The following is a 112399-nucleotide window of genomic DNA, read 5'->3' as shown; positions in this document are numbered from 1 at the left end:
TCACCCTGACCGACTTCTCCACCGGGGTCTCCTTCACCATTCCTGCCGGGATTTCGGCGGGCGCGACCTTCAGCACCTCGGTGACGGTCAAGCTGGGCGCCTCGATCCCGCCGAACACGACCGAGCACTGCGACGTCACCGCCTTCAGCGGCGCGGACCAGGCCGCGGCCGCGGCCGCGTACGACGTGGTCACCGGCGATCCGGTGGTGCACGTCGAGGCGGCCGTGCTGCCGGCTACCGGCAAGCCGGGGCAGACGATCCCGCTCCAGGTGGTCTTCGGCAACGCGGGCCCCTCGAACGAGTACGCGGGCCCGGCGGTTTTCACCTTCAAAGCGCCCGCGCACACCACCTGGGCCACCCCGTCGGGCTACCGCTGCACCCCGGACGCCGCGGCGACCACGCTCACCTGCACCTACCCCGGTGCCCCGCTGACCTGGCGCAACGAGCTGGAGCAGCTCCCCCTCAGCATCAGCCCCGGCGTCCACCCCGGCGACACCCTCACCGGCGGCTGCATCACCGGCACGGACCCGTTCGACCCGGAGACCTTCCACGGCGCGGACTTCGACGTGAAGGTGACGGCCTGACGGTGTCCGCGCGTCACGGCAGCAGGAGCGTCGGGCCGACCAGAGCGGTGCCGCCGACCCGGACGAGCGGAGGAAGTCCAGGGTCGGCAGCGGCCGTGACGGTGGCAGGGCTGCCGAGCGAGTCGCCCATGTCCACGCTGATGCCCTCGCACGCGTGAAGTACGGCGGCCAGGCAGGCGGTGCTGTTCGCGTTGGCGATGTCCTCGGGCACACCGATCGCCGGCGCGAACATCCGTGCCGCGAAACGGCGTTCGCCGCCCGGCAGGGCGGCGTAGACGTAGCAGCCGAGCAGGCCGAGCCGCAGGCACGCGTCGCGCAGTGCGGGGAAGTCCGGTGCCAGGGCATCGAGTTCGGACCGGCCGGAGACGGCGATCAGCATGCGCGGCCGCCCGAGCGTCGCGACGGCCACGGCATCGGGCCGCCCCGGAAGGCCGAGAGCGCTCCCGATCAGGTCCACCTCCGACGCGACCGGCACCCGCAGCTCGACCCTCCCCGCCTCGAACTCGGCGGCCGTCAGGTCTCCCTGGCGCTCCGCCTGCCCCGCGATCCCACGGCCGTTGCCGGTCTCGAGTACGGCCCGGTAGCGCGTTCCCCCGGACCGCTCCGCGAGGAACGCGAGCGCCGCAACCGTCCCGTGGCCGCAGGCAGGCAGCTCGCCCTCGGCAGTGAAGAAGCGCAGCGAGACCGCCGCAGCGCCGCGCCGCCCCTCGTCCACGAAGACCGCGTGCGAGGCGCCCGCCAGGCCGGGGATCCGCCGACGCTCCTCGTCCGTCAGACCCCGGCCGCCGGGCTCCGTGAGGACGGCGGTCGGGCTCCCGCCGCCCCCGTCGCGCAGGCAGGCCCGCACCAGCGTGACCGACAAGGCCGCCAGGTTCACGACGCGCCTCCCGCCGCGCCCGCCCGCCCCGCGACGCCGTCGAGGAGCAGCCGCAGGGCCAGCTCGAAGCCGCGCCCGTCCAGGCCCGGCGCGCCCCCGCCGCGGGCGAAGGAGCCGTCCAGCGCGTCGGCCAGCGCCGGGTACGCCGGGCGATACGCCTCCGGTGTGCGGGTGAAGCCGGCGGTGAACGTCTCCAGCGCCGAGCCGAGGACGAGGTAGTCCAGCGCCGCCGCCGTCTCCGCCGCGTCGGCGGGCCCGAGGCCGGCCCGTCCGAGCAGCGCCAGCAGGGCGTCGTAGCCGCGCAGCGCACGGTCCGCCTCGACGCGGCGGCGGGCCAGCAGCGCGATCGTGTTCGGGTGCCGCAGGAAGACCGCGCGGTAGCCGCGCGTGTACGCGGCGAGTCCGGTCCGCCAATCGGGGTCGGCCAGCGGGGTGTGGTCGATCTCCTCGTTGACGAGCTCGGAGACCGCGTCGACCAGCGCGTCCTTGTTGTCGACGTGGTTGTAGAGCGAGGCGGCCTTGACCCCGAGCCGCTCCGCCAGTGCGCGCATGGTGAGGCCGTCCGCGCCCAGCTCGTCCACCACCTCCAGCGCCACGACAGCGATCCGCTCCCGGGTCAGCAGCGCCTTGCTCGGTCGGCCCACTCCACATTCCCCTCTTCCGCTCACCGCTCTCGGCGGCTATCGTGCCAGACCAACAGCAGTAACTAACTAAGTTAGTTTTTGGAGGCGACGCCGTGACCGACACCGACCAGCGCGACAGCGCTCGGCTGGAAGCCCTCGGCTACCGCCAGGAGCTCAGACGCAGCCTGAACATTCTCGGCAACATTTCCATGGGCTTCGCCGTCGTCTCCCCCGTCGTGGGACTCTACGCCGCGGCCCAGGTCGGCATGAGCGTGGCCGGCGCCGCCTGGATCTGGGCACTGCCGATCTGCCTGCTCGGGCAGTCCCTCGTCGTCGCCGTCTACTCCGAGCTGGCCTCGCAGTGGCCGCTGGCCGGCGGCGCGTACCAGTGGAGCCGGCGCCTGGCGAGCCCCGCCTTCGCCTGGCTCAGCGGCTGGATGTGGCAGTTCGCGGTGATGTTCGGCAACACGACCGTCGCCTACCTCGCCTCGCCCTGGGTCTTCGCACTCTTCGGCGCGGTGCCGACGCCGACCCAACAGGTGCTGGTCTCGGTCGGCTTCATGTTCTTCTGCACGCTGGTCAACGCCTACGGCATCAACTTCCTGCGCTGGTTCGTCAGTCTCGGCATCGCCGCCGAGGGGATCGCGTCCGTCCTGGTCGGGCTCTCGCTGCTGCTGATCTTCCGGCAGCACGGCTTCTCGCTGCTGACGGACTTCCTCGGCGCGCCCGCCGGGCTCGGCGTCAGCGACCTGAACGCGTTCCTCGCCGCCGTGGCCGTCGCCGGCTGGGCGTTCATCGGTTTCGACGCCTGCGTCTCCACCGCCGAGGAGACCAAGGACGCGGCCCGTCAGGTGCCGAAGGCCATGTGGTGGTCGCTGCTCAGCGTCGGCCTGGTCGTCATGCTCAACGCCGTCTCGGTCGAGCTCGCCCACCCCAACCCCGCCGACGTCGTCAGCGGCAAGGACCTGGACCCGGTCACCACCGCGGTCGTCGGCGCGTTCGGCGGCTGGGCGGACAAGCCCTTTGTGATCGTGGTGCTGATCAGCTTCACCGCCTGCCTGATGGCCTCCCAGGGCGGCGCGGCACGCGGGCTCTACTCGCTGGCCCGCGACGACGTCTTCCCGTTCTCGAAGCAGGTCCGCAAGGTCAACAAGCACAAGGCACCCATCGGCGGCCTCATCGCCGCGACGGTGATCAGCTGCGCCGCGCTGCCGCTGGGCCTGAGCACCTCCGCGATGGGCAGCCTGATCACCTTCGGCAGCGCGGCGACCTTCGTGCCGTTCTTCCTGCTCAGCGTCGTCGCCCTGGTGGCGCGGGTGCGCGGCACCTGGCAGCCGGCGGGCGCGGTCCGCTACGGCCGCCTCGGCACGCCGCTCAACGCGCTCGCGGTGCTGTGGACGGGCTTCGAGGTGGTCAACATCTGCTGGCCGCGCAGCATCCTCGCCCCGGCCGGAGCCCCCTGGTACCAGATCTGGGCCGCGCTGCTGGGCGTCGGCGTCGTCACCGTGGCCGGCGTCGGCTACCTCCTGATCCGCCGCCCCCACCGCCGCATGCACGCCGCCGACCAGGACCGCCCGATCGGCGACGAGCTCGCCCCCGCCGTGATCTGACGCTCCGCTCCCGGCGCCGACCGGGCGCGCCGCGACCATCCGGACCGGACCGGGCCTACCGCCGGGTGCCGCAGTACGGGCGCAACGCCGCCCCATGCGGCACCTCGACGCGGCACGACGCGCACGCGTCCGCCTGCGCGAGCAGACGGCCACAGCCGGGGCACTTCGGCACGCCGGACCTTCCGCGCGTACAAGCGATCGGCGCGCGGGCCAGGAGGCTGCCCCGGGGCAGTGGTCGGGCAGACCCGGGGCAGCCCTCCGGCGGAGCCGTCAGCGGCCCTGGGACTTGGCCTTGAACGCGGCCTTGCGGGCCTGCTTGGCCACCGACTTGTCCGGGTGGAGCTCGCCGACCGCCTCCAGCACCGCGCGGGTGTAGGTGTGGTCGACCCGCCACAGCTCCTCGAAGAAGCTGTCCGAGCCGTCCGGACCCGGCAGCATCTCGACCAGCTCGCGCATGGCCTCCGCCTGGCCGCCGGTGTCGATCAGCTGCGCGGCCAGCGCGTCGACCGTCGTCCACAGCACGACCGCTCGGGCCGGCAACGGCAGGTCCGTCGCGCCGCGCTCGGTCAGCCAGGCGCCGGCGATGCCGGCCAGCTCCGGGTCGCCGAGCGCGTCGCGCGCGGCGGACTCGGCGGGCTCGCCGAGGTGACGCAGCGCCACCTGGCAGTACAGCCTGCGGACCGGGGCCACCAGGTCGTCGCCGCGGGCGGCGGCCAGCAGCTCGGTGGCCGCGGAGAGGGTCTCGCGGCCGGCCAGCCACTCGACGATCTCCTGCTCGGGCAGCACGTTGGGCGACTCGCAGATGCCGCGCAGCAGTTCGATCGCGTCGCCCTGGGCGTGCGCGCCGATCAGCGGGGCGTCGTAGCCGTCCTCCAGCAACCATTCGCGCACGCCGAAGACGCCGAGCTCGGTCAGCCGGACATGGCCGAAGCGCTCCACGTCCTCGTCGTCCAGCTCGATCTCGCCCAGTTCGTCCGTGTCGGCCTCCTCGAAGAGGCTCGGATCGATCGGGCGGTAGTCGAGCATGCCGAGGTCGGCCAGGTCCTGAAGCATCGGGTCGAGCAGCACCATGGTTTCGGTGATCTCACCCAGCAGTTCGTCCGTCGGGTCCTCGCCCTCGGGCACGACCAGCAGAGCGGCGAGCACGCCGAGCGGCAGCGTCTGCTCGGTCTCGGTCGGCGCAAAGGCGCGCGTCTCGTAGAGGACTTGGAGGGCGTCGTCCAGCAGGCCCTGGGCCTCCTCGCGAGCCTCCTCCAGACGCGCGTAGTCCTCCTCGGACTCGTCCTCCTCCTCGTCGGCTCCGGCCGTGGCCTCCACGGCTTCGTCCTCGTCCTCGTCCTCGTCCGCCTCGGCGACGATGTCGTCGATGGCCGCCTCGACGGCCGTCCCCGCGATCACGGAGGCGGCGGTCAGCCAGGTGTCGAGGACGATCTCGGGGTCGCCCTCGTCCAGTCGGGCCAGCTCCGGACCGGCGAGGCCGCGCTCCGGCGCGTCCGCGCCCTCCTTGGCCGACTCCAGGACGACCAGCTCCAGGTCGACGGCGAGGGCCCAGGCGCGCTCGATCTCGCCGACCTCCTCGGTGTCGACGCCGAGCGCGGCGGCCGCGGCGGCGGCCTGCTCCTCGGGCAGCTCGCCCCACTCGTCCACCGGCTTGCCTTCGCCGACCCACCGGGCCAGGCCGACGGCCTGCGCGAGCAGCGGCGAGGCGAGCGCGGCGGCGGCCAGCGCCTCGGGCTCCGCCAGCCGGACCGGCGGGACCAGGATCATTTCGTCGTCCGCGTCGTCGCCCGCGTCCGGGTCGCCGGGGTACTCGTCACCGGCGGCGGTGGCGCCGTAGAGCGTCTCCAGGTCGAGGTCCGCGGGCAGGGGCAGCCCCTCACCGGCGGTGCTGTCCTTACGACTACGCGCTGCCATGATCCGACCTGTCTCTCGTTCGCCCGAAACCGCCGCGGAACCGCTCCTGAGCCGAGGGTAGTCCCTGGTGGGCCCGGCCGTCGTTTCCCTTGACAGTCGACCAGCACGTATCCTCCGCGAGGCTGATGTGCACCACCCTCGCGCTGACGCTCCGCACATCCCCCGCACGCACGCTCCACCCGGACCTCGCCGGCACACCCCCGCCGGACCGCCCGGAGCCCTGACGCCAGGAGACCCCTGCCATGGCGGAACTCACCCCTGCCGGAACACGCCTGACCGAGGCGCTGCTCCCGCCCGAGCTCGCCCCACGCGAGCGCCTGCGCACGCCGGCCCTGAGCCGGTGGAACGCGCTGCGCGGCGTCCGGGTCGGCCTGACCGTCGCGGTGCTGCTGCTCCTGCTGACCGGCGCCAACCTGGCGACGCCCCTTTACCCCGCGCTCCAGGCCCGGCTCGGCCTGACCCCGGTGGACACGACGCTGCTCTTCACCGTCTACGTCTTCGCGCTCGTCCCCGTGCTCGCCGCCGTCGGCCACTGGTCCGACCAGCTGGGCCGCCGGGCGCTGGTGCTGCCCGCCGTCGCCCTCGCCGCGGCCGGGGACGCGGTCTTCGCCACCGCCGGCAGCCTCGGCCAGCTGGCCCTCGGCCGCGCCGTGCAGGGGCTGGCCGTCGGCCTGGCCACCGGCGCGGCGGGCGCGGCGCTCGCCGACCTGCTCCCCGACCGCCCCTCGCTCGCCGCGAAGCTGACGCTCGCCGCGTCAGCGGGCGGCGTGGCGCTCGGCCCGCTGCTGGGCGCGGCACTGGCGCGCGGCGCGGACCCGATGGCTACTCCTTTCGCCGTGCACGCGATCGCCCTGCTGGCGCTCTGCGTCCCGCTGGCGCTGCTGCATCCGCGCTCCCCCGGCCACCACGCGGTCGCGCTGCCGTCCCGGATCAGCCTGCGCCCGCGCGCCCTGAGCCTGCCGCGACGCGGCCGGGCGGCGTTCCTGCTGGCAGCGGCGGCGGGCTTTGTCTCCTACGCGGTCTTCGGCGTCTACCTGAGCCTCGCCCCCGGCTACGCCGCCCTGCTGCTGCACACCCACAACCCGCTCGGCGGCGCGGGCGTGGCGGCGCTGCTGCTCGGCTCATCCGCGGTGGCGCAGCTGCTGGCCCGTCCCACGAGGTCACGGATGGTGCCAGCGCTGGGCATGACCGGCCTCGCGCTCGGCCTGGGCCTGGTGGTCCTGGCAGGCGGCGCGCAGTCGCCGACGCTGCTGTTCGTCGGCAGCGTACTGGCCGGCGGCTCCCAGGGGCTGGCCTTCCGAGCCCTCTTCACGACCGCGACCGCGGCGATGGAACCGGAGCGCCGCGCCTCGCAACTGAGCGCGCTCTGGGTGGTGGTCTACATGGGCAGCTCCCTGCCGATCATCGCGGTGGGCTTCCTCGCTCGCGCGCACGGCATCCTCCCCGCCGTCAGCACGTTCGCCGCCGTGGCGGCGACCGCGTGCATCGGCCTGGCGGCGGCGTCACTCCGCATATCGGCCTCCCCGGGACGCTGAACGCCGTGCGGGCGGAGTGGGCATGCCGATCCCACTAGGACAGAAACTGTCCTCATCGCGACCTAGCGTCGAGGCCCTGGAGCGGTAGGTCACGACTGAGGGGACGTTGCACCTCCAGGGGCGCGGGGAGCTGCGCGAAGAACCCCCCTGTGCGGATGGCCCTGGTCGTTCGGGGGCTCACCACCTCGGTGGCTTGTCGCGCACGCAGCTAATCGAGCAGAGCCTCGCGCGCCCAGCGAGCTGCAACGGTCCCTTCAGCGGTCTGTCTCTCGCCGTTTCCCTCGACGTGACGGGCCGGGCGGCAGCTCAGGGGCGGGCGGCGGGGCCGGCGGCGCGTCAGTGCGCTGGATCACGTCGCCGCGCACGACCCAGGGGCGGTCGTGCCGCCAGGCCAGGCCCGCGCGGCGCTCCGCTGCCATCCGGGCGCGGATCACCAGGAGGTCGACGGCCGCGATCACGGCCAGCAGCGCGCAGAGGGAGGCGAAGCCGGTGAAGGTGTTGCGGCCCGTCACGTCCCCCGGCTTCGCGTTCGCCGCCATGAAGCCGAACAGCGCCGCACCGGCCAGGTAGACCGGCCCGAAGATCGCCGCGAGCAGCCGCCGCGCCGGGAGATCGCTGAGCGCGGTGCTCGGCTCGGTGCCGGTCCGCTCGCGGCGGGGGCGCGTGCGGCGCGCAGGCCCGGTCGGTCCCCCGACCGGCACGGGGGACGTGATCGCTCTGCGGCCCGGAAGGTTGGCCCGGCCGACGCCGAAGCGCATGTGCCGCCTCCTGTCCGGTCCCTACCCGCCGTTCGTGGGCCCCGAACGCGTCGCGGTCCAGCTTCCCGAAATCCCAGCAGTAACGTTTCCGCTCGGCTGTGCCATCGAAGGTTATGCGTCCGCTCACCACCGAACAGAGATGAGCTTCTGCATGCGCATGACCCTTCGCACCTCCCGCCTCCGTCGCGGCATCCAGGCCGCCGCCGCGACCGCCGTCGCCTTCGCCGCGCTCGGCGCGGCCGCCGTCCCCGCCCAGGCAGCACCCGGGCGGGCGAACGTGCCGATGTACCGTCAGCAGTACGCCGACGACTGCGAGGCCACCTCGCTCCGGATGGTCCTCGCGTACCACGGCCACCACCTGACGGACTGGCAGATCCTGACGCAGATCGGCATCGACTGGGCCCACCCGCACGCCGGCTACTCGGGCCCCACCTCCGGCGACCCCTACCGGGCCTTCGTCGGGAACCCGAACGGCTCGGAGTCGCGCAACACCGGCTTCGGCGTCTACTACCCGCGCATCGCCGCGGTCGCGACGGCCAATCACCTGAATGTGCTCTACAGCGGGATGAACCTCGCCCCGGCCCAGCTCTACAAGGATCTGGCCGCCGGGCACCAGGCCGTGGTCTGGATCGACTACCTCTACCGCGCCAAGCCGTCGAGCTACTACCGCGCCTGGGACGGCCGTCGGATCCTCTATGCCGGCCCCGCCGAGCACGCGATCGTGCTCACCGGTGTCACGACCAACGGCGTCTACGTCAACGACCCGGCCCGCGGCTCCTACTGGCTTCGCAAGTCCACCTTCGAGGCCGGCTACTGGACCTACCACGACATGGCCGTCGTCATAGCCTGACGAGGGTCAGCGCTGCCCCGCCGGCTGGCGGTCCTGCGGCCGACGTGGCGGAATGGGCGCGGCGGCGAAGTCCCTCGGCCCGCTCCACAGCGCGGGCACGGCGTCGCCCCAGCGACAGAGCTCGTAGGCGATCGACTCGTAGTTCACCCGCCACCCGCGGAAGTGCACCCAGGCCTCCTCGACGGACCGCTCCTTCGCGAAGCCGCTCACGCTGATCATCGCCACGGCCGCGTCGAACTCGGCGTACGTCAGCCGGATCGGCGCGTTGGGCTCGGGGTCGGGGTCGAAGGGGATCCGCAGCGTGCGCGCGATGTCGCGCAGGGAGGTGAAGCCTGCCCGCAGGACGAGGCGGGCCTCGGGCGGCGCGGACTTGGGGGCGATGGCCATCTGGATCGCGGCGGCGTCCAGCACGGCGAGCAGGCTGACGATCCAGCTCCGCTGCGGCTTGGGCGAGCGGAAGGAGAGGAGCAGGGGGTAGCTGGAGTGGCTCTCGCCGATGTCGGCGGCGAGCCGCTCCCAGTCCCGGTAGAGGGCGGGCAGCGCGGTCTGGGTGTCGACGAGCCACTGCCGCGCCAGCAGCTCCGGCCCCCAGGCGGGCTCCCCGGCCCGGGACTCCAGCAGGGTGACCTCGGTCTCGCGGCGGTTGTAGGCGCCGTAGAGGGTCGGCAGGTAGGCGATCTGCAGGGCGATGACGAGGGGACCGCTGGCGGCGGCGAGGAAGTCCAGCCCGGAGAGACGCAGGCGCTCCCCGCTGGCGAAGCCGAGGGTGAACAGGCTCGACCCGGCCTCGCGCAGGGCGCTGCTCCATCCGAGATCGGAGAGCCCGCCGAGCAGCATGGCGTAGGCGACGAGCATCCCGCCGAGCCAGGAGGTGAGCATCCCCATCAGTACGAGCGGAGCGAGCCACGCCTGCGCGCGATCCATGGCGCGGTAACTGCCGAAGGGCGTGGCGGAGAGCCGCAGGCCGAAGCGGATGCTTCGGGTCAGCCGGGAGACCAAGGCGGAGTACAACCCTCGCGGCACGACGAGCGTGCGCAGCACACTGCTGACAATGATGACCAGCAACAACGCACCGGCTACAACGAACATCCACCTCATAGATCACATTGTGTTGCAAAACCCAGGGGCGCGAGGAACTGCGCGGGCAACCACCGTGTGCGGATGGCCCTGAACATCGAGGGCTCTACCTCATTCGGTGGATTGTCACGCAATTCCTCGCGCCCCTGAGAAGGTGCAAGTGAACCTTCGATCAGACGTTGAAGCCCAGCGCGCGCAGCTGGTCGCGGCCGTCGTCGGTGATCTTGTCAGGGCCCCACGGCGGCATCCAGACCCAGTTGATCCGCAGGTCCGACACCAGACCGTCGGTCGCCGTACGCGCCTGGTCCTCGATGACGTCAGTCAACGGGCAGGCCGCCGAGGTCAGCGTCATGTCGATGGTGGCCACGTCCGACTCGTCCACGTGGACGCCGTAGATCAGGCCCAGGTTGACCACGTCGATGCCCAGCTCCGGGTCGACGACGTCCAACAGGGCCTCCATGAGGTCCTCGACGGCGACGCTGCCCTTGCTGACCGACTCGAACGTCGCAGACTCCTCCGCAGCGGCAGCCGCCGGAGTCTCGGTCGTCTCACTCATGCGCTCTCCTTGACGGGCGCTTCCGCCAGGGCCTTCGCCGTGGCGTCCTTCCAGGCCATCCAGCTCAGCAGCGCGCACTTCACGCGCGCCGGGTACTTGGAGACGCCGGCGAACGCGACCGCATCCTCCAGCACCTCCTCGTCGCCGGCCTGCTGGCCCTTGGACTGCATCAGCTCCAGGAAGGCCTCCTGGATCCGCTGGGCCTCGCCCAGCTCCTTGCCGACGAGCAGTTCGTTCAGCACGGACGCACTGGCCTGGCTGATCGAACAGCCCTGGCCCTCGTACGACACGTCGACGAGCACACCGCCGTCGAGCTTCACGCGCAGCGTGATCTCGTCCCCACAGGTGGGGTTCACGTGGTGCACCTCGGCGTCGCCGTCGCGCAGGCCGCGCCCGTGCGGGTGCTTGTAGTGGTCCAGGATGATGTCCTGGTACAGCGAGTCGAGCTTCATCGCGCCGCCGCTCCCTTTCCGACTAACCGAAGAAAGCGCGGACGTGGTGCAGCCCGTCGATGAGGGCGTCCACCTCCGCCTCCGTGGAGTACAGGTAGAACGACGCCCGCGTGGTCGCTGGAATTCCGTACCGGAGGCAGACCGGACGCGCGCAGTGGTGGCCGACGCGCACGGCGACGCCCTGCTCGTCCAGCACCTGGCCCACGTCGTGCGGGTGAATGTCGCCCAGGGTGAAGGAGATCGCCGCCGCGCGGTCCTCGGCCGTGTCCGGGCCGATGATCCGCAGGTCGGGGACCTCGTGCAGCCGGTTCATCGCGTACTCGGTGATCCGGTGTTCGTGCGCCCAGATCGCGTCCATGCCGACGCCGTTCAGGTACTCGATCGCCGCGCCCAGACCGACCGCCTGCGCGATCGGCGGGGTGCCCGCCTCGAACTTGTGCGGCGCGGGCGCGTACGTCGACGACTGCATGGAGACGGTCTCGATCATCTCGCCGCCGCCCAGGAACGGCGGGAGGTCCTCCAGCAGCTCCTGCCGGCCCCAGAGCACGCCGATCCCCGTGGGGGCCAGCATCTTGTGGCCGGTGAAGGCGACGAAGTCGGCCTCCAGCGCCTGCACGTCCAGCGGCATGTGCGGAGCGGCCTGCGAGGCGTCGATGACGACCAGCGCGCCCACGTCCTGCGCGCGCCGAACGATCGCCTCGACCGGGTTGACCGTGCCCAGGATGTTGGAGACCAGCACGAACGAGACGACCTTGGTCTTCTCGGTGATGATCTCGTCGATGTTGGACAGGTCGAGACGGCCGTCGTCGGTCAGCCCGAACCACTTCAGCTTCGCGCCGGTGCGCTGCGCCAGCAGCTGCCACGGGACGATGTTGGAGTGATGCTCCATCTCCGTGATCACGATCTCGGAGTCGGCGTCCACCCGGTAGGGCTCCTCGGCCCAGCCGAGCATGTTGGCGACCAGGTTCAGCGACTCGGACGCGTTCTTGGTGAACACGACCTCGTCACGGCTCGGCGCGTTGATGAACGACGCGACCGCGTCCCGCGCGCCCTCGTACAGCGCCGTGGCCTCCTCGGCGAGCGTGTGCACGCCGCGGTGGACGTTGGCGTTGTGCAGCTCGTAGTAGGCCGTCAGCGCGTCCAGGACCTGCTTCGGCTTCTGCGAGGTCGCCGCGTTGTCCAGGTAGATCAGCGGCTTGCCGTTTGGCAGCACGCGCTGCAGGACCGGGAAGTCCTTGCGGATCGCGTCGACGTCCAGGCTCAGGGAGAGGTCGAGACCTCGGGGGGTATGGATCACTCTGCTGCGCCGCCCTTCACGTACTCCTCGTAGCCGTTCTCCTCCAGCTTGTCCGCGAGCTCGGGACCGCCGGAGGCGACGATCCTGCCGTTCGCGAAGACGTGGACGAAGTCCGGCTTGATGTAGCGCAGGATGCGCGTGTAGTGGGTGATCAGCAGGGTGCCGACCTCGCCGGTCTCGCGCACGCGGTTGACGCCCTCGGAGACGACGCGCAGTGCGTCGACGTCCAGGCCGGAGTCGGTCTCGTCGAGGATCGCGATCTTCGGCTTGAGCAGCTCCATCTGGAGGATCTCGTGGCGCTTCTTCTCACCGCCGGAGAAGCCCTCGTTGACGTTGCGCTCGGCGAAGGCCGGGTCCATCTGGAGCTCGGACATGGCCTCCTTGACCTCCTTCACCCAGGTGCGCAGCTTGGGGGCCTCACCGCGGATCGCGGTGGCGGAGGTGCGCAGGAAGTTGGAGACCGAGACGCCGGGGACCTCGACCGGGTACTGCATGGCCAGGAAGACACCGGCGCGGGCGCGCTCGTCGACCGTCATGGCCAGCACGTCCTCACCATCGAGCAGCACCTCGCCGCTGGTGATGGTGTACTTCGGGTGGCCGGCCAGCGAGTAGGCCAGGGTGGACTTGCCGGAGCCGTTCGGGCCCATGATGGCGTGCGTCTCGCCCTGCTTGACGGTGAGGTCGACGCCCTTCAGGATCTCGCGCGGGCCGTTCTCGGCCTCGACGGAGACGTGCAGGTCGCGGATTTCAAGCGTTGCCATGGACTCAGGACTCCTGGGTGACGGAGACGAGCACATCGTCCCCTTCGATCTTTACGGGGTACACGGGGACGGGCCGGGTGGCCGGAAGGCCCGAGGGCTTGCCGGTGCGCAGGTCGAAGCGCGAGCCGTGGAGCCAGCACTCGATGGTGCAGTCATCCACCTCGCCCTCCGAGAGCGACACGTTGGCGTGCGAGCAGATGTCGTTGATGGCGAAGATCTCGCCCTCCGTCGACACCAGCGACACAGCTATGCCGCCGACCTCGACCCGCTTGGGGGTGTCGGCCTCCAGCTCGCTGAGCGCGGCGACGCGCACGAAACCGTTGCTCGTCATCCGACCGTCGCCTCCAGCTCGGCGTCGATCTTCTCGATCAGACGCTCCTGGAGCTCCGGCAGGCCGATTTGCTGGACCAGCTCGGCGAAGAAGCCGCGCACGACCAGGCGGCGCGCCTCGTCGGCGGGGATGCCACGGGACTGCAGGTAGAAGAGCTGCTCGTCGTCGAAGCGGCCGGTGGCGGAGGCGTGGCCCGCGCCGACGATCTCGCCGGTCTCGATCTCCAGGTTCGGGATCGAGTCGACCCGCGCGCCGTCGGTGAGCAGCAGGTTGCGGTTGAGCTCGTAGGTGTCGGTGCCCTCGGCCTCGGCGCGGATCAGCACGTCGCCGACCCAGACCGCGTGCGCGTCCTGGCCCTGGAGCGCGCCCTTGTAGGCGACGTTCGAGCGGCAGTGCGGCGTGTCGTGGTCGACGAAGAGGCGGTGCTCCAGGTGCTGGCCGGCGTCGGCGAAGTAGAGGCCGTAGAGCTCGGCCTCGCCGCCGGTGCCGCCGTAGATCACGCGCGGGTGCAGGCGCACGACGTCGCCGCCGAAGGTGACGATGACCGACTTGAAGGTCGCGTCGCGGCCGACCAGCGCGGTGTGCTGGGCGACGTGGACGGCGGTGTCCTCCCAGTCCTGGACCGAGACGACGGTCAGCTTGGCGCCGTCGCCGATCAGGTACTCGACGTTGGCGGCGAGCACGGCGTCGCCGGTGTGCTCGATGACCACCACGGCCTCGGCGAAGGCGCCGACCTCGATCACCTGGTGGCCGTAGGCGACGCCGCCCTGGCCGTGGATGGTGATCCGGACCGGCTCGGTGAGCTGGGCGTTCTTCGGGATCGAGACCAGCCCGGCCCGTTCGAAGCTGCTGAACGCCTGCGCGGCGACGCGGTCGACCGGCTTGCCGGCCGCGCCCACCCGGGCGTCGTCGCGGCCGACGGCGGTGACGAGGACACCCTCGGGGGCGGTCACGTCGACCTTGATCGCGCCGGAGGTGGCCTCGGCGCTGCCGTCGTGCAGGCCCTTCAGGCGGTGCAGCGGCGTGAACCGCCAGTTCTCCTCGCGGCCGCCCGGGATCGGGAAGTCGGCGACGTCGTAGGAGGCGATCGCCTCGTTGCGGGCGTCGGCCGGCTGCGCGGCGGAGAACTCGCCGGGCACACCGGCGACCTGGATCGAGCCGGAGGTGGTGGACCCTCCGGGGGTCGTGGTGACGTCAGCCATGGCTGTCGTGCTACTCGCTTTCTAGTGAGATCAACTGGCAGAGCGTGGGGCGTCGGGGTCAGCCGACAGCGCCCTCCATCTGCAGCTCGATCAGCCGGTTGAGCTCCAGGGCGTACTCCATCGGCAGCTCCTTGGCGATCGGCTCCACGAAACCGCGGACGATCATCGCCATGGCCTCGAACTCGGTGAGTCCGCGGCTCATCAGGTAGAAGAGCTGGTCGTCGGAGACCTTGGAGACCGTCGCCTCGTGGCCCATGGAGACGTCGTCCTCGCGGACGTCGACGTAGGGGTAGGTGTCGGAGCGGGAGATCGTGTCCACCAGCAGGGCGTCACAGAGCACGTTGGACTTGGCGCCCTTGGAGCCCTCGCCGATCTCGATCAGGCCGCGGTAGCTGGTGCGGCCGCCGCCTCGCGCCACCGACTTGGAGACGATGTTGGAGGAGGTGTTGGGCGCCATGTGGACCATCTTGGCCCCGGCGTCCTGGTGCTGGCCCGCGCCGGCGAAGGCGATGGAGAGCGTCTCGCCCTTGGCGTGCTCGCCCATCAGGTAGACGGCCGGGTACTTCATGGTGACCTTGGAACCGATGTTGCCGTCGACCCACTCCATGGTCGCGCCCTCGTACGCCACGGCGCGCTTGGTGACCAGGTTGTAGACGTTGTTCGACCAGTTCTGGATCGTCGTGTAGCGGCAGCGGCCGCCCTTCTTCACGATGATCTCGACGACGGCGCTGTGCAGCGAGTCCGAGGAGTAGATCGGGGCGGTGCAGCCCTCGACGTAGTGGACGTAGGCGTCCTCGTCGACGATGATCAGCGTCCGCTCGAACTGGCCCATGTTCTCGGTGTTGATCCGGAAGTAGGCCTGCAGCGGGATCTCGACGTGCACGCCCTTCGGCACGTAGATGAACGAGCCACCGGACCAGACCGCGGAGTTCAGCGAGGCGAACTTGTTGTCGCCGACCGGGATGACGGTGCCGAAGTACTCCTGGAACAGCTCAGGGTGCTCCTTAAGCGCGGTGTCGGTGTCCAGGAAGATGACTCCCTGCGCCTCGAGCTCCTTGTTGATCTGGTGGTAGACCACCTCGGACTCGTACTGAGCGGCGACACCGGCGACCAGGCGCTGCTTCTCCGCCTCCGGGATGCCCAGCTTGTCGTAGGTGTTCTTGATGTCCTCGGGCAGGTCCTCCCAGGACTCCGCCTGCTTCTCCGTCGACCGGACGAAGTACTTGATGTTGTCGAAGTCGATGCCGGAGAGGTCGGAGCCCCAGGTCGGCATGGGCTTCTTGTCGAACAGCTTCAGGCCCTTGAGACGCAGCTTGAGCATCCACTCGGGCTCGGACTTCTTCGCCGAGATGTCACGGACGACGTCCTCGTTCAGACCGCGCTTGGCCGCGGCACCGGCGGCGTCGGAGTCGGCCCAGCCGAATTCGTACGTGCCCAGGCCCTCGAGCTCCGGGTGAGCGGTGGTGGTCATGCGGGGTTCCTCCCGGATGCGGCGGCGTCGTCAGTGGTGCGGGTGTCGGTCGAACGTGTGGTGGTCTCAGTGAGCTGAGTGGTCTCAGCGGTCTCGGCGCCCTGGCGCTCCTGCGTGCAGCCAGCGGGCTGACTGGCCCGGGGCACGAAGGTGGTGCAGACACCGTCGCCGTGGGCGATGGTGGCCAGGCGCTGCACGTGAGTGCCCAGCAGCTGCGAGAAGACCTCGGTCTCGGCCTCGCAGAACTGCGGGAACTGCTCGGCGATGTGGGCCACCGGGCAGTGGTGCTGGCAGAGCTGCTCGCCGAGCGGCGCGCTGCGCACGGTGGCAGCGTAGCCGTCCTGGCTGAGCGCTCCGGCCAGCGCCCGGGCCTTGGTCGGGGTGTCCGCGCAGTCGTCCATGGAGCCGGCGTAGCGCTCGGCGTCCCGGGCGAGGCGGGCCCGGGCGAAGGCGGCCAGCGCCTCCTTGCCCTTCTCGCCGCCGCCGACGGCCTCGGCCAGGAAGCTCAGCGCGTCGGCGGCGAGCTGGTCGTAGGCCTGGTAGAAGGTGCTGCGGCCGGAGTCGGTGAGCAGGAAGACGCGGGCGGGGCGGCCGCGGCCGCGGTGGCCGTAGACCTTTTGCTCGCGACTGGTCACCAGACCGGCGGCGGTCAGGGCGTCGAGGTGGCGGCGCACGGCGGCCTGGGTCAGGCCGAGGCGCTCGGCCAGGTCGGCCGCGCTGGAGGGGCCGTGGTCGAGGATCGAGCGGGCGACCCGGTCGCGCGAGGACGTGACGAAGACCGGCGCGGAGGCGGTCGCTTCGACCGCCTCGCGTCCCTCCGCCATCTCGCGCACGTATTTCACAACACCATTGTTGCGTAATTCCTCCCGAAGGAACAAGCGCCGCTGGTCAGCCTCGGAAGTGCGCTCCATCACTAAGGGTTACCTAATCAACGCGTCGATCTTGCTCTCCGCGGCGGTCCCCGCAGTAGCCTCAGGCGCCTGCGCGGCGGGGCGGGGCCGCCGCCCGAGTGCCCAGTACGCCGCACCGACCAACAGCCCGCCGCCGACGATATTCCCGGGCACGACGAACACCAGATTCCGCAGCAATTGGGTGAATCCCGCGCTGCCGTCGAAGATCGCCATGGCGTAGACGGCCATATTGGCCACGCAGTGCTCGAAGCCGATCGCGACGAAGGCCAGCACCGGCAGCCACAGCACCAGCGTCTTCGAGGCGTCCCCGCTCGCCCGGGTGAACATCCACACCGCGAGGCAGACCAGGAAGTTGCAGAGCACCCCGCGCCAGAACAGCTCACCGCCCGACAGCGCGTTCTTCCCGTGCACCGTCTCGGCCAGCATCGCGTGCGCCTGCGGGGTCGCGATCACCCCGGAGGCGTGCACCATCGCGCCGAAGGCGAAGGCCCCGGCGAGGTTGCCGAGCAGCGAGAACGACCAGCTGCCGACCAGGTCCTTCACTCCGGTCCGGCCGGTGAGCGCACCGATCAGCATCACCATCACGTTGCTGGTGAACAGCTGCGCGCCGGCGAACATCACGATCGTCAGCGCGAGCGGGAAGACCGCGCCCTCGACCAGCTTCGCCCAGGCCGAGTGGCCCTCGACGAGCGGGGAGACGGCGACGATCAGCAGGATCTCGCCAATCCCGATGAAGGCGCCCGCCAGCATGGAGGAGATCACCATGCGAAGGGGATCCCGGAGTTCCTCGGCCTTGTGAACGGCCGAGTCGGCGGTGGCGTCGAGGTTCCTCGCGATACTGATCACTCCTTCGACGCTAGACGCGGTCGCGTCTCCGCGAACCCGGCGATGGCCCCGAATCCGCCGGGACCTCCGCCCCCAATCGGTTCGCGGCGGGCGGGGGTTCGTAGACTCGTCCGCATGCATGAGCAAGCCGCCGCCGCTCCGATCCCCGCGGTTGAAATTCGAGGCCTGAGGAAGCGCTACGGCGGCAAGACCGCCGTGGACGGCCTGGACCTCACCGTCCGCCGCGGCACGCTGACCGCCGTACTCGGCCCCAACGGTGCGGGCAAGACCACCACCATCGAGACCTGCGAGGGCTACCGCCGCCCCGACGCCGGCACCGTTCGCGTCCTCGGCCTCGACCCGGTCACCGAAGCCGCCGCGCTGCGGCCCCGGATCGGCGTCATGCTCCAGTCCGGCGGCGTCTACCCGGGCGCGCGGGCGATGGAGATGCTGCGGCACACCGCGCGCCTGCACGCGCACCCGCTCGACGTGGACGAGCTGGCCGACCGCCTCGGCCTCAGCTCCTGCGGCCGCACCGTCTACCGCCGCCTCTCCGGCGGCCAGCAGCAGCGGCTCGCCCTGGCGATGGCCGTGGTCGGCCGCCCGGAACTGGTCTTCCTCGACGAGCCGACGGCCGGCCTCGACCCGCAGGCCCGCCGCGCCACCTGGGACCTGGTCCGCGACCTGAGGCGGGACGGCGTCAGCATCGTGCTCACCACCCACCACATGGACGAGGCGGAGCAGCTCGCCGACGACGTCGCGATCGTCGACGCGGGCCGCGTCATCGCTCAGGGCAGCCCGGAGGAGCTGTGCCGGGGCGGCGCGGGCAACACCCTGCGTTTCCAAGGCCGCGCGGGCCTGGACCTCGGCACCCTGCTCAAGGCCCTGCCGGACGACTGCACCGCCGCCGAGCTGACGCCGGGCAGCTATCTGATCGCCGGCCCGGTCGACCCGCAGCTGCTGGCGACCGTGACCAGCTGGTGCGCCCAGTCCGGCGTGATGCCGGAGAACCTGTCGGTCGAACGCCGCACCCTCGAAGACGTGTTCCTCGACCTCACCGGACGGGACCTGCGCTCGTGACCACCTTTACCCCCCAGCCGGGAGCCGCCCCTCTCGGCCGCATGCTGCGCGCCCAGACCGGCCTGGAGACGAAGCTCCTGCTCCGCAACGGCGAACAGCTGCTGCTCACGATCATCATCCCGAGCGTGCTGCTGGTCCTGTTCAGCGCCGTCGACATCGTGGCCGTCACCGGCCCCGGCAAACGAGTGGACTTCCTCGCCCCGGGCCTGCTGGCACTGGCGATCATGTCCACGGCCTTCACCGGCCAGGCGATCGCCACGGGCTTCGAGCGCCGCTACGGCGTGTTGAAGCGGCTGGGCGCGAGCCCGCTGCCGCGCTGGGCACTGATGACGGCGAAGACGGGCAGCGTCCTGGTGACGGAGCTCCTCCAGGTCGCCCTCCTCTGCGCCATCGCCTTCGCCCTCGGCTGGCACCCGCACGGCAACCCCCTGGCCGTCCTCCTGCTCCTCGTTGCGGGCACCGCCGCCTTCTCCGGCCTCGGCCTCCTGATGGCGGGAACCTTGAAGGCCGAGGCCACGCTGGCAGCGGCCAACCTCGTCTTCATCCTCCTGCTGCTCGCGGGCGGCGTGATCGTCCCCCTCTCGAAGTTCCCCGCCGCGGTCCGCCCCGCCCTGGAGGCCCTCCCGATCAGCGCCCTCTCCGACGGCCTGCGCGCGGTGCTCCAGCAGGGCGCGGCGATGCCCTGGTCCGACCTCGGCATCCTCGCCGCCTGGGCCGGCATCGGCCTGGCTGCGGCGGCGCGGTTCTTCCGCTGGGAGTGAACACCCGTTCGCGGGGAATGACGCTTTGGTGTTCGAATCTGACGCCTCGTCCGTTCACGGAGCCCGGCAGCCGCTGCTGCACCAGGCCGCGATCTGTGTCGCCGCGCCCTCCTTCGCCGTGTCGGCGGCGGACGGGCAACTGCGCGGCCTGGGGGCGGACGGATTCTTCGACCGCGACCGCAGGCTGGTCGCCCGCCTGCTGCTGACCGTCGACGAGCGAGAACCTGAGGCCGTCGGCGCCTACCCGCAGGGACCGGACCGGATGCGCTTCGTCTCCGTGCTGCGCTACGCGGACGATCCGACCAGCCACGACCCCTCCATCCTCGTCGAGCGGATCCGCGAGGCGCGGGGCGTGGAGCGGCTGCGGATCCGCAATCTGGGCCAACGGCCGCGCCGCGTGCAGATCATGGTCGAGGCCGCCACCGACCTGGCCGGAGTCGAAGAGGTGCGCAAGGCCGCAGCGACCCTGCCGGCGCCTGCGACGGCGGGCGCCTCGTGGCTCAGCTGGGAGCGGGAGACCGACGGGCTACGGCTGACCGCCCGCCTCAGTGCGGACACCGAGGGCCAGGACCCGCCCAGCATCTCCGACGGGCCGGAAGGCGGCTGTCTGAGCTGGCCGACCGTGCTGCTGCCTGCGGGCGGACAGTGGCAGACCGTGCTGCGCATCAGCGGCGGGACCACACCCGCGCCGCGGGATCATCCGGACCGGCCGAGCACCCCACCCCCGTGGACCGAACCGGCCCTGGACGGCGACCGCCGGCTCGCCGCGCTGGTCCGCCGCGGCCTGGCCGACCTGGACGCGCTGCGCCTCGCGGACCCGCTCGGCCGCTCGGTGGACGCCCGCGGAGAGGTCCACGAGGACCAGTTCGTCGCCGCCGGCTGCCCCTGGTATCTCACCCTGTTCGGCCGCGACAGCATCTGGGCCGCCCGGATGCTGCTGCCGCTCGGCACCCGCCTCGCCCACGGCACGCTCTGGACCCTGGCCCGCCGTCAAGGCACGCAGCACGACGGCATCCGCGAGGAGGCCCCCGGCCGGATCCTGCACGAGCTGCGCACCCGCGACGCCCAGCACAGCCGCGGCCTGACCATTCCCGCCCGCTACTACGGCAGCATCGACGCCACCCCGCTCTTCGTCTCCTTGCTGGTGGACGCCTGGCGTTGGGGCCTGGCGGAGGCCGAGGTCGCCGAGCTGCTCCCGTACGCCGAGCGGGCGATGCAGTGGATCATCAGCAGCTGCGCGCGCGACGAGGCCGGGCTGCTGCGCTACCACGGCAGCGGCACTACCGGCCTGGGCCGGGGCCTGACGCACCACGGCTGGAAGGACTCCGACGACGCGATCCGCGATGCGCTCGGACGCCAGGTCCCGCCGCCGCTGGCGCTGTGCGAGGTCCAGGGCTACGCCTACGAGGCCGCCACCGGCCTGGCCGAGCTGCTCGCCGCCTTCGGCCGCACCGCCCGCGCTGCCGAACTCGACGCCTGGGCCGCGACGCTGCGCAAGAACTTCCACGACGCCTTCTGGGTGCCCTCCGCCGACGGACCGGCCCATCGTTACCCGGCCATCGCTGTCGGCCGCGGCCTGGTCCCGGTCACCGGCCCGGCTTCCAACATGGGGCACCTGCTGGCGACCGGCATTCTGGGTCCCGACGACTGCCGCGATGTCGCCGCCTGGCTGGCCTCCCCCGGCCTGGAGTCGGGCTGGGGCCTGCGCAGCCGTTCGGCCGCCCTGCCCGGGTTCAACCCGCTGAGCTACCACGGCGGCGCAGTCTGGCCCCACGACACCGCCATCGCGGTCCACGGCCTGTGCCGCACCGGGCACTTCGCGGCAGCCGGACTGCTCGCCGACGGCCTGCTCGAAGCAGCAGCGCACTTCCAGTACCGCGTCCCCGAGCTCTACTGCGGTGAGGCGCGCGTCGAAGACACCCCGGCGCCGCTCGACTACCCGGCCGCCTGTCGCCCTCAGGCCTGGTCGGCCGCCTCCGGCGTCGCCCTGCTCAGCGCGCTGCTCGGCCTCCACGCCGACGCGCCCCGCCGCACGCTCGGCGTCCGCCCGGCCCCCGGCCCACTCGCAGCACCGCTCACCGCGCGCGGTCTGCGGCTAGCCGACCGGGAGTTCGACGTCCTGGTGAACCGCGACGGCATGCCCGAGGTCCAAGGTCTCCCGCCCGGCTGGCGCGTGGCCGTCGAAGGCTGAGGGCGGCAGGACCCCGTGCTCGTCGAGATAGCGGTAGTACGAGATCAGCATGGTCGGGTAGCTGCGCTCGCTGTCGAAACGGTCCAGCACCCTGGTCCGCCCGTGCGTGCCCATCGTCCTGGCCAGCGCCGGGTCGTCCAGCAACTGAGCGATGGCGCGAGCCAGTTGCTCCACATCATCGGCGGGCACCACCAAACCGCTCTTCTTGTCCACGACCGCCTCGCTGTGCCCTCCGACCTGGGTGGCCACAACAGGCCGGGCCGCACACTGCGCCTCCAGAGCCGCGAGGCCGAGGGGCTCGTCGAAGACGGACGGGCAGAGCACGATGTGCGCGCGCTCGTACAGCGCGGGCATCTTGGCCCAGCCCGCCTCGACGAACTCGACCTGGTCCCGCAGTCGATGCTTCGCCACAAGGTCGTTCAGCCTGCCCCGGAATCCGTTCCGCTCACCGTGGTAGTCCACCTGCTTCGGGGTCTCGGTGAGCAGGAGTCGCAGGCGCGCACCGTCCGGGCGTCGGCTCACCAGGTCGGCGAAGGCGAGCAGCGCCTGCTCCGCGCCCTTGTCCGGGATCAGCCGGCCCGGGAGCAGAATGGTCGTCAGATCGTCGGGCAGCGAAGGGATGTCGCGGTACCGGGAAACCCCGACACCCAGGTAGGTCACCGTCGGGCGCGGGTGCAGTTTCAGGACGCTGGCGTAGGAGTCGGCCAGGAACTTCGAGACCACGCAGTGACCGTTCCATTCGCGCACGGCCTCAGCCGCAGGGTGGCCCGGCTCGTCCGGCCAGAGGCTGTGGTAGGTGTGCAGCAGCCGAAAGCCCAGCTTCGCGCGCAGCCTGGTCAGTGCCTGGGCCGGTTCCGGCTCGAAGTGGTGCAGGTTGTGGCCGTGCACCAGGTCGATCTCGCGTGTGCCGAGAGCCAGTTCCAGCCACCCCTCGAGCTGCGCGTCCCGCTCGTCGCGTCTGTCGGCCCGGGAGAGGTCAAGGCCCTCGTGGTAGAGCAGTTCGACGCCGTCGGGCACGTCGGCGTCGGGCGTGCCGGTGATGACCGTAACCCGATGTCCGGCCGCTGCGAGCCGTTGCGAGTACTCCCACAGGTGAGTCTCGACGCCGCCGACGGTGGGTGGGAACGCCCAGTGCACCAGCGCGATACCGAACATGGACGTGCTTCAGCTCCTCTGGCCACTTGTGCGCCCAGAGGACTCAACGACCCCGAGCCCTGCGAGGACACGGGCACAGGGCCCCCTTGCCGTGCCCTCGTACTGACGCTCCAATAGGGACAGCATGATGCCGCTTCCGGGAGCGGGCGGGGGCAAAAATGAGACAAGAGTCCCAGGAGCAACTGCACCGTCGCCGGGCAGGTGCGGCGGTTCTCTTCATGGTGAGCGGAGCATCCACGGCGACCGTGGTCCAGATGCTGGCGCAGACCAGCGTCCGGCCGGGTACGTGGCAGTTCTGGCTGCTGGTGGGATCCGGCGCGCTGCTGACCGCGCTGGTCTCGGTGTTGGGCCTGTACCCCGTGAAGACTCGCACCGGCCCCGAACACGCCCAGCCGAGCGGGACCACCGTGGCGACCGTCGTACCGGCGCACAACCTGCCGCCTCGCAGTGCCTACTTCACCGGCCGCGATCACGAACTCGCCCGACTGGAAGCCCTGTTGTCGGCACCGGTAGGCCGCAGGCTCGCGCAGCCGCGCGTCTGCGTCGTGCACGGGCTCGGCGGCATCGGGAAGTCGAGCCTGGCCCGCGCCTACGCGGAACAGCAGCGCGACAGCGTGCGGCTGGTCCGCTGGCTCAACGCCTCCCGGCCGAACACCCTACGGGGCGAACTGCTGGAGTTCGCCGCCTGCGTGGGCATCCCGTACGACGAGAGCCACACCGTCATGATCTCCCGACTCTGGGTGTGGCTGCGCGAACAGCCCTCCTGGCTCTTCGTCTACGACGACTGGGGCGGCGACGACCTACCGGTCGGCATGAACGGCGGCGGGGCACGGACGTTGAACGAGTTACTGCCCCCGGAGGGTCACGGTCAGGTGCTGGTGACCACGCAGCGGCGGGAGGAATGGAGCGCCCTCGACTACGGCGAGCTCGCGCTGGCTCCGCTGGCCCCGGAGGACGGCCTGCGCTTCCTCAGCGCCCGCACCCAGGTCGAACCCGCCGACCTGCGCGAGCTGGGCGATCAGCTCGGCTGGATGCCGATCGAGCTGGAGCGGGCCGGCGCCCACCTGGAACAGACCGGGATGGCACCGAAGGACTACCTCGACAGCCTGGAGAGCCTGCCGGCACGCAGTGCCCGCAGTGACGGCACGAACGGGAGTACCGGCGCCGCCAGAGGCACCTTCCAGATGGCACTCAACCACGTCGTCGAAACCGTCCCCGCCAGCCTTGACCTGCTGCGCCTGGCCTCCTTCCTCGCCTCCGAGGACGTACCGCGCAGCACGCTGTACCGCTACCGCGCCCTGCTGCCCGACCGGCTGCGCCAGGTGATGGGCGACCAGCCCGCCTTCAACGAGATGGTGCTGCTGCTCGTGCGCCACTCGCTGCTGCAGCGCGCGGGCGACGGCCGGCCGCGCCCATCACTTACGCCCTGCACCGGACCGTACAGCGCAGCATCCGTGCGGACCTCGACCCGGTGAGTCGGCTGGAGTGGTCGCAGGCCGCCGTCCGGCTGATCGAGGCGGCCTTCCCGCACTCCCTCGACCAGCCGGACGCACGGGCGCTCTGCGAACGGCTGATGCCCCATGTCGAGGCCAGCACGAGCGAGTTGAGCTGGGGCGACGAGGACGCCGACCCGGCCGGGCGGGAAGCCGTGGTGCGACTGCTGCACCGGGCGGCGAAATATCAGGAGTACCGGTGCGACTGGAAGCGCGCCCTCACGCTGTACCGCAAGGAGGCCGGGCTGAGGGACCTGGACATCGGTATGCCGGTCGACCGGGCCGCGGCCTGGCTCGCCGTGGGCAGGCAGCACTTCTCGCTCGCCTCGCTGGACCTGGCAGAGGGCACCTGCCGACGTGCCCTGCGGCTCTGCGAGGAGCCGACCGCCGATCCGGCCTTTCTCACCCTGCGCGCGCAGGCGCTCTGCGAACTGGCCGGCATCCTCCGCGAGCGCGCGGAGTTCGACCAGGCGTTGGCCGCCGCCCACGAGGCGATCAGCCTCTACGAGGTGCACGGCCACGGCTACGGGACGCTCGACTGGGCCGTCGCCGAGCAGCAGGCCGGGCTCATCCACCGCAACGCCGGACGCCTGCGCGAGGCCTCCGCCTGTTACGAACGCGCCTCCGCGCTGGTGCCGCCGCCGGGCAGCCAGGAGCCGGCCGAGCACCAGCTCTTCCGGGCCTCCCTGCTGCGCGGCCTCGGCATCGTCGCCCAGGACGCCGGCCTGCTGGACATGGCCGAGAACCGGCTGCGTGAGGCGCTCGCGGTCTTTCGCGATGCGACGGGACCGGACTTCGACTCGGCGCAGATCGCCAAGTTCCTGGCCGACGTACTGCGCCGCCGCGCCGAGGAGGACCGGCGTCGACCGCTGTGGCACCTCACGGCCCGCCGCCGCAGCCGGGCCAGGCTGCACGAAGCCGCAGCGCTGCTCGCGCCCGCCGTGGCGCTGCACCGCAGCCGCGGCGAGACGGACGAGCAGATGTACGCGGCCTGCCTCAACAAGCGCGGCTCGCTGGAACTCGCCCTGCACCGCCGCCGCGCCGCGCGGGCGACGCTCACCCAGGCCGAGGAGATCTACAGCACCCACTACGAGTCCGACCACCCCTATCGCGCGAAGACCCTGGCCCGCCTCGGCCCGGTCCTGCTCGCCCTGCACCAGCGCGAGCAGGCGGAGCTCACGCTCCGGGAGGCGAAGCGGATCTTCGAGAACCGGCTCGGCCCGGACCATCCGTGCCTGATCGCCGTCTACCAGCGCCTCGCCGACTGCCTCGACCGCACGCCCCGCCGCGCCGGCCGAGCCCGGCGAGCCCAGGCCGCCGCCGAGGCGTCGGGGCTCCGCGAGCAGGCGGCCCGGATCACCGGCCTGGTCCGGGTCGGCGCTCTCGGGCTGACGATCGAGGAGAACGCGGAGGTCAGCGCCTCTCCGGCACGCGGGCGGCCGAGTCTGCGGGTCCCGGTAGCGCCCCCCGTCCAGAGGCCGGGCAGCCGCGAACTACCATGAATCGCGTGCGTACCCCCTTCTCCCTCCTCGCCGAGCGCGTCACCGTCCCGGACCGCTGGGTCCGGTATGCGGCGCTGGCGACGCTGGTGTGCAGCGTCCTGATCATCGTCACCGGCGGCGCGGTGCGGCTGACCGGCTCCGGCCTCGGCTGCCCGACCTGGCCCACCTGCACGTCGTCGACGCTCGCGCCGACGTCCGCGATGGGCGTCCACGGCCTGATCGAGTTCGGCAACCGGATGCTGACGGACGTCATCTGCGTCATCGTCGGCCTGGCGATCCTCGCGTCGCGCTGCGCGAAGCCGTGGCGCAAGGACGTGACGCGGCTCGGGTGGTACCAGTTCTGGATCATCGTGGCCGAGGCCGTCATCGGCGGGATCACGGTGCTGACGCACCTGAACCCCTACGTGGTGTCGCTGCACTTCCTGTGCTCGATGCTGCTGATCGTCACCTCGCTGGCGATGTGGCAGCGCACCCGCGAGGGCGACGGCGCGCCGGTACGCACGGTCGGCCGCCCGATCATTCACCTCTCGCGGGTGACGGTGGCGGTGACGGCCCTGCTGGTCGTCGCGGGCACGCTGGTCACCGGCACCGGCCCGCACCCGGGCGACAGCAGCGACGTGAAGCGGATGCCGTTCAACTGGGACAAGATCACCCAGTTCCACGCGGATTTCGCGATGATCACGGTCGGCCTGGCCGTGGCCATGCTCTTCGTCCTGATGGCCGTCGACGCGCCGAGCGCTCCGCGCCGCGCGGCGAAGGGGTTCCTTGCGGTCCTGCTGGCGCAGGGCGTCCTGGGCTTCGTCCAGTACTTCACGCACGTGCCGGAGCTGCTGGTCGGCATCCACCTGCTCGGCGCCGCGCTCTGCTGGATCGCGGTCCTCAGGCTGCACCTCTCGCTGCGCGTGCGGCCGGAATCCGACGCCCTGCCCCGCCCCGCCGACATCGAGGCACTCGCAGCCGTCTAGGCAGAACGTGCAGTTGCACCATCAGGGGCGCGAGGAACTGCGCGACAAGCCACCGACATGCGGGTGGTCCTCAACGCTCAGGGCCATCCGCACAGGGGGGTTTCTCGCGCAGTTCCTCGCGCCCCTAGGTGGTGCAACTGCGCCTTGCGCCTCAGCCGAGCTGGATGCCTGACATGCGACGCCACTCGTACGCGCTCGTCCTCACCCGCAGGCCCAGCTCGCCCTCGAAGCTCTCCGCGCGGGTGATCCCGGCCAGCTCCACCGCGCGCTCGGCCACCGCGTAGGTGGGGGCGACCTGGTCGCCCCACGCGCCGTCCGCGCCGACCAGCGCGATGCGGGTGGCGATTCCGCCCACGTACTCGACGACCCCGTCGGCGGAGCCACCGTGCGCGGCGGCGAAGGCCTTGACGTTCTTGGCGATGCGCGCGGCGCGCTTCTCGTCGCGCGGGGACAGGACGTTGGCGGTGGTCTCTTCGGTCATGGACAGCAGATTACTCAGGGGTAGCCGGACATACGACCGGGCCCCGGTGTGCAGTAACGCACATCGGGGCCCGGGACAGTCAGAACCAATCGAACTACTTCAGGAAGGGGTCGATCGCGATCTCGACGAACAGCAGCGTCAGATAGGTGATCGACCAGTGGAACAGCCGCATCTCCTTGAGCTTCGCGCCCGTCACCCCGGCCTTCGCCCGCGCGAGCAGACCGTGCGCCTCCTTGAGCCACAGCACGCCCAACGCGACCGCGGTGACCGGGTAGGCCACGCTCGTGTGGCCCAGCGGCCACAGCGCCAAGGACACCGCGACCATCACCCAGCTGTAGGCGACGATCTGCTTGGCCACAGCCTCGTTCGTCGCCAGCACCGGCAGCATCGGGATGCCGGCGTTGGCGTAGTCCTCCTTCACCTTCATCGACAGCGGCCAGTAGTGCGGCGGCGTCCAGAAGAAGATGACCAGGAAGAGCACGACCGGCGCCCACGCCAGCGAGTTCGTCACCGCCGACCAGCCGATGAAGACCGGCATGCAGCCCGCGATCCCGCCCCAGACGATGTTCTGGGAGGTCCGTCGCTTCAGGCCCAGCGTGTAGACGAAGACATAGAAGAGGAGCGCCGTCAGCGACAGCGCCGCGCTCAACGGGTTGACCAGGAGCGCGAACCACGCCGTCGAGCCGACGGCCAGGCTGATGCCGAAGACCAGGCACTCGCGCGGCGAGACCATGCCGGTCACCAGCGGGCGCTGTTCGGTCCGGTGCATCAACGCGTCGATGTCACGGTCGATGTACATGTTGAGCGCGTTGGCGCCACCCGCGGAGAGGTAGCCGCCGACCACGACGGTCAGCACCAGCAGCAGATCAGGGACACCTCGCTGGGCCAGGAACATCACCGGGACGGTGGTGATCAGCAGCAGCTCGATGATCCGCGGTTTGGTCAGTGCGATGAAGGCCCCGACACGGGCCTTCAGCGGCCGATGCCCGGGGTTCCCTTTGACCAGACCGGCCGGACGTGTTTCGACGGCGGTCACGAACACCCCTGGTTGATGAAGCTCAGCAGTACCACGCCACCTTAGACGCTCCATATCTCCGGCTCGGCGGCGGGGCCCCGTGTCGGGGCAAAGCCCGTCGTAAGCGCACCGAAAAGCCCTCGTCGCGCAGCGGTCAGGCCGCCGTAACCAGGTTGCCCCGTTCAACGGGAACGCTTGCTCGTATGAGCGGTAGGCTCGCTTTTGTAAAGAGGGTCAACGCTCTGTGCCCAGTAACCGCCGCCGAAGCCGGCTCCTGGCGCGGGTCGAATGTCGTTACGGAAGGAGCCCTGATTCAGGGTGAGCACGACGCCGAGCAACACCTTCGAGTGGACCGAGCTTGACCAGCGGGCGGTGGACACTGTTCGCGTGCTGGCGGCGGACGCCGTCCAGAAGGTCGGGAACGGACACCCCGGTACGGCGATGAGCCTGGCCCCGGCCGCGTACCTGATCTACCAGCGTTTTCTGCGCCACGACCCCTCCGACGCGCAGTGGGTCGGCCGCGACCGCTTCGTGCTGTCGCCGGGACACACCTCGCTGACGCTCTACATCCAGCTCTACCTCTCGGGCTACGGCCTGACCCTGGAGGACCTCGAGTCCTTCCGCACCTGGGGCTCGCTGACGCCGGGCCACCCCGAGCACGGCCACACCGTCGGCGTCGAGACGACGACCGGTCCGCTCGGCCAGGGTGTCGGCAACGCCGTCGGCTTCGCGATGGCCAGCCGCTACGAGCGCGGTCTGTTCGACCCGGAGGCTCCCGAGGGGGCCTCCCCGTTCGACCAGACGATCTGGGCGATCGTCTCCGACGGCGACCTGGAGGAGGGCATCTCCTCCGAGGCGTCCTCGCTGGCCGGCCACCAGAAGCTGGGCAACCTGGTCTTCCTCTACGACGACAACCACATCTCCATCGAGGGCGACACCGAGACCGCCTTCTCCGAGGACGTCCTGAAGCGTTACGAGGCGTACGGCTGGCACGTGCAGCGCATCCAGCCCGCCGCGTCCGGCGACATCGACGTGCACGCGCTGAACGACGCGCTCACCGCCGCCAAGGCCGAGACGGGCAAGCCGTCCATCATCGCGATGCGCACGATCATCGCCTGGCCGGCCCCGAACGCGCAGGACACCGAGGCCGCGCACGGCTCCGCCCTGGGCGCGGACGAGGTCGCCGCGACCAAGCGCGTGCTCGGCTTCGACCCGGAGAAGTCCTTCGACGTCGAGCCCGAGGTGCTCGCGCACGCCCGCAAGGTCGGCGAGCGCGGCGCGCAGGCCAAGGCCGAGTGGGAGAAGCAGCTCGCCGACTGGCGCACCGCCAACCCGGCCCAGGCCGCCCTCTTCGACCGCGTGACGGCCGGCGAGCTCCCGGAGGGCTGGGAGCAGAGCATCCCCGCCTTCGAGACCGGCTCCTCCGTCGCCACCCGCGCCGCCTCCGGCAAGGTACTGCAGGGCCTGGGCAAGGTGCTGCCGGAGCTGTGGGGCGGCTCGGCCGACCTCGCGGGCTCCAACAACACCACCATCGACGCCTCGTCCTCCTTCCTGCCGGTCGGCAACCCGCTGCCCGAGGCGAACCCGTACGGCCGCACGGTGCACTTCGGCATCCGTGAGCACGCCATGGGTTCGACCATGAACGGCATCGCGCTGCACGGGAACACCCGCATCTACGGCGGCACCTTCCTGGTCTTCTCCGACTACATGCGTCCGGCGGTCCGCCTGGCCGCGCTGATGAAGCTGCCGGTCACCTACGTGTGGACGCACGACTCCATCGGCCTCGGCGAGGACGGCCCGACCCACCAGCCGGTCGAGCACCTCGCGGTGCTGCGCGCCATCCCGGGCATGAACGTGGTCCGCCCGGCCGACGCCAACGAGACGGCCGTCGCCTGGGCCGAGATCATGCGCCGCCACAGCGCCAAGCCGGCCCCGCACGGTCTCGCGCTGACCCGTCAGGGCGTGCCGACCTACGCCCGCAACGAGGACACCGCCAAGGGCGGCTACGTCCACACCGAGGCCGAGGGCGGCGACGCCAAGGTCGTCCTGATCGGCACCGGCTCCGAGCTCCAGCTGGCCGTCGCCGCGCGCGAGGCGCTGCAGGCCGAGGGCATCCCGGCCCGCGTGGTCTCGATGCCGTCGGTGGAGTGGTTCGAGGAGCAGTCCAAGGAGTACCGCGACAGCGTGCTGCCGCCGTCCGTCAAGGCGCGTGTCGCGGTCGAGGCCGGCATCGGCCTGACCTGGTACCGCTTCGTCGGCGAGGCCGGACGCATCGTCAGCCTGGAGCACTTCGGCGCCAGCGCCGACGCCAAGGTGCTCTTCCGCGAGTTCGGGTTCACGCCCGAGGCCGTGACCGCCGCAGCGAGGGAATCTCTCTCGGCCGCCGGTAGCTGAACCCTTCGAATACGCGAGGAAAGAGTTTCATCATGACTGACGCATTGAAGCGCCTCAGCGACGAGGGCGTGGCGATCTGGCTGGACGACCTGTCCCGCAAGCGGCTGACCTCGGGGAACCTGGCCGAGCTGGTCCGCGACAAGCACGTGGTGGGTGTCACCACCAACCCGTCGATCTTCCAGAAGGCGATCGGCAGCGGCGACGGTTACGAGGCCCAGCTGGCCGACCTGGCCGTGCGCGGGGTCACCGTCGAAGAGGCCGTGCGGATGATGACCTCCGCCGACGTCCGCGACGCGGCCGACGTGCTGCGCCCGGTCTACGACGCGAGCAACGGCCGCGACGGCCGGGTCTCCATCGAGGTCGACCCGCGCCTGGCGCACGAGACGGCGCCGACCATCGCCGAGGCCAAGCAGCTGTGGTGGCTGGTCGACCGCCCGAACACCCTGATCAAGATCCCGGCCACGGTCGAGGGCCTGCCCGCGATCACCGCGGTGCTCGCCGAGGGCATCAGCGTCAACGTGACGCTGATCTTCTCGCTCGACCGCTACAAGGCCGTCATGGACGCCTTCGTGACCGGTCTGGAGCAGGCCAAGGCCAACGGCCACGACCTCTCCACGATCGAGTCCGTCGCCTCCTTCTTCGTCTCCCGCGTGGACACCGAGATCGACAAGCGACTGACCAAGATCGGTACCGAGGAGGCGCTCGCCCTCAAGGGGCGGGCCGCGATCGCCAACGCGCGGCTCGCCTACGAGGCGTACGAGGCCGTGTTCAGCAGCGACCGCTGGAACGCGCTGGCCGCCGCCGGCGCGAAGCCGCAGCGTCCGCTCTGGGCCTCGACGGGCGTCAAGGACCCGAGCTACGACGACACGATGTACGTCGTCGAGCTGGTCGCCCCCGGCACGGTCAACACCATGCCCGAAGCCACCCTGGACGCCGTCGCCGACCACGGCGTCGTCCGCGGGGACACCGTCAAGAGCAACTACGCCGACGCCCAGGGCGTGCTCGACAAGCTCGCCGCGCTCGGCGTCTCCTACGACGACGTCGTCCAGGTGCTCGAGGACGAGGGCGTCGACAAGTTCGAGGTCTCCTGGAAGGAACTCCTGGAGACCGTGCAGCAGTCCCTCGACGCGAAGGGCGGCTCGGCCAAGTGACCGATCCAGCGGCGGTGGCGGACGACGCCATCATCGACGGGTTCCTGCCTGACGACGAGTCGGGCGAGACCAACGTGTGGATCAACCCGCTGCGTGATCAGGCGGACCGGCGGCTCCCGCGCATCGCGGGGCCGTCCGGGCTCGTCATCTTCGGCGTCACCGGCGACCTGTCGCGCAAGAAGCTGATGCCGGCCGTCTACGACCTGGCCAACCGCGGCCTGCTGCCGCCGGGCTTCTCGCTCGTCGGCTTCGCCCGCCGCGACTGGGAGGACGAGGACTTCGCGCAGGTCGTGCACGACTCCGTCAAGGAGCACTCGCGCACGCCCTTCCGCGAGGAGGTCTGGCAGCAGCTGGCCAAGGGCATGCGCTTCGTCCAGGGCGAGTTCGTGGACGACGCGGCCTTCGAGAAGCTGCGCGAGACCATCGAGGAGCTGGACAAGGCGCAGGGGACGGGCGGCAACTTCGCCTTCTACCTGTCCGTGCCGCCGAAGTTCTTCCCGCAGGTGGTGCAGCAGCTCAAGGCCCACGGCCTGGCCGACCCGCCCAAGGGCTCCTGGCGCCGGGCTGTGATCGAGAAGCCCTTCGGGCATGACCTCGCGTCCGCGCAGGAGCTGAACAAGGTCGTCCACGAGGTCTTCCCGCGCGACGAGGTCTTCCGGATCGACCACTATCTCGGCAAGGAGACGGTCCAGAACATCCTGGCGTTGCGCTTCGCCAACACCATGTTCGAGCCGATCTGGAACCGCGGTTACGTCGACCACGTGCAGATCACCATGGCCGAGGACATCGGCATCGGCGGCCGCGCGGGCTACTACGACGGCATCGGCGCGGCCCGTGACGTCATCCAGAACCATCTGCTGCAGCTCCTGGCGCTGACCGCGATGGAGGAGCCCGCGTCCTTCCACCCCAAGGCGCTGGTCGGCGAGAAGCTCAAGGTGCTGTCCGCGGTGCGGATCCCGGAGGATCTGGGCAAGCACACCGTGCGCGGCCAGTACGCGCACGGCTGGCAGGGCGGCGAGGAGGTGCTCGGCTACCTGGAGGAGGAGGGGATCGACCCCAAGTCCAAGACCGACACCTTCGCGGCCGTCAAGCTGGAGATCAACAACCGCCGCTGGGCGGGCGTCCCGTTCTACCTGCGCACCGGCAAGCGGCTCGGCCGGCGCGTCACCGAGATCGCGGTCGTCTTCCAGCGGGCCCCCTACCTGCCCTTCGACGCCGCGGCGACGGAGGAGCTGGGCCAGAACGCGCTGGTCATCCGGGTCCAGCCGGACGAGGGCGTCACCGTCCGGTTCGGCTCCAAGGTGCCGGGCACCTCGATGGAGGTGCGGGACGTGACGATGGACTTCGCCTACGGCGAGTCGTTCACCGAGTCCAGCCCGGAGGCCTACGAGCGGCTGATCCTGGACGTGCTGCTCGGGGACGCGAACCTGTTCCCGCGCCACCAGGAGGTCGAGGAGTCCTGGCGGATCCTGGACCCGATCGAGCAGTACTGGGACAAGCACGGCCGTCCCGCGCAGTATCAGGCGGGCACCTGGGGCCCCGAGGAAGCGGACGAGATGCTCGCACGAGACGGCAGGAGCTGGCGTCGGCCATGAAGATCGATCTGACGGACACCAACTCCAGCAAAATCAACGCAGCGCTGATCGAGGCCCGGCGGGCCATCGGCACGGCGAGCGTCGGCATGGTGCTGACCCTGGTCATCGTCACCGACGAGGGCAGCGCCTACGACGCGCTCAAGGCCGCCTCCGACGCCTCGCGCGAGCACCCCTCGCGCATCCTGGCCGTCATCAAGCGTCCGGGGCGCTCGCCCCGGGCGCGGTCCCAGGCGCGGCTGGACGCCGAGGTCCGCGTCGGCTCCGACTCTGGCACCGGTGAAACGGTCCTGCTGCGGCTGCACGGCGAAATCGCCCAGCAGGCGCAGTCGGTCGTGCTGCCGCTGCTGCTGCCGGACGCCCCGGTGGTCGTCTGGTGGCCGGAGAACGCGCCGCAGAGCCCCTCCGAGGACCCGCTGGGCGCGCTGGCCCAGCGCAGGATCACCGACGCCGTGACGGCGGAGAACCCGGTCAAGCAGCTCGCTGCCCGCGCCGAGTCCTACGCCCCCGGCGACACCGACCTGGCCTGGACCCGGATCACCGGGTGGCGCTCGATGCTCGCGGCGGCACTGGACCAGCGGCACGTGACGATCGAGTCCGCCTCGGTCGAGGGCGAGTCGTACAACCCGAGCACCGAGCTGCTGGCGCTGTGGCTGGCCGAGCGACTGAAGATCAGGGTCGAGCGGACGGTCAGCGACGGCCCCGGCATCACCGCCGTCCGGCTGCACACGGCCGAGGGCGACGTCTGCCTGGACCGCCCGGACGGGCTGCTGGCCAAGCTCTCGATGCCGGGCCAGCCGGACCGGATGGTCGCGCTCAAGCGCCGGGAGACCTCGGAGCTCATCGCCGAGGAGCTGCGCCGGCTCGACCCGGACCTGATCTACGCCTCGGCGGTGCGCTACGGCGTGGAGAAGCTGCACGAGACCTCGTCCACCAGCGAGGTCGTCGAGCCGCCGACGTCGGCGAAGCCTGCTGCCAAGAAGCCGACGGCTTCGGCGTCCAGGACGCAGAAGTGACGGCACCCCAGTTGGTCGTCCACCGCGACAAGGAGCTCATGGCCCTTGCCGCGGCGGCACGGCTGATCACCCGGATCGTGGACGCCCAGTCCGCGCGTGGCACCGCCTCGGTGGTGCTGACGGGCGGCCGTAACGGCAACGCGCTGCTGGCGGCGGTCGCGGCCTCCCCCGCGCGGGACGCGATCGACTGGGCCCGGCTGGATCTGTGGTGGGGCGACGAGCGGTTCCTCCCCGAGGGGGACCCGGAGCGCAACTACACCCAGGCCCGCGACGAGCTCCTCGACGCGGTGCCTCTGGACCCGGCGCGGGTGCACCCGATGCCGGCCTCCGACGGCCCTGACGGCGACGACCCGGAGGCGGCCGCCGCCTCCTACGCCGCCGAACTGGCGAAGGCCGCCAGCCCGCAGGAGCGCCTGCTGGTGCCGACCTTCGACGTGCTGCTGCTGGGTGTCGGGCCCGACACCCACGTGGCCTCGCTCTTCCCCGAGCACCCGGGTGTCCGGGAGACCGAGCTGACCGTCGTCGGCGTCAGGGGCGCACCCAAGCCCCCGCCGACCCGCGTCTCGCTCACCCTCCCGGCGATCCGCGCCGCCCGCGAGGTCTGGCTCCTCGCGGCGGGCGAGGACAAGGCCGACGCTGTCGCCCTGGCCCTCTCCGGCCCCGGCGAACTCCAGGCCCCGGCCTCGGGCGCGGTCGGCCGCCAGCGCACCCTCTGGCTCCTCGACCGCGCGGCGGCGTCCCAGCTCCCACCGCAGCTGTACCCGCCGGACGTGGCCTGACCCGCTTGCGCCTCCGGCGCGTGAGCGCGACAGGTCACAACGGAGAGCCGGTTGCACCATCAGGGGCGCGGGGCTCCGCTTGATCAACTGCCTGCCCGAACAACCACTGACAAGGGGGTACCCACGGCCGAAGGCCGGGGGAGAATGGCCCTGCACGTTCGGGGCTCTACCTCCCGGGTCGCTGGTCGCGCAGGCAGTTGATCAAGCAGGGTCTCGCGCCCCTGGTGGTGCAACTGAACCTTGCGGCGGACATCTGGTCGCGCGTTGGATAGCATCCCCGCCATGGGGGATATAACGGTGCGTCAGGCGGTCGAGGCGGACCGCGTCGAGCTCGCAGCCGTGCTGGCGCGGGCGTTCTACGAGGATCCGCAGTTCAGGTGGGCGCTGCCGGACCAGCGGAGCCGGCTGCGGCGGATCGAGCGGATCTTCAACACGATCCTGCGGTACGAGGCGCTGCGCCACGGCACCATCCAACTCGCCGAGCGCGCGGGGACGATCGTCGGCGGCGCGGTCTGGCTGCCACCGGACCACTGGCGTGATCCGCTGTACCGACAGGTGCTCACCGCGCCCGGCTTCCTGCGCGGCTACGGGCGGCGGATCCGCTACGGCGACATGTTCCAACGGGCCAGCTGGAAGGTCCACCCGCACGAACCGCACTGGTACCTCTACATCATCGGCGTCGAGCCGGACCAGCAGGGCCACGGCATCGGCGCCGCGCTGCTGCGGGCGGGCCTGGAGCGCGCGGACGCCGACGGGCTGCCCGCGTACCTGGAGTCCAGCGACATCGCGAACGTGCCGCTCTACGAGCACTTCGGCTTCGAGGTGACCGGCGCGGTCGCCCTGCCCGCCGGGGCACCGGAGATCCCGACGATGTGGCGTCCAAAGACAAGGTGTTAATGCGGCGTATGGACGGTTAACGCAGTGCCAGGTGTGTTGAGCTGCGCAAACGCGGAAACTCAAGGGGTTCCGGATCCCCGGAGATGATCCTTCCGCTTTTGTAGATCGGGGTGGGAATGCCACCGACCGCCGTTGTTCCGGCCGTGCAGCGACTGACCACCCCGCGCCGGGTGAAGCTGATGCCCCTCGTGGCGCTCATCTTCTTCAGCGTCTCCGGCGGCGCCTACGGCATCGAAGGGCTCTTCTCGACCTCCGGGCCCGGCATGGGCCTGCTGCTGATCGTGGTCACCCCGCTGATCTACAGCATCCCGCACGCGCTGGTCTGCGCCGAGCTCGGCACGGCCATCCCCGTCGACGGCGGTTTCTACCACTGGGTGCGCCGCGGCCTCGGCAACTTCTGGGGTTTCCAGCAGGGCATCCTGCGCTGGGTCTGCAGCTTCGTCGACATGGCCGTCTACCCGGTCCTCTTCACCAGCTACCTGCAGAGCATGGCCGCCGCGGTCGCGCCGGGGAAGCACGTGCCCTTCACCCTGGGCCACTTCCAGTTCGATCTGAACTGGTTCATCTGTCTGGCCGTCATCGTCGTCTTCACCCTGGTCAACCTCCTCGGCGCGGCCTGGGTCGGCGACTCCTCCGTCATCTTCGCGATCATCTGCCTGACCCCGATGCTGCTGCTCACCGTCGTCGGCCTGGTGCACCTGATCAGTCACGGCACCAACCCCGTCGGCCAGTTCACCACCAGCGCCGACCAGTCCACCTGGAACGCCTTCGGCGCGGGCCTCTTCCTGGCCATGTGGAACTACAGCGGCTGGGACAGCGTCTCCACCGTCGCGGGCGAGATGGAGAACCCCCGCAAGCACCTGCCCAAGGCGCTCGGGGTCTCGGTCGTCCTGATCGCCGTCGGCTACCTGCTCCCCTCGCTCGCCTCGCTGGCCGTCGGCGGGGGCGGCGACGCCGGCTGGAAGAACTGGCAGAGCGGCTCCTTCTCCGACGTGGCGAAGGCGCTGGCCGGTCCCTGGCTCCAGATCACGGTCACCGTCGGCGGCATGTTCGCCTCGGTGGCGATGTTCTCCGCGCTGCTGGCCTCCAACGCGCGGCTCCCCTTCGTGCTGGCCGAGGACGGCTACTTCCCGGGCTGGGTCGCGAAGAAGAGCGCGCGGCGGCAGGTTCCGCTGGTGTCGATCATCGGCTCCTCGGTGATCTACGCGCTGTTCTGCCTCAGCAGCTTCAGCAATCTGATCATCGTGGACGTCTTCCTCACCAACATCAGCCTGCTGCTCCAGGTCGCCGCGCTGATCGCGCTGCGCATCCGCGAGCCGGAGCTTGAGCGCCCCTACCGGATCCCCGGCGGCTGGTTCTCACTCGCCGCGATCACGCTGAGTCTGCTCGGCGTCTGCGCCTGGGCCGCGTGGAACCAGTACGTGGCCAACGGGACCCAGGCGGTCACCTACTGCCTCTACGTCGTGGGCGGCTCGACCCTGCTCTACCTGCCCCTGGCCTGGCGCCGCCGCCGGCTCCTGGCCCGGCAGCCGAGTCTGGTCGCCGCCGTCGGCCAGGTGCACGCCGAACAGCAACTCGCCGCTCAGGCTCAGGGCTGACGCAGGGCCGCCGCCAACTCCTCGCGGGTGGGCGGCTGCGCGCCGGCGCGGGTGCAGGCGAGCGCGCCCGCCGCGGCGCAGCGGCGCAGCAGCGCCGTCAGTTCGGCGGCACTCTCCGGCAGGCGGACCCCCTCTGAACCGAACAGGCCGTCCAGCAGCGCCGACTCGAACGCGTCGCCCGCCCCGATGGTGTCCACCACCGTGACCTGCGGTGCGGGGATCTCCGCCCGGTGACGGTCGGTCAATGCCAGTGCGCCCGCGCCGCCTCGGGTGACCACGACCAGGCGGGGGCCCAGCTCCAGCAGGGCGCGGGCCGCCTCCTCGGGCGTGCGGTCCGGCCAGAGCCAGCCGAGGTCCTCGTCGCTGGCCTTGACCACGTCCGCCACCCGCACGATCCGTTCGGCGGCACTCCGATAGGCGTCCCGGTCCGGCTGAACGGCGGGGCGGACGTTGAGGTCGACCGAGACCGCGCGTCCCGGCTCGCTGCGGAACGCGGCGCAGGTTTCCACGACGCGCGTCGCGCCGGGCTGGACGACCACCGCGAGAGAGCCGGTGTGCAGCAGGGTCACCTCCGGCTCCAGCGGAAGCTCGACCGGGTCCCAGGCGGTGAGGAAGTCGTAGTCGGCCGCGCCGGTCCCGCGGTCGACGTGGGCCAGGGCGATCATCGTCCTGCCGGAGGCGTCAGGCGCGCGGCGCACCCGCAGTCCGGCGGCGGCGAGATGCTTCGCGACCAGCGCGCCGGGCGCGTCGTCGCCCCAGGTGGTGACCAGGGTGACCGGCCGGTCCAGGCGCTGCAGCCCGAGCGCGACGTTCGCGGGGCTGCCCCCGGCGTGGGCGCTCAGCGTCGTGGACCCGTTCGGCCAGACGAGATCGACCAGTGCCTCGCCGATCACCGCGACACTCCGACCGTCGACTGCCATGGTGGTGTTCCCTCTCCTCAGTGCAAGGTCGTTGCGGTGCTGGGCAGTTGTGACGCGCGGTCGCACTCCGACCGATGCGGGGGCGCGAGCTCGGCGCGGGGGGAAGGGTGTGGGGATCGGCCGCGTGGCGGTTCCGCCCGCCGGCGCCCCGGCCGGAGCCCCGGCGGGGGCCTTCAGCCGCGACGAGCTTGCACGCCACCGAACCGGCCTGTCAACGCGACCACCGTTCGCATGCGCTCTCTCGACTGCCCTGAACTGGGGTTTTCCTGTCGCCGACGGTGGATCATCACGTCCGGATCACACTCCGTTCCATGCCTTGACGCTGTATCGGCCCGGCTGCATACTCGTGAACGTTCGGTTAATCGATTAAACACCAGAGGCGGGAGGGAGGGCGTCGATGGCACGAGCGCGCATGGCGGACGTCGCCTCGGCGGCGGGAGTCTCCACGGCCACCGTCTCCATGGTGTTGAGCGGCGCAGCGAGCACGCGCATCTCCCCGGAGACGCAGGCACGGGTCCGCGAGGCCGCCGAGCGGATCGGCTATGCGCCCAACTCGGTGGCCCGCAGCCTGCGCACGCAGCGCACCCGCACGATCGGACTGATCTCCGACACCATCGCCACCACCCCGTTCGCGGGCCGCATGCTGGCCGGGGCCAACGACGTCGCCCGCGAACACGGCTACCTGGTCGTCCTGGTGGACACCGACGACGACGCCGAACGCGAGCGGCAGGCGATCGCGGCCCTGGTCGGCCAGCAGGTCGACGCGATGATCTACGCCCGGATGTGGCACCGGGTGGTACCCGCACCGGCCGGGCTGCCCGACTCCACCGTCTTTCTCGACTGCCGCCCCAGGGACGACAGTCGGCCCGCCACGGTGCCGGACGAACGCGACGGCGGCACAGCGGCGACCTTGGAGCTGATCGCCGCGGGCCACCGACGGATCGCCTACGTCGACGCGCCCGAGGACAACGAGGTGGTCGCCTCCGGACTGCGTCACGAGGGCTATCTCTCGGCGCTGGCCGGAGCCGGCGTCACCGCCGATCCGCTGCTGCACGTCCGCGGGACGACCGACGCGAGCGGCGGCCGCGCCGCGACCGAGGCGCTGCTCACGCTGCCTGCCGACCGTCGGCCCACCGCGATCTTCTGCTTCAACGACCGTATGGCGATGGGCGCTTACGCTGCCGCCCGACGCGCGGGGCTGGAGGTGCCCGCGGACCTGTCCGTGGTCGGCTACGACGACCAGCAGTTGGTCGCCGCGGAGCTGGACCCGCCGCTGACCACGGTCGCGCTGCCGCACTACGAGATGGGACGTTGGGCGATGGAGGTCGCTCTGGGCCTGCGCCGGGCCGAGGCCGGCGTCCCGCTCCTCATGCCGTGCCCGATCATTCGTCGGGACTCGGTGGGTCCGCCGCCGGAACCGGCTTCCGCCTGATCCCGACGGCGGACTCACCTTCACCGGTTGGCAGTTGGAGCTGCCACCAGCACCGGGGCCGACGTAGGGCGTCGGGCCCCAGAAAGGGACCAATCGTGCGTCAATCCCTCTCGATCATAGCAGCGGCGGGCGTTCTCGCCTCGGTCGCGCTGACCGGCTGCGCCAAGGCCAGCCACGACGGCTCCGTCTCAGGGAACGGTCCGATCCAGATCACCATGTGGACCCACTCGGCCGGAAACCCCGGCGAGCTGGCCGTCTACAAGAAGATCCTTGCCGACTTCAACGCCTCGCAGAGCACGTACCAGGTCGTCGAGCAGAACTTCCCGCAGGGCTCCTACAACGACGCGATCACCGCCGCCGCGACCGCGCACAAGCTGCCCTGTCTGCTGGACATGGACGGTCCGATCATGCCCAACTGGGCCTGGGCCGGCTACCTGCAGCCGCTCGGCCTGCCCTCCTCGCTGATCGACCGCCTGCTGCCGACCACCGTCGGCCGCTACCAGGGCAAGATCTACTCCGCCGGCTACTGGGACGCCGCCATGGCGATCTTCGCCCGCAAGTCGGTGCTGACCAAGGCCGGCGTCCGCGTCCCGACCGTGGACCAGCCCTGGACCCTGGACGAGTTCAACGCCGTCAACGCCAAGCTCAAGTCCTCCGGCTACGCCACACCGCTCGACCTGGGCGCGGCCGACAAGGGCGAGTGGTGGTCCTACGCCTACTCCCCGATGCTGGAGAGCGCGGGCGGCGACGAGATCGACCGCACGACGATGAAGTCCGCCGACGGCAAGCTCAACGGCCCCGACGCGGTGCGCTTCTTCACCTGGTTCCGCTCCGTCTTCAAGAACGGCTGGGCCAACAACGCCGGGCCGGTGGGCAACCAGAACTTCATCGACAACAAGGTCGCCCTCAGCTACACCGGCGTCTGGAACGCCCAGGACGCGCTCAAGTCGGTCGGCAGCGACCTGCTGATCCTGCCGCCGGTCGACTTCGGTCACGGCGCGAAGATCGGCGGCGGCTCCTGGCAGTGGGGGATCTCCACCGGCTGCGGCACCCAGCAGAGCGCTGGCGCCCGCGCTTACCTGCAGTTCAGCTTCCAGGACAAGTACCTGACCGACTTCGCCGACAGCCAGGTCGTCATCCCGTCCACGAGCACCGCCGCGGCCGCGTCGAAGTACTTCGGCCCGAACGGTCCGCTGCACCAGTTCGCCGTCCTGTCGCAGAAGTTCGCGCTCGGCCGCCCGGCCACCCCCGGCTACCCGGTGATCTCGACGACCTTCGAGAAGGCCGCGAAGGACATCATGAACGGCGCTGACGTGAAGTCGACGCTGGACACCGCGGTGCAGGCGATCGACAGCGACATCCAGTCGAACAACAACTACGGCAGCTGACCCATTAGGGGCGCGAGGCTCTGCTCGATCGACTGCGTGCGCGAGCAACCACCGACGAGCGGATGGCCCTGTTCGTTCGGATCAGTACCTGCGTGGGTGGCTTGTGGCGCAGCCTCGCGCTCCTGAATGCTCCGAAAGGCATCCCTTTCATGACGGCGACCTATCGGCTGGACAGCACCCCCGCCGCTCCCGATCCCCAGACCGCTCCCCCCGCACCCGCCCCCCGCACCCGCCGCCGCGCGGCCGGCCGCGCTCGCCGCGCCGAGGCGCGCGCCGGCCTCGCGATGGCCGCCCCGGCGGTCCTCCTGCTGCTGGCCTTCCTCATCGTGCCGGTACTGCTCGGCTTCGCCCTCGCTTTCACCAACGCGCGGCTGATCTCCCCGGAGCCGCTGCGCTTCGTCGGCCTCGACAACTTCGTCCGGGCCTTCACCATCGACCCGGCCTTCTTCCACTCGGCCATCAACACCTTCGCCTTCGCGGCCGTGGTGGTGCCCGTCCAGGCCGGGCTCGGGCTCTTCCTCGCGCTGCTGGTCAACCAGAAGATCCGCGGCGTCACCGCCTACCGGATCATCTTCTTCATCCCCGTCGTCACCTCGATCGTCGTGGTGTCGATCCTGTGGAAGTTCATGTACCAAGGGAACGGGCTGGTGAACTCGTTCATCAACTCGATCACCTTCGGCGCCTGGCAGGGCACGGCCTGGCTGAACAATCCGAGCACCGCGCTCGGCGCGATCATCCTGCTCTCAATCTGGCAGGCCGTCGGCTTCCACATGCTCATCTGGCTCGCCGGGCTGCAGACCATTCCCGAGGAGCTCTACGAGGCCGCCCGGATGGACGGCGCGGGGACCTGGCAGCAGTTCAGGAACGTCACCTGGCCCTGTCTGCGGCCGACCAGGATCTTCGTCCTGATCACCATCACCATCGCCGCACTCGGCCTCTTCGTGCAGATCGACGTGATGACGCAGGGCGGTCCGGTCGACTCCACCACGACGTTGGTCTATCACGCGGTGCAGGCCGGCTACAGCGAGCAGCAGATCGGCTACGGCTCGGCGCTCTCGCTGGTCTTCTTCGTCATCGTGCTCCTCATCGCGCTGGTCCAGCGCTTCCTCACCCGCGACAAGGACTGACCCATGGCGCTCACCCATGCACAACTGCGCCGCCGCCGCCGCGTCTGGTCCTACCTGGTGCTGAGCGGCCTGGCCGTCTTCTTCCTCTTTCCGTTGGTCTTCATGCTCGTGTCGAGCCTGAAGCCGGACGGACAGATCCTCTCCGACACCAGCAGCTGGCGCGCCTTCCTTCCGGTGGGGCACATCAGCCTGGACAACTACTCCGGCGTCTTCGGCCGGGTTCCGGTCGGCCGCTTCCTGTTCAACTCGATCCTGGTGACCGTGCTGATCGTCGGGCTCGGGCTGGTCGTCAACTCGATGGCCGGCTTCGCGCTCTCCCGGCTGCGCTGGAGGGGCCGCGGGCTGGTGCTCAGTCTGGTCATCGCGACACTGATCGTCCCCTTCGAGACGATCGCCGTGCCGATGGTCTACTGGGTCGCGCACCTGCCCACCCTGGTTCTCCAGGGCGGCGCCCTCAAGTACGACATCGGCTGGCTCGACAGCTACAAGGTGCAGATCATCCCGTTCGTCGCGAACGCCTTCTCCATCTTCCTCTTCGCGCAGTACTTCTCGACGATTCCCACCTCGCTGGACGAGGCCGCGCGGATCGACGGCGCGGGCTGGTTCACGATCTACCGCCGCATCGTCGTCCCACTGTCGGGGCCCGCCTTCGCGACCGTGTCGATCCTGACCTTCCTGCCCGCCTGGAACCAGTACCTGTGGCCGTCGATGGTGGTCCAGGACGAGAAGCTGCGCCCGGTCATGGTCGGCATGCAGTACTTCTTCCAGGACACCACCGCCTGGGGCGAGGTCATGGCCTACGCCTCAATGATCACCATTCCGGTGCTGGTCGTCTTCCTCGCCTTCCAGCGTGCCTTCGTCAGCAGCGTCGCCGCGAGCGGCGTCAAGGGTTGACGCCGCACCCTCTCTCCCACGACCGCCCACGCCTGCCCGAAAGGCCTGCCTCTCCATGTTCGCTCTGCCCGACTCCTGGGTCTGGGACTTCTGGTTCGCCGACGACGGGGAGCAGTACCACCTGTTCTTCCTCTACGCCTCCCGCGCCCTGCACGACCCCGAGGCACGGCACTACCGCGCCTCGATCGGCCACGCCGTGTCGCCCGACCTGGAGCACTGGACGCGGGTCCCGGACGCGCTGGTCCGCGCGGACGCGCCCGCCTTCGACGACCTGGCCACCTGGACCGGCTCCGTGGTCCGCCACCCGGACGGCACCTGGTACCTCTTCTACACCGGCTCCACCCGCGCGCCCGAGGGCAGGAACGTCCAGCGCATCGGCTATGCCACCAGCCAGGATCTGACGACCTGGCAGAAGTCCGACACGCCGCCGCTCGGCCCTGACCCGCGCTGGTACGAGACCCTCGACGCCGGGGTCTGGCACGACGAAGCCTTCCGCGACCCGTGGGTGCTGCCCGATCCGCAGGGCGACGGCTGGCACATGCTGGTCACCGCACGGGCCGGCTCCGGGCCCGCCTTCGAGCGCGGCGTCGTCGGCCACGCCGTCTCCCTCGACCTGCGGCACTGGGAGGTCCGCCCGCCGCTCAGTACACCCGCCCCGCACGGCTTCGGGCAGTTGGAGGTCACCCAGGTCGAGATCGTCGACGGCAGGCCGGTGCTGCTTTTCTCCTGTCTGGCCGAGCACGCCTCCGAGGCCCGCAGGGCGACGGGCGTCAGCGGCGGCATCTGGGCCGCTCCTGCGGAGAGCCTACTCGGCCCCTACGACATCGACGCCGCCGAACCGGTGACCGACGACAGCCTCTACAGCGGCCGCCTGATCCGCCGCCGCGAGGACGGGCGCTGGGTCCTGATGGCCTTTCATCACACCGGCGCCGACGGCGGTTTCGTCGGCAGCATCAGCGACCCGATGCCGGTCGCCTGGGACGGCCGCCGGCTGACCGTCGACGCCCTCGCCCCGATCACCGCCGGAGCCTGAGCCGCACTCTCCCGCCGGGTCCGAGGGACCGGATCTGGGGGGGTCCCCCACCCATCGAGAAGGCCAGGAGGCCGCTGTGTTCTCCCGCTCTTCGCACCACCCGGGCGTCTCCGCCCCGGACGCACGCGCCCGCCTCACAACCGCCGCCCTCCGCCTCGGCCTCGTCGCACTGCTCGCGCTCGCCGCGACGGTGCTCGGGCTGCCGGGCCCGGCCGCCGCGCCCAAGGCGCGGGCCGCCGACACCTACCGGGACGTCTACCACTTCACCGTGCCCGACCACTGGAAGAACGACCCGCAGCGGCCGCTCTACGTCAACGGCGCGTTCCAGTACTACTACCTCTACAACGCCGACTACGACCAGTCGATCGGCACGGCCTGGCGCATGGCGACCACCACCGACAACGTGGTCTTCCACGACCAGGGAGTCGCCGCGCCGAAGAAGACCAACGCCAACTACGACCTCTGGTCGGGCTCCGCCGTCGTCGACAGCGGCAACACCGCGGGCTTCGGCGCCGGGGCGATCGTCGTGCTGGTGACCCAGATGGACCACCCGACGGCCGCCCAGATCGCCAACGCCTCGGGACCGCAGGCCCAGTTCCTGTGGTACTCGACCGACGGCGGCCGCAACTTCCGCCCCTACGGCGACACACCCGTCATCCCCAACGGCGGCCGCGCCAACTTCCGCGACCCGAAGGTGCTCTGGGACGCCGGCCACCAACGTTGGGTGCTGCTCGCCACCGAGGGCGACCGGATCGGCTTCTTCACCTCGCCGGACCTGAAGAACTGGACCTGGGTCTCCGACTCGGTCCACACCGGCCTCGGCTCCCTGGAGTGCCCTGACCTCTTCCAGCTGCGCGCCGACGACGGCAGTCTGCACTGGGTGCTCGGCATGAGCGCCAACGGCTACCTGACCGGCGACCCCAACACCTACGCCTACTGGACCGGATCCTTCGACGGCACCATCTTCACCCCCGACAGCGGCACCCCGCAGTGGCTGGACCACGGCTTCGACTGGTACGCGGGCGTCAGCTGGGAGGATCCGACCGCACCGCTGGACCACCGCTTCGCGATGGCCTGGATGAACAACTGGGCCTACCCGTACATCACCCCGACCTGGACGAGCGACGGCTTCAACGGCACGGACTCGATCGCCCGGCAGATCAGCCTCAGGCACTACCCGGACGGCTATGCGCTCGCCTCACAGCCCGTCCCCGCGCTGGCCTCCCACGCGACCCGGACGACCAGCCTCGGCACCGTGACCGTCAACGGCGCCACGCCGCTGAGCTACCACGGCACCGCCTACGAGCTCGACGCCGACGTCAGCTGGACCGCGCTCGACAACGTCGGCGTGCAGCTCCGCGTCTCCGCCGACGGCACCCGCCACGCCGATGCCGGGATCTACCACGACTACAGCTACCTGAACCGCGGCCAGACCGGCAATCCCGACTCCACCGGCACGCACGAGGAGAGCCATGCGCCCTTCGACCCCGCCCGGACCCACGCCCACCTGAAGATCCTCGTCGACCGCACGACCATCGAGTACTTCGTCGACGACGGCCGCTACGTACACTCCAGCGAGGTGTTCGCAAACCCCTCCGACGACGGGCTCACCCTCTTCACCAGCGGCGGCGCCGCGACCTTCGCCAACCTCACGATCACCGAGTTCGCAGGCGTCGCCCAGCGCCCCGCCGAGCTGCTGGCCGACTTCGAAGGCTCGACCTACGGCACGGGCTGGACCGCCACCGGCAGCTTCGCCGGCACCGGCCCGACCGCGGAGAGCCTCCCCGGCGCGGTCGGCAACCAGGTGCTGGACACCTTCACCGGTGGCGGCGACGCCGCCACCGGCACCATCACCTCACCGAGCTTCACCATCGACCGCAACTTCCTGCACTTCCTGATCGCCGGGGGTGACCACCCGCTCGGCCAACCCGGTCCCACCAGCGTCAACCTGCTCGTCGGCGGACAGCCGGTCCGCACGGCGACGGGCGACAACACGGGCGTCCTGAAGCCGGTCAGCTGGGACCTCTCGGACCTGCAGGGGCAGACGGCACAGATTCAGGTTCTCGACGAAGCCACCGGAAGCTGGGGGCATCTGATCGCCGATCAGTTCGTGCTCAGCGACTGAACGGCGGCCGGTCCGCGTCGGCGTCGCCCAGGTCGCAGGCGAGGTCGGCGAGGTCCGCGAGCATGGCGTCGATCCTGTCACGCTCGGCCGCGTAGTAGCGCGCGGCCCAGCGCAGCGTGAGCGTCGGGAAGGCCCACTCCGGCGTCGACTCCGCGGCGGCCACGTCGGTCTCCGCCTCGACTCGCCGCTTCTCGGCGAGCTCACGCTGCGCCAGCAGCATCTCCCGCAGCCGCTCCGGGTCCTGGAGGTGTCCCAGCCAGAGCCGCAGCATCGGGCCGTGCTTCAGCACGACCGGCTCGACCGGCGTCTCCCGCGCCCAGGCGCGCAGCGCGTCCTCGCCGACGGGGGTGATCCGGTAGAGCCGCTTGGCCCGGATGTCCCCGGCGACCTCCTCGGACGCGGCGTAGCCGACCGACTCCAGGCGCCTCAGCTCGCTGTAGATCTGGCTGTACGAGGGGCTCCAGTAGAAGAAGCCCAGGCTCTGGTCCGCCCACTTCTTCAGGTCGTAGCCGGAGAGCTCCCGCCCGAAGGAGAGCAGTCCGAGCACAGCCCAGCTGGTGATCGGAAGAGGGTTCATCAGGGCAGTGTACGACCTCCGACAAGATGTCTTCCCTTGTCGTTATATGACTGCTAGTCATATAACTGCTAGTCATACCTGGAGGCTCAGTCCGGAGGCAGCCCATGAAGTTCTCCATGATCTTCGAGGCGCAACTCGCCCATCCCACCCCTGAACGCGAACACGCCCTGCTGCGGGACTGCGTCGAGCAGGCGGTCCTGGCCGAGGGGGTCGGCTTCGACCGCGTGTGGGCGGTGGAGCACCACTCCCTGCTCCGCTACGCGCACATGAGCGCGTCCGAGATCTTCCTGACCTGGGTCGCGGCGCGCACCTCGCGCATCCGCATCGGCCATGGCGTCGTGACCATGCCCTTCGGCTATCAGCATCCGCTCCGCGTCGCCGAGCGCAGCGCGATGCTGGACGCACTCTCCGGCGGCCGCGTCGACCTCGGCGCGGGGCGGGGCGCGACCGCGCAGGAGATGGCGATGTTCGGCGTGCGGGCGGAGGACACCTACCCGCAGGTCGAGGAGGCGCTGCGGATCATCGCGGCGGCCTGGCGCAAGGAACAGTTCGAGTGGCACGGCTCGATCGACATTGGACCGGGCGCGGTCCTCCCCCGCCCGGCCCAACTGCCGCACCCGCCCTTGTTCATGGCGTGCAGCAAGCACGACACGCTGCGCACGGCGGCCGAGTACGGCGTCGGCGCGCTGGTCCTGGGCTTCGCGGGAGCGGCGGACGTCCGCGAGATGCGCGCGGTCTACGACGCGGCCCTGACGGCGCGGGACGGCTCACGCCTGGTGTCGACGGAGGTCAACGACCACTTCGCCGCGCTCTGCCCGACGATCGTCCTGGACGACGCGGCGGAGGCGTACCGCGTGGGCACGCGCGGCCAGCGCTTCTTCGCCGAGTCCATCGCCCACTGGTACGCCGGCGGCGCGGCTCCTGCGGAGGACGCGATCGAGGAGGACCACGCGGCGGTGATGGCGTCGCACGAGCGCGAGTTGGTCGCGAAGCTCCACGAGGCACGGGTACCGGTCCGCCCGAGCGCGACGGGCACTTTCAACGTCGACCACGCCTACGGGGACGCGGCAACGGCCATCGCCTACGTGGATCAGTTGCAGGACATAGGCGTTGACGAGGTCATCTGCCTCATCCAAATGGGCACGGTCCCCCAGGAAGCCTGCCTGGAGACCATCCGTCAGTGGGGAAGACACGTCATCCCGAGATATCGGTAGGGCAACCGCCGGGGGCGCGGGGAACTGCGCGACAAGCCACCCTGGGACGTCGAGCACCGAACGCGCGCAGGGCCATCGCACAGGGTGGTTTCTCGCGCAGTTCCTCGCGCCCCTGGGAGGTGCAACTACAGCGAGGCGGAAGAAGGCACCGCACCGGCCTTCTTCCGCCATCCCTCAAAGAGCGATCAGATCTCGCCGCGCAGCTTCGCCAGCGCCTCGGCGAGGATCGCCTCGCCGTCGGCGTCACTGCGGCGCTCGCGGACGTACGCGAGGTGCGTCTTGTAGGGCTCGGTCCGCGGCGGAGCCGGCGGGTTCTCCTCGTCCTGGCCCGCAGGGAAGCCGCAGCGGGGGCAGTCCCAGGTCTCGGGGATCTGCGCGTCCGACGCGAAGCTCGGCTTCGTCTCGTGCCCGTTCGCGCACCAGAAGGAGATGCGCAGGCGCGGAGCGGACTCGCCGCGCTCCGCCTCACCCATCGGGCCTGCCCCGACCCTGCTGCCACGGATGGCGTTGCCACTTGCCACGGTCTGACTCCCTGCGTGATGGTGCGGTACTGCGACCGACCCGGTCGGAATCGTCCCGGGCGAAGGTCGTCCTAGTGTACGGAACACATAAGCGTCGCCCCACACCCCCATCGGTGACGACTGTCACCATGATAGGCGTGGAGGCGACGCTCCGTCAGAACTCCTGACAGCGTCCCGCTGACCGGCTGAGTCAGCCGTTCTTGGTCTTCATCAAGAGCGACAGGATGATGATGCAGGCGAACCAGCCGACGCCCATGAAGATGGTGATCCGGTCGAGGTTGCGCTCGGCGACCGCGGAACCGCCACCCGTCGAGGACATACCACCACCGAACATGTCGGAGAGGCCGCCGCCCTTGCCCTTGTGGAGCAGGACCAGAATGATCATCATCACGCTGAAGAAGATCAACGCGATAGAGAAGCCGAGGATCACAACCGGACCAATCTTTCAGGTGAGTGTCAGCGAGCAGCAAGGCCCAGCACCACGGGGTGCCGGGCCCTACCACCTTAGGCGTGCGACAGCCTACGGGGAAACAGCTTCGTTAGACAGTTCCGACCGGAACGATCAGGAGACGCCCTGATCCCGGTAACGGACGATCCGGACGAACTCCTCCGGATCGAGCGAGGCGCCACCGATCAGCGCACCGTCCACGTCCGGCTTGGCCATGATGCCTGCCGCGTTGCTGCCCTTCACCGAGCCGCCGTAGAGGACGCGCACCTTGTCCGCGACCTCCTGGGAGTACAGCTCCGCCAGCCGCACCCGGATCGCGCCGCAGACCTCCTGCGCGTCCTCGGGGGTGGCCACCTCGCCCGTGCCGATGGCCCAGACGGGCTCGTAGGCGACGACGATCCGCTCGACCTGCTCCGCCGGAACCTCCGCGAGCGCGCCGTCGAGCTGGGCCAGGGTGAAGGCGACCTGGTTGCCCGCCTTGCGGACGTCCAGGCCCTCGCCGACGCAGAGGATCGGCAGGATGCCGTTCCGGAACGCGGCCTTGACCTTGCCGTTGACGATCTCCTCGTTCTCGCCGTGGTACTGGCGGCGCTCGGAGTGTCCGATCACGGCGTACGTGCACTTCAGCTTGGCCAGCATCGGGCCGGAGATCTCGCCCGTGTACGCGCCGGAGTCCTGCGCGGAGATGTCCTGGGAGCCATACTTGATCTTCAGCTTGTCGCCGTCGATCAGGGTCTGCACCGAGCGCAGGTCCGTGAAGGGCGCGAGGACCGCGACCTCGACCGCGTCGTAGTCCTTGTCGTTCAGGGCGAAGGCGAGCTTCTGGGTGTGCGCGATGGCCTCGAGGTGGTTGAGGTTCATCTTCCAGTTGCCGGCCATGAGCGGCTTGCGTACGCCGTTGAATGTCGCAGTAGTCATGTGTCTTGCTCACTTCTCCAGTGCGGCGAGGCCGGGCAGGGTCTTGCCTTCGAGGTACTCGAGGCTGGCGCCGCCACCCGTCGAGATGTGGCCGAACTTGTTCTCGTCGAAGCCGAGCTGGCGCACGGCCGCGGCCGAGTCGCCACCGCCGACGACGGAGAACGCGTCCGACTCGATGAGGGCCTGGGCGACGGCCTTGGTGCCCTCGGCGAAGGTCGGGTGTTCGAAGACGCCCATCGGACCGTTCCAGAAGACCGTCTTCGCGTCCGCCAGCTTGGCGGCGAACAGCTCGCGGGTCTTCGGGCCGATGTCCAGGCCCTCCTTGTCGGCCGGGATCGACTCGACGGAGACGACCTCGAAGTCGGTGACCGGGGCGTGCGTCTTGGTGTCGGGGAAGTCGGCCGAGATGGCGACGTCGACCGGCAGCACGAACTCGACGCCCTCACGGGCGGCACGGGCCAGGTACTCGGTGACGGCGGGGATCTGGTCGGCCTGCAGCAGGCTCTTGCCGACCTCGTGGCCCTGGGCCTTGAGGAAGGTGTAGGCCATGCCGCCGCCGATCAGGATGCGGTCGGCCTTGCCGAGCAGGTTGTCGATGACGCCCAGCTTGTCGGAGACCTTGGCGCCGCCCAGCACGACCACGTACGGACGCTCGACCTCCTCGGTGAGGCGCTTGAGCACGCCCACCTCGGTGCCGATCAGCAGGCCGACCGCGTGCGGCAGCCGGGCAGGGAGGTCGTAGACCGAGGCGTGCTTGCGGTGGACCGCGCCGAAACCGTCGCCGACGTAGAGGTCCGCCAGGGCGGCCAGCTGGTCGGCGAACTCGCCGCGCTCGGTGTCGTCCTTGCTGGTCTCCCCCGCGTTGAAGCGCAGGTTCTCGATGACGGCGACCTGGCCGGGCTCCAGCCCGTTCGCCGCGGCGTGAGCGGCCGGGCCGACGGTGTCGTCGGCGAAGGCGACCGGGCTGCCCAGCAGCTCGGCCAGCCGCTCGGCGGCCTGGAGCAGCGAGAACGCCGGGTCCGGCGCACCCTTCGGGCGCCCGAGGTGCGAGGCGACGATGACCTTGGCGTCGGCCTCGATCAGCTTCTTCACGGTCGGCAGGACCGCGCGGATACGGCCGTCGTCGGTGATCAGTCCGTCCGACATCGGGACATTGAGATCGGCACGGACGAAGACGCGCTTACCGGCGACACCGGGGCCGGCGATCAGGTCGTCGATGGTCTGCATGATGCGACTACTTCCCTCTTCATCTGGGGAGGCGAGTGGGGGCGGGGGTGGGGGTGGGATGCGACACGGGCAGGGTCCGGACGACGCGTCCGGACCCTGCCCGCTCACACGTGCTGCTGCCGGCTCGTCAGAGCTGGCCGCCGACCAGAGCGGTCAGGTCGACGAGACGGTTCGAGTAGCCCCACTCGTTGTCGTACCAGCCGAAGACCTTGACCTGGTTGCCCTGGACCATGGTCAGCGGCGCGTCGAAGATGCAGGAGTACGGCGAGTTGACGATGTCGCGGGAGACGATCTCGTCCTCGTTGTAGTGGAGGATGCCCTTCAGGCTGCCCTGGGACGCCTTCTGGAACGCCGCGTTGACCTCGTCCTTGGTGACCTCGCGGGACAGGGTCACCACCAGGTCGGTGATCGAGCCGGTGGGGACCGGGACGCGCAGCGAGGTGCCGTCCAGCTTGCCCTTGAGCTCCGGCAGCACCAGCGCGGTGGCCTTCGCGGCACCGGTGGAGGTCGGGATGATGCTCAGGGCCGCGGCGCGGGCACGACGCAGGTCCTTGTGCGGGAAGTCCAGGGTGACCTGGTCGTTCGTGTAGGCGTGCACCGTGGTCATGAAGCCGGTGACGATGCCGAACGCCTCGTTCAGGACCTTCGCCATCGGCGCCACGCAGTTGGTGGTGCAGGAGGCGTTGGAGATGATGGTCTGGGTCGTGACATCGAGCTTGTCGTCGTTGACGCCCATCACGATGGTGATGTCCTCGTCGGTGGCCGGAGCCGAGATGAGGACCTTCTTGGCGCCCGCGGCCAGGTGCTTCTTCGCACCCTCGGCCTTGGTGAAGATGCCCGTGGACTCGATCACGATGTCGGCGCCCAGCTCGCCCCACGGGAGTGCGGCGGGGTCGCGCTCGGCGGTGACCTTGAAGGTCTTTCCATCGACAGTGATGCTGTCCGCCGTGTGGGTGACCTCGGCCTGGAAGGTGCCCAGGGTCGAGTCGTACTTGAGCAGGTGCGCCAGGGTCTTGGTGTCGGTCAGGTCATTGACACCGACAATCTCGATGTCGGCGCCCTGGGACGCGATCGCACGGAAGTAGTTGCGGCCGATACGGCCAAAACCGTTGATGCCTACCCGGATCGTCACGAACCGATCTCCTCGCTGGTACGCCGGCCAACGGCCGACGAGCTGGAATGGGATGTCCCCGACCGCTTATGACCCTACCTCCGCCGGGTGGCGAAGAGCACATCCGACGGACCCGTCGGAGGGGGACTTAAGTCAGGGATCAGCCAGGCAACCTCTAGGGGCGCGGGGAACTGCGCGAGAAACCACCCTGTGCGGATGGCCCTGCGATTGAGGACCATCCGCACAGGGTGGCTTGTCGCGCACGCAGTTGATCAAGCAGAGCCCCGCGCCCCTGGAAATTGCAACTTCCCAGCTGCCGAAATGATCAGCCGACGACCATTTCCTCGGTCAGGCTCTGCTCCGTATTCGGCATGCCCAGCTCAACCGCCCGCTTGTCCGCCATCGCCAGCAGCCGGCGAATCCGCCCCGCCACCGCGTCCTTCGTCAGCGGCGGGTCCGCCAGCGAGCCCAGCTCCTCCAGCGAAGCCTGCTTGTGCTCTATCCGCAGCCGGCCCGCAGCGGCCAGATGATCCGGCACCTCCTCGCCGAGGATCTCCAGCGCCCGCTGCACCCGCGCGCCCGCCGCGACCGCCGCCCGCGCGGAACGCCGCAGGTTCGCGTCGTCGAAGTTGGCCAGCCGGTTCGCCGTGGCCCGCACCTCGCGGCGCATCCGGCGCTCCTCCCAGGCCAGCACCGACTCGTGCGCGCCCAGGCGCGTCAGCAGCGCGCCGATCGCGTCACCGTCGCGGATCACCACCCGGTCCACGCCCCGCACCTCCCGCGCCTTCGCGGGGATACCCAGCCGTCGCGCCGCGCCGACCAGGGCCAGGGCCGCCTCGGAGCCGGGGCAGGTGATCTCCAGGGAGGAGGACCTGCCCGGCTCGGTGAGCGAGCCGTGCGCGAGGAAGGCGCCGCGCCAGGCCGCCTCCGCGTCGCAGGTGGCCCCCGAGACCACCGCCGGGGGCAACCCCCGGATCGGGCGTCCACGCCCGTCCACCAGCCCCGTCTGCCGGGCCAGCAGTTCGCCGTCCTTGACCACCCGCACCACGTACCGACTGCCTCGGCGCAGCCCGCCGGGGGCCATCACCACCAGGTCCGAGGAGTGTCCGAAGATCTCCAGCAGGTCCTTGCGCAGCCGCCTTGCCGCGACTCCGGTGTCGAGTTCCGCCTCGATCACGATGCGTCCGCTCACAATGTGCAGACCGCCCGCGAAGCGCAGGATCGCCGACACCTCCGCCTTGCGGCAGCAAGCCCGGGTGACGGGTAGCCGACTGATTTCGTCCTTCACAGCTGCCGTCATCGCCATGGCGCGATCCTTCCATGCGTTCTGAAGATCCGGTCGTACGCTGCGGCCAGAAGCTCCGGGTCGTGTCGCGATCCGTCACCGGCCGCGACGGGTGCCAGCACCAGTTCGGCGCCGAGGCGCTTGGCCGCTTCGCGCAGCGCCTCGGTGTCCGTGGCGGCGCCGACCGCGTCGGCGTCCGCGAGGACGAAGTCCAACTCGACGCCGCGGGCGTGCTCCAGGAAGACCTCCAGGTGCCGCTGCGGCGAGAAGCCCTCGGTCTCCCCCGGCTGGGCGACCAGGTTCAGCGCGAGGACCTTGCGGGCCTGCGTCGTGCCCAGCGCGTCGTGCAGCTGAGGGACCATCAGATGCGGTAGCACACTGGTGAACCAGGAGCCCGGACCGAGCACGACCCAGTCCGCGGCGTGCACCGCCGCCACCGCCTCGGGAACCGCGGGCGGGTCCTCGGGCAGCAGCCTGATCGCCTCCACGGTACCGGGCGTGATGGCCACCTTCGCCTGGCCGCGGACCAGGCTGAGCTCCTCCGGGCGGTCCGGGTCCAGGCCGCGCACGGTGGCCTCGATGTGCAGTGGGACCGCCGACATCGGCAGCACCCGGCCGTGCGCGCCGAGCAGCCGGCCGACCCACTCCAGCGCGGCGACCGGGTCGCCCAACTTCTCCCAGAGCGCAACGATCAGCAGGTTGCCGACGGCGTGGCCGTGCAGTTCGCCGTCGCTCTGGAAGCGGTGCTGGATCACCTCGGACCAGGTGCGGCCCCACTCGTCGTCGCCGCAGAGCGCGGCCAGCGCCTTGCGCAGATCCCCCGGCGGCAGCACACCGAGCTCGTCGCGGAGCCGACCGCTGGAGCCGCCGTCGTCCGCGACGGTGACCACGGCGGTCAGCTCACCGGTGAGCCGGCGCAACGCGGACAGCGAGGCGGACAGCCCGCGGCCGCCGCCGAGGGCGACGATCTGCGGAGCTCGTCGACCTCGGCGTCGCGATTGCCGGAACGGTCCGCCCGAGCCACCGGACGTACCGCTGTAGGATCCCGCCACCCGTGCCCCTATCGCTTCGCGAGGCACCTCGGCGTCATGCGCGCCGTCGCCTCGTCACTCACGCCCCATGTCCCGGTGGACCAGCACCGTTTCCAGACCGTCGGAGATCAGGCGCTTCGCCAGCCGTTCCGACATCGCCACACTGCGGTGCTTTCCTCCGGTGCAGCCTACGGCAATCGTCATATAGCGCTTGCCCTCGCGGCGGTAGCCCTCGGTGACGATCCGCAACAGCTCGGCGTAGCCGTTGAGGAACTCCTTGGCGCCCGGCTGGTCGAAGACGTAGCGGGCGACCTCCTCGTCGGTGCCCGTGTGGGCGCGCAGCTCGGGGACCCAGTGCGGGTTCGGCAGGAACCGGCAGTCGACGACCAGGTCGGCGTCCACCGGCAGGCCGTACTTGAAGCCGAAGGACATCACCGTGGCCCGCAGCTCGGGCTCCGCCTCGTCGGCGAAGTGCGCGTCCATCTTGGCGCGCAGCTCGTGGACGTTGAGGTTGGAGGTGTCGATCACCAGGTCAGCCTCGCCGCGCAGCTCGCGCAGCAGCTCGCGCTCGCGTTCGATGCCGTCCACGATCCGGCCGTCGCCCTGGAGCGGGTGCGGGCGGCGGACGTTCTCGAAGCGGCGGACCAGGGCGTCGTCCGAGGCCTCGAGGAAGACCACGCGCAGCCGGACCCCACCCTTCTCCAGATCGTCCAGCGCGGTGCGCAGATCGTCGAAGAAGCTGCGGCCCCGGACGTCCACGACGGCGCTTATCCGGGCCACCGCACCCTGGGAGCGGGCGCCGAGGTCGACCATGGTCGGTATGAGAGCGGGCGGCAGGTTGTCGACGACGAACCAGCCGAGATCCTCCAGGCACTTGGCGGCGGTGCTGCGACCGGCGCCGGACATGCCGGAGATGATCACCAGCTCCGGCAGCGCGGGCTGGGCGTCGTTCAGCTGGGTGTCGTTCTGCTGGGCATCGCTCAGCGCCTCGGCCGGTGCTTCGGTTCGCCTCTCAGGCGTGCTCACTTCTACTCCCCGCTTTCGGTCGCATCAGTACAAACAACGCTCGCGGTCGTCTGCGGCTTCCCCATGTCACTCGCGCGAGTGACTTCTGGTCCTGACTCTTCCATAATCTCCCCCGTCGCCATGTTGACCGCCGGAGCGGCCGGTGTACGCGAGGCCAACGCCACGGCAACGGCCTCCGCCGTACGGCGGCCGATCCCCGGCACCTCGCAGATCTCCTCGATCGTCGCCGCCTTCAACCTCTTCAGCGACCCGAAGTGCTTGATCAGGGCCCGCCGGCGGGTCTCGCCGAGCCCGGGGACGGTGTCCAGGGCGCTGCTGGTGGCGCGCTTGGCCCGCTTCTGCCGCTGATAGGTGATCGCGAAGCGGTGCGCCTCGTCGCGCACCCGCTGAAGAAGATAGAGCCCCTCGCTCGAGCGGGGCAGGACGATCGGATCCTGCTCCTCCGGCAGCCAGACCTCCTCCAGACGCTTGGCCAGTCCGCAGAGGGCGACGTCGTTGATCCCGAGCTCCATCAGCGCCTGCTGCGCGGCGGCGACCTGCGGCTGCCCGCCGTCGACGACGATCAGCTGCGGCGGGTAGGCGAAGCGCCGGGCCCTGCCGGTCTCTTCGTCCTTGAGCGGGGCCGACTCCTGGTGCTTGAACCGCCGGGTGATCACCTCGCGCATGGAGCGGACGTCGTCCTGGCCCTCGAATCCCTTGATCGCGAAGCGCCGGTACTCGCTCTTGCGGGCCAGCCCGTCCTCGAAGACGACCATGGACGCGACCACGTCCTGGCCCTGGAGGTGGGAGATGTCGTAGCACTCGATCCGCAGCGGCGCGCTCTCCAGGCCCAGCGCGTCGGCGATCTCCTGGAGCGCGACGCTGCGGGTGGTGAGGTCGGCGGCCCGCTTGGTCTTGTGCAGCGCGAGGGCCTGGGTGGCGTTGCGCTCGACCGTGGTCATCAGCTCGCGCTTGTCGCCGCGCTGCGGCACCCGCAGATCGACCTTGCCGCCACGCCGCTCGGCGAGCCACGCCAGCACCGGCTCGACCGGCTCCGGCAGCGCGGGCACCAGCACCTCGCGCGGCACCCCCTCGCCGCTCTCCTCGCCGTAGAGCTGGAGCAGCGCGTGCTCGACCAGCCCGGCCGTGTCGACCTGCTCCACCTTGTCGGTCACCCAACCGCGCTGCCCGCGCACCCGGCCGCCCCGGACATGGAAGATCTGTACGGCGGCCTCGAGTTCGTCCTGCGCGAGGGCCAGCAGGTCGGCGTCGGTGCCGTCGGGCAGCACGACGGCGTTCTTCTCCATCGCCCGCTTGAGTGCCTCTATGTCGTCGCGCAGCCGCCCGGCCTTCTCGTACTCCAGCTCGGCTGCGGCCTCCCTCATCTGCGCCTCGAGGCGCTTGAGGTAGGCGCCGGCGTGGCCGGACATGAAGTCGCAGAACTCCTCGGCGAGCTCCCGGTGCTCCTCGGCGGAGACCCGCCCGACGCAGGGCGCGGAGCACTTGCCGATGTAGCCGAGCAGGCACGGGCGCCCGATCTGCTCAGCGCGCTTGAACACCCCGGCGGAACAGGTGCGCACGGGGAAGACCCGCAGCATCAGGTCGACGGTCTCGCGGATCGCCCACGCGTGCCCGTAGGGCCCGAAGTAACGAACACCCTTCTTCTTCGGCCCGCGCATCACCTGGACGCGCGGGAACTCCTCGTTCATGGTGACGGCGAGGGAGGGGTAGCTCTTGTCGTCGCGGTACTTGACGTTGAAGCGCGGGTCGAACTCCTTGATCCAGCTGTACTCCAGCTGCAACGCCTCGACCTCGGTGCCGACCACGGTCCACTCGACGGACGCGGCCGTCGTGACCATGGTGCGCGTGCGGGGATGCAGGCTCGCCAAATCCTGGAAGTAGTTGGCGAGCCGCTGCCGCAGGCTCTTGGCCTTGCCGACGTAGATCACACGGGAATGCGCGTCGCGGAACTTGTAGACCCCGGGCGAATCCGGAATCTGCCCCGGCGCGGGACGATAGGTGGACGGGTCGGCCATCAGTTTCCCCCAACCGTGCAGGCTGCCGCCGACCGGCACCGACAAGGTCGTGACATGCGAGTTCGCTCCTGCTAACGGATCAGCCTGGACACTGACGACACTAGCGCTCAGGAGCGACAGAGCATCGTGTTGTCCGAGGCAATCCGTCACGGAAACCACGAGATCGCCGACGGGGTCGAGGGACGCGACCGTCAGATGATGTTGAATCCCCGGTCAGCGTCGTAAATGTCCGCTTCCACCACGTAGACGACGTTCCGAGTCGGGGCCACGATGTAGTGCACCATCGCGGAATCGGACCAACTCGACCGCGTGAGGTCGTCGTTCGTAAAGGCGAGATGAGTGTTGGGGCCGAAGGGGTCCTCGGCGATCTCGCTGACGAGACTCATGAGTGAGCGACGGTCATCGTGTGGGAGGTAGTCGCGGAGCCTTCCCGCCTGCTCGGTGAACTCGACACGGCGCTTCATGATGGACGGATGGTAGGTCGGCGCTTGCGATCCGGGCATCGGATTATCGAGCCCTGAGCGACGAGGCTAGGCCAGTCCCAGTCTCCGCCGGCAGTGACGTCGGGGTGACGTCCCGCGCGCTGCGCGTCAGCGCGGCTGCTTCGCGGCGCATCCCGCCGTCAGGGCGGGCAGCAGACCGAGAAGGAGAGTCGCTGCCCGCCGCCGGGCTCGAATGGTCGGCACCGGCTCACCCTAGCCCGCTGAACGCCTCCCCTGATCGGGTCAGCGGGTCCCGGCGAGGAGTTCGAGGGTGTCGACGACGCGGTTGGAGAAGCCCCACTCGTTGTCGTACCAGGCGACCACCTTGACGTGACGGCCGTCGACTCGCGTCAGCTCGGAGTCGAAGATCGAGGAGGCCGGGTTTCCGGTGATGTCGGAGGAGACCAGCGCATCCTCGGAGTACTCCAGGACGCCGGCGAGGGGCCCCGCCGCGGCCTCGCGGTAGGCGGCCAGGACCTCGTCGCGGGTGACGTCGCGGGCCACGGTGGTGTTCAGCTCGACGATCGAACCGACCGGCACGGGCACGCGGATGGAGTCGCCCGACAGCTTGCCGGCCAGGTTCGGCAGGACCAGGCCGATCGCCTTCGCGGCGCCGGTCGTGGTCGGCACGATGTTGACCGCGGCGGCGCGGGCCCGGCGGGCGTCGCGGTGCGGGCCGTCCTGGAGGTTCTGCTCCTGCGTGTAGGCGTGGACCGTCGTCATGAAGCCGTGCTCGATGCCGGCGAGGCGGTCGAGGACATCGGCCAGCGGCGCCAGCGCGTTGGTCGTGCAGGAGGCGTTCGAGATGACGGTGTGCCGCTCGGGGTCGTAGGCGTCGGTGTTGACGCCGTACGCGAGGGTGACGTCAGCGCCGTCCGACGGCGCGCTGACCAGGACCTTCGCCGCGCCCGCAGCCAGATGCACGCGGGCGGCCTCGGCGGAGGTGAAGCGGCCGGTCGCCTCGAGCACGACGTCGATCCCGAGGTCGGCCCACGGCAGCTGCGCGGGATCGCGCTCGGCGAGGACGGTGATCCGTCGGCCGTCGACGACCAGGGCGTCGCCGTCGACGGTCACGGGACGCCCGAGGCGGCCGGCGGTGGTGTCGTAGGCGAGGAGTCGCGCGAGGGTGGCGGGCTCGCTGAGGTCGTTGACGGCGACGACCTCGAGCTTGCTGTCACGTTCGAGCATGGCGCGCAGCACGTTGCGTCCGATGCGGCCGAATCCGTTGACGGCGATGCGGGTCATGGGTGGTGTCCCTTCGGTGGTGTCGACACCCTCAACCCTGGCCCGCGGCGCAGGTCAGTGGCAGTGGCGTGAGTGCCACGGTCCGCAAGGATCGTGCCACGGAGCGACGCGGACGCTACTCGCCGCGGGTGAACGTGCGCCGGTACTCGCTGGGGGTGGTCCCGAGGATGTGCTGGAAGTGCAGCCGCAGGTTGGCGCCGGTGCCCAGCCCGACATCGGTGGCGATCTGCTCGACGCTCCGCTCGGAGCGCTCCAGCAGTTCCCTGGCCAGGTCGACGCGGGCACGCATCACCCACTGCATGGGCGTGTAGCCGGTGTCCTCCAGGAAGCGCCGGGAGAACGTGCGCGCTGATACGGCGGCGTGCCGGGCCAGGATCTGTACGGTCAACGGCTCGCCGAGCCGGTGCAGGGCCCACTCACGGGTGGCGGCGAACCGCTCACCGACCGGCTCGGGCACGCTGCGCGGCACGTACTGCGCCTGGCCGCCGCTGCGGTAGGGGGCGGCGACCAGCCGCCGGGCGGTGTGATTGGACGCGGCGACCCCCAGATCGCGGCGCAGGACGTGCAGACACAGGTCGATGCCGGAGGCCGCGCCGGCAGAGGTCAGCACGCTGCCTTCGTCGACGAACAGCACGTTCTCGTCGACGCGCACGAGCGGGTGCTTCGCGGCCAACGCCCGCGTGTAGTGCCAGTGGGTGGTCGCCCGGTGACCGTCGAGAAGACCGGTGGCAGCCAGCGCGAACGCGCCTGTGGAGATCGCGGCGAGGCGGGCGCCGCGGTCGTGGGCGGCGACGAGGGCGTCGACGACGGCCGGTGGCGGGTCCTCGCGGTCGGGGTGACGGTAGCCGGGCACGAACACGATGTCCGCCCACGCGAGCGCGTCGAGACCGTGTGCGACGTGATACGACAGGCCGTCACCGCCCGCCACCAGCCCGGGCGCGGCTCCGCAGACCCGCACCTCGTAGGGCATGCTGGCCCGGTTCGAGAACACCTGCGCCGGGATGCCGACATCGAGCGGTTTCGCGCCGTCGAGTACGAGGACGGCGACACGGCGCAGGCGGGAGACGGACACAAGATCAGGATAAGTACCCGGATGGGCGGGGTCGGCGCGAGTCGCTCGGCGCGGTCAGCGCCAGGCCCACAGCTTGCCGCCGGCCTTGCCGGACTGGTCGGTCTCCCATTCGAACGCCCCTGCCACGCCTCTCAGTTCGGCGAAGGCGGGGGAATCGGTCTGGTAGACGATGGAACCGCGCCAGGCGATGGAGCCCTCGGCGGTGAAGTGGCCGACGCCGAGGCCTTCCCAGGCCGCCGACGCGCCATCGGGGCTCATCAGGATGCCCTGGCCGTGGCCGAGCAGCGTCCCGTCGGGGCGGAGCTGGCCGGTGTACGTGCCCATGTCGCTGATCGTGACGCCGAGCAGCGTTCCTGATGCCTGGAACGTGCTCTCCACGGCCGGCGGCAGTCCGTGCTCGGAAGGGAGGACTCGTTGGACCGTGATTTGGCCCTGTTCCTCGCCTATCAGGTCGCCAAGCATGGTGTGCCTCCTCTCGTGCTCGTCGTTCTCCGCACACCGTTCTCCCAGGCTACGCCCGGCGGGGTGGCCCGCCCCGGGCCGAAAACCGGTGGCGACGGGAGCGCGGCGACGGCAGGATGATCCGCATGTCCCAGTACGCCATCGCCCAGTTCCCCGCAGTCGCGGGCGCGATGGCTGCTGCCCACACTCCGGCAGTCGCAGCCGCACCTGCATCCGCAGCCGCTGCATTCGCTGCCCTCGGCGGCGCGCGAAGCTGACCTTCCCCGGGTACGTCCACGGGACCTCAGACGGGGAAGGTCGGCCCGTTCTACCTGCGCACGGGCGACGTGGTGGGAGACGTGCAACTGCCGGACAGCCTGCCGCTGGCGATGCCGGGCGACACGGTCGAGGTGACCGTGCGGCTCGGCCAGCCGGTCCCGCTGGAGCCGGGCCTCGGCTTCGCCGTCCGCGAGGGCGGCCGGACGGTGGCGGCGGGGACGGTGGGCGAGATCACCGGCTGAACGTCGTGCTGGGGTGCGCGGAGATTCGCTCCGCGCGCCTCAGCTGATCGTCGCGACGAGCTGGCCGTTCTGCACGGCGACGGGGATCGACGGCAACGCGGTCTGCGCCGGGCCCTGAGCGACGGAGCCGTCGCCGACCTTGAACTGGCTGCCGTGGCACGGGCAGCTGATCACGCCGTTGGAGACCCCGTCGACGACGCAGCCGGCGTGGGTGCAGACGGCGCTGAACGCCTTGTAGTTCCCGGCGGTCGGCTGGGTGACGACGACCCGCGCCGAGCGGTAGAGCTTGCCGCCGCCGACGGGCACCTCGCTCGTCGGGCCGAGCGTGACCGGGCCCTTCTGAGTCGCGGCGGACGACGACCCGGAGCAGGACGCCAGTACGGCGACCCCGGCCCCGGCGATCCCGACTGCAGCGGCGCCGCGAAGGACGCTGCGGCGGCAGCAGCCCTCGGACGCCGGCGCGGCGGCGTCGACGGTGGGGGCGATCTCGGTGCTCATGGCGGCAGGCTCCATCAGGTTCACATCGGGCACTGCGGGCCACCTTACGACTCGACCCTGTGCGGCAGCTGTTCAGGGCACGGGGAACTCATGCACGTGAGCAACCACAACAGGGGCGCGAGGAACTGCGCGAGCAACCACCCTATGCGGATGGCGCTGAACATTGAGGACCATCCGCACGCCGGTGGCTTGTCGCGCAGTTCCTCGCGCCCCTGGAGGTGCAACCGCACCTCCGCTGAAAACTACTTCTTCGCGGTGACCTTCTTCTTCGCCGCAGGCTTCTTGCGCGGCTTCGGGACCGCGTCAAAGACGCGGTCCTCGCCGAGGAGGTCGCGGAGGAACTTGCCGGTGTGGCTTTCGCCCACCGCCGCGACCTGTTCCGGCGTGCCCTCGGCCACGACCATGCCGCCGCCACCGCCACCCTCCGGGCCCATGTCGATGACCCAGTCCGCCGTCTTGATCACATCGAGGTTGTGCTCGATCACGATCACCGAATTGCCCTTGTCGACCAGGCCCGTCAGCATCTTGATCAGCTTGCTGATGTCCTCGAAGTGCAGGCCCGTCGTCGGCTCGTCCAGAACGTAGATCGTCCGACCGTTGCTGCGCTTCTGCAGCTCCGACGCCAGCTTCACCCGCTGCGCCTCGCCGCCCGACAGCGTCGTCGCCGACTGGCCCAGCCGGACGTAGCCCAGGCCGACCTCCGACAGCGTCTTCAAGAACCGTGCGATCGCCGGGACCGCCTCGAAGAAGGCCAGCGCCTCCTCGATCGGCATGTCCAGGACCTCGGCGATGGACTTGCCCTTGTAGTGGACGTCCAGCGTCTCCCGGTTGTAGCGGGCGCCGTGGCAGACCTCGCAGGGGACGTAGACGTCCGGGAGGAAGTTCATCTCGATCTTGATCGTGCCGTCGCCCGCGCAGTTCTCGCAGCGGCCGCCCTTGACGTTGAAGGAGAAGCGCCCGGGCAGGTAGCCGCGGATCTTCGCCTCCGTCGTCTCGGCGAACAGCTTGCGCACGTGGTCGAAGACGCCCGTGTACGTCGCCGGGTTGGAGCGCGGGGTGCGGCCGATGGGCGACTGGTCGACGTGGACGACCTTGTCGACCAGCTCCGTGCCCGTCACCCGGGTGTGTCGGCCCGGCACGCTCCGCGCGCCGTTGAGCTCACGTGCCAGGTGTGTGTAGAGAATGTCGTTGACCAGCGTCGACTTGCCCGAGCCGGAGACGCCCGTCACCGCCGTGAACAGCCCCAGCGGGAAGCTGACGTCCACGTCACGCAGGTTGTGCTCGCGCGCGCCGTGGACCGTGATCTGCCGCTCCGCGTCCAGTGGGCGGCGCACCTCGGGCAGCGCGATGGAGCGACGGCCGGACAGGTACGCGCCGGTCAGCGACTCCTCGCTCGCCAGCAGGCCCTCGCGGGAGCCCGAGTGGACCACCCGCCCGCCGTGCTCGCCCGCGCCCGGACCGATGTCGACGATCCAGTCGGCCATACGGATGGTGTCCTCGTCGTGCTCGACCACGATCAGCGTGTTGCCCAGGTCGCGCAGCCGGACCAGTGTCTCGATCAGCCGGTGGTTGTCGCGCTGGTGCAGGCCGATGGACGGCTCGTCCAGCACGTACAGCACGCCGACGAGGCCGGAGCCGATCTGCGTCGCGAGCCGGATGCGCTGCGCCTCACCGCCGGACAGCGTGCCCGCTGCGCGGTCGAGCGAGAGGTAGTCCAGGCCGACGTCGACCAGGAACTTCAGCCGCTCGTTGACCTCCTTCAACACCCGCTCGGCGATCGTCTTCTCACGCTCCGTCAGCTCCAGCGCGCCGAGGAACTCGGCGCAGTCGCTGATCGACATACCGGCGATGTCGGCGATGGACCTGCCCGCCATCCGGACCGCCAGCACGACCGGCTTGAGCCGCGCGCCGTGACAGGCCGGGCAGGCCGTCTGGCGCATGTAGCCCTCGAAGCGCTCCCGCGCGCTGTCGCTCTCGGCGTCGGCGTGCCGGCGCTGCACGAACGGGACCGCGCCCTCGAAGCCCGTGGTGTACGAGCGCTCGCGGCCGTAGCGGTTGGTGAAGGTGACCTCGATCTCGGTCTTGTGGCCGTAGAGCAGGGCCTTCTTGGCGCGCGCCGGCAGGCCCGCCCACGGGATGTCCGTGCGGAAGCCCAGCTCCTTGCCGAGCGCCTTGATCAACCGCAGGTGGTAGTCCTTGATGTGGCCGTGCGACCACGGGTGGAGCGCGCCCTCGTCGAGCGTCTTCTCCTCGTCGGGGACGATGAGCTCCGGGTCGACCTCCATCCGGGTGCCGATGCCGGTGCACTCCGGGCAGGCGCCGAAGGGCGAGTTGAAGGAGAACGAGCGCGGCTCCAGCTCCTCGAACGACAGGTCGTCGTAGGTGCAGTAGAGGTGCTCGGAATACATCCGCTCGCGCTCGGGGTCGTCCTCGGGGAGATCGACGAAGTCAAGCACGACCGTGCCGCCGGAGAGGACGAGCGCCGTCTCCACAGAGTCGGTCAGACGGCGCTGGGCGCTCTTCTTGACCGTGAGACGGTCGATGACCACCTCGATGGTGTGCTTCTCCTGCTTCTTGAGCACCGGCGGCTCGCTGAGCTGGATCGTCTCGCCGTCGACCCTGGCGCGGGCGAAGCCCTTGGTCTGCAGATCCGCGAAGAGATCGACGAACTCGCCCTTGCGGCCCTTGACCAGCGGACTGAGCAGCTGGAAGCGGGTGCCCTCGGGCAGCTCCAGCACCTTGTCGACGATCTGCTGCGGCGACTGCCTGGCGATCGGGCGGCCGCACTCGGGGCAGTGCGGGTGGCCGATGCGGGCGAAGAGGAGCCGGAGGTAGTCGTAGACCTCGGTGATCGTGCCCACCGTCGAGCGCGGGTTGCGCGAGGTGGACTTCTGGTCGATGGAGACGGCCGGCGAGAGGCCCTCGATGAAGTCGACGTCGGGCTTGTCCATCTGCCCGAGGAACTGCCGGGCATAGGAGGACAGCGACTCGACGTAGCGGCGCTGACCCTCGGCGAAGATCGTGTCGAAGGCCAGCGAGGACTTGCCGGACCCGGACAGGCCGGTGAACACGATGAGCGAGTCGCGCGGCAGGTCGAGCGAGACGTTCTTGAGGTTGTGCTCGCGAGCACCGCGGACGATGAGGCGGTCTGCCACGCTACTGCGCCCTTCAAAAGCGAGAAGTACCGAGAGGTGAGGTACGAGGTGAGGTACGGGGGGAACCATTCAAGGGTAATGGGAGCACGTGTTCGATTTCTGAGGCAATCGATAGTGTTCGCCCGAATGGATGACACGCTAGCGCGTGAGCCGCTCCATACGTGGGAACGACGGGGAAGTGCTCGGGGACACGACCGGGCTCGGCCGGGGCCGGAACGCCAGGACACACTGGACAGAGGACATAGTTTTGAGCATCGCACCCGCCACTGACATTCCCGTTCTGGCCGAGGCGACAGCCAGGCTCCTCGCGACGGTGGACGCCATGAGCGAGCAGCAACTCGCCGAGGCGTCCCTGTTGCCCGGCTGGACCCGCGGCCACGTGCTGGCCCACCTCGCCCGCAACGCCGACGCCCTGGTCAACCTGCTGACCGGCGCCCGCACGGGCGTGCCCACGCCCATGTACGCCTCCCCGGAGGCACGCGAGCAGGACATCGAGGCGGGAGCGGCCCGGCCGCTTGCCGAGCAGGCCGCGGACCTGCGCGCGAGCGCGGCGCGCTTCGACGCGGCGGTGGCCGCGATGCCGGACGCCGCCTGGTCGGTCGAGGTCCCGCACCGGCTCGGCGCCTTCCCGGCCAGGGAGGTGCCGGCAAAGCGGATCGGCGAGGTCGAGTACCACCACGTCGACCTGGGCCTGCCGAAGGCCTACGCCCCGGCGGACTGGCCCCGGCCCTTCGTCGAGGCGGAGCTCGTCCGGCTCGCGGAGAAGTTCGACGGCGCTCCTGGCCTGCCGTTCACCGTCCTCTTCGACACCGACACGGAGCGCGTCCACGAGACCGGCGCGCCGCGCACCAACCGCAACCCGGACTTCCATGTCAGCGGGTCGTCCGCGCAGCTCCTGGCCTGGCTGTCCGGACGCTCCGACGGCGGCGACCTGGTGGTCGCGAGCTTCTGCTTCACGCTCGCCGACCCGGCGTCCAACCTGCCGAAGCTCCCGCCGCTAGGCTGATCCCATGACGTATCACGGAGCGGTGAAGGTCGGCGGGGCCCCGGACGTCCGGGAGTTGGCGCACCTGGTGATCACGAAGATCGCCGTCGGCCCCATGAACAACAACGCCTACCTGCTGCGCTGCCGGGCGACGGATGAGCAGCTGCTGATCGACGCGGCGGCCGACGCGCCGACGCTGCTGGAGTCGGTCGGCGACAGCCTCGCCACCGTGGTCACGACGCACCAGCACCAGGACCACTGGAACGCCCTCGCCGACGTCGTCCGCGCCACGGGCGCCCGCACGGCGGCGGGCAGGATCGACGCGGAGGGCATCCCGGTCCCGACCGACCTGCCGCTCGACGACGGCGACACCCTGCACCTCGGGGACGTCACGCTCACGATCCGGCACCTGGTCGGCCACACCCCGGGCGCGATCGTGCTGCTCTACGACGACCCGCAGGGCCACCCGCACCTCTTCACCGGGGACTGCCTCTTCCCCGGCGGCGTCGGCAACACCTGGGGCGACCCGGCCGCCTTCCGCAGCCTGTACCACGACGTGTCGACAAAGCTCTTCGCCCCGCTGCCGGACGAGACCTGGGTCTATCCGGGCCACGGCGACGACACCACGCTGGGCGCGGAGCGCCCGCACCTGCCGGAGTGGGAGGCCCGGGGCTGGTGACGGACTCCGCAGCTTCCACCACCGCCTGGGCCAAGCTCGGCGCGGATCCGGGACTGTGCGCCGGCTGTCGCCACCACCTGCTCAACGAGACCCGCCGCGGCACCGCGTACCTGCGCTGCGGCCGCGCGGCGTCCGACGACCGGCTGCCGCGCTACCCGCGGCTGCCGGTCGTCGACTGCGTGGGTTTCGAGGGCGTCGCAGCCACCGATGGCCCTGATCAGGCCTTCGCGTAGTCCGCGGCTCCGCCCGCGAAGTCGTGGCCGACCCAGGCGTCGTTCCCCAGAGTCCCCCTCCGCACCTGGCGGATCAATGCCCGCCGGTAGCCGGCGCTGCGCTCTGTGACACGAAGACCCGCCGACTGTCAACAACGCTCGTGGTCTGTACGGCTAGCGCTTGGGCCGTGCGGTCGGCCGAGCGGTCGGGTGCGTGGTCGGGGCCGGGGTGAGCTGGTGCTGGACGAGTGGAAGGCGCGGGGCGCAGAGGCCCGGCGCGGATTTGGACACGTCGGCGGCGAGCCTGAGCAGCACCGCGTAGCCGTCCTGTGGCCGACTCCCGCGCCGCGCGCGGGTGACGGCGAGGGCCGTGCCCTCGGCGGCGCGGCTCAGTACGAGCGGGTCGTCATTGCAGGGGCGCGTCAGCCGGGTGAGCAGCGCGGTCTCCGCCGCCAGGGTCCGGCCGTGCTGGTCGGTCGCGTAGAGGTAGGACGCGGCCTGCGCCAGCGTCGCGGCAGGGACACCGGGCGAGGGCGAGGCTGAGGACGTCGCCGTGGGTGGCGACGGCGAGGCGGCGACCGCCGCGTCGCCGGAGTGCGGCGGGCTGACCAGCCCCGAGATGGCGCCGACCAGAAGCACCAGTCCGCTGCAGCCGAGCAGGGCTATCACGCCGGGCTTTCCACCGGGCTTCCCACCGGACCCGGCTTCGGCCGACGGCTTTTCGGGCGGTTCGGGTTCTCCCCATGGCGCGCTCATGCCCGACTCCCCCGACTCGCCCGGCTTCGGTCCGAAGCAGCCAGCGTCGCAGTCGTGGAGAACCAGTGTGCTTACTGTTGCCGATTCGTGACGCTGCGTCAGTCGGAGGCGCGGTCCGGGAGCCGGACCTCGAAGCGGGTCCGGCCGGGTTCGGAGCGGACGGCGACCGAGCCGCCGTGGGCCGTGGCGACGGCGCGGACGATGGCGAGGCCGAGGCCGGTCGAGCCGGTCGCGCGGGTGCGGGCGCGGTCGCCGCGGACGAAGCGCTCGAAGACCTGCGAGGCCAGTTCCGGCGGGATGCCGGGCCCGGTGTCGGTGACCGCGAGCGCGACCTCCCGCGCTGACTCGTCGCGGGCCAGCGACAGCGTCACGGAGGTGCCCGGCGGGGTGTGGATGCGGGCGTTGGCCAGCAGGTTGGCGATCACCTGGCGGAGCCGGTCGGGGTCGCCGGTGATCAGCAGCGGCTCCTCGGGGAGCTCCAGCTGCCACCGGTGCTCGGGGCCGGCCGCCCGCGCGTCGGACGCGCTGTCGAGGGCGAGCCGGGTCAGGTCGACCTCGGCCGAGGCCAGTGGGCGTCCCGCGTCCAGGCGGGCCAGCAGCAGCAGGTCCTCCACGATCGCGCCCATCCGCTGCGACTCCGACTCGATCCTGCGCAGCGCGTGCCGCACCGGTTCGGGGGTCGGCTCCGGGTGGCGCAGCGCCAGTTCCGCGTGGCCGCGGATCGTCGCCACCGGCGTGCGCAGCTCGTGGCTGGCGTCGGCCGCGAAGCCGCGCAGGCGTTCCTCGACGGCCTGGCGCTGGGCCAGGGCGTCCCCGACGTGGCCCAGCATCCGGTTGAACGCGACACCGACCCGGCCGACCTCGGTCTGCGGGTCCTGGTCCGGCACGCGTTCGCGCAGCGCGACCTCCCCGCTGGCCAGCGGCAGACAGCTGACCTGTTCGGCGGTCCGGGCGACCCGCTCCAGCGGACGCAGGGCCAGCCGCACCCAGAACGCGCCGACCGCCGCCGTGACCGCGAACGCCGAAGCGAAGACCATGAGTTCGACGACCAGCAACTGCCGCTGCATCGAGTCGACCTGACTCAGCGGCAGGCCGGTGACCAGCACCTCCCCGCCCGTTCCCGCCTGGGCCACCAGCCGGTAGTGGCCGAGCCGTGCCAGCCGCAGGCTGGCCGGGCTACCGCCCACCGGCAGCGCGGCGAGCTGCGCCTGGACGCTCGCGTCGAGCTGCGGGTGGTCGCCGGGTTCGCCGCCGATCAGGTCGTCGGTGTCCCCGTCGACCACGCCGACCGCGACCACCCGGCCGCCCTTGAGGCATGCGCCGAAGGTGCCGCTGGCCTGGGCTCGGGTGTCGCCGCGACCGTGCTCCAGGCTGGCCGCGTAACGGCCGCCCGCCGCAGCGAGCTGCTGGTCGACCCGGGTGACCAGGAAGTGTTCGAGCTCCGAGGTCGTCACCAGGCTCACCACGGCACAGGCCACGACGAGCAGGGCGAGCAGTCCGGCGATCAGCCGCGCACGCAGGGTCCTGGGGACGAGCCGACGCGGCAGTCTCAGCCTCACACCGGGGCCTTGATCAGGTATCCGGCGCCGCGCACGGTGTGGATCAGCGGCTCGCGCCCATGGTCGATCTTCTTGCGCAGGTAGCTGATGTAGAGCTCGACGACGTGCGCCTGCCCGCCGAAGTCGTACGACCAGACCGCGTCCAGGATCTGCGCCTTGCTCAGCACCCGACGCGGGTGCCGCAGCAGGAAGCGGAGCAGCGCGTACTCGGTCGGACTCAGCTCGATCGGCTCGCCGCCCCGGCTCACCTCGTGCGAGCGTTCGTCGAGGACCAGGTCGGCCAGCGACAGCGTGTCCTCCTCCACCGCGACCGCCTGCTGCGGTTCGGCCCGGCGCAGCAGCCCGCGCAGTCGGACCACGACCTCGGCGAGGCTGAACGGCTTGGTGACGTAGTCGTCGCCACCAGCCGCGATCCCGCCGATCCGGTCCTCGACGGCGTCGCGTGCGGTGAGGAAGAGCACCCGCACCTCGGGGCGCTCGGCGTGGATCCGGCGCAGCACCTCCAGACCGTCGAAGTCCGGCAGCATCATGTCCAGCACCACGGCGTCGGGCCGCCAGCGCGCGGCCAGCCGTACCGCCTCCTGGCCGCTCGCCGCGCCCTGCGCCTCCCAGCCCTCGTAGCGCAGCGCGCCGCAGAGCACCTCGACCAGGTCGGGTTCGTCATCGACGACGAGGATGCGACGCGGCGGGACGGGCGTGGTGATCTCCTGCGACATGGGGCCCATTCTGCGGCAGTCGTGGTGGAGCCCATGAGAATGCCATGAGATCCCGATGCCGGAAAGCCCCGGAATTTCGCTCGCCGCTTCGGCTCTGACCTGGGCAAACGCGCTCCGGGATGCTTCGTGTCCGGCTCGGTACTCATAGCTGATTGAGAGTCTGCGCTGTCAGGGTTGCCACAGACAGACCAATTCAGACATTCGTCGCCGGAGAGGAGCCGCTGGTGAGCACCGTGACCGAACACCGCACCCGCCGCAGCGGGCACCGCGCCGTGCGGACCAGCCCGCTGCCCGTGGACACCGTGGCCCGGCTGGTCCAGGCCGCGATCGCCGTGGGCGCGCTCGGCGTACTGGCGATCTGGTGGAAAAACACGCTCGGTGTCGTCGGCGCCGACCAGTGGCTGACGAACGCCGGGCGGATCACCGGCCTGCTGGCCGGCTACGCCGCGCCCGTCCTGCTGCTGCTGATGGCGCGGCTGCCGCTGCTGGAGCGCGAGGTCGGCGCGGACCGGCTGGCCCGCTGGCACGCGGTCGGCGGCCGCTACCTGGTCGGACTGGTCTTCGCGCACGTCACCAGCATCATCTGGGGCTACGCGCTGACCGACCACCGCAACGTCGTCGGCGAGGGCGTCAACATGGCGCTGACCTACCCGGACATGCTCAAGGCGACCTTCGGCACCGCCCTGCTCCTCGCCACCGGTTTCTTCTCGGCCCGCGCCGCGCGCCGCCGGCTCGGATACGAGACCTGGTACTACCTGCACCTGGCGACCTACCTCGCCGTCGCGCTCGGCTTCGCGCACCAGCTCAGCAACGGCGCCGATCTGGGCCAGGGCCCGGAGCGGCTCGCCTGGTACGCGCTCTACCTGGGCACCGCCGCGCTGCTGGGCTGGTACCGGCTGCTCCGCCCGGCTCTGCTGGACCGCAAGCACCGGCTGCGGGTGGCCGAGATCCGCCCGGAGGGGCCGGGAACGGTCTCGCTCTTCCTGACCGGGCGGCGCCTGGACGAGCTCGGCGCGGAGGCCGGGCAGTTCTTCCGGCTCCAGTTCCTCGCGCCCGGCCTGCGTTTCGCGGCCAACCCCTACTCGCTCTCCGCGCCGCCCGGTCCGGACTACCTGCGCTTCACGGTGAAGGACCTGGGCGGTCACAGCGGGGCCGTGGCCGGGCTGAAGCCGGGCACCAAGGTCCACGCCGAGGGTCCGTACGGGGCCTTCACCGCGCGCCGCCGCCGGGCGCGGCAGGTTCTGCTGGTCGCGGCCGGGGTGGGGATCACGCCGCTGCGGGCGCTCTTCGAGACGATCCCGGCCGCCCCCGGCGAGCTGACCCTGCTCTACCGGGCGAGCCGCGAGGAGGACGTGCTCTTCCGCCGCGAGCTGGCGGCCATCGCCCAGGCGCGTGGCGCGCGGCTGCAGTTGCTGGTCGGGCCGCGCGCGGAGGTCGGCGATCCGATCGAGCCTGCGACGCTGTCCCGGCTCGTCCCGGGGCTGGCGCGGCACGACGTCTACGTCTGCGGCCCCGACGCGCTGACCGCACGCGCCGTCGCCGCCCTCCGGGCGGCAGGCGTACCGCGCCGCCGCCTGCACCACGAGTCCTTCACCTTCTAGCCTTCGTTCACTCCGGGGAGCTGCCATGCGCCGCGCCATCGTCACCACCACCGCCACGGCGGCGGGCGTCGTCCTGCTGCTCTCGCTCAAACCGCACGGCGGGGCCTCGGCCGCCGGCCAGACGCCGGTCATCAGCTCGGGCTCCGACAGCACGACATCAGCTGGCTCCGCCGCGTCCACATCTACACCGGCTCCGGGCGCGTCGAAGACGGCCGCGAAGACCACCACCAAGGCGGCGTCGACCGGCAGCTACACCGGCACGGCGGTCGACACCCGCTACGGCCCGGTCCAGGTCCGGATCAGCGTCAGCGGCGGGAAGCTGAGCAAGATCGACGTGCTGCAGTATCCGAACGGCATGCAGAAGGACATCGAGATCAACGGCTACGCGCTGCCCGTGCTCAACCAGGAGGCGCTGGCCGCCCAGAGCGCGAAGATCGACATGGTCTCCGGCGCGACCTACACCAGCACCGGTTACACCCAGTCGTTGCAGAGCGCCCTGGACCAGGCGGGCCTGAAATGACCACGCCCGCGACGACGCCCCTCGCCCACGCCGAGCATGTGATGGGCACCGTCTTCTCCTTCGCCGTTCGCGACCCCGGTCCGGCCGTCGAGGCCGCGCTGGGCGCGGCCGTGGCCCGACTGCACGCGATCGACGCGCTCTTCTCCCCCTTCCGGCCGGAGAGCGAGCTCAGCCGCGTGGCGCGGGGAGCACTGGCGCTCGCGGACGCTGATCCGGAGCTGGCCGAGGTGCTGGAGCGCTGCCGGGAGGTCGCCGAGCAGACGGACGGCTGGTTCACCGCCTGCCCGGGCGGACGACTCGACCCGAGTGGCTGGGTCAAGGGCTGGGCGGTCCAGCAGGCCTGCGAACTCTTGTGCCAGGCGGGATCGACGGAGCACTGCGTCAACGGCGGCGGCGACATCCAGTCGGTCGGCGGTCCCTGGCGCATCGGCGTCGCCGACCCGGCGCGTCCCGGCGCGCTGGCGACGGTCCTCGTGGGGCGCGACCTCGTCGTCGCCACCTCGGGCACCACCGAGCGCGGCGCTCACATCCTCGACCCGCACGCGGGCACGCCCGCGACCGGGCTCCGCTCGCTGACGCTGGTCAGCACGGGCCGGGGCCGGATCGCCCGGACCGACGCCTGGGCGACGGCCGCCTTCGCGATGGGCCCGGAGCTCGGCCTGGCCTGGGCGGAACGGCAGCCGGAGCTGGAGGCCTTCGCCCTGCTCCCGGATCCCTCATCCCCGCCTCGCTGCACGAGCGGCTTCCTCCGCCACGCCGCCTGAACCGGACACTGCCCCGAAACGCACAGGCCCCGCCCCGGCAGAGCCGGAACGGGGCACTGGCACATCTGGGGGTCAGATGATGGTGATGTTCTCCGCCTGCGGGCCCTTCTGGCCCTGCGTGACGTCGAACTCGACCTTCTGGCCTTCCTGCAGCTCACGGAAGCCCTGGGCGTTGATGTTCGAGTAGTGGGCGAAGACGTCGGCGCCGCCGCCGTCCTGCTCGATGAAACCGAAGCCCTTTTCGGCGTTGAACCACTTGACGGTACCGGTCGCCATAATCTGCCTTTTCTTCTGTGATGACGTGCAGGTCAAGACCGTACACGGTTGGCGATCACCCGACCATGAACCGCGCGGTGCGCCACGCCGACGAGTGGAGACGAGTCCCGACGCGTGTCGCTGGGTGCTGCTGGATGCCCCTGGGGTGACGCAGTCCTCATCCTGTAGGCTTTGCGTCAGTTGCAGTCGTGGTTCCCTAAGCTTCACCGCCCGTGATCGCGATCACGGGCGTTCGTGCTTTCTGAGGTCTCTCCGGACCAGGGTGATCAAGCCGGCGACACGGCCGCCGCGTTCCCTGCGGCAGCCGAACACTCTGGAGACAGGAGATAACTATGGCCACCGGTACCGTGAAGTGGTTCAACGCCGAGAAGGGCTTCGGCTTCATCGAGCAGGACGGCGGCGGCGCCGACGTCTTCGCCCACTACTCGAACATCAACTCGCAGGGCTTCCGCGAGCTCTTCGAGGGTCAGAAGGTCGAGTTCGACGTCACCCAGGGCCAGAAGGGCCCCCAGGCGGAGAACATCACCATCATCTGATGCACTGATGTGTGAGCGGCCCGCCCCGGCACTGCCGGGGCGGGCCGCTCTGCTTATCGGCTTGTCGCTTTCGGCTTTGCCGCCGGCTCAGGCGGTGCCGCGCCGACGACGGCCCCTGCCCTCGTTGGGGAACTTGAAGCCGCCCATCATGAAGCCCAGCAGCCCCGCGCAGATGATGATCACGCCGAGTGAGAACCCGATGATCTCCAGCACCACCACGTCCTGCCCCTTTCCTAGCTCCGCGCCACCGACGCTAGGGCAAATCGGACAGATCGGCGAATTCTGCCTCCCGCGTGAGGGCGACTGAGCATCGGCTATGCGGTCCGGCGACGCAGCGTCGCGGCGCCCAGGGCCAGCGCGAGCAGCGCACACCCCAGGACCACCAGCAGGTCCAACGCCACCGTGCCGCCGAAGCCGGACTCGGTGGTGAGTTTGTTCATCGCGTCGACGGCGTAGGAGAGCGGCAGCGCGTCGGAGATCCCGTGCAGCCAGGCGGCCATGGAGGCGCGCGGCGTGAAGAGCCCGCAGAGCAGCAATTGCGGCAGCAGGAACGCGGGCATGAATTGAACGGCTTGGAATTCCGTGGCCGCGAAGGCCGAGACGAAGAGGCCCAGCGCGGTCCCCAGCAGCCCGTCCGCGACGGCGACCGCGAGCAGCGCCCAGCTCGGGCCGGCCACGTTCAGGCCCAGCAGGCCGACCGTCAGGCCGAAGGCCAGCAGTCCCTGCACCAGCGCCACCAGCCCGAACGCGAGCGCGTAGCCGAGCAGCAGGTCCAGCTTGCCGAGCGGCATCGTCAGCAGCCGTTCCAGCGTGCCACTGGTCCGTTCGCGGAGCGTGGCGACGGCGGTGACCAGGAACATCACGATCATCGGGAAGATCCCGAGCATCGGCGCGCCGATGCTGTCGAAGACCTGCGGCTGCCCGTCGAAGACGTACTTGAGCAGCAGGATCAGCAGGCACGGCACGACCAGCAGCATCGCCACGGTGCGCGGGTCGTTGCGCAGCTGGAGCAGCACGCGGCGGGCGGTGGCGAGAGTACGGCGGGCGTTCATCGGGTCTCTCCTGCGGCAGCGGTTCCCGGGATCGCGTCGAAGCCCGCGACCAGCTTGAGGAAGGCCGCCTCGATGTCGGGTGCGCCGGTCGCGGCGAGCAGGGCGGCCGGGGTGTCCTGGGCCAGCAGCCGGCCCTCGCGCATCAGCAGCAGGCTGGTGCAGCGGGCGGCCTCGTCCATGACATGGCTGGAGATGAGCAGCGTCGCCCCGCCGGCTGCGAGGCGGTGGAAGAGCTGCCACAGGTCCTGCCGCAGCACCGGGTCCAGGCCGACCGTCGGCTCGTCCAGGACCAGCAGCTCCGGCGCGCCGAGCAGCGCTGCCGCGAGCGAGACGCGGGCCCGCTGGCCGCCGGAGAGGCGGCCCACCAGGTCGTGCTCGCGGCCGTTGAGGCCGACCTCCTCCAGCACCCGGGCGGGGTCGGACTTCGGCGCGCCGAGCACCTCGGCGAAGTAGCGCAGGTTGGCGCCGATCGACAGGTCGGCGTAGACGGACGGCGCCTGGGTCACGTAGCCGACCTTGTCGCGCAGCTGCGGACTGCCGGCCGGGTGGCCGAGCACGCCGACCTCGCCGGAGGCGATCTGCTGCACGCCCACGACGGAGCGCAACAGCGTCGTCTTGCCGCAGCCGCTGGGGCCGAGCAGGCCTGTGACCGAGCCACGGGCCACGGCGAGGTCGAGACCGTGCAGCACCGGTCTGCCGCCCCGGGCCACGCGGAGGCCGTGGACCTCGATGGCTTGCGAATTCATCATGCGTTGAGTTTTGCGCCGCGGAGCTCTCGCGTCAAGCGTCCGGACGAGGGGACCGAGGCGGCTTCAGCCCGCGAGGTAGCGCTGGAGGGTCGGCGCGAGCAGGGGCACCAGATCCTCGGCGTCCGCCGAGGCGATCGGCTCGGCCGCGATCACGTACCGCGCGACGGCCAGCCCGATGATCTGCGCGAGCACCAGCTCGACCCTGAGCTCCGGCTGCTCGACCTCCAGCGCGGCGGCGAGGCGGGTCACCAGCTCGCGGACGACGAAGCCGCGCAGCAGCTCGGCGATCTGCTCGCTGCCGACAACCGTGCGCAGCACGGCGAGCAGCCGGTCACGCACCTCGGGCTGCTCCCACATCGTCAGCACGAAGCGCGCCGTCCGCTCCCCCACCTCGGCGCGGTCACCGGCCAGGATCAGCCCGACCACGGTGGCCGGCTCTACGGGGAAGTCCAGTGCGGCGAGGAAGAGTTGCTCCTTGCTGCCGAAGTAGTGGTGCAGCAGCGCCGCATCGACGCCCGCGAGGCGGGCGATCCCGCGCATGCTGGCCTTCTCGTACCCGCGCGCCGCGAACTCCGTGCGCGCCGCCTCCAGCACGGCCCCTCGGGTGTCCGCGCCGCCCGGCCTCCGACCGGTCCGTTTGGTCGGCCGCGAGCCTTCTTCCTTGTCGCTCATGCGTCCATACTCGCCGAAAGCCCGCTGGAAGTTGCTTCATGCAAGGGCCATGACGCTGCAACAGAACCGGTCCACGATGGGACTGGAACGCGTTCTACCGAACGCGACCTACCCGATGGAGACCCTGAGAGGAGCCGCAGTGGCGACAGCACCGAGCGCACCGACAGCACTGGAACTCACCCGGATCACCGGCCGCATCGGCGCGGTCGTGCACGGCCTCAAGCTGGACGGCGAGCTGCCGCGGACGACCGTCGAGCAGGTCCGTGCCGCGCTGCACGCGCACAAGGTGCTCTTCTTCCGTGGCCAGCACCACCTCGACGACGCGAGCCACGAGGCGTTCGCGCGCCTGCTCGGCCACCCGGTCGGCCACCCGACGGTGCCGGCCGCGGACGGCCGCTACGTCTTCGAACTGGACGCCACGAAGGGCGTGCGCGCCAACAACTGGCACACCGACGTCACCTTCGTCCCCGCGTACCCGGCCGCGTCCATCCTCCGCGCCGTCGAGCTCCCGCCCTACGGCGGCGAGACGATGTGGGCGAACACGGCGGCGGCGTACCGCGCGATGCCTGCGGCGCTGAAGGTCTTCGCAGAGCAGTTGCGTGCGGTCCACACGAACGACTTCGACTACGCGGCGCGGCTGGGGCTGCGCCCCGAGCTCGCGGAGAACCGCGAGGTGGCGGACCTGTTCCGGCAGGTGTTCGTGTCGACGGCGTTCAAGACGGAGCATCCGGTGGTCCGGGTCCACCCGGTGACCGGCGAGAAGACGATCCTGCTGGGCGCGTTCACGCAGAGCCTGGTCGGCTTCGCGAGCGACGACAGCCGCGAGCTGATCGCGCTGCTTCAGCGCTTCGTCGAGAAGCCGGAGAACACGGTCCGCTGGTCCTGGCAGGTGGGCGACGTGGCGATCTGGGACAACCGCGCGACCCAGCACTACGCCGTCAACGACTACGGCGACCACCCCCGCCTGGTCCGTCGCATCACGCTCGACGGCGATGTGCCGGTCGGCGTGGACGGCGTGCCGAGTCGCCTGCTTGAACCTGCGGAGCCGCCGAGGGTTGCGGGCATCGTCCCGGCAGCGGAGCTCGAAGCACTCTCGCACTGAGGGGACCTCTGGGGGCGCGAGGAACTGCGCGAGAAACCACCCTGTGCGAATGGCCCTGAACATTGAGGACCATCCGCACGTCGGTGGCTTGTCGCGCCCACGCGGCGGAGCCGCATTTCAGCAGAGCCTCGCGCCCCTAAAGGCGAGGCCAGGGGCGGGCTTCGGTGTGTTCGATGCTGGTGTTCAGGCGGGTCAGGACCCGCGACAGCTCGGCGACCTCCGCGTCGGTCCAGTCGGTGAGGACCCGGGCCAGCCCGGCAATCGCCCAGTCGCGGTCAAGCTCCAAGCGGCGCACTCCCTCCGCCGTCACGCGGAGCTTGCGGGCGACGCCGCCGTCGGGGTCGGGGATGCGCTCGGCCAGGCCGGCGCGGAGCAGCGCCGCCGTCTGACGGTTCACCGTCGAGGCGTCCAGGCCGAAGGCCTCCGCGAGCTGGCCGATCGACATCGGCCCCTGCGTCCGCAGCCGCGTCAGCAGCGTGTACGCGCTGCGTTCGAGGCGGTCCTCCGGCTGGTCGCGCCGAAGTGCGGCCATCGCCGCGTGCCGCCCGAGCAGCATCAACTCGCGTTCGATCTGCGGCAGCTCCTCGTGCACCGCACAGCCTCCCGTCTCGGTCCGGCAGCAGGGTATCGCCAGAACCCATCTATGTACGGTACACATACTGTGCACGATACATAGCTGTCCCGCCCCGCCTGCCAGGAGCGCCGATGACGAGCACACCCCCTCACCCCGTGACCGCCCCGCCCCGGCGCCCCGGCGGAGCGATCATCGGCGTCCTCGCCTGCGCCGGCATCGTCGTCTCGCTGATGCAGACGCTGATCGTCCCGCTGATCCCCAATCTGCCGCACCTGCTGCACAGCAGCGCCGCGAACACCTCCTGGGCCATCACCGCGACCCTGCTCGCCGCCGCAGTCGCCACGCCCGTGCTCGGGCGGCTCGGCGACATGTTCGGCAAGCGCCGCATGCTCGTGGCGAGTCTGCTCCTGCTGGTCGCCGGTTCGCTGGTGAGCGCGCTCGGCAGCTCGCTCGCTTCGATGATCGTCGGTCGCGCGCTGCAGGGCTGCGGCATGGCCGTCGTCCCGCTCGGGATCAGCGTGATGCGCGACGAGCTGCCACCCGAGAAGCTCGGCTCGGCGATGGCACTGATGAGCTCCTCACTCGGCATCGGCGGCGCGCTCGGACTGCCCGCGGCGGCGACCATCGCTCAGCACAGCGACTGGCACATGCTCTTCTGGACCTCCGGCGCTCTCGGCGCGGCCGTCGCGGTGCTGGTGGTCGCCGTCGTGCCCGAGTCACCGCTGCGCGCCGGAGGGAGCTTCGACGTGATCGGCGCGGCCGGTCTCTCGGCCGGCCTGCTCTGCCTGCTGCTCGGGATCTCCAAGGGCGGCGACTGGGGTTGGGGCAGCGGGACCACGCTCGGGATGTTCGCGGCGGCCGCCGCCGTACTGGCCGTCTGGGCCTGGTGGGAACTGCGGCGGCCCGCGCCGCTCGTGGACCTGCGCACGACGATGCGGCGTCAGGTGCTGCTCACCAACGTCGCCTCGATCGTGGTCGGCTTCGCGATGTACGCGATGTCGCTGATCGTGCCGCAACTGCTGGAGCTGCCGAAGGCGACCGGTTACGGGCTCGGCCGGTCCATGGTGGCGGCCGGTCTCGTCGTCGCCCCCTCCGGACTGGTCATGATGGCCGTCTCGCCGCTCTCGGCCCGGCTCTCGGCGGCGCGCGGCCCGAAGGCCTCGCTGCTCACCGGCGCGCTGGTGATCGCCCTCGGCTACGGCCTGGCGCTTCCGCTGATGCACCACGTCTGGGGCGTGCTGCTCTTCTCCAGCGTGATCGGGGCGGGCATCGCCTTCGCCTACGCGGCGATGCCCGCGCTGATCATGTCGGCGGTGCCGCCGTCCGAGACCGCCGCCGCCAACGGCCTCAACACCCTGATGCGCAGCATCGGCACCTCCACCTCCGCCGCCGTGATGGGCGTGGTGCTCTCGCACCTGACCATCCGGTTGGGACCGGTCACGCTGCCCTCCGCCCACGGCTTCCGGGTCGGCTTCGTGATCGGCGGCGGGGTGGCCCTGCTCGCCGCGCTGCTGACGCTCGCGATCCCGGGGCGGAAGCCCGCCTCGACCGTCACGGCAGCCGTCCCGCAGCCTGCTGCGCCTGCTGCGGAGTCTCCTGCCGACGCGAGGCCCGCAGCGACGTGATCGTCGTGACGGCCAGCACCACCACGATGAAGGCCAGCGAGAACGGGATGCCGATCTCCGGCGCCCAGTGCGCGCCGGCCTCGTGCAGGGCGTGCAGCAGCAGCTTCACGCCGATGAAGCCGAGGATCACCGAGAGCCCGTAGGAGAGGTGGACCAGCTTCTTGAGCAGGCCGCCGATCAGGAAGTAGAGCTGGCGCAGGCCCATCAGCGCGAAGGCGTTCGCGGTAAAGACGATGTACGGATCCTGCGTCAGCCCGAAGATCGCGGGGATCGAGTCCATCGCGAAGAGCACGTCCGTGCTGCCGATCGCCAGCATCACCACCAGCATCGGGGTGATCAGACGCTTGCCGTTCTCGACGACGAGCAGCTTGGTGCCCCGATACCCCTCGGTCGCCGGGAAGCGCCGCTCGACGGCCTTGAGGAAGCCATTCTCCTCGAACTCCTCGGCGGCGTCGTCGGCGTGATCGGCCCGCGCCTCCTTGATCAGCTTCCAGGCGGTCCAGATCAGGAAAGCGCCGAAGAGGAAGAAGATCCAGGAGAAGCTCGCGATGACGGCCGCACCCGCCGCGATGAAGATCGCCCGCAACACCAGGGCGATCAGCACGCCCACCGTGAGCACCCGCTGCTGATACGCGGGCGGGACGGCGAACTTCCCCATGATCAGCACGAAGACGAAGAGGTTGTCGACGCTGAGCGACTTCTCGGTGATGTACCCGGCGAAGAACTCCGCCGCCGGGCCGCCGCCCGAGTGCCACCAGAGGAAGCCGCCGAAGAGCAGCGCCAGCACGACCCAGACCACGGTCCAGAGACCGGCCTCGCGCAGCGAGACCTCATGGGGTTTGCGGCCGCCGATGAAGAAATCGGCGGCGATGAGTACGGCGAGTACGGCGATGGTGGTGGCCCACATGGCCACGGACGCGTCCATGAACGGCTGCTCCTCCGGCAGGCACAACTGTCTGCCGGAGGTCTCCTCCGCCCTGCCTGGCAGGGCCGACGCCACCGGGCGGTGCTGGGCACCGCCGTGTTGACGAGGACGTCGTTCTAGGGAGTACTCCCCTCCGCTTGCCTTGCCAGGCTAACAAGACAGCAAAGGGGAGGCAAAGGCCGAGAGATGCTCAGTGGTAGACGCGAATGTAGTCGGCCGAGAAGGTGATCGGCGTGCTGCCGCTGGGGGCCGCGTGGTACTGGCCGGCCGAGAGCGACAGGTTGAGGATCAGGTAGGCAGACCAGTTCGCGCCCACGCCGTTGCCGTCCGAGTAGACCTTGACTCCGTTGACGTACCAGTCGACCGAGTTGGCGCCGTACTTGGTGCCGATGGTGACCCACTGGCCCGGCTTCACCGCGTTCGCGTCGGTGAAGTAGTTCGAGCCGGAGGTGACGTGGTTGGTGAGCTCCAGCAGGTTCGGGTTGTCCGGGTGGTACTCGAAGGAGTCGATCTCACCGTTGCCGTTCTTCCACGTCCACAGGGCCGGCCAGGCGCCCACACCGGTGGGGAGCTTCATCCGGGCCTCGACGTAGTCGCCGGTCTTGACCTGGAAGCCCTCCTTGGAGCCCTCGGTCGTCAGCATGCCGGTCGTCCACGCCTGCTTGCCGTTCTCCAGCGTGTGCGAGCTGGGCTGGGCCGTGAAGGTGGCCACGCCGTTCGCGACGGTGACGTCGTTGGTGTCCAGCCAGTCGAGCTTGTTGTCGTTGGGGTTGTGGTTGCCGTACTGGTAGGAGGAGGAGCTGTCGCCGACCCAGCGCTGGCCCCAGTTGATCGGACCGTTGAACTCGTCGGACCAGATCGGGGTGGTGGAGGAGGCGACGCCGGCCGGGATCGCGCTGCCACCGCTCGGGGCGGGCACCGGAGTCGGCGTGGGCTTCGGCGTCGGCGTGGGGGTCGGCGTGGGCTTCGGGGCCGGGGTCGGGGTCGAGCTGGAGCCGATGGTCAGCGTCTTCGCGGTCAGGTTGTGCCAGCCGCTGGCGTCGAGGTAGGCGCCCATCATCGTGTAGTGGCCGGGGGCGAAGGTCCGCGTGCCCGCGTGGAAGGTCAGGCCGGAGGGGCAGATCCGCGCGTTGCTGCGCCACTGCGGGAAGTCCAGGTTGTTGCCGGCCGCGTCGCGGACGGCCACACCGAGGCTGCGCACGGTCACGCAGGAGGTCGCGCTGACCTTGACGGTCGCGGTGGCGGTCTTGCCGCTGACAGTGGCGGACAGGCCGGTCTCGCTGACGCGCGGGGTGCTCGCCTGGGCCTGCGGCACGAAAGCCGCGCCGAGAAGCAGGGCCGGCACGGCGCCGAACGTGAGTATGCGGGCAGGGGTCGACAGGGTGGGATGCATGGCGCCTCTCCGACGCCTGCGAGGTGAGCTGTCGGATTCGGGCCGTGAGAGTAGCCCGGCCGCGCGGACGCGGCTTCACCCCAAGCCTCGCGACATGGCGAGGCAGCGTGCACCTGGTTCCCCCGCTCCGGCCCGTGGTGTTCGTAGACCCGGCGGCGAGGGGCAGGATTCGGCGTCCCGACGCTGGGGTCCGTCGATGGGAGCGGACCTGCGCAGGTTAGGCAGATTGAATGACCGCAACCAAACATTCTCCCTACGATTGAGGGCTATCTCACAGGCTCTGCTCGATCACCGGAAGCATGTCCTGGAAGGTCCTCCCCTGCGCCGGCACGCCGATCGCGGCCATCTGCCAACCATCGTTCGCGTCCCGGTAGACCTTGGCCATGACCTGGCCGGTGTGGGCGCCGCCGCCGTCGAGCGTGTAGCGGGCCAGCTCCTGGCCCTTGATCTCGTCGACCAGGCGGCAGTGGGCCCGCTGGACCTCCTGGAAGCTCTGGCCGTTGTACGAGTTCACGGTGAAGACGATCTGGGTGATCTTCTTCGGAACCCGGTGCAGATCCACCATGATCGACTCGTCGTCCTCGCCGCCGCTGCCGCCGACCAGGTTGTCGCCGGTGTGGCGGACCGAGCCGTCGTTGCTGACCAGGTGCTGGAAGAAGACGACATCCGCCAGCGAGCCGCCCGCGTAGAGGACGGCCGAGGCGTCCAGATCGATCTCGCGGCGGCGCATCCCGAAGAGCCCGCGGCGGGGCGCGGCCTGCCACCCGAGGCCCATCCGGACCACCGTCAGCGAGCCGCCGCCCGCCGCCTTATCCAGGCTGACACTCTGCCCCTTGCTCAAGCTCACCGACATGGCTCGGCCCTCCCCGAATCGATCCGCGGCGTCGGCCGCCGCGGCCTCTCATCCCTAGGCTTGAACCTTACGACCTGGGGGTCGCGTGGGAACGGATCAGCACGGACCCGCCGGGGCCGATCAGCGGGCCATCCGGTCAGGCGATGCCCGCTTCGCGCATCTGGCGCAACTCCTTCTTGAGCTCGTTGACCTCGTCGCGCAGCCGGGCCGCGACTTCGAACTGCAGCTCAGCCGCAGCGGCGTGCATTCGGTCCGTCAGTTCGCCGATGAGATCGGCCAGCTCGGCCGCAGGCAGGCTCTTGGCACCCTTCTTGCCGGCCGCTGCCGCTGCCTTCGCGCCGAGGGCCGGGACCGGTGCCTTCTGGCCCTTGCCGCCGCCCGTGCCGGACTGGCGGTAGCCCGTGCTGAGCAGCTCGGCGGTGTCCATGTCCTCGCGGGCGAGGGAGTCGAGGATGTCGCCGATCTTCTTGCGCAGCGGCTGCGGGTCGATCCCGTGCTCGGCGTTGTAGGCCTGCTGGATCTCACGGCGGCGGTTGGTCTCGGAGATGGCGCGGTCCATCGCCGGGGTGATCCGGTCGGCGTACATGTGGACCTGGCCGGAGACGTTACGGGCGGCGCGGCCGATCGTCTGGATCAGCGAGGTGGGCGACCGGAGGAAGCCCTCCTTGTCGGCGTCGAGGATCGCGACGAGGGAGACCTCGGGCAGGTCGAGGCCCTCGCGCAGCAGGTTGATGCCGATCAGCACGTCGTAGTCGCCGGCGCGCAGCTGGCGCAGCAGTTCGATCCGGCGCAGCGTGTCGACATCGCTGTGCAGGTACCGGACCCGGATGCCGAGCTCCAGCATGTAGTCCGTCAGATCCTCGGACATCTTCTTGGTCAGCGTGGTGACCAGGACGCGCTCGTCCTTCTCGGTGCGCAGCCTGATCTCATGGATCAGATCGTCGATCTGGCCCTCCGTCGGCTTGACGACGACCTCGGGGTCGATCAGGCCGGTGGGCCGGATGATCTGCTCGACCTGGCCGTCGCCTCGGGAGAGCTCGTAGGCGCCGGGAGTGGCCGAGAGGTAGACCGTCTGGCCGATGCGCTCGACGAACTCCTCCCATTTCAGCGGGCGGTTGTCCATCGCCGAGGGCAGCCGGAAGCCGTGCTCGACGAGCGCGCGCTTGCGCGAGGCGTCGCCCTCGTACATCGCGCCGATCTGCGGCACGGTGACGTGGGACTCGTCGATGACCAGGAGGAAGTCCTCAGGGAAGAAGTCCATCAGGGTGTTCGGCGCGGTGCCCGGATCGCGGCCGTCGATGTGCCGGGAGTAGTTCTCGATGCCCGAGCAGGTGCCGATCTGCCGCATCATCTCGATGTCGTACGTCGTGCGCATGCGCAGCCGCTGGGCCTCCAGCAGCTTGCCCTGCTTCTCCATCGTGGCGAGCGTCGTCTCCAGCTCCGCCTCGATCCCGGTGATGGCGCGCTCCATCCGCTCCGCGCCGGCGACGTAATGCGAGGCGGGGAAGACGTGCAGCTGCTCGTCCTCGCTGATGACCTCGCCGGTCAGCGGGTGCAGCGTGCTCAGCGCCTCGATCTCGTCGCCGAACATCTCGATCCGGATGGCGAGCTCCTCGTAGACCGGGAAGATCTCGATCGTGTCGCCGCGGACTCGGAAGGTGCCGCGGGTGAAGGCGACGTCGTTGCGGTTGTACTGGATCTCGACGAAGCGGCGCAGCAGCGCGTCGCGGTCGATCTCGTCGCCGACCTTGAGCTGGACCATCCGGTCGACGTACTCCTGCGGCGTGCCGAGGCCGTAGATGCAGGAGACGGAGGCGACCACGATCACGTCGCGCCGGGTCAGCAGCGAGTTGGTGGCCGAGTGGCGCAGCCGCTCGACCTCCTCGTTGATCGAGGAGTCCTTCTCGATGTAGGTGTCCGTCTGCGCGATGTAGGCCTCGGGCTGGTAGTAGTCGTAGTACGAGACGAAGTACTCGACCGCGTTGTTCGGCAGCAGCTCGCGGAACTCGTTCGCCAGCTGGGCGGCGAGCGTCTTGTTCGGCGCCATCACGAGCGTGGGGCGCTGCAGCTTCTCGATCATCCACGCCGTCGTGGCGGACTTGCCCGTGCCGGTGGCGCCGAGCAGCACGACGTCCTTCTCGCCCGCGCGGACGCGGCGCTCCAGCTCCGCGATGGCAGTGGGCTGGTCTCCGTTGGGCTGGTAGGGACTGACGACCTCGAAGGGCGCCACGGACCGCTGAAGATCGGTGATGGGTCTCACGGCACCAACCGTACGACCCACCACTGACAAATCGGCTCCGACGGCCGAAAGGCCTTTGCGGAAAGCCCGGGGAAAACAGTCTGACGGTGACCTACACTCGGGCCGACTCGGCCCAGGGGGCCGCGCAGAGGTCGGCGACGGCGCGGCGGTCGCGCGTCAGGGCGGGTTCCTCCGCCGTGCGGCCGATCGCGATCATGGAGACGATCGCCCAGCCGGGATCGGGGCGGAGCTCCTCGGTGAGGCCGTCGAGGTCGAAGGCGCGGAACTGGTGGGTGGCGAGGCCCAGCGCCTGCGCCTGGACGGTCAGGTGGGCCGCCGCCTGACCGAGGTCGTAGTCGGCGAACTCGGAATACGTGATCCCCGGATCGCCGACCCAACGGCGCGTCAGCGTGACCACGAGCAGGCCCGCGTCGGTCGCCCAGCGGGCGGAGCTGGGGGCGAGGTGGCGCAGCACCCGAGCATGTCCCGACTCCCCCGGCCGGGCCGCGAAGAAGCCCCACGGCTGCGAGTTCCCTGCGGAGGGCGCCCAGCGCGCGGCCTCCAGCAGCAGCGCGAGGGCCTCGTCGTCCACGGCCCCAAACGGGTCGAACTTGTCAGGGCTGAACCGCCCGGCCAACAGGGGGTGAATCGCTCCGGGCCCGGACCGTTCAAGATCGCTGCGCATGTGCGGGTGCAACGAGCCGCGCCGGCGGCGTATTCCGCTCCGGCTACCGCTTTCCCGCGATGGGCGGCAGGCCGCGCGTCAGGTGACGGACGCGCCCAGCCCCGGCCCGGCCTCGGACGCGGGCCCGGTCAGGCTCAGGTCCTGCAGTGCGGCGAGCGCCTGCAGGCCGCGCAGGAAAGCGGCACGGTCCGCGGCCGGGAGTCGACCGAGCAGGCGTTCCTCGCCGATCTGGATCGCGGCCTGGACCGCGTCCCGCACCCGTCGCCCCTCCGGGGTCAGCGCGAGCAGGCGGACCCTGCGGTCCAGCGGGTCGGGCTCGCGGCTGATCAGGCCGCGCGCCGCGAGGTCGTCGAGCACCGCGATGATGCGGGTCTTGTCCGCGCCGATCGCTTCCGCCAGCGCCGCCTGGGTCCGCAGTGGCGTCGCGTCGAGGCGCAGCAGCACCGCGTAGGCCCACATGCTGACGCCGTGCGCGTCGAGGATCGGCTGCTCGGCAGCCATCAGGGCACGCCCCAAGGGCACCATCATCGCCGCCAGATCAGGACGGGCCGTCCCCTGCGCCTTCTGAGCCATGTCACGAACGTACCGGTTGACAATTCATATGCTTGAGCACATCGTAAGCACATGCTTATGAATGTGACTCCGGCGAAATTCGACGACCTACGTCGCCTGCACGCGCAGGCAATCCGCGAAAGCGTCGCTCTGGTCCGCCGGATCACCGACGCGGACCTCCCCCGGCCGACCCCCTGCACCGACTGGACCCTCGGCGACCTGCTCGCGCACATGACGGCCCAGCACAGGGGCTTCGCGGCGGCGGCGCTCGGCCGCGGCGAAGACCTCACGCAGTGGGCCGTCACGTCGCTCGACGCGGACTTCGTCGCGCAGTACGACGCGGCGGCCGAGCAGGTCGTCGCCGCCTTCGCGCAGCTCACCGAGCCCGACCGCGGCCTGATCCTCGCCGAGTTCGCCCGCGATCAGAGCTTTCCGGCCGCGCTGGCCCTCGGCTTCCACCTGCTCGACTACGTGGTCCACGGCTGGGACGTCGCCCGCGCCCTCGGGTTGGGCTTCGCGCCTGACGCCGAGCTGCTGGCCGCCGCGCTGCCCGTCGCACTCGCCGTCCCGGACGGCGCGTCGCGGCTCGCCGCCGACAGCCCCTTCCGCCCCGGCCTGGCGGCCGACGCCTCCACCGACACGCTGGAACGGATCCTGTTCGCACTGGGGCGCTCGCCGTCCTGGCCGGGCGGCGCGACCGAGGGCGCACCCTCGTGCTGAGGTCGTCCTGGACGCCCGGCCTGGATCACGGCCGACGCGGCCCGGTGCTGGTGAGCGTCACCGATTTCACCCTCGACCGGCTCGTCGACCTGCCCGGCGTCTACCGCGCGGCCCGGCGGCTCGCCGCCGACTGGACCGAGCTCGAAGGAGCTCACGGAATGTGGCTCTGGGCGCTCCCGACGGAGCGCCGCTGCGGGGCCGTCGCCGTCTGGTCCGACGAGACCGCCCTGCGCGACTTCGTCGCCTGGCCGCCCCACGTCGCGATCATGGGGCGGTACCGCGGCCGGGGCCGACTGTGCTCGACGAGCCGGCAGGCGGACGCCTTCGACCCGGCGGACATCTGGTCCCGCGCACAGGCCGGGCTGATCACCCGGGCCCAATAGCCCCTGCGGCTACCGCGTGGCCGCCCGCTCGGCCACCACCGCGCTGTCGCGCGCCAGCGCGACGAGGCGGGAGACGGCGCGGAGGTACTTCTTCTTGTACCCCCCGTTCAGCATCTCCTCGCTGAATATCGAGTCGAACGCCGTCCCCGAGGCCACCACCGGCAGCTCGCGGTCGTACATCCGGTCGGCGAGGACCACCAGGCGCAGCGCGGTGCTCTGGTCGGGGACAGCGGTGACCCCGCGCAGGAAGACCGCGTCCACGCCGTCGAGCAGCGCGCCGTAGCGGCTCGGGTGCACGTCGGAGAGGTGGTTCAACAGTGCGTCGAAGTCGTCCAGCGACGCGCCGGGGCCGAAGTCGAAGGCCAACTCCTCGACCTCCGCGTCGCCGTAGGGCGGCGGCGCCTCGGGGAGGCCGCGGTGGCGGTAGTCCTGCCCGTCTATTCGGACGCTGCGGAAGCGGGCGGCCAGGCCCTGGATCTCCCGCATGAAGTCGGACGCCGCGAAGCGCCCCTCCCCCAGCTTGCCGGGCAGCGTGTTCGAGGTGGCCGCCAGCTTCACGCCGGCCTCCGCGAGGCGGGTCAGCAGGGACGAGACCAGCACGGTGTCGCCCGGGTCGTCGAGCTCGAACTCGTCGATGCAGAGCAGCGTGTGCCCGGAGAGCGCCTGCACCGCCTGCTGGAAGCCGAGGGCGCCGACCAGGTTTGTCAGCTCCACGAAGGTGCCGAAGGCCTTGGGGCCGGGCGCCGCGTGCCAGAGCGAGGCCAGGAGGTGGGTCTTGCCGACGCCGTAGCCGCCGTCGAGGTAGATGCCGCCGGGACCGGCCGGCGTGGCCGGCTGCGTCGAACGGCCGAACCAGCGCTTCTTCGCCGCCGGGGCCGCGCCACGCGGGGTGAGTCCCTCCGCGAAGGCCGAGAGGATGCGGACCGCGTCGCTCTGGCTGGCCTGCTGCGGGTCGGGTATGTAGGTGGAGAAACGCGCGCCCTGGAAGCGCGGCGGCGGGACCATCTCGGCGATCAGCCGCTCGGCGGCGACGACGGGCCGGCGTTCGGCCAGGGCTATAGGCGACACGATTGCCAAGGGTACGGTCCGCGGGGGCGTGGAAGACTGCCCCTTGTGCGCAGACTGCTTCCGTACGCCCCAGATGTGACCGACCTCACCTCTGCCTCGGCCGATGACGACGCTCCGTGGAGCCTCGACGCCCTGGCCGAGGCCTACGCCTACCCGACCCAGGTCGTCGACGCAGGCCAGCCCTGGCTGCGCGGCAACATGGTCAGCAGCCTCGACGGCGCGGCCGGCCTGGACGGCCTGTCCGAGGGCCTCTCCTCCGCCGCCGACAAGCGGATCTTCGGCGTGCTGCGGGCCCTCGCCGACGTCGTGCTCGTCGGCGCCCAGACCGTACGCGCCGAGGGCTACCGCCCCGCCCAGGCCCGCGCCGAGTTCGCGGCGGACCGCGCGGCGCGCAGACAGGGGCCCGCACCGGTGATCGCCATCGTCTCGGCCGGGCTCGACCTGGACTTCGACCTTCCGCTCTTCACCGAACCCCTGGTCCGCACCGTCGTGCTGACCGCCGAGTCGGCGCCGGACGAGGGGCTGGCCGCCGCCCGCCGGGTGGCTGATGTGATCGTTGCGGGCGAACAGCATGTGGATCTGGTGCGCGCCGTCACCGCGCTGGCCGAACGCGGTTGGACGCGACTGCTGACCGAGGGCGGGCCCCGGCTGCTGGGCCAGCTGGCCGAGGCGCATCGTCTGGACGAGCTCTGCCTGACCCTGGCGCCGCTGCTCGCGGCGGGTGCCGCACCCCGAATCGCCCACAGCGCACAGGCGGTCGCGGAGCAGCTGGAACTGGTCGGCCTGCTGGAGGAGAAAGGTTTCCTCTTCGCTCGCTACGCCCGTAGCGTGAAGATTGCGCAATAACGGAGCGATCACCTCCGGATATTGCGAGAGGATGCAGGAGCAGCGCCGAGTGAAGAGGGAAGAAGGACACACGTGTTCACTACCGTTCTGTTGATCGAGAAGGCTCTCTCTGACGCCGACGTCGAACTCGTCACCACGCTCCACGGCGACGAACAGATCCGCTTCCACGTCGTGATGCAGCCGCGCGGCAAGCAGGACGAACTGCTCCGAGCCATCGACGACGTCGCGTTCGGCTACCTCGACCAGGCCGCGAAGGAGCACGAGGAGCCGCACGGACAGGACGCGCTCACCGCCGCCGACCAGGCGCTGCAGCACACCCTCCGGGCGCTGCGCCACGCCGGCGCGGCCGAGGCCGAGGGCGCCGTGGTGGACCACAACCCGCTGGACGGGCTCAAGGACCTGGTCCAGGAGGTCGAGGCGGACGAGGTGATCGTGCTGGCCGCGCCGCACTGGGTCGAGGGCCTGTTCCACCGCGACTGGGCCTCGCAGGCCCGGCACAGGGTCGGCGTCCCCGTCCTCCAGCTCTTCGCTCAGCAGGACTGACAGCAGGACTCACGCCTCAGCGCTGTGAGGCCACGGGTCCGACGGTCGTCCACAGGTCGTCGGGAGCGGCGGACGGGCGTCTGCGCCGGGGCGCACCCCGGATACGGCAGAATCGAGGCGACCGCCCGCCCCCGGCACGACCCTCGGAGCCCGACACCATGACCGCCGCCCCGGCAGCCCCGTCAGCCTCGTCCGCGCCCCTGTCCGCCCCGCACTTCATCGGCATCGGGGGCGCCGGCATGTCCGGGCTCGCCAAGATCCTCGCGCTGCGCGGGGCCCAGGTCTCCGGCAGCGACGCCAAGGAGTCCACGGTGGTGCTGGCGCTGCGCCAGCTCGGCGCGGAGGTGTACGTCGGCCACGCCGCCGAGCACGTCCCGGCCGGGGCCGGCTGCATCGTCGTCTCCAGCGCGATCCGGGAGGACAACCCCGAGATCGCCGAGGCCCGCCGCCGTGGCCTGCCGATCATCCACCGCGCGGACGCGCTCGCGGAGCTGATGGAGGGCCGCAGCGCCCTCGCGGTCGCGGGCACCCACGGCAAGACGACGACCACGAGCATGCTCGCCGTCAGCCTCACCGCGCTGGGCCTGGACCCCTCCTTCGCCATCGGCGGGGACCTCAACGAGCCGGGCAGCAACGCCCACCACGGCACCGGCCGGATCTTCGTGGCCGAGGCGGACGAGAGCGACCGCAGCTTCCAGAAGTACACGCCCGAGGTCGCCATCGTCCTCAACGTGGAGCTGGACCACCACGCGAACTACGCCTCCATGGACGAGATCTACGAGTCCTTCGAGGCCTTCGCCGACGGCATCGTGCCGGGCGGCGCGCTGGTCGTGGACGTGGACCACGCGGGCGCGGCGGAGCTGGCGCGCCGGGTGTCGGGGCGTCAGTTCGACATCGTGACCGTGGGCGAGGCGGATTCGGCCGACTTCCGGATCCTCCGGATCACCGCGCGCGGCATGACCAGCGAGGTCACCGTGGCCCTGCCGGACGACCAGGAGCTGACCTTCACCGTCAACGTCCCCGGCCGCCACTACGCCCACAACGCGGTCGCGGCGCTGGCCGCCGGCGTGCGGCTCGGCGTCCCCGCGGCGGAGCTCGCTGCGGCACTGAGCAAGTACCAGGGGGTGCGGCGTCGGCTCCAGCTCAAGGGCGAGTCGGCGGGCGTCCAGGTGATCGACTCCTACGCCCACCACCCGACCGAGATCGCCGCCGACCTCCAGGCGATCCGCGAGGCGGCGGGCGAGGGCCGGGTGCTGGTCGTCTTCCAGCCGCACCTGTTCAGCCGTACCCGCGAGCTCGGCCTGGAGATGGGCGAGGCGCTGGCGCTGGCCGACCAGGTGGTCGTCCTCGACATCTACCCGGCGCGCGAGGACCCGATCCCGGGCATCACCAGCGAGATCGTCATCGAGGCGGCCCGCGCCAAGGGCGCCGACGTCCAGGGCGCGCACTCGGTCGCCGCGGTGCCGGAGATCGTCGCGGGAATCGCGAAGCAGGGTGATCTGGTTCTCACCATGGGAGCCGGGGACGTCACCTTCCTCGGCCCGGAGATCCTCACCCGCCTTGGCTGACCGGCCGGGGAGCCTGCCCGGCCCGGAACGAAGGAGCGCCGCACCATGGGTTACGACATCGAGAAGACCGACGCGGAGTGGCGCGCCGAGCTCACCCCGGAGGAGTACGCCGTCCTCCGCAAGGCCGGCACGGAGCGCCCCTTCGTCGGCGAGTACACCGACACCAAGACGGTGGGCGTCTACTCCTGCCGCGCCTGCGGCAGCGAGCTGTTCAGCTCGGAGACCAAGTTCGACTCCCACTGCGGCTGGCCGAGCTACTTCGCTCCGCTCGCCGAGGACCGCGTCCAGTACATCACCGACGAGAGCCACGGCATGCGCCGCGTCGAGGTCCGCTGCGCTACGTGTGGCTCCCACCTGGGCCACGTCTTCGAGGGCGAGGGCTACAGCACCCCGACGGACCAGCGCTACTGCATCAACAGCATCTCGCTGAAGCTGAAGCCCGCGGAAGGCTGAACCAGCCGGACGCCGCGCCACCGCCCGCTCCGACGCCGTGGCGCTCGGCCGCCAAGATCTATGGTCATGTGGACGGGCGATTGTGTGGGCGCTCAGAAGGACTGAGGCGGTGCCTCCGCAGGGGTCCCACCCGCAGGGATCAGCACCGTGCCGCGCCTGTCACGGATCTTTGTGACGCGCCTGTGTGAGAGCCGTCCCGGCGGGGGAAGGAGCCGGGCATGGGGGAACTGCGGCTGGCCGTGGCGGGGGCCGGGCTGGGCGGGCTGTGTCTGGCGCAGGGGCTGCGCCGGGCCGGGATCGATGTGGAGGTGTACGAGCGGGACGCGGGCCCGCTCGTGCGGCAGCAGGGCTATCGGCTGCATCTGGACGCCCGCGCCGGGCTGGCGCTCGAACGGTGCTTGCCGCCAGGGCTGTTCGAGCTGTTCCTGGCCACCTGCGGGCGGCCCAGCCGCCGGTTCACGGTGCTGAGCGACCGGTTGCGGGTGCTGCACGAGGTGCGTGGGGACGAGGACGTCGACCGCTACGCGCCCGCGACAATGGCCACCTCGGTGCACCGGCAGACGCTGCGCGAGGTGCTCGGCGCCGGGCTGGAGGGCCGGATCCACTACGGGCGGGAGCTCACCGGGTTCGACGCCTCCGCCGCCGGCGTGCGGCTGAACTTCGCCGACGGCAGCAGCGCGGAGGCGGACCTGTTGGTCGGCGCGGACGGCGTGGCCTCCGCGGTGCGCCGCCAACTCCTGCCCCACGCACGGGTGGTCGACACCGGCGGCCGCTGCCTCTACAGCCGGACGCCGCTCACCGAGGAGGCCCGCGAGCTGCTGCCGCCCGCGCTGCACCAGGGCTTCACCGCCTTCGTCGGCGGCCGGATCGGGATGGCCGCAGGACTGGTCTGCCTGCGGCAGTCGCCGGAGCGGGCGGCGGCGCGGATCGCGCCCGACGTGCGGCTCTCGCCGGTCGCGGACTACATGATGTGGGCGGTGACCGCCCAGCGCGCGGCGTTCCGGACCTCGGACGCCGCGCTGACCGCAGCCGACCCGGCCACCCTGCATGCGCTGGCCTCGCGGGCGGTCCGGTCCTGGCACCCGGACCTGCTCCGACTCGTCGCCCTCGCCGAGCCAGAACACACCTTCCTGGCCAGGATCCGGACGGCGCTGCCGGTCCCGGCGTGGGAACCGGGCCGGGTCACCCTGCTCGGCGACGCGATACACGCGATGAGCCCGGCGCGCGGCTCCGGCGCGAACACCGCGCTGCAGGACGCCGCGGTGCTCTGCGGCGCCCTGACCGAAGCCGCCGACGACCCGGTCGCGGCCGTGGGCCGCTACGAGACCGAGATGCGGGAGTACGGCTTCGCGGCGGTCGAGGCCTCCCGCCGGGCCGAGGCGGAGGGCGGTGCGCGCGGCGCGGGGCGGCTCGCGTTCGGGCTCTACCGACACCTCGCGCGAGGCTGAGCGCCCCGCTGAACTCCCGGCCAGGATCCGCCGTTCAGCGGCATCGTCATCGTCGGCTTGACCGGCGAGACATCCGGGCGGACCCGGCTGACCGCCGTGCCGAGGGCGAAGAACTCCACGGCGTGCTCGTCCCAGTAGCCGAAGTCGTCGACGACGGTGCCGACGACGCCGTCCGAGCCGAGCTGCTGACGACTGGCCGTGGACCGCACCGACCCCATCCCCGCGCGGTGACACCGGGTGCCACCCTCCGTTCGTACGGCGTTCAACCGGGGCGCTCTTGGCAGGGTGAGCCCGAGAGGCAAAAGTTGGCTATACAACTTTTGGAAGGAATAGAGAGAGGACCTCCATGCTGTCGACCGAGCCCGCCGCGCTGCCGGCGCTGCCCGCGCTCTGGCTGCGCGACAACTGCGGCTGCGCCGAGTGCCGCGATCCGCGCACCGGGCAGAAGCTCTTCCAGATCAACGAACTGCCCGCGAAGCTCGGCGTCGAGTCGGCCGAGTCGGCCGACGGGGAGTGGCAGGTCGTCTGGTCACCCGACGGCCACCGTTCCCGCTACGACGCGACCTGGCTGGCCGAGGCAGGCGCGCCGGACGACCGGGCCGAGGACGCGAAGGAGCTCTGGCCCACAGCCGCCGCGCTCGACGGACGACTGCCCGATGCCAGTTGGGCGGCCTACCTCGACGACCCGGCCGAGCGCACACGGATGCTCGACGCGGTCCGCTCGCTCGGCTTCTGCCTGCTGCGCGCCGTTCCGCTGCGCGAGGGCCAGGTGCGGGAGGTGGCCCGAAGCTTCGGTTACGTCCGCGAGACCAACTACGGCCTGCAGTTCGAGGTCAGGGTCGAGGAGGAGCCCAACAACCTGGCCTTCACGAACGTCCGGATCACCCCGCACACCGACAACCCCTATCGCGACCCGGTGCCCGCCCTGCAACTGCTGCACTGCCTGGTCAACGAGGCCGACGGCGGCGATTCCGGCCTGGTGGACGGCTTCGCCGCGGCCGCCCGCCTGCGTGCCGAACAGCCCGACGCGTTCGCGGTCCTGACCCGGACTCCGGTGCCCTTCGCGTTCCGTGACGCGACCACCGAGCTGCGCGCGGAGAGCCCGCTCATCGCAGTCGACGCGCGCGGGCGGATCCGCGAGGTGCGCTTCAACAACCGCTCCCTGGCGACGCTGCGCCTCCCGGCCAACGAGACCGAGGCCTTCTACGCCGCCTACCGCTCGTTCGCCGAGCTGCTGCTCAGCCCGGAGCTGCAACTGGAGTTCCGGCTCGTTCCCGGTGACTGCCTGGTCTTCGACAACACCCGGCTGCTGCACGCCCGCACCGCGTTCGAGCGGGGCGGCGCGCGCCATCTCCAGGGCTGCTACGCCGACCTGGACGGCCTGCTCAGCACGCTCGCGGTGCTGCGCCGGACGGAGCAGCAGCGATGACGCCGCCGGACCGGATCGTCGACGCGATCGCGGCCCTCTTCGAGGGCGAGGGCGCGCAGGACTACCTCGGCGAGGCCGTCACCCAGGCCCAGCACATGCTGCAGGCAGCAGCACTCGCCGAGGCCGCGGACGCGCCCCCGGCGCTGGTCGCGGCGGCGCTGCTGCACGACGTGGGTCACTTCTGCGGCGCGGTCCACGGCCGCGAGTTGATGGCGGGGACCCAGGACAACCGGCACAGCCACCAGGGCGCGGACTGGCTGGCGTCCTGGTTCGGGCGGGAGGTGACCGAGCCGGTGCGGCTGCACGTGGCCGCGAAGCGGTACCTCTGCGCGGTCGAGCCGGGCTACTTCGACCGACTGTCGCCGGCCTCGGTCCACACCCTGAGCCTCCAGGGCGGCCCGATGGGCCCGACCGAGGCGGCGGAGTTCGCCCGTCACCCCTACGCGTCCGACGCGGTCCGGCTGCGCCGCTGGGACGAGGCGGCGAAGGAGCCCGACGCCGACGACCCCGGCTTCGAGCACTACCGCGTGCTCCTCGCCGCGCTGGTGCTGACGCCGGGTCAGGCTGGTCCGGTTCAAGCGGGTCCGGATCAAGCCGGTCCCGTTCAAGAAGCGGTCTGACGCCGCCGGCTGAGCGCCGTCGTGGCCAGCGAGTTGTGCACGGTGAACGCGACGGTCCCCGGGAGGTAGCGGTCCTCGGACCATTCCACCGGGGCGCCCGTCGGGTCGGTGGTCCGGCGGCGTTCGCGCAGCAGCGCGCTGCCGGGCGGGCAGCCCAGCAGGCGGGCGTCGTCCGGGTCGGCGAGGACCAGATCGACGGTGTGGTCGGCGTCCGCGAGCACGAGGCCGTGAGCCTCCAGCAGCTCGGTGACCGAGACGGCGTCGGCGGGCATCGCCGCCACCAGCTCGCCGATCGGACCCGGGTAGACGGTCCGCTCAACCATCACCGGCGCGCTGCCGAGCGTCCGGCAACGCAGCACGGCGAAGACGGACTCCCCCGGCGGGACACGAAGTTGCCCGGCCTCGACGGCGTCCGCCTCGCGCCAGCCCGCCGCGACGACGGACCCGCCCGGTTCCTCCCCCAGCGACCGCGCCCAGCGCGTGAAGCTCAGCAGTTCGCCGAAGCTCTGCAGCCTCGGCTGCTCCAGCACGACGCGGCGCGTCCCGCGGCGCGAGGTGACCACGCCTTCCGCCCGGAGCATCGCCAGCGCCTGCCGGACGGTCCCGCGCGACACGCCGTGCGCGGCGGCCAACGCCTCCTCGCTGGGCAGCCGGCCGCCCTCCCCGTACTCCCCCCGCAGCACGTCTGCACGCACTCGCGCCGCCAAGTCCCGATACCTCGCCACGCTGGGATCCTTTCACGCGCCGCTGCCGGGGATCCGCAGTACGCCATCGCGGGTAACCGAGGCAGGGCACGCCGGCGCTGAGTGCCTTGCGCCCGGCCGGGCGGGGAGACCCGTCGCGGGCGCGGGCCGATCGCGTCAGCCCTTGAAAGTCGAAGGCATTGCGATTCTCGCAACGGCGTCGTACCGTGGAGGCATGGACGAATCCGTCTCCGGGCGGGTACGCACGGTGATTCGCGCGGCGGGGCTGAGCCACGCCGCGTTCGCCGGACGCGTAGGGATCACGCCCGACAAGCTGTCCAAGTCACTCAACGGCGTACGCCGGTTCAGCTCGCTCGACCTCGCGCTCATCGCCGAGGCCGGGCAGGTCAGCGTGGACTGGCTGCTGACCGGACGCCAGGTCACCCCGGCGGGCGTCGCCGCGCGCGGTGACGCCGCCGCCCACGGGCAGAGCCTGTCCGAGCGGGCCGAGCGCTACACCGCTGCCTACGATGTGCTCGATCTCCTGGGCCGCGCACCCGAGTTGCCGCGGCTGCCCACCCTGCCCGAGGGCGGGCCCGAGCAGCAGGGCGAGCAACTCGCCGTCCAGGTAGCCCGCGAGCTACACCGCACGGTGCCCGAGCCCGCCTCGCTGCTGCCCACGGGCGAACTCCTCGCTCTGGTCGAGCAGACGCACGGGGTGGACTTCGCCGTCACCGAACTGCCAGGCGCCGTCGACGGGTTCGCCTGGCAGGAGGCGGGCTTCCGACTCGCCCTCGCCCGCCGCGACGAGCGGTGGACCAGGCAACGGTTCACCCTCGCCCACGAGCTCGGCCATCTCCTCGCCGGCGACGCGGTCCAGCCGCTCGCCGAATCGCCCGTGGCGCCCGGCCGGCAGGCCGAGCCGGACGAGGTACGCGCCAACGCCTTCGCCGCCGCGCTGCTGATGCCCGAGGCGGAGGTACGCGAGGCCGCCGCCACGCTGGACTTCGCCGCCGTCGTGGTCCGGTTCCGGGTCTCCCCGAGCGCGCTCGCCGCGCGACTTCGGCGGCTCGGCCTCGTCGACGCCGCCGAGCACGCGCGCCTGCGTCGCCGCACCACCGCCGAGTGCCATCTCGCCGCCGGCGCGATGGACGCCTACCTGCGCGAGGCCGCCCTCGCCACCGCCGAACGTCCGCCCGCCCGGCTCGCCGACGGCCTCTGGTCCGCGTTCGAGGCGGGCGAGACGACGCTGCGCCCGCTCGCCGCGCTGCTCGGCATGGCGCCGTCCGAGCTCGAGTCCCGCCTGGGCGAGCAACGGGAGGAGCGACCCGAATCCAGGGCCGACGAAGGCGAGTTGGTCTATCAGCCATGACAGCCGCGACCGAGTGGTGGTTCCCCGACAACACGGTGCTCTGCAACTTCGCGGCCGTCGACCGGCTGCCGCTGCTCGAAAAGGTGCTGGACGGCCGCGGCCGCTGGTCCGAGGCCGTCGCCCGCGAGGCCAGGCTGTCCGCCCGTCATCTGCCGCCGCTCGCCGGTCTCACCGAGCGCGGCTCGCTGGGAGAGCCGGTCGAGATCACCGACCCGGGCACCCGCGCCGAAGTGGAACGCCTGCGCCGCGCCGTCTTCGGCGGCGACCGACGGCGGCCCACCCAGCACCTGGGCGAGGCCGAGACCCTGGCGCTGATCACCAAGGAGTCCGAGTTCCGCCGCTCGGTCTGGATCTCGGACGACCGGGACGCCACCCGCTACGCCCGCCGCCGCGGCATCACCACCTTGGAGACCTACGACCTGGTCCGCGCGGCGGTCAGGGAGGAGTTGCTGGACGCCGTCGAGGCCCACCGGCTGCTGCAGCGGATGACCGAGGCCGGCCGCCGACTGCACCGGCGCAGCGTGGGGCCCGAGGAGTTCCTGACGGCAACGTGACGAGACCGTGTCGAGCCCCTGCCGTCGCCCCGACCCGGGAAAGCTCAAATCTAGCTCTGAGAATCGCGCTCCACTCTTCCGAGGGGAACGCCCGGGAGCCATGCTCTCCCCATGGAGCCAGGTGCGGGGGACCTGGCTCCACCGCTCTTTGGAGGGGTGTCGTAATGAGCCTCGATCCACTGTTTCTCACCGCGGCCACCGGAGTCGGACTGGCCGCCGCGCTGGTCCTGTGGACCGGCGCCCGGACGCGCGGCGGCGGCCATCCCGTCCGAGCCGACCGCGCCTTCCGGGCCGCACTGCGGCTGCTCACCGGCGCGCTGGTGCTGGCCCTGCTGCTGGCCGCCGTGGCGACCTTCCGCTGGGCCGACGCCACCATGGGGGTCACCACTCCGGCGGGCGTCGGCGCCGCGGCGCCAACCCGCCCGCCGCTGCTGGCCTTTCTCCTGCTGCTGTTGTCGGCCGCGCCGGTGCTGGCCTTCGCGCTGCGCCGGCGGAGTGACGCCCGGTCACATCTGGACGTCCGTCCGCACACCGACCTTGAGCGTCGGTCGGCGCTGCGGTCGGTCGGCGCTCATGCCGTACGCATTCCTCGTCCCCGCGTGCCCGCCGGCGATCGTCTCCTCGCGGAGACCGTGCCGGCCGGCCGCCGCGGACGACCCGATGCCGGGCAGCGGATCGACGCCTGGGCGTGGCCTAGGCGAGGCCGTTGACCAGCTCGGTGATCGGCTTGCGGCGCCCGGTGTAGAAGGGCACCTCCTCGCGCACGTACAGCCGCGCGCGGCTCGCCCGCAGGTGGCGCATCAGGTCGACGATGCGGTGCAACTCGTCCGCCTCGAAGGCCAGCAGCCACTCGTAATCGCCCAGGGCGAAGGACGCGACCGTGTTGGCGCGGACGTCGGGGAAGCCGCGCGCCATCTTGCCGTGCTCGGCCAGCAGCTCACGACGCTCGGCGTCCTCGAGCAGGTACCAGTCGTAGGAGCGGACGAACGGGTAGACGCAGACGTACTCGCGCGGCGTCTCGTCCGCGAGGAAGGCCGGGATGTGGGACTTGTTGAACTCGGCCGGGCGGTGCAGCGCCATGTTCGACCAGACCGGTGTGAGCGCGCGGCCGAGGCGGGTGCGGCGGAAGCGGTTGTACGCCTCCTGGAGGTTGTCGCTGTCGGCGGAGTGCCACCAGATCATCAGGTCGGCGTCGGCGCGGAGACCGGAGACGTCGTAGGTGCCGCGCACGGTGACGTCCTTCTCGGCGAGCTGCGCGAACAGCTCCTCGACCTCGGCGCCCATCGCCGCGCGGTCCTCCGGCAGCACGTCCTCGAGTCGGAACACCGACCACAGGGTGTAGCGGATGACGTCGTTCAGCTCACGTGCCTTCGGCTTCTGCTTCTCGCTCTGCTCGCTGTGCTCGCTGTGCTCACTCATGCGCCCATTGTCTCCTTTGCTCGGAACGCTCCGGTCACCAGGTCCGCCGCTCGCCGACCGTCCGCGATGCAGGCCGGGATGCCGACCCCGTGGTACGCCGCTCCGCACAGGGCGAGGCCGGGCAGCAGGCCGAGCTCCGCCTCGATGCGCTCGACGCGCTGCGGGTGGCCGACGGGGTACTGCGGGAGCCCCGCGCGCCAACGGGTGACCGTCTGCGCGTACGGTCGCGCGGTGATCCCGGCGGCCTCCCGGAGATCGGCCAGCGATCGTTCGATCAGATCCGCGTCGTCGTGATCGAGCACCTCCTCCTCGCCGTAGCGGCCGAGGGAGGTGCGCAGCAGGAAGCTGTCCGGGGCGGAGTCGCTCAGCCAGCCCCACTTGTTGCTCGAGAAGGTCGAAGCCTTGATCGCGCGTCCGTCGACGGGCGGCACCAGGAAACCGCTGCCCCGGAGCTCGCCGAGCTCCGCACGACGGAAGGCGAGGGTGACCAGCGCCATGCCGGCGTACTCGACCTCGCCGAGCTCGGCCGCCGCGCGCGGCGCGGTCGCCGCGAGCAGCCGGGCGGCGGCGGTCGCGGGGACGGCGAGCACGACCCCGTCGGCCCGCAGCGTCTCACCGGCCCCGGTCACGGCGGTCCAGCCGTCCTGGGTCCGGCGCAGCTCGCCGACGGGGGTGTCCGTCCGGATCTCCACTCCGGCGGCCCGGCAGGCTGCCGCGACCGCGGCGGGGAGGCGGCCGATGCCGCCGTCGATGCCCATGAAGACGGGGGTGGGATTCGCATTCGCGGCAGCGACTTCGAGCGCGGCGTGCACGCCTTCGATCGCCGATCGATCGCGTCGAGCGATCGCCAGAAGCTGCGGCACGGCCGCGGCGAGCGAAATCTGATCGGCGCGACCGGCGTAGACGCCGCCGAGCAGCGGTTCGACCAGTCGATCGACGACCTCACGCCCGAGCCTGGAGGCGACGTACGCGCCGACCGCCACGTCCTCGCCGACCTCGGTCCGCGGCAGCGTCGAATCCTCGGCGGCGCGGGCCAGCCCCTCCGGCGAGAGCACGCCGGACGCGGCCAGCGCGGCCAGGTCCCCCGGCACGCCCATCAGGTGGCCGGTCGGCATCGGGCGCAGCGCGCCGCGGGTCCAGATCGCGGCCTTGGCGGTGGTCGGCGGCTGCAGCGCGTCGGCCAGGCCGACGGCCCGCGCGAGGTCGACCCCCTCCGGCCGCCTCGCGAGCACGGACTCCGCGCCGAGATCGACGCCGACGCCGCCCACCTCACCGGAGAGCAGCTTGCCGCCGAGCCGCGGCCCGGCCTCCAGCAAGGTCACGCGCGCCTGCGGCTCGCCGGTGCTGCCATCCGCACCACTCAGCCTCGCGGCCGCGGCGAGCCCCGCGATGCCGCCGCCGATGACCAGAACGTGCGGGAGCGGACCGGGGCCGGAGGGGCGCTGCGTCGTGCTGTCCATGCCTTTCACTCTCGCACACCCATTTCGGGCCGCCGACCGCGACCTGTTCTCGGCCCTTTCGTTACCGCCTTGTTGACATCGTGTCGGGAACCGGTTCCCGCCCCGCCCGGTCCAATGGAGACCGAGGAGAGGGAGACTTCATGAAAGCGACAAGCGGTAGACGGCGCTTCGGCGTTGGCCTGGCGACAGGGGTCCTGGCGGCGGGCCTGGCCCTGGCGGGCTGCTCCGCGTCGACCAACGGCGCCGGCAGCAGCGCGGGCGGCGGAGCGGCGGCGCGAAACCCCGTCGCGGCCCCGCAGGCCGGCGGCGCGGCGCAGGCAGCGGGCGGCGGAGCCGCGTCGACGACCGACGGCAAGACGGGTGCGAGCAAGCCGCTGGTCGCCGGGCACTCGGTGATCTACTCGGGCGAACTCCAGCTCCAGTGCGACCACGTCGACGCGACGCTCAAGGAGGCCGAGGACCTGGTCGCGGCGGCGGGGGGCTTCGTCGACTCCGAGCAGAGCGGCAACAACGGCGCCTTTCCCAACGGCGGCTACACCAACCCGCAGGGTCAGGCCCAGACACCACCGCCCCTGCCGGTCCCGACCCAGATCGGCGGTGACTCCGCGCAGGCGGTCTTCAAGGTCCCGACCTCTTCGTACGACGCCGTCTACCAGGAGCTGATCGGGCTCGGCGCGGTGCTGGGGCGCGAGCGTGCGAGCCAGGACGTGACCGCGCAGGTCGTGGACCTCGGCAGCCGGATCAAGACCCAACAGGCGAGCATCGACCGGGTCAACGCGCTGATGAAGCAGGCCGGCTCGCTGAACGACATCGTGGCCCTGGAGTCGGCGCTGACGCAGCGGGAGTCCGACCTCGAGTCCATGCAGTCCCAACTGGCGGCGCTTCAGAATCAGGTGGCCATGTCGACCGTCACGGTGGAACTGTTCCAGAAGGCCACGCCGCCCGCGCCGGTCGCTGCGCCGAAGCCGCGCGGCGCGTGGAGCGCGGCGGGTCACGCGCTGGCCGCGGGCTGGCACGCGCTGTACGAAGTCGGCCGGGCCCTGCTGGTCGCCTTGGCGGCGATGCTCCCGTTCCTGGTACTCCTCGCCCTGATCGGCGGCGCGATCTACTTCTTCCTGCGCCGCCGCACTGCTCCGAAGCCGACGGAAACCGACGAACCCTGATCAGTTGCACCATCAGGGGCGCGGGGCTCTGCTTGATTAACTGCATGCGCGACCAGCCACCGACGTGCAGTTAATCAAGCAGAGCCCCGCGCCCCTCAATAACTACCGCTCAGTGCGCTCGTGGACGTAGGCGACGAGCTTCGTCAGGGCGTCCGGGTCCGTCGTGGGGTGGACGCCGTGGCCGAGATTGAAGACGTGGCCGCGGCCAGACGCCGCCGCAGAGGCCAGCACCTCGTCCGTCTTCTCGCGGACCGCCGCCTCCGGGGCGAACAGAACGGTCGGGTCCAAGTTGCCCTGGAGCGCCTTGCCCGGACCCACCCTGCGCGCCGCCTCCGCCAGCGGCACCCGCCAGTCCACGCCCACCACGTCCGCGCCCGCCTCACCGAGCAGACCCAGCAGCTCGCCCGTGCCCACGCCGAAGTGGATCCGCGGGACGCCGTACGAGGCCACCTCCGCGAACACCTTCGCCGACGCCGGCATCACCGAGCGGCGGTAGTCCTCCGGCGCCAGCCCGCCCGCCCACGAGTCGAACAGCTGCACCGCCGAGGCCCCGGCCTCGATCTGCACCTTCAGGAAGCTCGCGGTGATGACCGCCAGCCGGTCCACCAGCTCGGCCCACAGCTCCGGCGCGCCGTACATCATCGCCTTGGTGTTCTCGTACGTCCGCGACGGGCCGCCCTCGACCAGGTAGCTCGCCAGCGTGTACGGCGCTCCGGCGAAGCCGATCAGCGGAGTCGCGCCCAGCTCGGCGACCAGCAGGCCGATCGCCTCGGTCACGTAGGGAACGTCCCCCGGCTCCAGCGGCCGCAGCTGCTGCAGGTCCTCGCGCGTGCGCACCGGGCGGGCGATCACCGGGCCGACGCCCGGCTTGATGTCCAGGTCGACCCCGATCGCCTTCAGCGGCACCACGATGTCGCTGTAGTAGATCGCCGCGTCCACGCCGTGACGGCGCACCGGCTGCAGGGTGATCTCCTTGACCAGCTCCGGCATCATGCAGGAGTCCAGCATCGCGATGCCCTCGCGGACCTTGCGGAACTCCGGCAGCGAACGGCCCGCCTGGCGCATGAACCAGACCGGCGTGTGTGGGACCTCCTCCCCGCGACACGCGCGCAGCAGCGCGGAGTCGTAGGTCGGCAGGGTCTCGGGGCGGCTGGTGCTCTGGCTCTCGGTCACGTGTGAAATCTTCGCACGGCCGAAGCAGCGCTCCTTCGTGGTGTCGGCGCTGCGCGGACTGGCCGGGCGCATAGTCTTCCGGCATGGCTGGGGTGAGCGGCGGAAAGCCGATGCAAGAAGGCGGTTCCGCATTCGGCGAGGGGGCCACGGGGGCGGACAGTGCTCCTGCGGCGTTCCGTGCCGCCGTCGCCGAGCTCCGCGCCGCGCAGCTGCGTCCGGAGGTGCGGATCGGGGACACCCCGGCGCCGCGCAGGCTCGCCCCCTACGCCTACGCGCTGACCGCGACCGTCGAGGTCGACGGCGAGGAACTGGCCGACGGACGACTGGTGCTGCTGCACGACCCCTCCGGGCACGAGGCCTGGCAGGGCGAGTTCCGGCTGGTCTCGCTGACTCAGGCCGATCTGGAGCGGGAGATCGCGGACGACCCGCTGCTCGCCGAGGTCGGCTGGTCCTGGCTGCTCGACGCACTGGAGCAGCACGGCTGCCGCTACACCGAGCCGAGCGGCACGGTGTCGCGCGCGTACTCGCACTACTTCGGCGGGATGGCGGACCGTCCCTCCAGCACGGAGATCGAGATCCGCGCCTCCTGGACCCCGGTCCCCGACGCCAACGGCCTGAGCCTCGGCGCGCATCTGCGTGCGTGGTGCGAGCTGCTGTGCCAGTGCGCGGGCCTGCCGCCGTTGCCGGCGCCGACGAGTGGGCCGGGGAACGGCGGTGTGCCGGGGCCCGGCGCCGCGCCGCAGGTCAGCAGCGTGGTGCCGATGCCGCTGCGGCGTCAGCCGCGCAGCGGGGCCTGAGGATCGGCCGGTAGGCCAGCGCTTTTCCCGTGCCCGCGCAGGTGAAGGATCGTCAGCTTCGGCGTACGCTGAGGTATCCGATTTCGGACATTTAGGTCACGTGTTCGGCGTGTCGACCGCTTTTGATCACTTTCGAGTGACTTAGGCTCACTCAAGCTGAACAAAATATCCGAACTGCCCGATTTGCCCCTCACTCAATCGTGATCATTCGCTAAAGCCGGGCACCGATGGTGCCGAAGCAGACAGTGACCCTTTCCCGGCACCTCAAACAGGAGGCCTGGTGTCCGTTCTCCTAGAGCACCCCGCAAACCTGGTCGCCTACCGTCCGACGAAGCCCACCGCCATGGTGGTCATCGCGGACCCACGCGTCCGCTCCACGGTCACCCGGCATCTCTGGGCCCTCGGTGTACGTGATGTGATCGAGGCATCCTCGCTCGCCGAGGCCCGTCCCCGGGTCGGCACCCCGCGAGACATCTGCGTCGCCGACGTCCACCTCCCCGACGGCTCCGGCCTCGCCATCCTCGCCGAGACCCGCGCCGCGGGTTGGCCCAACGGCCTCGCACTCTCCGCCGCCGACGACATCGGCGCGGTGCGCAGTGCGCTGGCGAGCGGCGTCAAGGGCTACGTCGTCACCGGCACCCGGGTCGGCGGCAACGGAATGCCGCAGCGCCCCGGCATGAACGGCATGAACAGCGTCAACGGCCTGGGCGGTGGACGACCGGGGATGCCCGGCCACCTGCGCCGGCCCGGCATGCCCGGGGCGCCCGTCCCGCAGGGTGCGCCGGGTGCACAGACCGGCGCGCCCGCTCAGCCCGCGCCGCAGGCGTATCGCGAGCTGTCGGGGCGCGAGGTCGAGGTGCTGCGACTGGTCGCCGAAGGCCAGTCGAACAAGGCGATCGGCGTGGCCATGGGCCTCTCGGCGCTGACCGTCAAGAGCCACCTGGCCCGGATCGCGCGCAAGCTCGGCACGGGCGACCGCGCGGGCATGGTCGCGGTGGCGCTGCGCACGGGCATCATTCACTAGCTCGACTCTCGGCCCCGCTTGCGACGGAACGTTTCTGTGCTCTGGGAACGCTCCCCCGCAAGCGGGGCCGCGTGCTGCCCGCGCGCCGCGCACGCGCCGCCCGCCGTGCGCGCGCAGGAGCGCGGCGCGTGCGCGGGCGTAGGCTTGGGGGGTGACCGACGCCCGTGAAGACGCCATCGACAGCACCAGCAGCGAAGCCCCCGGGCAAGCGGTCCCCCTGCTCGAACCGCGTGAGGGCATTCCACCTGTGGTCGCCGACGCGGACGCGCTCGCCGAGGTCGTGGCACGCTTCGCCGCCGGGAGCGGGCCGGTCGCGATCGACGCCGAGCGGGCCTCCGGCTATCGCTACGGGCAGCGCGCCTACCTGGTCCAGCTGCGCCGCGAGGGCGCGGGCAGCACCCTGATCGATCCGGTCGGCTGCCCGGACCTGACCGCGCTCGGCGAGGCGCTCGCCGACACCGAGTGGGTGCTGCACGCCGCCACCCAGGACCTGCCCTGCCTCGCGGAGCTCGGCATGCGGCCGACCCGCCTCTTCGACACCGAGCTCGCCGGCCGCCTGGCCGGCTTCCCCCGCGTCGGTCTCGGGCCGATGGTGGAGAGCGTGCTCGGGCTGACCCTGGAGAAGGGCCACTCCGCCGTCGACTGGTCGACCCGGCCGCTGCCCGAGCCGTGGCTGCGCTACGCGGCGCTGGACGTCGAGGTCCTGGTCGACCTGCGCGACGCGCTGGAGCAGGAGCTGCGGGACCAGGGCAAGCTGGAGTGGGCGCTCCAGGAGTTCGCCGCGATCGTCGCCGCGCCTCCGGCTCCGCCGCGCACCGACCCGTGGCGCCGCACGTCCGGCGTGCACAAGGTGCGCCGCCGCCGCCAGCTGGCCGCCGTGCGCGAGCTGTGGCAGACCCGCGACAAGGTCGCCCGCGAGCGGGATGTCTCCCCCGGGCGCGTCCTCTCCGACGCCGCGATCGTGGCGGCCGCGCTGGCCATGCCGATCTCGGTCGTCACGCTGCAGGCCGTGCCGGGCTTCGGCCCGCGCGTGCACCGGCGGGCCCTGGAGCAGTGGATAGCGGCGATCGAAGCCGCCCGCGCGATCCCCGAGCCGCAGCTGCCGCCCGCGACCGCCCCGCACGACGGCCCGCCGCCGCCGCGCTCCTGGGCCGACAAGGACCCGATGGCCGCGGCCCGGCTCTCCGCGGCGCGCGCGGCGGTGACCGCGCTCGCCGAGAAGCTGAACCTGCCGCAGGAGAATCTGATCACGCCCGAGCTGGTGCGCCGCGTCTCCTGGGCACCGCCGGCGCCGGCGAGCGCGCCGGCGGTCGCGGACGCGCTGCGCGCGCTCGGCGCGCGCGAGTGGCAGGTCGATCTGGTCTCCCCGGTCATCTCCAAGGCCTACGCGAGCGCGCGCCCAGAACCCCGGCCTACTCCCCCCACCGTCAACGGCCAGCCCCACGCCTCAGCCTGACCTGAAGCATCCAGTTGCACTCTCCGGGGGCGCGAGGAACTGCGCGGGAAACCACCCTGTGCGGACGGCCCTGCGCGTTGAGGACCCCCTGCACGCCGGTGGCTTGTCGCGCAGTTCCCCGCGCCCCTTGCGAGTGCAAGTGATCGATTCGCTCATGGGCTTGCGCCCGCGCGGCGGAGCCGCGCAGTTCCCCGCGCCCCTGAGATGGTTGCAACGGACCCTGCGTCGTAAGGTGTCGCGCTCGCGCCCCTGGAGGGGTGTCGCCGGGCGGCCCGCGGAAAGTGACCCAGAGCTCACTCCGTCTCTTCTTGGCCAGTTGGTTACCGGCGGGTAGCATCTGTCGTGGGACGTCGCACTCGCTTCTGCTGGGCCGCGCGCGGCTGTGCCCACCGTGTCCGCATCGGCGCCCGCGCAAGACCGCGCGCGCCTGGGAGGAGAGCCACCGTGCCTCGTACCGCGAGGGACGTCGTCTTCGTCGACGGCGTCCGCACCCCCTTCGGCAAGGCAGGCCCCAAGGGCATCTACGCCGAGACCCGCGCCGACGACCTCGTCATCAAGGCGATCCGGGAGCTGCTCCGCCGCAACCCGGGCCTGAACCCGGCGCTCGTGGACGAGGTCGCCATCGCCGCCACCACCCAGATCGGCGACCAGGGCCTCACCCTCGGCCGCTCAGCCGCGCTGCTCGCGGGTCTGCCCAAGTCCGTCCCCGGCTACTCCATCGACCGCATGTGCGCCGGCGCGATGACCGCCGTCACCTCGGTCGCGGGCGGCATCGCCTTCGGCGCCTACGACATCGCCGTGGCCGGCGGCGTCGAGCACATGGGCCGCCACCCCATGGGCGAGGGCGTGGACCCCAACCCGCGCTTCCTCTCCGAGAAGCTGGTCGACGAGTCCGCCCTGTTCATGGGCATGACCGCGGAGAACCTGCACGACCGGTTCCCGCACCTGACCAAGGAGCGCTGCGACGCCTACGCCGTCCGCAGCCAGGAGAAGGCCGCCAAGGCCTACGCCGACGGCAACATCCAGCCGGACCTGGTCCCGGTCGCCATCCGCCGCACCAACCCGGCCGGTGGCGAGACCGGTTGGGGCCTGGCCACCGAGGACGAGCCGATGCGTCCGGGCACCACGCTCGAGTCGCTGGCGAACCTGAAGACCCCGTTCCGTCCGCACGGCCGGATCACCGCGGGCAACGCGGCCGGTCTGAACGACGGCGCCACCGCCTCCCTGATCGCCGCCGAGGACGTCGCGCGCGAGCTGGGCCTGCCGGTCAAGATGCGCATGGTCTCCTACGCCTTCGTCGGCGTGGAGCCCGAGGTCATGGGCATCGGCCCGGTCCCGGCGACCGAGAAGGCGCTGGCCAAGGCCGGTCTGACGATCGCCGACATCGGCGCGTTCGAGATCAACGAGGCCTTCGCCATCCAGGTGCTGTCCATGCTCGACCACTTCGGCATCGCCGACGACGACGAGCGGGTCAACCCCTACGGCGGCGCGATCGCCTACGGCCACCCGCTGGCCTCCTCCGGCGTCCGCCTGATGACCCAGCTGGCCCGCCGCTTCGAGCAGCGTCCTGACGTCCGTTACGGCCTCACCTCCATGTGCATCGGCATGGGCATGGGCGCAACGGTCATCTGGGAGAACCCGCACTTCGACGGTAACGGGAGCAAGTGATGACCACCACCACCGAGATGCTGCAGCGGGCTCACGAGCTCTTCCCCGACGAGGTCGTGACGACCGCTCACGTGCGTCACCTCGACCTCCCCCTGGGCGCCGGCCGCTTCGCGCTGATCACCCTGGACAACGGCTTCGACCACACCAAGCCGACCACCTTCGGCCCCGGCTCCCTCGCCAAGCTGAGCGAGTCGCTGGACCAGGTCGAGCGCGAGGCCGCGGCGGGCGAGATCGTCGGCGTCGGCATCACCGGCAAGCCGTTCATCTTCGCCGTGGGCGCCGACCTCAAGGGTGTCGAGGTGCTCAAGGAGCACAGCGACGCGCTCGCCATCGGCAAGGGCGGCCACGACGTCTTCAAGCGGATCGCGGCCCTGCCCGTCCCCAGCTTCACCTTCTACAACGGTGCGGCGATGGGCGGCGGCGTCGAGATCGGCCTGCACTGCTCCTACCGCACCGTCAGCAGCGGCCTGCCGGCCTTCTCGCTGCCGGAGTGCTTCCTCGGCCTGGTGCCGGGCTGGGGCGGCTGCACGATCCTGCCGAACCTGATCGGTGCGGCCAAGGCCGTCACGGTCATCATCGAGAACTCGCTCGCGCAGAACAAGCAGCTCAAGGGCGCGCAGGTCTTCGAGCTCGGCATCGCGGACGCGATCTTCGAGCCCGCCGACTTCGTCGAGCAGTCGCTGCTCTGGGCCGCGCAGGTGCTCACCGGCGCCGTCACCGTCGAGCGTCCCGAGATCGACCGTGGCGAGGCCTGGGACCAGGCCGTCGCCTGGGGCCGCGCCGTCGCCGACGGCAAGGTCCACGGCGCCGCTCCCGCCGCCTACCGGGCGCTGGACATCATCGCCCAGGTCAAGGACGGCGACCTGCAGGCCGGCTTCGACGCCGAGGACGCCGCGCTGGCCGACCTGATCATGGGCGGCGAGCTGCGCTCCGGCATCTACGCCTTCAACCTGGTGCAGAAGCGCGCCAAGCGCCCGGCCGGTGCGCCGGACAAGGCGCTGGCCCGCCCGGTCACCAAGGTCGGCGTCGTCGGCGCGGGCCTGATGGCCTCGCAGCTGGCGCTGCTCTTCGCCCGCCGCCTGCAGGTACCGGTCGTGCTGACCGACATCGACCAGGCGCGCATCGACAAGGGCGTCGGCTACGTCCACGGCGAGATCGACAAGCTGCTCGCCAAGGGCCGCGTCAACGGCGACCAGGCGAACCGCCTGAAGGGCCTGGTCACCGGCTCGCTCGACAAGGCCGAGGGCTTCAGCGACGCGGACTTCGTCATCGAGGCCGTTTTCGAGGAGCTGGGCGTCAAGCAGCAGGTCTTCGCCGAGGTCGAGGCCGTGGTCTCGCCCACCTGCATCCTGGCGACCAACACCTCCTCGCTCTCGGTCTCCGAAATGGCCTCCAAGCTGGAGCACCCCGAGCGGGTCGTCGGCTTCCACTTCTTCAACCCCGTCGCCGTGCTGCCGCTGCTGGAGATCGTCCGCGGCGAGCAGACCGACGACGCCTCGCTGGCCACCGCCTTCGGTGTGGCCAAGAAGCTGAAGAAGACGGCCGTCCTGGTCAAGGACGCTCCGGCGTTCGTCGTGAACCGCATCCTCACCCGCTTCATGGGCGAGATCCAGGCGATCATCGACGAGGGGACCCCGATCTCGGTGACCGAGAAGGGCGTCGAGCCGCTCGGCCTGCCGATGTCCCCGATCGTGCTGCTGGAGCTGGTCGGTCCGGCCATCGCCCTGCACGTCTCCGAGACGCTGCACGGCGCCTTCCCCGAGCGGTTCGGCGTCTCGGAGAACCTGGCCCGCGTGGTCCAGGCCGGCAAGCGCGGCTTCTACACCTGGGCGTCGGGCCAGCAGGAGATCGACCCCGAGGTCGCGGCGCTGCTGCAGGTCGGCGACACCGTGCTGACCGAGGAGCAGGTCCGCGCCCGCGCGCTGGACGCCGTCGCCCAGGAGATCCAGCTGATGCTGGACGAGGGTGTCGTCGCCGAGGCGCAGGACATCGACCTCTGCCTGATCACCGGCGCGGGCTGGCCCTTCCACCTGGGCGGGATCACCCCCTACCTGGACCGTGAGGGCGTCTCCGAGCGCGTCAACGGCAAGCGTTTCCTCGCCCCCGGCGTGGCGAGCGTCCCGGCGTAACGGGAGCCCCGCAGGGAGCAACACCCGAAGGGCGGTTGTCCCGGTCGATCGACCGGGACAACCGCCCTTCGGGTGTTGTACGAGGCTTTCAGTGGGTCGGCGTGGCCGACGGGGACTGGGCCGTACCGGACTTCTTCGCACCACCGGCGGACGCCTTGTGCGCGCTCACCGAGGCGCTCGGCGCCGCGCTGGGCGTGGCGGACGGGCTGAAGCCGGTCGCCGCGTCGTACACCTTGGCGACGAGCTGCTCGGGGGTCAGCGTCTGGGTGCCGGAGATCAGCGTCATCGCCGGGGCCGGACTCTGGGTCGTGCCGCCCTCCTGCAGCTGCAGGACGGGGACGGAGCCGAGCGAGGCGGCGTCGAAGTCCTTGGTGGAGGTCTTGACCCAGACCTTGTAGTCGCCCTTGTCCACGCACGCGCGGAACACGTCCGAGTCCAGCCCGCTGACCTTCTTGGCCAGCGAGATCAGCTTGCCCGTCGACGCGTACGCGTCGTCCGACTCGGCCGGCTGATTCGTCAGCAGCACCGCGCGGTACTCCGCGAACTTCTTCGCGTCCGCGGCGCACGCGAGCGCGTTGCCGGCCTGCAGCGACCCGCTGCCGCCCTGCTTGGCGTCCACGTCGGCGACCTCGCGGTAGTTCACAGTCACCAGACCCGCGTGGACGAGCCTGTCCAGCGTCGGCCCGTAGGTGTCCTCGAAGGTCTTCGAGGCCGGGTCGCGCATGTCCTCGTAGACCGTCAGGGTCACCGGCGACTTTGCGGTGACGGGGATCGCGAGCCCGCTCTGCCCCGCAGCACCGCTCGGCAGCGTCAGCTGCGTCTCCTTGTGCGCGCGCACGACCGATCCGATCAGACCCGCGACCACGAAGACAGCGGCCACCACGCTGCCGATGACCAGCCACCGCCGCCACCGCACCTGACGGACCTCTGCCCCGGGCGACTGCGGACTCTTAGCCGTGGAGCGCTTCACTTCCACCCATCCTCAACCTCTGACCACCGCATGCCTCTGCGGATAGAGGTTCAGGATGTCATGTGGTCCTGGGAATGCTTCAACCGGATCATGAGCTGAGCTGATAGAGAACCGCGCCGCCGACAGTCCCCACCTTGCGGTAGTGCTGGGCGAGCAGGGACCGCAGCGGTGCGATGTGATCCGGCGCATAGGGGGCGCCGCGGGAGTCGTCGACGACGAGCTGCGGCGGCCGCTCGCGCAGCTCCCGTTCGAAGACGGTCCAGGCCCCGGCCATCCCCCGGTCGACGCCGACGCCCTTGCCGTCGCGGCCGCCGGCGAAGTTGGTCAGCAGCCCTGCGGTCAGGTAGCGGCTGGCCGGCGTGCGGTCGGCGAGCCAGTAGATCTCCGGATGCATGCCCCAGATGAGGACCGACTGCTGCGGCGTGGTCCGGGCGTCGATCGCGGCGGCGACGGCCCGGACCCGGTCGACGTCCTTGGTCGGAGCGACGAGGCCGAGCACGAGGAAGACCACGCTCGCCGCCGCCGTCCACGCGAGCGCGCCTCGCGTCCAGTGCGGGCCGAGCCGGAGCAGGGCGGCGGTGCCGAGCAGCGCGAGCGGCGGGACGAGCTGCAGGTAGTAGTGCCCGAAGAAGTGCAGCCCGGTCACGACGCCCAGGGCGGAGCCGCCGAGCCACAGCCACAGGTCGCTGTCCTCACGCAGGGACGCGCGGGGCGCACGGCCGATGGCGAGGACGAGCCCGAGCCCGGCGGCGGCGAGAATGCCCGCGTTGCCGGCGGCGCGGCCGAGGGCGGTCAGCCAGGCGCCGTCGAGGGCGGCGTAGTCGCCGCTGCCGGAGACGACCCAGAAGAGGAAGTTCTTCGGCCCGGTGAGCAGCGCGAGGGCGAGGACGGGCAGCGTGCAGCCGAGCAGCAGGCGGAGGAGGCCCTGAATGCGCTTGCCGCCGCTGCGGTAGAGCATCCAGAGCAGCGGCAGCAACATCGCGCCGCCGGTCTGCTTCACCATCGCGGCGGCTGCGGT

At 71.0% G+C, this 112399-nt stretch carries 108 protein-coding genes, 1 pseudogene and 1 riboswitch (2 of these 110 cut by a window edge); of the genes and pseudogenes, 52 read left to right on the top strand and 57 right to left on the bottom strand.

Annotated elements, in window-relative coordinates:
• Positions 1-584 carry the 3' portion of a hypothetical protein gene (locus tag ABIA32_RS15220; protein WP_370095128.1) on the top strand. It extends 316 nt beyond the left edge of the window, so the window shows 584 of its 900 coding nt (coding positions 317-900); the start codon falls outside the window, past its left edge; it ends in the stop codon at positions 582-584.
• Positions 585-597: 13 nt separating this feature from the next.
• Here the strand turns inward: ABIA32_RS15220 and ABIA32_RS15215 are convergent, their stop codons facing one another.
• Together ABIA32_RS15215 and ABIA32_RS15210 are read right to left on the bottom strand one after the other, a co-directional pair.
• Complete coding sequence (locus ABIA32_RS15215; protein ID WP_370095126.1) at positions 598-1461, bottom strand: PhzF family phenazine biosynthesis protein; 864 nt, start codon at positions 1459-1461, stop codon at positions 598-600.
• A complete protein-coding gene (locus tag ABIA32_RS15210) occupies positions 1458-2105 on the bottom strand; it encodes a TetR/AcrR family transcriptional regulator C-terminal domain-containing protein (protein ID WP_370095124.1) in 648 nt (215 codons plus the stop codon). The genes ABIA32_RS15215 and ABIA32_RS15210 overlap by 4 nt, the downstream gene beginning before the upstream one ends.
• Positions 2106-2197: 92 nt before the next feature.
• Between ABIA32_RS15210 and ABIA32_RS15205 the strand changes: the two genes are divergently transcribed.
• Positions 2198-3694, top strand: coding sequence for an APC family permease (locus tag ABIA32_RS15205; RefSeq protein ID WP_370095122.1), 1497 nt, complete (start codon positions 2198-2200; stop codon positions 3692-3694).
• A gap of 270 nt (positions 3695-3964) precedes the next feature.
• On the opposite strand, the gene ABIA32_RS15200 is transcribed toward ABIA32_RS15205, so the two are convergent.
• Entirely contained in the window at positions 3965-5608 is a 1644-nt protein-coding gene (locus ABIA32_RS15200) for a hypothetical protein (RefSeq protein ID WP_370095120.1), read from the bottom strand.
• A 242-nt stretch (positions 5609-5850) separates the two neighbouring features.
• Here ABIA32_RS15200 and ABIA32_RS15195 point away from each other — a divergent pair, with 242 nt between their 5' ends.
• Positions 5851-7143 (top strand): MFS transporter, encoded by a 1293-nt coding sequence (locus ABIA32_RS15195; protein ID WP_370095118.1) that lies wholly within the window; start codon positions 5851-5853, stop codon positions 7141-7143.
• Positions 7144-7397: 254 nt separating this feature from the next.
• Here ABIA32_RS15195 and ABIA32_RS15190 read toward each other — a convergent pair whose 3' ends face one another.
• A complete protein-coding gene (locus ABIA32_RS15190; protein WP_370095116.1) occupies positions 7398-7901 on the bottom strand; it encodes a hypothetical protein in 504 nt (167 codons plus the stop codon).
• A gap of 151 nt (positions 7902-8052) precedes the next feature.
• Here ABIA32_RS15190 and ABIA32_RS15185 point away from each other — a divergent pair, with 151 nt between their 5' ends.
• The gene (locus tag ABIA32_RS15185) at positions 8053-8751 is read left to right on the top strand and encodes a C39 family peptidase (RefSeq protein ID WP_370095114.1); all 699 of its coding nucleotides are present in this window, start codon (positions 8053-8055) and stop codon (positions 8749-8751) included.
• A 6-nt stretch (positions 8752-8757) separates the two neighbouring features.
• Here the strand turns inward: ABIA32_RS15185 and ABIA32_RS15180 are convergent, their stop codons facing one another.
• The 10 genes from ABIA32_RS15180 to ABIA32_RS15135 all read right to left on the bottom strand — a co-directional run bounded on the left by ABIA32_RS15180 (position 8758) and on the right by ABIA32_RS15135 (position 17655).
• Entirely contained in the window at positions 8758-9840 is a 1083-nt protein-coding gene (locus tag ABIA32_RS15180) for a hypothetical protein (protein WP_370095112.1), read from the bottom strand.
• Between the two features lie 160 nt (positions 9841-10000).
• Positions 10001-10288, bottom strand: coding sequence for a metal-sulfur cluster assembly factor (locus tag ABIA32_RS15175; RefSeq protein WP_370095162.1), 288 nt, complete (start codon positions 10286-10288; stop codon positions 10001-10003).
• 92 nt (positions 10289-10380) lie between these two features.
• Positions 10381-10836, bottom strand: a complete 456-nt coding sequence (gene sufU, locus ABIA32_RS15170) for a Fe-S cluster assembly sulfur transfer protein SufU (protein WP_370095110.1) — start codon at positions 10834-10836, stop codon at positions 10381-10383.
• A 22-nt stretch (positions 10837-10858) separates the two neighbouring features.
• Positions 10859-12100, bottom strand: coding sequence for a cysteine desulfurase (locus ABIA32_RS15165; RefSeq protein ID WP_370095160.1), 1242 nt, complete (start codon positions 12098-12100; stop codon positions 10859-10861).
• Positions 12101-12129: 29 nt separating this feature from the next.
• A complete protein-coding gene (gene sufC / locus ABIA32_RS15160) occupies positions 12130-12894 on the bottom strand; it encodes a Fe-S cluster assembly ATPase SufC (RefSeq protein WP_370095108.1) in 765 nt (254 codons plus the stop codon).
• A 4-nt stretch (positions 12895-12898) separates the two neighbouring features.
• A complete protein-coding gene (locus ABIA32_RS15155) occupies positions 12899-13225 on the bottom strand; it encodes a non-heme iron oxygenase ferredoxin subunit (RefSeq protein ID WP_370095106.1) in 327 nt (108 codons plus the stop codon).
• Positions 13222-14427 (bottom strand): Fe-S cluster assembly protein SufD, encoded by a 1206-nt coding sequence (gene sufD / locus ABIA32_RS15150; protein ID WP_370095104.1) that lies wholly within the window; start codon positions 14425-14427, stop codon positions 13222-13224. The genes ABIA32_RS15155 and sufD overlap by 4 nt, the downstream gene beginning before the upstream one ends.
• A 58-nt stretch (positions 14428-14485) precedes the next feature.
• Complete coding sequence (gene sufB, locus ABIA32_RS15145) at positions 14486-15898, bottom strand: Fe-S cluster assembly protein SufB (protein ID WP_370095102.1); 1413 nt, start codon at positions 15896-15898, stop codon at positions 14486-14488.
• The gene (locus tag ABIA32_RS15140; RefSeq protein WP_370095158.1) at positions 15895-16722 is read right to left on the bottom strand and encodes a helix-turn-helix transcriptional regulator; all 828 of its coding nucleotides are present in this window, start codon (positions 16720-16722) and stop codon (positions 15895-15897) included. The genes sufB and ABIA32_RS15140 overlap by 4 nt, the downstream gene beginning before the upstream one ends.
• 96 nt (positions 16723-16818) lie before the next feature.
• Positions 16819-17655 carry a formate/nitrite transporter family protein gene (locus ABIA32_RS15135; RefSeq protein WP_370095100.1) on the bottom strand — a complete coding sequence of 279 codons (837 nt, stop codon included), beginning with the start codon at positions 17653-17655 and terminating at the stop codon, positions 16819-16821.
• A gap of 114 nt (positions 17656-17769) precedes the next feature.
• Between ABIA32_RS15135 and ABIA32_RS15130 the strand changes: the two genes are divergently transcribed.
• The 3 genes from ABIA32_RS15130 to ABIA32_RS15120 are packed head-to-tail and all read left to right on the top strand — an operon-like array spanning position 17770 to position 21666.
• Positions 17770-18714 (top strand): ABC transporter ATP-binding protein, encoded by a 945-nt coding sequence (locus tag ABIA32_RS15130; RefSeq protein WP_370095098.1) that lies wholly within the window; start codon positions 17770-17772, stop codon positions 18712-18714.
• 41 nt (positions 18715-18755) lie between these two features.
• The gene (locus ABIA32_RS15125; protein WP_370095156.1) at positions 18756-19475 is read left to right on the top strand and encodes an ABC transporter permease; all 720 of its coding nucleotides are present in this window, start codon (positions 18756-18758) and stop codon (positions 19473-19475) included.
• A 28-nt stretch (positions 19476-19503) separates the two neighbouring features.
• A complete protein-coding gene (locus ABIA32_RS15120) occupies positions 19504-21666 on the top strand; it encodes a glycogen debranching N-terminal domain-containing protein (protein WP_370095096.1) in 2163 nt (720 codons plus the stop codon).
• Here the strand turns inward: ABIA32_RS15120 and ABIA32_RS15115 are convergent.
• Positions 21571-22821 (bottom strand): glycosyltransferase family 4 protein, encoded by a 1251-nt coding sequence (locus tag ABIA32_RS15115; protein ID WP_370095094.1) that lies wholly within the window; start codon positions 22819-22821, stop codon positions 21571-21573. The two genes, ABIA32_RS15120 and ABIA32_RS15115, sit on opposite strands and share 96 nt — an antisense overlap.
• Before the next feature lie 158 nt (positions 22822-22979).
• Here ABIA32_RS15115 and ABIA32_RS15110 point away from each other — a divergent pair, with 158 nt between their 5' ends.
• From ABIA32_RS15110 to ABIA32_RS15100, 3 genes are read left to right on the top strand one after another with little or no spacing between them, the layout of a single operon-like run.
• Positions 22980-24296, top strand: a complete 1317-nt coding sequence (locus ABIA32_RS15110; RefSeq protein WP_370095092.1) for an AAA family ATPase — start codon at positions 22980-22982, stop codon at positions 24294-24296.
• Positions 24293-25816, top strand: a complete 1524-nt coding sequence (locus tag ABIA32_RS15105; RefSeq protein WP_370095090.1) for a hypothetical protein — start codon at positions 24293-24295, stop codon at positions 25814-25816. Before ABIA32_RS15110 ends, ABIA32_RS15105 begins: the two co-directional genes overlap by 4 nt.
• Positions 25813-26781: a heme A synthase gene (locus tag ABIA32_RS15100; protein WP_370095088.1), complete on the top strand. Its 969-nt coding sequence runs from the start codon at positions 25813-25815 to the stop codon at positions 26779-26781. The genes ABIA32_RS15105 and ABIA32_RS15100 overlap by 4 nt, the downstream gene beginning before the upstream one ends.
• 151 nt (positions 26782-26932) lie before the next feature.
• Here ABIA32_RS15100 and ABIA32_RS15095 read toward each other — a convergent pair whose 3' ends face one another.
• Both ABIA32_RS15095 and ABIA32_RS15090 read right to left on the bottom strand, forming a co-directional pair.
• Positions 26933-27262, bottom strand: coding sequence for a hypothetical protein (locus ABIA32_RS15095; protein WP_370095086.1), 330 nt, complete (start codon positions 27260-27262; stop codon positions 26933-26935).
• A gap of 94 nt (positions 27263-27356) precedes the next feature.
• Entirely contained in the window at positions 27357-28298 is a 942-nt protein-coding gene (locus ABIA32_RS15090; protein ID WP_370095084.1) for a heme o synthase, read from the bottom strand.
• Between the two features lie 297 nt (positions 28299-28595).
• Between ABIA32_RS15090 and tkt the strand changes: the two genes are divergently transcribed.
• The 7 genes from tkt (at position 28596) to ABIA32_RS15055 (ending at position 37704) form a co-directional block, all read left to right on the top strand.
• Positions 28596-30671: a transketolase gene (gene tkt, locus ABIA32_RS15085; protein ID WP_370095082.1), complete on the top strand. Its 2076-nt coding sequence runs from the start codon at positions 28596-28598 to the stop codon at positions 30669-30671.
• 32 nt (positions 30672-30703) lie between these two features.
• A complete protein-coding gene (tal, locus tag ABIA32_RS15080; RefSeq protein ID WP_370095080.1) occupies positions 30704-31822 on the top strand; it encodes a transaldolase in 1119 nt (372 codons plus the stop codon).
• Between the two features lie 74 nt (positions 31823-31896).
• Positions 31897-33417 (top strand): glucose-6-phosphate dehydrogenase, encoded by a 1521-nt coding sequence (zwf, locus tag ABIA32_RS15075; protein ID WP_370095154.1) that lies wholly within the window; start codon positions 31897-31899, stop codon positions 33415-33417.
• On the top strand, positions 33414-34430 hold the full coding sequence (opcA, locus tag ABIA32_RS15070) for a glucose-6-phosphate dehydrogenase assembly protein OpcA (protein WP_370095078.1): 1017 nt from the start codon (positions 33414-33416) through the stop codon (positions 34428-34430). The genes zwf and opcA overlap by 4 nt, the downstream gene beginning before the upstream one ends.
• Positions 34427-35209 (top strand): 6-phosphogluconolactonase, encoded by a 783-nt coding sequence (gene pgl, locus ABIA32_RS15065; protein ID WP_370095075.1) that lies wholly within the window; start codon positions 34427-34429, stop codon positions 35207-35209. The genes opcA and pgl overlap by 4 nt, the downstream gene beginning before the upstream one ends.
• Before the next feature lie 282 nt (positions 35210-35491).
• Positions 35492-36106 (top strand): GNAT family N-acetyltransferase, encoded by a 615-nt coding sequence (locus tag ABIA32_RS15060; protein WP_370095073.1) that lies wholly within the window; start codon positions 35492-35494, stop codon positions 36104-36106.
• A gap of 116 nt (positions 36107-36222) precedes the next feature.
• A complete protein-coding gene (locus ABIA32_RS15055; RefSeq protein WP_370095071.1) occupies positions 36223-37704 on the top strand; it encodes an APC family permease in 1482 nt (493 codons plus the stop codon).
• Here the strand turns inward: ABIA32_RS15055 and ABIA32_RS15050 are convergent.
• The gene (locus tag ABIA32_RS15050) at positions 37695-38624 is read right to left on the bottom strand and encodes a carbohydrate kinase (RefSeq protein ID WP_370095069.1); all 930 of its coding nucleotides are present in this window, start codon (positions 38622-38624) and stop codon (positions 37695-37697) included. The two genes, ABIA32_RS15055 and ABIA32_RS15050, sit on opposite strands and share 10 nt — an antisense overlap.
• A 397-nt stretch (positions 38625-39021) precedes the next feature.
• On the opposite strand from ABIA32_RS15050, the gene ABIA32_RS15045 reads away from it, so the two are divergent.
• The 6 genes from ABIA32_RS15045 (at position 39022) to ABIA32_RS15020 (ending at position 46623) form a co-directional block, all read left to right on the top strand.
• Entirely contained in the window at positions 39022-40056 is a 1035-nt protein-coding gene (locus ABIA32_RS15045; RefSeq protein ID WP_370095067.1) for a LacI family DNA-binding transcriptional regulator, read from the top strand.
• A 95-nt stretch (positions 40057-40151) separates the two neighbouring features.
• Positions 40152-41444, top strand: a complete 1293-nt coding sequence (locus ABIA32_RS15040) for an extracellular solute-binding protein (RefSeq protein WP_370095065.1) — start codon at positions 40152-40154, stop codon at positions 41442-41444.
• 149 nt (positions 41445-41593) lie between these two features.
• A complete protein-coding gene (locus ABIA32_RS15035) occupies positions 41594-42571 on the top strand; it encodes a carbohydrate ABC transporter permease (protein WP_370095063.1) in 978 nt (325 codons plus the stop codon).
• A 3-nt stretch (positions 42572-42574) separates the two neighbouring features.
• Positions 42575-43465, top strand: a complete 891-nt coding sequence (locus ABIA32_RS15030) for a carbohydrate ABC transporter permease (RefSeq protein WP_370095061.1) — start codon at positions 42575-42577, stop codon at positions 43463-43465.
• A 55-nt stretch (positions 43466-43520) separates the two neighbouring features.
• Complete coding sequence (locus ABIA32_RS15025) at positions 43521-44498, top strand: glycosyl hydrolase family 32 (RefSeq protein ID WP_370095059.1); 978 nt, start codon at positions 43521-43523, stop codon at positions 44496-44498.
• A 76-nt stretch (positions 44499-44574) separates the two neighbouring features.
• Positions 44575-46623: a glycoside hydrolase family 32 protein gene (locus tag ABIA32_RS15020; RefSeq protein WP_370095057.1), complete on the top strand. Its 2049-nt coding sequence runs from the start codon at positions 44575-44577 to the stop codon at positions 46621-46623.
• On the opposite strand, the gene ABIA32_RS15015 is transcribed toward ABIA32_RS15020, so the two are convergent.
• On the bottom strand, positions 46613-47200 hold the full coding sequence (locus ABIA32_RS15015) for a PadR family transcriptional regulator (protein ID WP_370095055.1): 588 nt from the start codon (positions 47198-47200) through the stop codon (positions 46613-46615). The two genes, ABIA32_RS15020 and ABIA32_RS15015, sit on opposite strands and share 11 nt — an antisense overlap.
• Before the next feature lie 104 nt (positions 47201-47304).
• Here ABIA32_RS15015 and ABIA32_RS15010 point away from each other — a divergent pair, with 104 nt between their 5' ends.
• The gene (locus ABIA32_RS15010; protein WP_370095053.1) at positions 47305-48414 is read left to right on the top strand and encodes an LLM class flavin-dependent oxidoreductase; all 1110 of its coding nucleotides are present in this window, start codon (positions 47305-47307) and stop codon (positions 48412-48414) included.
• A gap of 185 nt (positions 48415-48599) precedes the next feature.
• Here ABIA32_RS15010 and ABIA32_RS15005 read toward each other — a convergent pair whose 3' ends face one another.
• The 13 genes from ABIA32_RS15005 to ABIA32_RS14945 all read right to left on the bottom strand — a co-directional run bounded on the left by ABIA32_RS15005 (position 48600) and on the right by ABIA32_RS14945 (position 61257).
• Positions 48600-48935 (bottom strand): RNA polymerase-binding protein RbpA, encoded by a 336-nt coding sequence (locus tag ABIA32_RS15005; protein WP_084714586.1) that lies wholly within the window; start codon positions 48933-48935, stop codon positions 48600-48602.
• Between the two features lie 190 nt (positions 48936-49125).
• Positions 49126-49365 carry a preprotein translocase subunit SecG gene (gene secG / locus ABIA32_RS15000; protein WP_370095050.1) on the bottom strand — a complete coding sequence of 80 codons (240 nt, stop codon included), beginning with the start codon at positions 49363-49365 and terminating at the stop codon, positions 49126-49128.
• 132 nt (positions 49366-49497) lie between these two features.
• A complete protein-coding gene (gene tpiA, locus ABIA32_RS14995) occupies positions 49498-50301 on the bottom strand; it encodes a triose-phosphate isomerase (RefSeq protein WP_370095048.1) in 804 nt (267 codons plus the stop codon).
• Between the two features lie 9 nt (positions 50302-50310).
• On the bottom strand, positions 50311-51528 hold the full coding sequence (gene pgk / locus ABIA32_RS14990) for a phosphoglycerate kinase (RefSeq protein ID WP_370095046.1): 1218 nt from the start codon (positions 51526-51528) through the stop codon (positions 50311-50313).
• A 127-nt stretch (positions 51529-51655) separates the two neighbouring features.
• On the bottom strand, positions 51656-52660 hold the full coding sequence (gene gap, locus ABIA32_RS14985) for a type I glyceraldehyde-3-phosphate dehydrogenase (protein WP_370095045.1): 1005 nt from the start codon (positions 52658-52660) through the stop codon (positions 51656-51658).
• A 304-nt stretch (positions 52661-52964) separates the two neighbouring features.
• Positions 52965-53945, bottom strand: a complete 981-nt coding sequence (whiA, locus tag ABIA32_RS14980; protein WP_370095043.1) for a DNA-binding protein WhiA — start codon at positions 53943-53945, stop codon at positions 52965-52967.
• A complete protein-coding gene (gene yvcK, locus ABIA32_RS14975) occupies positions 53936-54976 on the bottom strand; it encodes a uridine diphosphate-N-acetylglucosamine-binding protein YvcK (protein WP_370095041.1) in 1041 nt (346 codons plus the stop codon). The genes whiA and yvcK overlap by 10 nt, the downstream gene beginning before the upstream one ends.
• Positions 54977-55030: 54 nt before the next feature.
• Entirely contained in the window at positions 55031-55939 is a 909-nt protein-coding gene (gene rapZ / locus ABIA32_RS14970; protein WP_370095152.1) for an RNase adapter RapZ, read from the bottom strand.
• A 44-nt stretch (positions 55940-55983) separates the two neighbouring features.
• Positions 55984-57996 carry an excinuclease ABC subunit UvrC gene (uvrC, locus tag ABIA32_RS14965; RefSeq protein ID WP_370095039.1) on the bottom strand — a complete coding sequence of 671 codons (2013 nt, stop codon included), beginning with the start codon at positions 57994-57996 and terminating at the stop codon, positions 55984-55986.
• Between the two features lie 191 nt (positions 57997-58187).
• The gene (locus tag ABIA32_RS14960) at positions 58188-58460 is read right to left on the bottom strand and encodes a hypothetical protein (RefSeq protein ID WP_370095037.1); all 273 of its coding nucleotides are present in this window, start codon (positions 58458-58460) and stop codon (positions 58188-58190) included.
• A 261-nt stretch (positions 58461-58721) separates the two neighbouring features.
• Positions 58722-59723 (bottom strand): type I glyceraldehyde-3-phosphate dehydrogenase, encoded by a 1002-nt coding sequence (gene gap, locus ABIA32_RS14955; protein WP_370095035.1) that lies wholly within the window; start codon positions 59721-59723, stop codon positions 58722-58724.
• Between the two features lie 115 nt (positions 59724-59838).
• A complete protein-coding gene (locus tag ABIA32_RS14950; protein ID WP_370095033.1) occupies positions 59839-60795 on the bottom strand; it encodes a GlxA family transcriptional regulator in 957 nt (318 codons plus the stop codon).
• Positions 60796-60849: 54 nt separating this feature from the next.
• Complete coding sequence (locus ABIA32_RS14945; RefSeq protein ID WP_370095031.1) at positions 60850-61257, bottom strand: hypothetical protein; 408 nt, start codon at positions 61255-61257, stop codon at positions 60850-60852.
• Between the two features lie 266 nt (positions 61258-61523).
• Here ABIA32_RS14945 and ABIA32_RS14940 point away from each other — a divergent pair.
• Positions 61524-61757, top strand: a pseudogene (locus tag ABIA32_RS14940) (elongation factor Tu); the annotation flags it as partial.
• Positions 61758-61796: 39 nt separating this feature from the next.
• Here ABIA32_RS14940 and ABIA32_RS14935 read toward each other — a convergent pair.
• Positions 61797-62255: a Rieske (2Fe-2S) protein gene (locus tag ABIA32_RS14935; protein ID WP_370095029.1), complete on the bottom strand. Its 459-nt coding sequence runs from the start codon at positions 62253-62255 to the stop codon at positions 61797-61799.
• Positions 62256-62497: 242 nt separating this feature from the next.
• Positions 62498-65410, bottom strand: coding sequence for an excinuclease ABC subunit UvrA (uvrA, locus tag ABIA32_RS14930; protein WP_370095027.1), 2913 nt, complete (start codon positions 65408-65410; stop codon positions 62498-62500).
• Positions 65411-65657: 247 nt separating this feature from the next.
• Between uvrA and ABIA32_RS14925 the strand changes: the two genes are divergently transcribed.
• The 3 genes from ABIA32_RS14925 to ABIA32_RS14915 are packed head-to-tail and all read left to right on the top strand — an operon-like array spanning position 65658 to position 67307.
• Positions 65658-66416 carry a maleylpyruvate isomerase family mycothiol-dependent enzyme gene (locus ABIA32_RS14925; protein ID WP_370095025.1) on the top strand — a complete coding sequence of 253 codons (759 nt, stop codon included), beginning with the start codon at positions 65658-65660 and terminating at the stop codon, positions 66414-66416.
• A 4-nt stretch (positions 66417-66420) separates the two neighbouring features.
• A complete protein-coding gene (locus tag ABIA32_RS14920) occupies positions 66421-67074 on the top strand; it encodes an MBL fold metallo-hydrolase (protein WP_370095023.1) in 654 nt (217 codons plus the stop codon).
• Positions 67071-67307, top strand: coding sequence for a hypothetical protein (locus ABIA32_RS14915; protein WP_370095021.1), 237 nt, complete (start codon positions 67071-67073; stop codon positions 67305-67307). The genes ABIA32_RS14920 and ABIA32_RS14915 overlap by 4 nt, the downstream gene beginning before the upstream one ends.
• Positions 67308-67460: 153 nt before the next feature.
• Here ABIA32_RS14915 and ABIA32_RS14910 read toward each other — a convergent pair whose 3' ends face one another.
• The 3 genes from ABIA32_RS14910 to ABIA32_RS14900 form a co-directional block, all read right to left on the bottom strand.
• Positions 67461-68042 (bottom strand): hypothetical protein, encoded by a 582-nt coding sequence (locus ABIA32_RS14910; RefSeq protein WP_370095019.1) that lies wholly within the window; start codon positions 68040-68042, stop codon positions 67461-67463.
• A 98-nt stretch (positions 68043-68140) separates the two neighbouring features.
• Positions 68141-69601 carry a sensor histidine kinase gene (locus ABIA32_RS14905; RefSeq protein ID WP_370095017.1) on the bottom strand — a complete coding sequence of 487 codons (1461 nt, stop codon included), beginning with the start codon at positions 69599-69601 and terminating at the stop codon, positions 68141-68143.
• Positions 69598-70326, bottom strand: coding sequence for a response regulator transcription factor (locus tag ABIA32_RS14900; protein ID WP_370095015.1), 729 nt, complete (start codon positions 70324-70326; stop codon positions 69598-69600). Before ABIA32_RS14900 ends, ABIA32_RS14905 begins: the two co-directional genes overlap by 4 nt.
• Before the next feature lie 212 nt (positions 70327-70538).
• Between ABIA32_RS14900 and ABIA32_RS14895 the strand changes: the two genes are divergently transcribed.
• The 3 genes from ABIA32_RS14895 to ABIA32_RS14885 are packed head-to-tail and all read left to right on the top strand — an operon-like array spanning position 70539 to position 73202.
• Positions 70539-71918: a ferric reductase-like transmembrane domain-containing protein gene (locus tag ABIA32_RS14895; RefSeq protein ID WP_370095150.1), complete on the top strand. Its 1380-nt coding sequence runs from the start codon at positions 70539-70541 to the stop codon at positions 71916-71918.
• 25 nt (positions 71919-71943) lie between these two features.
• Positions 71944-72438: an FMN-binding protein gene (locus tag ABIA32_RS14890; RefSeq protein ID WP_370095013.1), complete on the top strand. Its 495-nt coding sequence runs from the start codon at positions 71944-71946 to the stop codon at positions 72436-72438.
• The gene (locus ABIA32_RS14885) at positions 72435-73202 is read left to right on the top strand and encodes an FAD:protein FMN transferase (RefSeq protein ID WP_370095012.1); all 768 of its coding nucleotides are present in this window, start codon (positions 72435-72437) and stop codon (positions 73200-73202) included. Before ABIA32_RS14890 ends, ABIA32_RS14885 begins: the two co-directional genes overlap by 4 nt.
• Before the next feature lie 72 nt (positions 73203-73274).
• On the opposite strand, the gene ABIA32_RS14880 is transcribed toward ABIA32_RS14885, so the two are convergent.
• The gene (locus ABIA32_RS14880) at positions 73275-73478 is read right to left on the bottom strand and encodes a cold-shock protein (protein WP_037607354.1); all 204 of its coding nucleotides are present in this window, start codon (positions 73476-73478) and stop codon (positions 73275-73277) included.
• Positions 73479-73810: 332 nt separating this feature from the next.
• On the opposite strand from ABIA32_RS14880, the gene ABIA32_RS14875 reads away from it, so the two are divergent.
• The gene (locus tag ABIA32_RS14875; protein ID WP_370095009.1) at positions 73811-74014 is read left to right on the top strand and encodes a cold-shock protein; all 204 of its coding nucleotides are present in this window, start codon (positions 73811-73813) and stop codon (positions 74012-74014) included.
• 87 nt (positions 74015-74101) lie between these two features.
• Here the strand turns inward: ABIA32_RS14875 and ABIA32_RS14870 are convergent, their stop codons facing one another.
• The 4 genes from ABIA32_RS14870 to ABIA32_RS14855 all read right to left on the bottom strand — a co-directional run bounded on the left by ABIA32_RS14870 (position 74102) and on the right by ABIA32_RS14855 (position 76487).
• A complete protein-coding gene (locus ABIA32_RS14870) occupies positions 74102-74233 on the bottom strand; it encodes a hypothetical protein (protein WP_370095007.1) in 132 nt (43 codons plus the stop codon).
• A gap of 95 nt (positions 74234-74328) precedes the next feature.
• Positions 74329-75066 carry an ABC transporter permease gene (locus ABIA32_RS14865; RefSeq protein ID WP_370095005.1) on the bottom strand — a complete coding sequence of 246 codons (738 nt, stop codon included), beginning with the start codon at positions 75064-75066 and terminating at the stop codon, positions 74329-74331.
• Positions 75063-75815: an ABC transporter ATP-binding protein gene (locus tag ABIA32_RS14860; protein ID WP_370095003.1), complete on the bottom strand. Its 753-nt coding sequence runs from the start codon at positions 75813-75815 to the stop codon at positions 75063-75065. The genes ABIA32_RS14865 and ABIA32_RS14860 overlap by 4 nt, the downstream gene beginning before the upstream one ends.
• 63 nt (positions 75816-75878) lie before the next feature.
• Positions 75879-76487, bottom strand: a complete 609-nt coding sequence (locus ABIA32_RS14855) for a TetR family transcriptional regulator (RefSeq protein WP_370095001.1) — start codon at positions 76485-76487, stop codon at positions 75879-75881.
• Positions 76488-76626: 139 nt separating this feature from the next.
• On the opposite strand from ABIA32_RS14855, the gene ABIA32_RS14850 reads away from it, so the two are divergent.
• Positions 76627-77589: a TauD/TfdA dioxygenase family protein gene (locus ABIA32_RS14850; RefSeq protein WP_370094999.1), complete on the top strand. Its 963-nt coding sequence runs from the start codon at positions 76627-76629 to the stop codon at positions 77587-77589.
• 136 nt (positions 77590-77725) lie between these two features.
• Here the strand turns inward: ABIA32_RS14850 and ABIA32_RS14845 are convergent, their stop codons facing one another.
• Entirely contained in the window at positions 77726-78145 is a 420-nt protein-coding gene (locus tag ABIA32_RS14845) for a MarR family winged helix-turn-helix transcriptional regulator (RefSeq protein ID WP_370095148.1), read from the bottom strand.
• Between the two features lie 149 nt (positions 78146-78294).
• Between ABIA32_RS14845 and ABIA32_RS14840 the strand changes: the two genes are divergently transcribed.
• The gene (locus ABIA32_RS14840; protein WP_370094997.1) at positions 78295-79788 is read left to right on the top strand and encodes an MFS transporter; all 1494 of its coding nucleotides are present in this window, start codon (positions 78295-78297) and stop codon (positions 79786-79788) included.
• On the opposite strand, the gene ABIA32_RS14835 is transcribed toward ABIA32_RS14840, so the two are convergent.
• The 6 genes from ABIA32_RS14835 to ABIA32_RS14810 all read right to left on the bottom strand — a co-directional run bounded on the left by ABIA32_RS14835 (position 79715) and on the right by ABIA32_RS14810 (position 86456).
• The gene (locus ABIA32_RS14835) at positions 79715-80713 is read right to left on the bottom strand and encodes a TerC family protein (protein ID WP_370094995.1); all 999 of its coding nucleotides are present in this window, start codon (positions 80711-80713) and stop codon (positions 79715-79717) included. The two genes, ABIA32_RS14840 and ABIA32_RS14835, sit on opposite strands and share 74 nt — an antisense overlap.
• 190 nt (positions 80714-80903) lie before the next feature.
• Complete coding sequence (locus ABIA32_RS14830) at positions 80904-82106, bottom strand: family 16 glycosylhydrolase (protein WP_370094993.1); 1203 nt, start codon at positions 82104-82106, stop codon at positions 80904-80906.
• A riboswitch (cyclic di-AMP (ydaO/yuaA leader) is annotated at positions 82105-82291 on the bottom strand. (Overlaps the previous gene by 2 nt.)
• Before the next feature lie 86 nt (positions 82292-82377).
• Positions 82378-82959, bottom strand: coding sequence for a TerD family protein (locus ABIA32_RS14825; RefSeq protein ID WP_370094991.1), 582 nt, complete (start codon positions 82957-82959; stop codon positions 82378-82380).
• Between the two features lie 136 nt (positions 82960-83095).
• Positions 83096-85219: an excinuclease ABC subunit UvrB gene (gene uvrB / locus ABIA32_RS14820; RefSeq protein WP_370094990.1), complete on the bottom strand. Its 2124-nt coding sequence runs from the start codon at positions 85217-85219 to the stop codon at positions 83096-83098.
• 91 nt (positions 85220-85310) lie between these two features.
• The gene (locus ABIA32_RS14815; protein ID WP_370094988.1) at positions 85311-85883 is read right to left on the bottom strand and encodes a nitroreductase family protein; all 573 of its coding nucleotides are present in this window, start codon (positions 85881-85883) and stop codon (positions 85311-85313) included.
• Between the two features lie 78 nt (positions 85884-85961).
• On the bottom strand, positions 85962-86456 hold the full coding sequence (locus ABIA32_RS14810) for a MarR family winged helix-turn-helix transcriptional regulator (protein WP_370094986.1): 495 nt from the start codon (positions 86454-86456) through the stop codon (positions 85962-85964).
• A gap of 63 nt (positions 86457-86519) precedes the next feature.
• On the opposite strand from ABIA32_RS14810, the gene ABIA32_RS14805 reads away from it, so the two are divergent.
• Together ABIA32_RS14805 and ABIA32_RS14800 are read left to right on the top strand one after the other, a co-directional pair.
• Positions 86520-87155, top strand: a complete 636-nt coding sequence (locus ABIA32_RS14805) for a TIGR03086 family metal-binding protein (protein ID WP_370094984.1) — start codon at positions 86520-86522, stop codon at positions 87153-87155.
• A complete protein-coding gene (locus tag ABIA32_RS14800; RefSeq protein WP_370094982.1) occupies positions 87149-87538 on the top strand; it encodes a hypothetical protein in 390 nt (129 codons plus the stop codon). The genes ABIA32_RS14805 and ABIA32_RS14800 overlap by 7 nt, the downstream gene beginning before the upstream one ends.
• A 9-nt stretch (positions 87539-87547) precedes the next feature.
• Here the strand turns inward: ABIA32_RS14800 and zapE are convergent, their stop codons facing one another.
• Positions 87548-88606: a cell division protein ZapE gene (gene zapE / locus ABIA32_RS14795; RefSeq protein WP_370094980.1), complete on the bottom strand. Its 1059-nt coding sequence runs from the start codon at positions 88604-88606 to the stop codon at positions 87548-87550.
• A gap of 45 nt (positions 88607-88651) precedes the next feature.
• Here zapE and ABIA32_RS14790 point away from each other — a divergent pair, with 45 nt between their 5' ends.
• From ABIA32_RS14790 to ABIA32_RS14770, 5 genes are all read left to right on the top strand, one after another.
• Positions 88652-89452 (top strand): pyrimidine reductase family protein, encoded by an 801-nt coding sequence (locus ABIA32_RS14790; RefSeq protein ID WP_370094979.1) that lies wholly within the window; start codon positions 88652-88654, stop codon positions 89450-89452.
• 72 nt (positions 89453-89524) lie between these two features.
• Positions 89525-89995, top strand: a complete 471-nt coding sequence (locus tag ABIA32_RS14785) for an indole-3-glycerol phosphate synthase (RefSeq protein ID WP_370094977.1) — start codon at positions 89525-89527, stop codon at positions 89993-89995.
• A gap of 158 nt (positions 89996-90153) precedes the next feature.
• Positions 90154-91563, top strand: a complete 1410-nt coding sequence (gene murC / locus ABIA32_RS14780) for a UDP-N-acetylmuramate--L-alanine ligase (RefSeq protein ID WP_370094975.1) — start codon at positions 90154-90156, stop codon at positions 91561-91563.
• 45 nt (positions 91564-91608) lie between these two features.
• Entirely contained in the window at positions 91609-92016 is a 408-nt protein-coding gene (msrB, locus tag ABIA32_RS14775) for a peptide-methionine (R)-S-oxide reductase MsrB (RefSeq protein ID WP_370094973.1), read from the top strand.
• 218 nt (positions 92017-92234) lie between these two features.
• On the top strand, positions 92235-93464 hold the full coding sequence (locus ABIA32_RS14770; protein WP_370094971.1) for an FAD-dependent oxidoreductase: 1230 nt from the start codon (positions 92235-92237) through the stop codon (positions 93462-93464).
• Here the strand turns inward: ABIA32_RS14770 and ABIA32_RS14765 are convergent.
• The gene (locus tag ABIA32_RS14765; protein WP_370094969.1) at positions 93440-93673 is read right to left on the bottom strand and encodes a hypothetical protein; all 234 of its coding nucleotides are present in this window, start codon (positions 93671-93673) and stop codon (positions 93440-93442) included. The genes ABIA32_RS14770 and ABIA32_RS14765 overlap by 25 nt on opposite strands.
• Positions 93674-93810: 137 nt before the next feature.
• On the opposite strand from ABIA32_RS14765, the gene ABIA32_RS14760 reads away from it, so the two are divergent.
• Positions 93811-94893 (top strand): TauD/TfdA family dioxygenase, encoded by a 1083-nt coding sequence (locus ABIA32_RS14760; RefSeq protein WP_370094967.1) that lies wholly within the window; start codon positions 93811-93813, stop codon positions 94891-94893.
• Entirely contained in the window at positions 94890-95513 is a 624-nt protein-coding gene (locus ABIA32_RS14755) for a phosphonate degradation HD-domain oxygenase (protein ID WP_370094965.1), read from the top strand. Before ABIA32_RS14760 ends, ABIA32_RS14755 begins: the two co-directional genes overlap by 4 nt.
• On the opposite strand, the gene ABIA32_RS14750 is transcribed toward ABIA32_RS14755, so the two are convergent.
• Positions 95498-96238 (bottom strand): GntR family transcriptional regulator, encoded by a 741-nt coding sequence (locus ABIA32_RS14750; protein ID WP_370094963.1) that lies wholly within the window; start codon positions 96236-96238, stop codon positions 95498-95500. The two genes, ABIA32_RS14755 and ABIA32_RS14750, sit on opposite strands and share 16 nt — an antisense overlap.
• A gap of 193 nt (positions 96239-96431) precedes the next feature.
• Here ABIA32_RS14750 and ABIA32_RS14745 point away from each other — a divergent pair, with 193 nt between their 5' ends.
• The 3 genes from ABIA32_RS14745 to ABIA32_RS14735 all read left to right on the top strand — a co-directional run bounded on the left by ABIA32_RS14745 (position 96432) and on the right by ABIA32_RS14735 (position 98832).
• The gene (locus ABIA32_RS14745; protein ID WP_370094961.1) at positions 96432-97568 is read left to right on the top strand and encodes a helix-turn-helix domain-containing protein; all 1137 of its coding nucleotides are present in this window, start codon (positions 96432-96434) and stop codon (positions 97566-97568) included.
• Positions 97565-98122: a hypothetical protein gene (locus ABIA32_RS14740; protein WP_370094959.1), complete on the top strand. Its 558-nt coding sequence runs from the start codon at positions 97565-97567 to the stop codon at positions 98120-98122. Before ABIA32_RS14745 ends, ABIA32_RS14740 begins: the two co-directional genes overlap by 4 nt.
• A 164-nt stretch (positions 98123-98286) precedes the next feature.
• Positions 98287-98832 (top strand): hypothetical protein, encoded by a 546-nt coding sequence (locus ABIA32_RS14735; protein ID WP_370094957.1) that lies wholly within the window; start codon positions 98287-98289, stop codon positions 98830-98832.
• Here the strand turns inward: ABIA32_RS14735 and hemQ are convergent.
• Together hemQ and hemG are read right to left on the bottom strand one after the other, a co-directional pair.
• A complete protein-coding gene (gene hemQ / locus ABIA32_RS14730; RefSeq protein WP_370094955.1) occupies positions 98816-99541 on the bottom strand; it encodes a hydrogen peroxide-dependent heme synthase in 726 nt (241 codons plus the stop codon). The two genes, ABIA32_RS14735 and hemQ, sit on opposite strands and share 17 nt — an antisense overlap.
• Positions 99538-101001 carry a protoporphyrinogen oxidase gene (gene hemG / locus ABIA32_RS14725; protein ID WP_370094953.1) on the bottom strand — a complete coding sequence of 488 codons (1464 nt, stop codon included), beginning with the start codon at positions 100999-101001 and terminating at the stop codon, positions 99538-99540. The genes hemQ and hemG overlap by 4 nt, the downstream gene beginning before the upstream one ends.
• A 140-nt stretch (positions 101002-101141) precedes the next feature.
• Between hemG and ABIA32_RS14720 the strand changes: the two genes are divergently transcribed.
• On the top strand, positions 101142-102164 hold the full coding sequence (locus ABIA32_RS14720; protein WP_370094951.1) for a DUF4349 domain-containing protein: 1023 nt from the start codon (positions 101142-101144) through the stop codon (positions 102162-102164).
• Between the two features lie 102 nt (positions 102165-102266).
• Here the strand turns inward: ABIA32_RS14720 and hemE are convergent, their stop codons facing one another.
• Entirely contained in the window at positions 102267-103337 is a 1071-nt protein-coding gene (hemE, locus tag ABIA32_RS14715; protein WP_370094949.1) for a uroporphyrinogen decarboxylase, read from the bottom strand.
• A gap of 83 nt (positions 103338-103420) precedes the next feature.
• Between hemE and ABIA32_RS14710 the strand changes: the two genes are divergently transcribed.
• The 5 genes from ABIA32_RS14710 to ABIA32_RS14690 all read left to right on the top strand — a co-directional run bounded on the left by ABIA32_RS14710 (position 103421) and on the right by ABIA32_RS14690 (position 110411).
• Positions 103421-104134, top strand: coding sequence for a DUF3000 domain-containing protein (locus tag ABIA32_RS14710; RefSeq protein ID WP_370094947.1), 714 nt, complete (start codon positions 103421-103423; stop codon positions 104132-104134).
• Between the two features lie 280 nt (positions 104135-104414).
• Positions 104415-105158, top strand: coding sequence for a LuxR C-terminal-related transcriptional regulator (locus ABIA32_RS14705; protein WP_370094945.1), 744 nt, complete (start codon positions 104415-104417; stop codon positions 105156-105158).
• Between the two features lie 151 nt (positions 105159-105309).
• Positions 105310-106614 (top strand): HRDC domain-containing protein, encoded by a 1305-nt coding sequence (locus ABIA32_RS14700; RefSeq protein WP_370094943.1) that lies wholly within the window; start codon positions 105310-105312, stop codon positions 106612-106614.
• Between the two features lie 444 nt (positions 106615-107058).
• Positions 107059-108282, top strand: coding sequence for an acetyl-CoA C-acyltransferase (locus ABIA32_RS14695; RefSeq protein ID WP_370094940.1), 1224 nt, complete (start codon positions 107059-107061; stop codon positions 108280-108282).
• Positions 108282-110411, top strand: a complete 2130-nt coding sequence (locus ABIA32_RS14690) for a 3-hydroxyacyl-CoA dehydrogenase NAD-binding domain-containing protein (RefSeq protein WP_370094939.1) — start codon at positions 108282-108284, stop codon at positions 110409-110411. Before ABIA32_RS14695 ends, ABIA32_RS14690 begins: the two co-directional genes overlap by 1 nt.
• Before the next feature lie 88 nt (positions 110412-110499).
• Here ABIA32_RS14690 and ABIA32_RS14685 read toward each other — a convergent pair whose 3' ends face one another.
• Positions 110500-111381 carry a DsbA family protein gene (locus ABIA32_RS14685; protein ID WP_370094937.1) on the bottom strand — a complete coding sequence of 294 codons (882 nt, stop codon included), beginning with the start codon at positions 111379-111381 and terminating at the stop codon, positions 110500-110502.
• Positions 111382-111469: 88 nt separating this feature from the next.
• On the bottom strand, positions 111470-112399 hold the 3' portion of the coding sequence (locus ABIA32_RS14680; RefSeq protein ID WP_370094935.1) for a glycosyltransferase family 39 protein. It continues 453 nt past the right edge of the window; the window shows 930 of its 1383 coding nt (coding positions 454-1383); the start codon falls outside the window, past its right edge; its stop codon occupies positions 111470-111472.

It is taken from the genome of Streptacidiphilus sp. MAP12-20, assembly GCF_041262525.1.
Lineage (GTDB): Bacteria > Actinomycetota > Actinomycetes > Streptomycetales > Streptomycetaceae > Streptacidiphilus.
Note: the sequence above shows the minus strand (reverse complement) of the source record. Positions and strands in the feature narration are given on the sequence as shown.

Coding starts and splice junctions, on each gene's coding strand:
- ABIA32_RS15200 (WP_370095120.1), bottom strand. CDS start 5,608: ATGGCAGCGCGTAGTCGTAAGGACAGCACCGCCGGTGAGGGGCTGCCC.
- ABIA32_RS15195 (WP_370095118.1), top strand. CDS start 5,851: ATGGCGGAACTCACCCCTGCCGGAACACGCCTGACCGAGGCGCTGCTC.
- ABIA32_RS15190 (WP_370095116.1), bottom strand. CDS start 7,901: ATGCGCTTCGGCGTCGGCCGGGCCAACCTTCCGGGCCGCAGAGCGATC.
- ABIA32_RS15185 (WP_370095114.1), top strand. CDS start 8,053: ATGCGCATGACCCTTCGCACCTCCCGCCTCCGTCGCGGCATCCAGGCC.
- ABIA32_RS15180 (WP_370095112.1), bottom strand. CDS start 9,840: ATGTTCGTTGTAGCCGGTGCGTTGTTGCTGGTCATCATTGTCAGCAGT.
- ABIA32_RS15175 (WP_370095162.1), bottom strand. CDS start 10,288: ATGGAGGCCCTGTTGGACGTCGTCGACCCGGAGCTGGGCATCGACGTG.
- sufU (WP_370095110.1), bottom strand. CDS start 10,836: ATGAAGCTCGACTCGCTGTACCAGGACATCATCCTGGACCACTACAAG.
- sufC (WP_370095108.1), bottom strand. CDS start 12,894: ATGGCAACGCTTGAAATCCGCGACCTGCACGTCTCCGTCGAGGCCGAG.
- ABIA32_RS15155 (WP_370095106.1), bottom strand. CDS start 13,225: ATGACGAGCAACGGTTTCGTGCGCGTCGCCGCGCTCAGCGAGCTGGAG.
- sufD (WP_370095104.1), bottom strand. CDS start 14,427: ATGGCTGACGTCACCACGACCCCCGGAGGGTCCACCACCTCCGGCTCG.
- sufB (WP_370095102.1), bottom strand. CDS start 15,898: ATGACCACCACCGCTCACCCGGAGCTCGAGGGCCTGGGCACGTACGAA.
- ABIA32_RS15140 (WP_370095158.1), bottom strand. CDS start 16,722: ATGGCGGAGGGACGCGAGGCGGTCGAAGCGACCGCCTCCGCGCCGGTC.
- ABIA32_RS15130 (WP_370095098.1), top strand. CDS start 17,770: ATGCATGAGCAAGCCGCCGCCGCTCCGATCCCCGCGGTTGAAATTCGA.
- ABIA32_RS15125 (WP_370095156.1), top strand. CDS start 18,756: ATGCTGCGCGCCCAGACCGGCCTGGAGACGAAGCTCCTGCTCCGCAAC.
- ABIA32_RS15115 (WP_370095094.1), bottom strand. CDS start 22,821: ATGTTCGGTATCGCGCTGGTGCACTGGGCGTTCCCACCCACCGTCGGC.
- ABIA32_RS15110 (WP_370095092.1), top strand. CDS start 22,980: ATGAGACAAGAGTCCCAGGAGCAACTGCACCGTCGCCGGGCAGGTGCG.
- ABIA32_RS15100 (WP_370095088.1), top strand. CDS start 25,813: ATGAATCGCGTGCGTACCCCCTTCTCCCTCCTCGCCGAGCGCGTCACC.
- ABIA32_RS15095 (WP_370095086.1), bottom strand. CDS start 27,262: ATGACCGAAGAGACCACCGCCAACGTCCTGTCCCCGCGCGACGAGAAG.
- tal (WP_370095080.1), top strand. CDS start 30,704: ATGACTGACGCATTGAAGCGCCTCAGCGACGAGGGCGTGGCGATCTGG.
- opcA (WP_370095078.1), top strand. CDS start 33,414: ATGAAGATCGATCTGACGGACACCAACTCCAGCAAAATCAACGCAGCG.
- ABIA32_RS15060 (WP_370095073.1), top strand. CDS start 35,492: ATGGGGGATATAACGGTGCGTCAGGCGGTCGAGGCGGACCGCGTCGAG.
- ABIA32_RS15055 (WP_370095071.1), top strand. CDS start 36,223: ATGCCACCGACCGCCGTTGTTCCGGCCGTGCAGCGACTGACCACCCCG.
- ABIA32_RS15050 (WP_370095069.1), bottom strand. CDS start 38,624: ATGGCAGTCGACGGTCGGAGTGTCGCGGTGATCGGCGAGGCACTGGTC.
- ABIA32_RS15045 (WP_370095067.1), top strand. CDS start 39,022: ATGGCACGAGCGCGCATGGCGGACGTCGCCTCGGCGGCGGGAGTCTCC.
- ABIA32_RS15035 (WP_370095063.1), top strand. CDS start 41,594: ATGACGGCGACCTATCGGCTGGACAGCACCCCCGCCGCTCCCGATCCC.
- ABIA32_RS15030 (WP_370095061.1), top strand. CDS start 42,575: ATGGCGCTCACCCATGCACAACTGCGCCGCCGCCGCCGCGTCTGGTCC.
- ABIA32_RS15025 (WP_370095059.1), top strand. CDS start 43,521: ATGTTCGCTCTGCCCGACTCCTGGGTCTGGGACTTCTGGTTCGCCGAC.
- ABIA32_RS15015 (WP_370095055.1), bottom strand. CDS start 47,200: ATGAACCCTCTTCCGATCACCAGCTGGGCTGTGCTCGGACTGCTCTCC.
- ABIA32_RS15010 (WP_370095053.1), top strand. CDS start 47,305: ATGAAGTTCTCCATGATCTTCGAGGCGCAACTCGCCCATCCCACCCCT.
- tpiA (WP_370095048.1), bottom strand. CDS start 50,301: ATGACTACTGCGACATTCAACGGCGTACGCAAGCCGCTCATGGCCGGC.
- pgk (WP_370095046.1), bottom strand. CDS start 51,528: ATGCAGACCATCGACGACCTGATCGCCGGCCCCGGTGTCGCCGGTAAG.
- whiA (WP_370095043.1), bottom strand. CDS start 53,945: ATGGCGATGACGGCAGCTGTGAAGGACGAAATCAGTCGGCTACCCGTC.
- uvrC (WP_370095039.1), bottom strand. CDS start 57,996: ATGGCCGACCCGTCCACCTATCGTCCCGCGCCGGGGCAGATTCCGGAT.
- ABIA32_RS14960 (WP_370095037.1), bottom strand. CDS start 58,460: ATGAAGCGCCGTGTCGAGTTCACCGAGCAGGCGGGAAGGCTCCGCGAC.
- gap (WP_370095035.1), bottom strand. CDS start 59,723: ATGACCCGCATCGCCGTCAACGGATTCGGCCGCATCGGACGCAACGTG.
- ABIA32_RS14945 (WP_370095031.1), bottom strand. CDS start 61,257: ATGCTTGGCGACCTGATAGGCGAGGAACAGGGCCAAATCACGGTCCAA.
- ABIA32_RS14935 (WP_370095029.1), bottom strand. CDS start 62,255: ATGAGCACCGAGATCGCCCCCACCGTCGACGCCGCCGCGCCGGCGTCC.
- ABIA32_RS14920 (WP_370095023.1), top strand. CDS start 66,421: ATGACGTATCACGGAGCGGTGAAGGTCGGCGGGGCCCCGGACGTCCGG.
- ABIA32_RS14910 (WP_370095019.1), bottom strand. CDS start 68,042: ATGAGCGCGCCATGGGGAGAACCCGAACCGCCCGAAAAGCCGTCGGCC.
- ABIA32_RS14900 (WP_370095015.1), bottom strand. CDS start 70,326: ATGGGCCCCATGTCGCAGGAGATCACCACGCCCGTCCCGCCGCGTCGC.
- ABIA32_RS14890 (WP_370095013.1), top strand. CDS start 71,944: ATGCGCCGCGCCATCGTCACCACCACCGCCACGGCGGCGGGCGTCGTC.
- ABIA32_RS14885 (WP_370095012.1), top strand. CDS start 72,435: ATGACCACGCCCGCGACGACGCCCCTCGCCCACGCCGAGCATGTGATG.
- ABIA32_RS14880 (WP_037607354.1), bottom strand. CDS start 73,478: ATGGCGACCGGTACCGTCAAGTGGTTCAACGCCGAAAAGGGCTTCGGT.
- ABIA32_RS14875 (WP_370095009.1), top strand. CDS start 73,811: ATGGCCACCGGTACCGTGAAGTGGTTCAACGCCGAGAAGGGCTTCGGC.
- ABIA32_RS14865 (WP_370095005.1), bottom strand. CDS start 75,066: ATGAACGCCCGCCGTACTCTCGCCACCGCCCGCCGCGTGCTGCTCCAG.
- ABIA32_RS14860 (WP_370095003.1), bottom strand. CDS start 75,815: ATGATGAATTCGCAAGCCATCGAGGTCCACGGCCTCCGCGTGGCCCGG.
- ABIA32_RS14855 (WP_370095001.1), bottom strand. CDS start 76,487: ATGAGCGACAAGGAAGAAGGCTCGCGGCCGACCAAACGGACCGGTCGG.
- ABIA32_RS14845 (WP_370095148.1), bottom strand. CDS start 78,145: ATGCTGCTCGGGCGGCACGCGGCGATGGCCGCACTTCGGCGCGACCAG.
- ABIA32_RS14840 (WP_370094997.1), top strand. CDS start 78,295: ATGACGAGCACACCCCCTCACCCCGTGACCGCCCCGCCCCGGCGCCCC.
- ABIA32_RS14835 (WP_370094995.1), bottom strand. CDS start 80,713: ATGGACGCGTCCGTGGCCATGTGGGCCACCACCATCGCCGTACTCGCC.
- ABIA32_RS14830 (WP_370094993.1), bottom strand. CDS start 82,106: ATGCATCCCACCCTGTCGACCCCTGCCCGCATACTCACGTTCGGCGCC.
- ABIA32_RS14825 (WP_370094991.1), bottom strand. CDS start 82,959: ATGTCGGTGAGCTTGAGCAAGGGGCAGAGTGTCAGCCTGGATAAGGCG.
- ABIA32_RS14815 (WP_370094988.1), bottom strand. CDS start 85,883: ATGCGCAGCGATCTTGAACGGTCCGGGCCCGGAGCGATTCACCCCCTG.
- ABIA32_RS14810 (WP_370094986.1), bottom strand. CDS start 86,456: ATGGCTCAGAAGGCGCAGGGGACGGCCCGTCCTGATCTGGCGGCGATG.
- murC (WP_370094975.1), top strand. CDS start 90,154: ATGACCGCCGCCCCGGCAGCCCCGTCAGCCTCGTCCGCGCCCCTGTCC.
- msrB (WP_370094973.1), top strand. CDS start 91,609: ATGGGTTACGACATCGAGAAGACCGACGCGGAGTGGCGCGCCGAGCTC.
- ABIA32_RS14770 (WP_370094971.1), top strand. CDS start 92,235: ATGGGGGAACTGCGGCTGGCCGTGGCGGGGGCCGGGCTGGGCGGGCTG.
- ABIA32_RS14760 (WP_370094967.1), top strand. CDS start 93,811: ATGCTGTCGACCGAGCCCGCCGCGCTGCCGGCGCTGCCCGCGCTCTGG.
- ABIA32_RS14755 (WP_370094965.1), top strand. CDS start 94,890: ATGACGCCGCCGGACCGGATCGTCGACGCGATCGCGGCCCTCTTCGAG.
- ABIA32_RS14745 (WP_370094961.1), top strand. CDS start 96,432: ATGGACGAATCCGTCTCCGGGCGGGTACGCACGGTGATTCGCGCGGCG.
- ABIA32_RS14740 (WP_370094959.1), top strand. CDS start 97,565: ATGACAGCCGCGACCGAGTGGTGGTTCCCCGACAACACGGTGCTCTGC.
- ABIA32_RS14735 (WP_370094957.1), top strand. CDS start 98,287: ATGAGCCTCGATCCACTGTTTCTCACCGCGGCCACCGGAGTCGGACTG.
- hemQ (WP_370094955.1), bottom strand. CDS start 99,541: ATGAGTGAGCACAGCGAGCACAGCGAGCAGAGCGAGAAGCAGAAGCCG.
- hemG (WP_370094953.1), bottom strand. CDS start 101,001: ATGGACAGCACGACGCAGCGCCCCTCCGGCCCCGGTCCGCTCCCGCAC.
- ABIA32_RS14720 (WP_370094951.1), top strand. CDS start 101,142: ATGAAAGCGACAAGCGGTAGACGGCGCTTCGGCGTTGGCCTGGCGACA.
- ABIA32_RS14710 (WP_370094947.1), top strand. CDS start 103,421: ATGGCTGGGGTGAGCGGCGGAAAGCCGATGCAAGAAGGCGGTTCCGCA.
- ABIA32_RS14690 (WP_370094939.1), top strand. CDS start 108,282: ATGACCACCACCACCGAGATGCTGCAGCGGGCTCACGAGCTCTTCCCC.